Source organism: Aliirhizobium cellulosilyticum, from assembly GCF_014198105.1.
GTDB lineage: Bacteria > Pseudomonadota > Alphaproteobacteria > Rhizobiales > Rhizobiaceae > Neorhizobium > Neorhizobium cellulosilyticum.
In genome coordinates this window covers 914,153-1,027,853 of the sequence record NZ_JACIGW010000002.1, presented here as the reverse complement: position 1 = coordinate 1,027,853, position 113,701 = coordinate 914,153, and the positions used below count along the sequence as shown (strand labels likewise).

The following is a 113,701-nucleotide window of genomic DNA, read 5'->3' as shown; positions in this document are numbered from 1 at the left end:
GTGATCGCGAAGTGACCTTCCGCTTCGATGAGAAGAACAACAAGGAACTACCCTCGATCGTAGGCGATTTCCCGATCCTGCCGAAACATTGGTGGGAAGGGACCGACAGCCAGGGTAAGGCGCGCGATATTTCGCGCACGTCGCTGGAAGTGCCGATGGCGTCCGGCCCCTACAAGGTTGCTTCGGTTCAGCCCGGATCGGGCATTCGCTATGAGCTGCGCGACGACTATTGGGGCAAGGACCTGCCAATCAACCGCGGCCAGTATAATTTCCGTACCATCAGCTACACCTATTTCTCCGACACCGACGTGCAGTTTGAGGCGTTCCGGGCCGGCAATGTCGACTACCGGCAGGAAAACAGCTCCAGCCGCTGGGCGACCCGCTATGATTTCGACGCAGTCAAGGACGGCCGGGTGACGAAGGAGGCGCTGACGAACCCATTCAGGGCTGTCGGCGTGATGCAGGCATTCGTGCCGAACATGCGCCGCGACATCTTCAAGGATGCGCGGGTCCGTGAGGCCTTGAATTACGCCTATGATTTCGAGGACCTCAACAAGAACCTGGCCTTTGGTGGCCTGAAACGGGTCGACAGTTTCTTCTGGGGCACGGAGCTTGCGTCCTCCGGCCTGCCTGAGGGCAAGGAGCTCGAAATCCTCAATGAACTGAAGGACAAGGTCCCGCCGGAAGTCTTCACCAAACCCTACGCAAACCCGGTCAATGGCGATCCGAACAAGGTGCGCGACAACCTTCGCACCGCAGTTGGTCTGCTTAAGCAGGCTGGCTACGAGTTGAAGGGCAACCGCATGGTCAACAGCAAGACCGGCCAGCCCCTGGGGTTTGAAATCCTGCTGAGCAATGCCGGTCAGGAGCGGACTGTCACTCCCTATATCAACAGCCTCAAGAAAATAGGTATCGATGCACGCATCCGCACAGTGGACGCCTCACAATATATCAACCGTGTCCGCAGCTTCGACTACGACATCATTTTCGGTGTCTGGGCGCAGACGATGAACCCCGGCAACGAACAGAACGACTATTGGGGTTCGGCATCAGTCGATCGTCAGGGATCGCGCAACTATGCCGGGATCGCCGATCCTGCCGTCGACATCTTGATTCGCAAGATCGTCTTCCCTCCAAGCCGCGAGGAACAGGTGGCGGCGATCAAGGCCATGGACCGCGTGCTGCTCGCCAACCACTATGTCGTGCCGATGTTCTATTCCGGCGAGGAAAAGATCGCCTATTGGAACCGGATCGCGCATCCGGAAAAGCTGCCGGAATACGGCACCGCTTTCCCCGAAGCATGGTTTGCCAAACAGCCCGGTAAGTAAGATGCTTGCACCTTGAAGGGGCAACTGTTCCAAATGGCCGGATTGATTCGCCTAGAGATGAAGGAAGCCCGCTTGATCGTTGCGCAGACCCGCGGTGATATGCCCGAAACGTTCGGCAAGGTGTCCTGATGGGCGCATATATTCTACGCCGCTTGCTGCTGATGATCCCGACCATTGTCGGCATCATGGCTATTTCCTTCCTTGTCGTGCAGTTTGCGCCGGGCGGGCCGGTCGAGCAGATCATCGCTCAGGTCCAGGGGCAGGATTCAGGTGACCGCCTGTCGGGAGCCAGCAACGATCTGTCGGCTCAGGGCATAAGCTCTGAATCGAATTACCGCGGCGCCCAAGGGCTCGATCCGGAATTCATCAAGAAGCTCGAGCAGCAGTTCGGTTTCGACAAGCCGCCGCTAACGCGTTTCCTCGACATGATGTGGAACTATATCCGCTTCGATTTCGGCGAGAGCTTCTTCCGCAACACGCCGGTCATCGACCTGATCATCGACAAGCTGCCGGTCTCTATCTCGCTCGGCTTCTGGATCCTGATCGTCTCCTATCTGATTTCTATCCCGCTCGGCATCCGCAAGGCGGTCAAGGACGGGTCGAGCTTCGATATCTGGACCTCGGGCGTCATCATCGTCGGTTATGCGGTGCCGAGCTTCCTCTTCGGCATCCTGCTGATCGTCCTTTTCGCCGGCGGTTCCTTCTTTGACTGGTTCCCGCTGCGTGGCCTCGTCTCCGACAATTTCGACGATCTCGCGTGGTATCAGAAGATCGGCGACTATTTCTGGCACCTCACCCTGCCGCTGATCGCCATGTCGCTCTCGGCCTTTGCCACCACGACGCTGCTGACGAAAAACTCCTTCATCGACGAGATCAAGAAACAATATGTCACGACGGCGCGCGCCAAGGGCCTCAACGAACGGCAGGTTCTCTACGGGCACGTCTTCCGCAACGCCATGCTGATCGTCATCGCCGGTTTTCCGGGCGCCTTCATCTCCGCCTTCTTCACCGGCTCGCTGCTGATCGAGAACATATTCTCGCTCGATGGGCTGGGAAGGCTCGGTTATCTCTCCATCGTCAATCGTGATTATCCGATCGTCTTCGGCACGCTCTTCATCTTCTCGCTGATGGGCCTCGTCGTGAACCTGATCTCCGACCTGATCTATACCTGGATCGACCCGCGCATCGATTTCGAGCGGAGGGACGTCTGATGAACGCAACTTCCGTCACCACGCCGATCGCGGCAGCGCCGCCCGCCAAGCGCCCCTTCCTGTCGCCGACCAGCAAGCGCCGGCTCGCCAATTTCAAGGCAAACAAGCGCGGTTTCTGGTCCTTTTGGATTTTTCTGGTCCTCTTCACGCTCAGCCTGTTTGCCGAATTCATCGCCAATGACCGGCCGATCGTCGCCTCTTATAAGGGCGAGATCCTCTATCCGGTTCTGGTCGATTACCCGGAGGAAAAGTTCGCCGGCTTCCTCGCGACGACGGACTATCGATCGGACTTCATCCAGGAAGAGATCAATGCCAATGGCTGGATGATCTGGCCGCCGATCCGCTATTCCTATCAGACGGTCAATTCGCAGATCCCCCATTCCGCCCCGACCGAACCCTTCTGGCTGATGGCCAAGGCCGATCGCTGCAAGGCCTATCCGCAAGGCGATCAGGACCCCAACTGCATTCTCGGCAACATGAACTGGCTCGGCACCGACGATCAGGCGCGTGATGTCATGGCCCGGATGATCTACGGTTTCCGCATCTCCGTACTTTTCGGCCTGGCACTCACCATCTGCTCGGCCATCATCGGCGTCGGAGCCGGTGCCGTGCAGGGTTATTTCGGTGGCTGGACCGATCTTCTGATGCAGCGTTTCATCGAGATCTGGTCGGCAATGCCGGTCCTTTATATCCTGCTGATCATCGCCTCGATCTTGCCGCCCGGCTTCTTCATCCTGCTCGGCATATTGCTGCTTTTCTCCTGGGTCAGCCTCGTCGGCGTGGTCAGGGCGGAGTTCTTGCGCGCCCGTAACTTCGAATATGTGCGTGCGGCCCGTGCGCTCGGCGTCGGCAACTGGACGATCATGTATCGCCACCTCCTGCCCAACGCGATGGTGGCGACGCTCACCTTCCTGCCCTTCATCCTGTCGGGTTCGATCGCCACGCTTACGTCTCTGGATTTCCTCGGCTTCGGCATGCCGCCCGGCTCGCCGTCGCTGGGAGAAATGATCGCCCAGGGTAAGAACAACCTGCAAGCGCCCTGGCTCGGCCTGACGGCCTTCTTCACCATGTCGATCATGCTATCGCTGCTGATCTTCATTGGCGAGGCGGTGCGTGATGCCTTCGACCCCCGCAAGACGTTCCGGTGATATGATGACAGACGCCCTCCTTTCCGTTCGTGATCTGTCCGTCGCCTTTCATCAGGGCGATAGGGAAACGCTCGCCGTCGATCACGTGTCGTTCGATATAAGGCCGGGTGAAGTCCTGGCTCTGGTCGGCGAATCCGGCTCCGGCAAATCTGTCTCGGCCAATTCGATCCTCAAGCTTCTGCCCTATCCGGCCGCAAGCCACCCTTCTGGTGAAATCCTGTTTCAGGGCAAGGATCTTCTGAAAGCATCGGAAGCGGAGCTGCGCAATGTGCGCGGCAATGACATCACGATGATCTTTCAGGAGCCTATGACATCGCTCAATCCGCTGCACACGATCGAGAAGCAGATCGGCGAGATTTTGGAAATGCACCAGGCGATGGTGGGTAGCGCCGCCCGCAGCCGCATATTGGAGCTGCTCAACCAGGTCGGCATCCGCGAGCCGGAAAAGCGCCTGACCGCCTATCCGCACGAACTCTCCGGCGGCCAGCGCCAGCGTGTCATGATCGCCATGGCGCTCGCCAACCGGCCGAAGCTTCTGATCGCCGACGAGCCGACAACCGCTCTGGATGTGACGGTTCAGGCACAGATTCTAGAGCTTTTGCGCAAGCTGAAGGGCGAGCATGGCATGTCCATGCTGTTCATCACCCACGATCTCGGCATCGTCCGCAAATTCGCCGATCGCGTCTGTGTCATGACCAAGGGCAAGATCGTCGAGGAGGGCTCAGTCACAGATGTCTTCGAGCACCCGCAGCATCCCTATACCCAACATCTTCTCAGTTCCGAACCGAGAGGCGAACCACCGGCAGCCGATCCGAGCCATCCGGTCGTCATGGAAGCCAAGGATCTGCGTGTCTGGTTTCCGATCAAGGCCGGATTCATGCGTAGAGTGGTGGATCACGTGAAGGCGGTCGATGGCGTGGATCTGACGCTGCGTGCCGGCGAAACGCTCGGCATTGTCGGCGAATCCGGCTCCGGCAAGACGACGCTCGGTCTGGCGCTGGCAAGGCTGATCGCCTCGGAAGGGAGGATCGTCTTCATCGGCGATGCGATCAACGGCCATTCCTTCAAACAGATGCTGCCCTATCGCAATCGCTTGCAGGTGGTGTTTCAGGATCCCTTCGGTTCGCTCAGTCCCCGTATGCCGGTGGGAGAGATCATCGCCGAAGGCCTGAAGGTCCACGAGCGGCAGCTGTCAGCAGACGAGCGCGATCAACGTGTTGCCTGGGCGCTGCAGGAAGTCGGCCTCGATCCCGAAACCCGCTGGCGTTACCCGCATGAATTTTCCGGCGGCCAGCGGCAGCGTATCGCAATTGCCCGCGCCATGGTGCTGAAACCCCGTTTCGTCATGCTGGACGAGCCGACCTCGGCGCTCGACATGACGGTGCAGGCGCAGGTCGTCGACCTTCTGCGCGATCTGCAGGCCAAGCATGATCTCGCCTATCTCTTCATCAGCCATGACCTGAAAGTGGTGAAGGCACTCGCCAACCACGTTATCGTCATGCGCACCGGAAAGGTGGTCGAGGAAGGTCCGTCCGAACAAATCTTCCGCGCGCCGAAGGAAGATTATACCAAGGCGCTTATGGCTGCGGCTTTCAATATCGAGGCGGTCGAAAACGGGGCCGTCGGCCAATAACAAAAGTGGGAATAGCTTTGTCTGAAAAAGGTTCTGTCGTTATCGACCTGAAATTCGAACGCCGTGATGTGGATCAGGCTCTGGTCGGCGCACTCGCCGGACGCCAGGTCCTGCACGCCTCGGACAAGTCGGCGGATCTTTCCAACGCAAGCTATGCTTTTCTCTGGAAACCGGATCTGGATCTTTTCCATCGCGCCCCCAATCTGAAAGTGCTGTTTTCCGGCGGCGCCGGCGTCGATTCCATCCTCGCCACGCCCGGCCTGCCGGATATCCCGATCGTCCGTTTCGTCGATGAGAGCCTTACCACCCGCATGAGCGAGTGGGTCGTGCTTCAATGCCTCAGCCATCTGCGTCAAGCTCCGGCCTATGCCGTTCAGCAACGCTCGCGCATCTGGAAGGAATTGCACCAGCCTGAAGCGAAGGACCTGACCGTCGGTGTCATGGGGTTAGGCGTGCTTGGCCAAGATAGTGTCCGCAAACTGAAGATCATGGGTTTCAACGTCATCGGCTGGTCGCGGACGAAGAAGACGATCGAGGGTATCGAGACCTACGATGCGTCGCAACTCGATGCCTTTCTGGCCCGCACCGACATTCTCGTCGGGCTCTTGCCGCTGACGGACGAGACGCGCGGCATCTTCAATGCGTCGCTCTTTTCCAAGCTATGCCGAAAAGGCGCGCTCGGAGCGCCAGTCTTCATCAATGCCGGGCGCGGCGGTAGCCAGGTGGAGAAGGATCTCGTCGCGGCTCTCGACGCCAAGACCTTGGGCGGCGCGTCTCTCGACGTCTTCGAGCAGGAGCCGTTGTCGCCGGACAGCCGTTTCTGGTCCATGGACGATGTAATCGTGACGCCGCATGCTGCTTCTGCGTCCGATATCCGGGCCTTGCTCCGCAATGCGGAAGTTCAGATGGAGCGTTTCGAAAGAGGAGAGCCGCTACAGCACGTCGTCGACAGGACGACGGGTTACTGAAGCTTCCGGTTTGTTTTCGGCAGTACCGCGACAGTTGAACTGCGTCTGGACTTAATCGATTTTTTTCACGATAAAGCTGCCGGGAGGTAGGATCGTTAGCTTGCCTCTATAGCGAGTGAGGCCGACCGGTCACAGGGGACCGGGACAGGGGCAGGCATGACCAAGACCGATATCGCAACCAGGGTGTATAACCACAGCTGGAAGCTCGATCCGATCATCCGCAGTCTGATCGACACCGACTTTTACAAACTTTTGATGTTACAGATGATCTGGAAGCTTTATCCGGACGTCGACGCGACATTCTCCGTGATCAATCGCACCACCAGCGTGAAACTGGCGGAAGAGATCGATGAAGGTGCCCTGCGGGAGCAACTTGACCACGCCCGCACGGTTAGTCTCTCCAAGAAGGAGATGATCTGGCTGGCGGGTAACACGTTTTATGGCCGCAACCAGATCTTCGAACCCGAATTCCTCACCTGGCTTTCCAACTACAAGCTGCCGGAATACGAATTGTCCAAGCGCAATGGGCAATACGAGCTGAATTTCCATGGCAAGTGGATGGATACCACGATGTGGGAAATTCCGGCGCTGGCAATCATCAACGAGATGCGTTCCCGCACGGCCATGCGCTCGCTCGGTTACTTCACGCTCGATGTGATTTATGCTCGTGCCAAGGCCAGGATGTGGGAAAAGGTTCAGCGCCTGCGGGAGTTGCCCGGCCTGCGCATTTCCGATTTCGGCACCCGCCGTCGCCACAGCTTCCTGTGGCAGCGCTGGTGCGTCGAGGCCTTGAAGGAAGGCATCGGCAGCGGATTTACCGGTACCAGCAACGTATTGCTTGCTATGGACAGCGATCTGGAAGCTGTCGGCACCAATGCACACGAGCTGCCGATGGTCGCAGCCGCCTTGGCGCAGACGGATGAAGAGCTGCGCAACTCCCCCTATCAGGTACTGAAGGACTGGAACCGGCTTTATCACGGCAATCTGCTGATCGTTTTGCCGGATGCTTTCGGTACTGCCGCGTTTCTGCGGGATGCGCCGGACTGGGTCGCAGACTGGACAGGCTTCCGCCCCGACAGTGCCCCGCCGATCGAAGGCGGCGAAAAGATCATCGACTGGTGGAAGAAGGTCGGCCGCGACCCGAAGGAAAAGCTGCTGATCTTTTCAGACGGCCTCGATGTCGATGCGATCATTCAAACCTACAAGCATTTCGAGGGCCGAGTTCGCATGAGCTTCGGCTGGGGCACCAACCTTACCAACGACTTTGCCGGGTGCGCGCCAACCGAGATCAACGGATTGAAACCGATCTCGGTCGTCTGCAAGGTCAGCGAAGCCAATGGTCGCCCCGCCGTTAAGCTTTCGGACAATCCGCAGAAGGCGACCGGCGACGCGAAGGAAGTGCAACGCTACCTCCGCCTGTTCGGCGAAGAGGATAGGATCAGCCAAACGCTGGTGGTCTGAGATCTCGTTTGGCGGTGTAATTGAAAAGCCCCGCATATGAAGCGGGGCTTTCGCATTGTGGGCGTTACTTGATAATCTGCACCACGGTATGGGTCTGCGGATCGACGATCACGCGCTGATTGTTGACCACCGTATAGGCATATCGGGTGTTGCTTGGAACCGGGGTTAGCACAACGGTTTCGGGAACCGGCTTTCCAACGGCGATCGGCTGTTCCACGGTCACGGCCGTGGTTGGTGCGGGCTGCTGTTCAACATAGGTAACAACTTCGCGTGGCGGCGGATCGATTGCCGTGCCGGCGATGGCACCGACAACACCGCCCACCGCGGCACCGACGGGACCACCCACCACAGCTCCGGTCACGGCACCACCGGCTGCGCCGGTCACCGTGCTCTGTTGTGCATAAGCTTGGCCTGCAAAGGTTGCTGCGAAGATTGCGCAGGAAGCAAGAATGATATTTTTCATGGTTCTTCTCCTCTTTTGACTTCCGGCAAGAGAACCCGCTTGTCGATAAAACGGTTCCGGATGCTTCCTCACCTTTCGCCCGTCTCTGAAATATTTGGCGATCACTCAGTCGCCGTCTTCTGGCTCCTTGCTGGATCGTCGTATACGGGTCTGACGCGCAAAAATGCCGAGGTTCAAAGGCTTAACCACGCCCCTAAAAATGACCGTGATCTCTAAGATACCTATTGCCAAGCGGCAAGCGCCGACTATTTGCCGCTTGAGTGATAGGAGAATGCGCGTGGAATATCGCTTTCTGATTGTCGAAGACAGCCTGCTAGTCGCCATGGACATAGAGGAGGCAGTTCAGCGTAGTGGACATGATGTGGTTGGCATCGCGCCTGATATGAAGGTGGCGCTCAACTACACGCGTGACACGGATATCGCTTTCGTCGACGTGCGGCTTGCCGATGGCGAGACGGGGCCGGAGATCGCCAAGGTCTTGGCCGAATACGGTATTGTCGTCATCATGATCACCGGAAACCCAGGCGTAGTGGCTTCTGGTGTGAACGGTGTTGTCGGCGTCATGGCCAAGCCTCTCACCGACCAGGCTTCGATGGATCTCATCCAGTTTGCTGTCGATCGCAAAAATGGCAAACCCGGCGTTCCACCGGCGCGCCTCAGGCTTTTCCATTAGCGGCTCGTTGCTTCGACCCGTTTGGTTGGGTATGTGATCCCCATCAACAGCGGAAGCGGACATGCGTTATTTCATCACCGGTACGGCGGGCTTCATCGGGTTTCATCTGGCGCGCAAGCTTTTGCAGGATGGTCACGAGGTTGTCGGCTTTGACGGGATGACGGCCTATTACAGCCTGCGCCTGAAGGAGGCCCGCAATGCCGGGCTGGCACAGTTTCCTTCCTTCCGCTTCGTACAGGGCATGCTGGAAGACAGAGCTTTGCTTGAAGGAGCGGTCAAGGGCTTCAATCCGGACGTTATCGTTCATCTGGCAGCTCAGGCAGGTGTTCGTTACAGCCTCGAAAATCCAAAGGCCTATCTCGACTCGAACCTCATCGGCTCGTGGAACATTCTTGAGATCGCCCGAGAAGTCGGTGTCGGACACCTGATGTTGGCGTCCACCTCTTCCGTCTACGGTGCCAATCCGGGCATTCCGTTCCGGGAAACAGACAAGGCTGACGAACCTCTGACTTTCTATGCTGCCAGCAAGAAGTCCATGGAGGTGATGGCTCATAGCTACGCCCATCTCTACAAGGTTCCGACGACGGCTTTCCGTTTCTTCACGGTTTATGGTCCCTGGGGCCGGCCGGACATGGCGCTGTTCAAGTTCGTCAAGGCGATGCTCGACGATCAGGAAATAGAGATCTACGGCGAAGGCAAGATGAGCCGTGACTTCACCTATATCGACGATCTCGTCGATTCGATCATTGATTTGTCCATGGTTGCTCCATCCGAATCGAACCGTGTTGCTGATATCGATACGCTTTCGGAGCAAGGACCGTTCCGTACAGTCAATCTTGGCGGCGGTCAGCCGGTCGGGCTTCTCGATTTTATCGAGGTTATCGAAAAGACCATGGGCAAGCCGGCAAGGCGCAAGATGCTGCCGATGCAGAAAGGCGATGTGCCGCGCACATTCGCCAGCCCAGACCTTCTGCTGGCGCTGACTGGGCGTAAGCCGGAAACCGGATTGGATGAAGGTGTCGATGCTTTCGTCCGCTGGTATATGGAGCATCGGTCCGAAATCGATTGAGCGTGGGCGATAGCAGGCCTGAGGGATAACGACGCATCACGTCTTCAGGATAGGGCTTGTGCCTCAAGCGATAACTCCCAAGTTCGAAGCGCATATCGTTCAAGACAGGGTCCGTGAGATCCCTTAGCTGCGGCCTCGGCCTGACTTGGCTTCGCTTTTGAAAGACTTTATGTTGCCGGGAAAGACAATTCAGATGTTACCTAAGGTCAAGGGCATGTCACAGGGTTTCAGAGATGCCCGCATTCTCATGTATAGCCACGATACGTTTGGGCTAGGCCATATTCGCCGCTGCATGACGATCGCCAATCACCTGGTCGAAACCTTTCAGGGCGCGCATGTCCTGATCATTTCCGGCGCAACGATTGCCGGTGCCTTCGATTATCGCTCGCGCGTCGACTACGTGAAGATCCCGAGCGTGATCAAGCTGCGCAACGGCGACTACACGTCGATGGATGAGCACATCAATCTGGAGGAAACGCTGGAAATGCGTCAGGCGATCATTCGCCAGACGGCGGAATCCTTCCAACCGGATATCTTCATCGTCGACAAGGAGCCGCTCGGTCTTCGGCGCGAAGTGGAAGACACGCTCGTTTATCTCAAGAGCCGCGGCACGCTTCTCGTGCTTGGCCTACGTGACGTCATGGATGCGCCGCATCTTCTTGATGCCGAATGGCGGCGCAACGATGTGATGGCGAAGATCGATCAGCTCTACGATCACGTATGGGTCTACGGCCCTCCGGATTTCCACGATCCACTCACCGGGCTCGATGTGCCGCCATCATTACGTCGCAAGATGACCTTCGTCGGCTTCCTGCAGCGAAAGGCATGGAAAAGCCGCGCGACGGCTCTGCCGAAGCGGGATGGCGATTATATTCTGGTGACTACTGGCGGCGGCGGTGACGGGTATGAACTCGTTCGCGACGTAATAAATGCGTATCAGGCCGATCCGGATCTGACAGAAAAAGCCCTGATCGTGCTTGGCCCTTACATGCCCGGCGAGCAGCGCGAAACGCTGAAACAGGCAGCCGCTTCGCATAACTGTCTTGAGGTCATCGAATTCGATAACCGCATGGAAGACCTGATCGCCAATGCGCGTGCGATCGTTGCCATGGGCGGTTATAACACCTATTGCGAAATTCTGTCCTTCGATAAGCCGGCGCTGATTATTCCCCGCATGGTGCCGAGGCAGGAGCAGTTGATCCGCGCAATGCGTGCCACGGAACTTGGACTGGTTGCCATGCTGCATCCCGATCATTCTTCGGATGGGATGCGGCTCTCTGCGGCGATCAAGGAACTGCTGCTGCGGGACCCGCCATCTGCAACGGCGCCGGATTATCGCCTTGAAGGTCTGCCCAATCTTTCTGCCATCGTCCAGGAATACCTGCAGGGAAAGCGTCCCGATTATCTTACCGCCGTCGAGAGCTGAAATCAGCTCTCGCGGTTGATTTCGCGGCGTAGCAGCCGCGCCGTTTCACGTGCTCCATCCATGTTCAGGTCCAGATGGGCCTTGCCACGTTGCGCAAGGGCCTTGCCGATTCCGCTTGCCACCAAGTCTGGTGTGATTGCCGCTTCCTCGATGAATTCCGCCAGCCCGAGTTCCCGCAGCTTTACTGCGCGCGCCGTCTGTTCCGTCTCGCCGCCAGCCGCAAAAGGCACAAGCAGCGACCCGCAGCCGGCTCTCAGCACGTCGCAGACGGTATTATAGCCCGCCTGTGAGATCGAAAGCTCGGCACTGCCAAGCAACTGCCGGAAATCGCTCCTGAAGCGAAACACATCCATCTCGCCGCCGCCCTTCGAGGCAAGACTGTCGAAGCTTGCCGCATCGAGGTTCGGTCCGGTAATCACGCACCAGCGGCCGGGCGCGGAGATCAGGTCGCGAGCAGCAACGGCGGCACTCAGCAGTTTCTGTCCCACTGCTCCACCACCGGCGGAAACCACCACCCGGTATTTTTCGAGCGAGGGAACAGGGGCTGCAGGTGCAACGAGACCAGTATAGAGCACCTTGTCCGCGATCTCGCCTGCAAGCGGAAACGTGTCTTCGATCCGTGTCAGGTTTCTATCGCCATGCACGAGCACGCGATGGAAATGTTGCCTGACCAGCGCAACCGTTTCCTCGTCACGCCCAGGCTTCTTGTTCACTTGCAGGATATCGCGGATCGAGGCAAAGAGCAGCGGCCTCGGGCGCATCGTCATGATCGCATCGAGAAACGGCAGAAGCTCGAAGCGCATCTGCCGTCGTCCGAACGGGAATGCTTCGGTGATGACAATATCCGGCTTCGTGTCGCCAAGAACCGCCAGCAACTGCTCCATGCGCTGGCGCTCTCCCTCAGGCCCGAGCGTTGCTCCATCTATGTCCTGCAGGCCTGAGAACCCTTCGCGAGACGTGACCTCCGGCATCAGTCGAACATGGTTGATGCCCGGTCCCGGAAAACCGGGCACGGGCAGTCCACCGGTTACCATCGTCACCTCAAAGCCATCCTCGGCAAGAGCCGACGCAACGAGGCTTGCCCGAGCGATATGGCCGATCCCCAGCAGATGCTGAACATAGAAGAGCACGCGCGGTGATGTCATGGCTGCGAGGGCTCCTTGTTGGCGAGTGTCGAATAGGCGGCTGAGAACAATCTCTCCAGATCCGATATGCTGGTCTTGTGGTCGAAATGACCACGGACCTTCGCTTCCGCATTCCTGGCCATGCGATCCCGTTCCGATGGGTTGCGGATGGCAGTTTCGAGCGCTTTGGCGAGCGCCAATGTGTCTTCCGGTTCGACCAATAGGCCGTTCTCCTGATCGACGAACAGTTCCGGAATGCCGGAAATCGTTGTCGAGATGCAGAGGATCCGCTGGCTGGCCGCCTCGACCAGAACATTCGGCAATCCGTCGCGATCGCCATCCTTGCCAATGCGGCAGGGCAGGGCGAATATGTCGGCCTCGCCGTAACGCTGCAGCACTTCCTGCTGCGACATCGCCCCATGCCAGCTGACGCGGCCGGCAAGCCCGAGTTCTTCCGCAAGCGGCTTCAGCACCTTCAGCTCATCACCGCCGCCGACGTGATCGAGCCGCCAGTGAAGGTCGGCTGGAAGCAGGGCTAGCGCCTTGAGCAGGATATCAAAGCCCTTTTTCGGCACGGCACGGCCGACAGCCAGTATCGTAATGGGATCATTCGGATTGGAGCCATCGCGCGTCGCAGCTGCGCGATCCGGCGAGGGAAAACGGCTGAGGTTCAGGCCATGATAGCTGAGATGCACCTTGCCGGCGTTCTCTGAGAGTGTGCGCAGGTGATCGGCGCCGCCGCGGGTGCAGGTCACCGTCCAGCTTGCATCATCGAGCTTGTCGGAAAGCTCCCAGTCTGGGCTCGTCCAGATATCCTTGGCATGGGCGGAAACGGTGAAGGGTATGCCAAGCAACTGCGATGCATAACGGGCGACCGAAGCCGGTGTGTGGATGAAATGCACATGCAGCCAGTCCGCCCCTTTAGGCCATTCGCGGGCAAGCACCAGCGCCTGGCCGAAGCGGCGAAAACGGTTGCGGCTTATGTCGCGCGGCAGGTCTTTCAGAAATGCTTTGGCAGCCGCCCGGAAGGATGGCTTGCCGAACCAGTGGAAAAAGGCCTTGACGACCCGCAGAGGCTCTTCGTGCAGATATTCAGGTAGATAGTGGACGGGCGCCTCGATCTCGTCATGTACCGGATGCCGCTTCTTGTCGGTCGGTCGGCGCATCGACATCAGTTCCAGCTTGAAGCCGGCGAGTTCCAGACCGCGCAGTTCCTGCGCGATAAAGGTCTCTGAAAGGCGCGGATAGCCTTTAAGCAGCACGACCATCTTGTTCGGTATGTTCAACGTCGTTCCTTGCGGTCTTTGCCGGTCGATCCCTCATCCAGGGTTCGGCCGGCAAAACCAGTATCCGCCCGCTTTTATGCGCGCAAGTCAGTGATAGGGGTCCGCCGCGTCACGCAAGCCATCGCCTAAGAAATTGAATGCGAGGATGACCAGGATGACCGGGATCACCGGGATGAGCAGCCAGGGATAAAGCGCCACGACATTGACCGTCCGCGCTTCGGTCAGAAGCACGCCCCAGCTCGTGACCGGTGGCCTGAGGCCGAGCCCGAGAAAGCTCAATGTCGTCTCGCCGAGGATCATGCCGGGAATGGTCAGCGTCGCGCTGGCGATCAGGTGCGACATGAAACCGGGAATGAGATGCCGGCCGATGACACGCCAGTGATTGGCCCCCATCAATTGCGCCGCCATCACATAGTCTTCCTCCCGAAGCGCCAGCAGCTTGGATCGCACCGCGCGCGCAAGCCCTGTCCAGTCCAGAAGCCCCAGGATGAAGGTAATGCCGAGATAGATGACGAACGGGCTCCAATCCACCGGCATGATCGCGGCAAGCGCCAGCCATAGCGGAATGCTCGGGATCGACTGCAGTACTTCGATGATGCGCTGCACCACAAGATCGAACTTGCCGCCCCAATAGCCTGCAAGCCCGCCGATCAGGATGCCCAGCACGAAGCTGGTGGTGATGCCGAGAAGACCAATCGTCAGCGAAATCCGTGCGCCATAGATGACCCGGGACATGACGTCCCGTCCGAGCCGGTCGGTGCCGAACAGGAACATCTGGCCGCCTTCAGCCGGGCAGACGAGATGTCGCTCTGCGGAAATGAGGCCCCAGAATTTGTAGGGATCGCCCTTGCAGAAGAAGCGGAGCCGCTGCACCTGGTTGGGATCGTCGGTGTAGACGCGCCTCAGGTTCTCCATGTCCAGCGTCATCTTCTGGCCGTAGACGAATGGCCCGACGAACGTCCCGTCATGAAACAGATGCACCGATTGCGGCGGCGCATAGATGTGATCCATGTTGCGCGTGTGGAGATTATACGGCGCAAGAAACTCGGCGATGATGATCGACAGATAGCAGAACAGCAGGAATATGCCTGAGAACAGCGCCAACCTGTGCCGCCTGAACCTCCACCACATCAAACGGAGCTGGGAGGCTCGCTTGGCAAGCGGTGCACCTTCGCCCGTCTTATCGAAAGCGTATGGATCGAAAGCAGCTTCATTGACGTAATGCGGCAGCGGCTGGCCGTCCGGTGGCAGTTGCATGCTCATCGCGTCCGACCTCCATAAAGGCGAATGCGCGGGTCGAAGAGTGCAAGCGCGATGTCCGAGATCAGCACCCCGACCACGGTCAATATGGCAAGGAACATCAGGAAGGAACCCGCCAGATACATGTCCTGCGTCTGCAGCGCCTTGATCAGCATGGGCCCCGTCGTCTCGAGTGACAGCACGACGGCGGTGATTTCCGCTCCGGAAATGATCTGTGGCAGGATCGAGCCGATGTCCGAGATGAAGAAATTGAGCGACATGCGCAGCGGATACTTCGTCAGAACCTTGAACGGGTGAAGCCCCTTCGCCCGCGCCGTCATCACATATTGCTTGCGCAGCTCATCAAGCAGGTTGGCGCGCAGCCGGCGCACCATGCCGGCGGTGCCGGCCGTGCCGATAATGATCACTGGGATCCACAGATGTTCGAGGATCGACTTCGCCTTGTCCCAGCTCATCGGCTGGTTCAGGTATTTCTGGTCCATCAGATGGCCGATCGATGTGCCGAACCAGACGTTGGCGAAATACATCAGGATGAGCGCCAGCACAAAATTAGGCACGGCAAGGCCGATAAGGCCGAGAAGCGTCAGCCCATAATCGCCCCAGCTATACTGATGCGTGGCGGAATAGATGCCGATCGGGAAGGCCAGCAGCCAAGTGAGGATGATCGTCACGACGGATACGAGAATGGTCAGCCACAGACGGTCGCCGACAACGTCCGAGACGGGCAGGCGGTATTCGAAGGAATAGCCGAAATCGCCCACCATCATGCCGCCCACCCAATGCAGGTAACGGATCGGCAGCGGCTGGTCAAAACCGTAGCGCGCCCTTAATTCCTCGATTTCCTGCATGTCGGCCGGTTCGCCGATTGCCCGCATCTCGGCGACATAGCTTTCGAAATAGTCGCCCGGCGGCAGCTCGATGATGGTGAAGACGAGCATGGAAATCAGAATCAGGGTAGGGATCATCACCATGATCCGCCAGAGAATGTAGCGGATCATGCGTGATCCTCCTCATACCAGAAGGTGTCAGGCATATAGACGCCAAGGAAGGATGTCGGATCGTAGCCGAACAGGGCCTTCTCGGGAATGTTGCGCAGTTTCGAAGAATAGACGAGCGGCTGCAGAGCCTGGTTGACGATGCCGATGGTGAAGACGCCCTGTGTGTAGATGGTCAGCATCGAATGCCAGATTGCTTCCCGCTCCTCGTGCGTTCCGGCTGTTTTCCAGTCTTTCAGCAGGTCGAGAAGCTGCCTGGCCTCGGCAAGATCCGGTGGATGTCCATCACGACCGCCGGAGAGATAATGAAGCCCCCAGACCGGCCACTGCATCTGGTCGTCGAATGTCGGCGCCAGTTCGTTGGGCGACATCTCGGCCGTCGGCACGCCGTTGTCGAGACCCATCCACACGCACATCAGCGTCTCGCCGCCGATCACCCGCTTGCGGAAAATCTCGCGTTGCGACACGCGGGTGAAGATCGCAATGCCGATCTTCGACCAGTGATCGGTGATCAGTTCCAAGACGTCGCTCTCAAACGTGCTTTCTCCCGCACTTTCGACGATGATTTTTGCCGGGCGCCCATCGGGCAGAAGCCTCAAGCCATCCTCCGTGCGGTTCGCGAGGCCCGCCTCGTCCAGCAGCCGGTTGGCCATGTCGATATCGTGGTTCGCCCAGGCCTGTTCATACTCCGGCTTGAACAATGGGCTGTCGGGCAGCACCGAATTCCCGGCCGCATGCGCCAGGCCGAAGAATACCGCCTTGTTGATCTCCTCCCGATCAATCGCCAGAGATAGCGCCCGCCTGACCCGAACGTCCTGGAACAGGCCGCGCCAGACATCGTCTTTGCAATTGAGATTGGGAACCAGCGCCACGCGGGAACCCTGCGTGCGCTTCCACAGATCTACTTTCATCGGCAGGCGTTTTTCGGCGGCTTTCAGGAACGTGTAGTCGGAGAAATCAACATTGGCGAATTGCAGGTCGCTGTCACCCGAGCCTGCTTTTGCGGCGATCAGATCCGGCGCACTGACATTCAGCACCATTTTATCGATGTAAGGCAGCTGCAAACCGTTCTCGTCGACACGATGGAAGAATGGGTTGCGCAGAAAGACGAATTGTCCGGCAGGCGGCTTGGTGCTGTTGTACCAAGGGTCGAGTGTCGGCAGTTCGGGGTTTTCCGGCCGCACCGTACGCGACATTCGCTGGTGCAGGTCGGTCCAATCCTGCGCCTTGTATGTCTTCAGCATCGCGGCAATCTTGTCCGCGCTCTGGTAGCGCGGGTGGAATTGCCTCAGATAGGCCGACGGCATGTAGATCACGAGCGGCGAAGGTTTCGCTAGCTGTGCCAGGAAATCGGGATTGGGCTCATTCCAGCTGTATCTTACCGTGCGCTCGTCCAGGATCTCGAAAGTCGGGCCCTTGCCGTTCACCCTGAGATCCACTGGAATACCGCCGCGATGAAGCTCCTTGTTGTTCATCACGTCTTCCCAGCTGTAACGGAAATCCTCCGTCGTCAGCGGTGAACCGTCCGACCACTTGTGCCCTTCCCGCAGTGTGAAGGTGAAGACGCGGTCGTCTTCCGATGTGAAGCTTTCCAGAATATCGGCCTGGAGGTTCAGTTGCTCGTCGTAACCGACCAGCCGTGAATAGCTGTTGATCGGCATGAGGCGGATGTCGCGCTGACCGCCGATCAGCATGCGCACAACGCCGCCGTGACGTCCGGGCTTCAGGTTTTTTGCGCCGATATTGACGACACGCGGATTGCGCGGCAAGCGCTCCGCAACGTCCGGCAATTTGCCGGCCTTGATGTCGTCGGCGAGATAGTCCGATCCGGTGAAGGCAGCCTTCGCGTTGAAGGGAACAAGCGCGGTCGCCATCATACCGAGCAGGGTTCGGCGTTTCATCATGGCTGCAGCTCCCTGATGTTCACCTGAGGTTTTGCCAGGACGAAATGCCCGCCACCTAGGTCGATCTGGGTCAGCCGTTCTCCCTCGTCCTGAATGAAGGCGGGGTGCCAGTCTTGCGTCGGCTTTCTCGGAATGTCGAGAGAATCGAGATCGAGCGGACGGTCGAGGTCGGGGATCGGCACGGCCGCTATCAGCCGTCGTGTATAGGGATGCGTCGGGTTGCGCATGATGATCTCGCAAGGACCGATTTCGACAATCCGTCCCGCATACATGACGGCAACACGGTCCGCCATGTAGTTCACTACCGCAAGGTTATGCGAGATGAACAGGTAGGTCAGCCCCAGGTCGCGCTTGAGATCCTTCAGGAGATTAAGGATCTGCGCCTGGATCGACACGTCGAGCGCCGAGACGGGCTCGTCGCAGATCAAAAGTTCAGGGCCGAGCGCAAGGGCGCGGGCGATACCGATGCGCTGTCGCTGGCCGCCGGAGAAACTGTGCGGGTACCGGCTGAGCGCATTGTCGTCGAGGCCGATCGTGCGCAGCAGCCGTCGAACCGCATCCAGCCGCGTGGCGCGCGAACCGCGACCATGGATCTCCAGACCCTCGCCGATAATCTCCCTGACCGTCATGCGTGGCGAAAGCGACGAGATCGGATCCTGGAAAACCATCTGGATTCGCTGGCGCAGCATGTCCAGTTCTTCACCTTGAGCGGAAAGGACATCGATCGGCCCTTTCTCGCTTTCGAACACGACAGCGCCGGTATCGGCGGTCAGGCCGCGCATGAGTATCTTGCTCAGCGTGGTCTTGCCGCAACCGCTTTCGCCGACAAGCCCGAGGCTTTCACCGCGCCGGATATCGAAACTGACGTCATCGACCGCGAGTGTCACATTGCTTTCGTGGCTACCGAGCTTGCGCTTCTTCGCTTTGAAGGTCTTGCTGATATGGTTGACCGAGAGGATCGTCCGCGAGCCGCCGGAATTGAGATAACCGGTCTCCATCAGGCTGGCCGTATCGACCGCGATTTCGCGCAGCGGCTTCAGACGCTGGTCGCGCTTCATCTCGAAAGTCGGGATCGCCGAGATCAGTCCCTTCGGGTATGGATGGACGGGCCGCCTGAATATATCGTCGACCGTGCCGGCTTCCATGATCTCGCCCCGATAGGCGACAACCACTTCGTCCGCAAGATTGGTGACGATGCCGAGATCATGGGTGATCAGCAGCATTGCCATGTTGAAGCGGGACTGCAGATCGCGCAAAAGCTTGAGAATCTGCGCCTGGATCGTCACGTCGAGTGCCGTCGTCGGTTCGTCGGCGATCAGAAGGGCAGGGCGACAGACAAGCGCCATGGCAATCATTGCGCGTTGGCGCATCCCGCCGGAAAGCTCGAACGGATACATCGCGTGGACCTTTGCGGGATCCTTGAACCCGACGAGGGACAGCGTGTCATAGACCCGTTCGCGCTGTTCGGCAGGTGACGACGCATCATGGATCCGCAATGCCTCGTCGATCTGGTTGCCGATTGTGTGCAGCGGCGACAGCGAGGTCATCGGTTCCTGGAAAATCATCCCGATCCGGTTGCCGCGAATGCTGCGGATCTGTCGTCCGTCCTGCGGCAACTGAAGCAGATCCACGGGTTCTTCCGAGGTCTCCGGGTCATTGAACAGCACGCGGCCCGATATCGATGCGAGGGGACTTTCGATCCCGACGATCGTGCGGCCGATCACCGACTTTCCCGAGCCCGACTCTCCGACCAGCGCCGTCACCTTGCCGGGCTTGATCCGCATGCTCAGATTGTTGACGGCTTGAATTCTGCTGCCGAAGACCGGGAAGCTCACGCTCAGGTTTTCTATCCGCAGCAGATCGGGCACGAATGTCGTCATCGGGCAGTTTTTCCTACGGTGCCACTTAGCAGACCCCCGCATTTCCGTATAACGGCAAAATCAGATTTGTCGGAATGCATCGTTTGGCACCTGATCAGGTTGACGCTGTAACGGAATTGAACGTAGCGCAGAGCTATGATGATAGTCCATGCCATATGAAGACTGCCGGATAGCTGCGGATGATTAACGAACCAGACTATAAAAGGATGCTTGGCGAAGCCAAGGCACTGATCCGCTCAGGTGATTTCGAGGCGGCGCGTGACCTGCTGCAGGAAATCCGGGCGCAGGATATCGGCAAAACCGATGCGCAGACGTCACTCGGTTTGCCGCGTCGGCTGCAATCGGCGCTGTTGAAGCTGGCAAAAGCCGAACGCGATGCTGTCGCCCGGATCGGTTATCAGTTCCATCTCGTCCCTCCGCCCGAAAAGCTTGCACGATACGGCGTGTTCTCGGCGCAGGACAAGGCGGCAATGGCCGAGCTGTCGCGCGTCCCGGTGCCGCGATGCATCCACCAGATATGGCTCGGCTCAAGACCTGTTCCTCCGACCGTTGGCGCCTGGGCAGCGCATGCCGCGGCAAATGGGTATCAGCATAAACTGTGGCGCGAAGCCGATCTTGCCGAAAATGGTTATGATCGACACACGTCGCTTCGACATATGCTGAGTATCGGCGATTTTCCGGGCGCGGTGGATGTGGCCCGCTACATGATCCTGCGTGATATCGGAGGCATCTATCTCGATTGCGACTGGTATCCGGGCGGCAATCGCGGGAGCTTTCATGATTTCCTGCCGCTAACCGGCCTCTCTGTCTTCGCCGAAGACATCCCGCGCAATACCGGTGCGGGCAGCACGCTTTTCGCCAACTCCTTTCTCGCGACGCCAGCAGGCAATCCGGTCTTCTCACGATTGTGCGATGCACTGCCCTCGGTGATCGAGGAACTCGACGACGCCCCCGCATGGTGGTCGACTGGCCCGCTGATCTTCACCGTCGTCGCCAGATCCGGTCCGGTCAACCTCGCAGGCGCGGGGTTCGTTGCTCCTCCGGCGTCGAATGGAGCATCGCTTCCGGATGTTCGGGCGATGGCTGCCGATGCCGACGGTCTGCTTATCCCCTGGAAGCCCTGGTAGCTTTCAGCGCGCGTGCATCAACGCGCTGACCGGAACCCATTGGCAGGCAGGGTGCCCGGCTGTGAGGGCGAAAAAGTCATCGAGAAAATCCCAGGCGGCATCGTCATGGACGAGATGGTGGGTAAGCACGCCGAGGTTTGTCGATTGCGTGTTGCCAGTGCCGAGGTGCGCTGAGGCTTCGGCGTAGAGAATATCCATCGGACGTCCGCCGCGCGTGCCTTTCCAGTCGATGATATCGACATGGGTATTCACCAGCTTAACCGGGGTCTCCTCCCGTTCCGGCCCGAAGACCGAGAGCGCCACGTATCCAAGCGAAGGCAGATGGCCGAGGAGCGCCGGCGCAATACGATTCCACGGCGGCACGAGCAGCGGCACGGCGCGATCACCGAACAGGCCGGCAATCCGCTCCAGCCCTTCCGCCAGCCGCGCAAGCACCGCTTCCTCGCCGCGATGCAGCCCGAGTTCCTGCTTTTTCTCCGAGGCTGGTGCATGGTTTGTATGATCCCAGCCATGCACGGCGACGGATATCAGCGGCAGGTCGATCAGCAGTCGGGCCAATTCGATTTTCGCATCGGCGGGAATGGCAGCGATGGTCATCGGCGCATTCCAGCGTTTCGACAGGTCGAGAAGCCGCGACAGCGCCGCAGTCGGCGCTATGGCGTCGTCATCCCGCAGCCAAAGCTGCACCGTCCTGCCATCCTCGGCATAAGCGTTGAGCGTATCGAGGAATTGTTGTCTGCTCATCTCGTCATCTCATACACGTATCGATTATCCGGCGCAGGTTTTCCGCTGCACCGCTGATCGATCGTTCCTCGCTCGCGAAAATCCTTGCTTCGCTGGCAAGCCGCTCTCTTGATTGGCCTTTGCGGAGAAGATCGCTGATCGCTTCCGCAAAGGCAGTTCGGTCACCTTGTGCCGTCAGCAGGCCAGTCCTGCCGTGTTCGACGACTTCGGGAACACCGGCAATTGCTTCGGCGACAACCGGAAGGCCCGCAGCCTGGGCTTCGAGATAGGCAAGCCCGTACGCCTCTCCATGTCCCGGCCAGACGAACATTGAGCCGCGTGACAGAAGGTCAGCGATTTTGTCTTCCGGCAAGGCGCCCAGCCATTCTATCCGGTTGGGGTCGAGTGCCGCAAAAGCACGCTCCACGTCCTGCCGGCATTCGCCATCGCCGGCGATCGAAAGCGTCCATGGCAGATGCCGGATCAGGCTCAGGCTTTCCGCCAGCGCCAGGTAGCTGGACAGCTTGTCCCCCGGCCGCATCATCGCCACGGTGATCAGCCGCCCCGGCTCGGGGGATGGCGCGCGTTTGAGATAGGGTGCAGTGTCTATGAAGGGGGCGATCATTTCCAGCCGGGCCTCGGGAACAGCGGCTTTCAATCCGTCCCGGTCCCGGCGGGTGAAACATAGATTGACGGCGGCACTCTTGATACTCTCAAGCAGCATCTCCTGCGATGTCTCCCACACGCCGATATTCCGGCGCAACGAATAGGAAGTTTCCGCATTGATCAGCGGAATGTCGAAATGCCGCGAAAGCGCCGGGCCTAAAAGGTCGGGCGCCTTGTAATAGGGGTGATAGGTGAACCAGAGGTCAGGCGCAGACGTGCCGGAATACTCGGTAGCAATCCGTTCGATCTCTCCCGCAGCCTCTGCCTTGTTCGCCTTGAATGCATCCCGCATATCGGCCGAGCGCATGAAACTGCGCATTTCGGACGCGATCGAAACCTCGTGCCCGAGGCTGGTCAGTGCCCGGACGATAAGCCGCGCCATCAACCGGTCTCCGGACGGAACGGGATGATTGGGTGATTTCAGCGGCGAATAGAACAGGATTTTCATAGGCCTGGCATCATGCGGGTTTGATCATCTCCCCGTGACCACTCTTGACACGTCGGCGCATCTCTCACAACTGTCAGCCACCGCCTCACCGCTAGGATTTCTCCCGTCATGACCGATACCTCCCTTTCCTCGACGCTCCATGCGAAGATCACCGCACGCACGGCAAAAGCCGGTGTCGTGGGGCTTGGCTATGTCGGGTTACCACTGGCGATGGCCTTTGGACGGGCAGGTTTCTCGGTCACCGGCTTCGATATCGACCCGTCCAAGATCGAATTCATCGACCGCCGAGAAAGCTATATCGAGGCGGTTCCGACCGAAATGCTGAAGGCAGAATGCGAGGCCGGGCGCTTTGCCGCGACCTGCGATTTCAACCTCCTGGCCGAATGCGATATCATCGCCATCTGCGTGCCGACGCCGTTGACGGCGCATCGCGACCCAGACCTTTCCTATGTGGCGAAGACGGCAGAGGCGATTGCCAAAACCCTGCGCCCGGGCCAGCTTATCGTGCTCGAATCGACCACCTATCCCGGCACGACCGATGAGGTGGTGAAGCCGATCCTCGAAAGGACGGGCCTGAAGTCGGGCAATGATTTCTTCCTCGGTTATTCGCCCGAGCGCGAAGATCCCGGCAACCGCCAGTTCCACACCGCCAGCATCCCGAAAGTGGTTGCAGGTGATGGTGAAGCTGCGGCAGGACTGATGCAGGCTTTCTATGGCGCGACCGTCGAGACCATCGTGCCGGTCTCCACCACGGCCACCGCCGAGGCGGTAAAGCTCACCGAAAACATCTTTCGCGCCGTCAACATCGCGCTCGTCAACGAATTGAAGCTCGTCTACGACGCTATGGGCATCGATGTGTGGGAGGTTATCGATGCGGCAAAGTCCAAGCCTTTCGGCTACATGCCCTTTTATCCAGGCCCCGGTCTCGGCGGTCACTGTATCCCGATCGACCCGTTCTATCTGACCTGGAAATCCCGCGAATTCGAGACGCCGACGCGCTTCATCGAACTGGCCGGCGAGATCAATACCGCCATGCCGCACCACATCGTCACCCGTTTGGCGGAAGCGCTGGATATCCGTAGCGGCAAGGCGCTCAGCCGTTCGAAAGTGCTTCTGATCGGTCTCGCCTACAAGAAGAACGTGCCCGACATTCGCGAAAGCCCATCGCTGCGGCTGATGGAACTGATCGAGCGCCGTGGCGGGTCGGTAGCCTATTTTGACCCTTACGTATCGGAAATCCCGTCGACCCGCGAATATGCCGAACTGAAGGGCCGTCGGTCGATAGAGTGGGACGAGGGCGCGCTCAAATCCTTCGATGCCGTGGTCATCGCTACCGACCATGACAATGTCGATTACGACGCTATATCCCGCCTTGCCCCATTGATCGTCGATACCCGCAACATCTTCGCCCGCAAGGGAATTTCCTCTGACGTCATCGTCAAAGCCTGAGACACTGGAAAGACCATGAGCCGCCTCGACACATTCATCAATCGCATGTCCGCCCAACGCGATATTCTCAACCATGTTGCCCGTGACCTCGGTCTTCCGGCGCAAGGGGATGTTCTTGAAGTCGGATTGGGAAATGGCAGGACCTACAGCCATCTGCGCGAGCTTTTTCCGGAGCGGCGGGTCATAGCATTCGATCGCGCGATGAACGCACATCGCACAACGGCGCCGCATGAAGATGATTTCGTCACCGGCGAGATCAACAAGACAGGGCAGGAGTTTGCCGGAACCGGCGCAGCACTGGTCCACGCGGATATCGGTACGGGTTATCCGGACAAGGATGCCATCACGCTGTCATGGCTGCCGCAGATGGTTGCCGCCATGCTTCAGCCGGGCGGTTACGCCGTCAGCGGTCTGCCACTAGAACACTCGCAACTCGATGCGCTTCCTCGCCTGCCTTCGGTCAATGAAGGCAGGTATTTCATGTATCGCAGGCTGTGAGAGTATGAGGCCGCTCAGGCCTTCTGCAGGGCGCGAACCTGATCGAGTTCCGACGATGTCAGGCGCAGCCGCTCGGCGATTGCGCGCGTCATCTTCATGGTCATGCCTGGGCAATCGTCCATGATCCGGAACAGGTAGTCCTTGTTGATCTTCAAGGCTTCGACCACGCCGGCAGCCTGAACCGTCGAGCTGCGTGGCCCATCGCAGAGCAGCGAGATGTCGCCGACGATCGAGTTGGGACCGCGTTCGCTGACCTTCACAGGGCCGTCAGGCGTGCTGACAAGAAACTCCACGCTGCCGCTGAGAATGAAATAGGCGGAATCTCCCGCGTCGCCCTGGGTGAAGAGGCGTTGACCAGCCTTGAACGTCACGCGTTCGGATGCGAACGCGAGCAGCTTGAGCTTGCAGGTATCTACTTCCGCAAAATACGGGAGTTTCCGCAGCAGCTGGACTTCATCACATAGCAACATCGCTCTTCCGCCTTTCCTGTCGGACAGATGGCTAAGCCACCAGAGCCTTGAAGGTTCCGCTCTCCTGTTCGAGCGTCTCGTACGAGCCCTCTTCGAGGATTGCGCCTCCGTCAAACATGACGACCTTGTCAAACAAACGTGACAAAGAAATGTTTGACAAGACCCAGATTACAGCTGGATCATTCTCCTGTTGACCCAGAAATGCAAGTACGTTCTGCACAATTTCCTCCTGGGTGTGTCTTTCGAGCCCAGGAAGCGGTTTATTGAACACGTAATAGTCAGATCGCCGAATTAATGCGCGGGCAAGATTAAGTTTTCGTCGCTGGATTGGTGTCAAACGTCGTCCGCCAGCGCCAATGTCGTAATCGAGACCGGCTTTTAGAAGCTGGTTGGCAAAGCCGAGCTCGCGTGAAACAGCGCCTGCCAACGTGCGAAGCTCGACGACGCCATCCGCGTTACTGTTGCTCAGCTTTCCAAAAACAATATTCTCACGCAGCGTCGCAACGGAAACGTATTTATCGGGATCGTAGCGTTCGATAAGTTCCCGCAGATGAGCTGGTAGCTCGGTGTAAAACAGTTCGCGTGAACCGACGATCTTGTTCTGAAGCTCGGTTGTCAAAATGCCAAGGCGGTATCGTGGCTCGATATATTCCAGCGTCAGGCGGATGAAGGCCTTGTCTGCACTGGATAGTCGGAAATTGACCGGCTTGGGTTCATTTTTTCGCTGCAGCAGGCTCTGGTAGTAGCTGATATCTTCTGCAGACAGCGTTGTGACCTGACGGAAGAACGGGTGGTCTGCCGGTAGCCCACCGAATATTTCAACGAGGTTCCGGGCGACTGTCCGCCCCATTTCGACGAATGGCCGCTGCAGCCCGACCTTGTTGAGCGCGGTATAAAAATGCTCGCTGGATAGCAATTCATTGTCCGGCGTGAGAGGCGCCAATGTCGCGCCGAACAGCAGGTTTTCGGCGACTGTTGCCTGGGAGTTGTAGCCGTCCGGCTCGAACGGGATGACGAGGGATTCCATGCCCAGTTCGTTCATACGGGCACGCAAGGCCCTGCGCATCTCTACCACGCGCGTTGCAAATTCCGGATCCTCGTCCGGATTGATTGTGGAATGAAGCGCAAGTTCAAGCACGTCGTCAGTCAGCTGCACGGCATCGAGTGCTGCGAGAAGCGATTTCTGCAAGTCCTCCTTGGCGCCGTTGCCGAGCGCCGCGTAACTGTAGTCCACCCAGCCGGCACGGATGTCGAGGTGTGGATTGCCCGCCTTTTTGGCTTCGCGGATCTCCCAAAGTCGTTGGCGCATGTCCTTGCCTTCATACTCGTGTCTTTTGACCGGAGCATGTTTGAGACCGTAAAGAAGGTTGTCCTTCAGGCTGCCATGGAAGAAGTAGCTATCCGTGGAGACATAGGAGATATGGCGTCCGGTTACGGATTCCGGAAGTTCCCGGATATCCTGATCCCCAAGGCAGATTCGGCCGCTCGAAGGCCATGAGAGCCGACCGAAAGCTTCAGCCATCGCTTCTGCGCCACGGCCTGTATGATCCACCATCGCAACCGTTTCGCCACGATCGATCTTCAACGTGACGTGGTCGACAACCTTGGCGCCGCTGTCGTCGTTGAGCGACACTGAAACAGCGTGAAGTGTTTCGAGCTTCTGCTGTGTCGATGCCGGAGTGAGAGTGTGAATGGCCGGGTTGATGAGATCCTCGACTTCGAAGTTCTCGAAGACCTGCTCGTATTTTACCTGCACGTCCTGGCGCGCCTGGTCCCAGTCAATCAGCTCCTTCAAAGGTCCCGGCAAGTCCTTGTAGGCATTGATGACGGCGACAAGCTGACCGACGTCGAGGGTGCCGCGCAGCGTCAGATAGCCGCCGATGAGATAGAAAAGGAACGGCGTGACCTGTGACAGGAAGTTGTTGAGGAATTTGACCAGGAACTTCCACTGGTAGAGATCGTAGCGGATGCGGTAGATTTCACCCAGCCGGCTTGCCACGTCCGCGCGCTCGAAATTCGATGTGTCATAGGCGTGGATCGTGCCGAGGCCCTCGACCACTTCATTAACCTTGCCAGCCAGCCGTCGTGCCGTGATCTGCCGCTGCCGACCGAGTTCGATCAGCCGGCGGCGCATCTTCGGAATGATGATCACCTGGATCGCGACCATGAAGGCCGCCACCATGCCGAGCCAGAAATTCTGCAGGATGATGAAGAACAGTGCGGCGAGAGCCTGGCCGCCGAGCAGTGCCGGCTGAACGAAGGCATCTCCGGTGAAACCGCCGAACGGCTCCACTTCGTCCTTGATCATGCTGGCGATCTCGGCGCCGTTCAGGCTCTTGGCGTGGCGGGGCGGAAAACGCAGAACTCGATCAACAAGCTCGAAGCGGATGCGGCGCAGCAGGCGCTCGCCGAGCCGGCCCTTGTAGGTGTTGATGTAGTATTTGAATGCGCCGTTGATGATCACCAGAAGCAGGAAGACGCTGCTGAGCGCGACCAGCGTCTGCATGCGGTCGAGCGGAAAACCGTCGAAGCCGAATGTGTAATCAACGAACGGAATGCTGATCGAGAAATCCAGAAAATTCTGGGTGGTGCTGAGATCTTCGAAACCCTGGCCCTGGATCGGGCCGTTGATGATCTGTTTGGGAAGGTCGAAGGCAAGGAAATATGGGATCATCGACAAGGCGACGATCAGCAGGATGAAGACCTGCTGTGGCCTCGTATGCGTCCAGATATAACGTAGCAGCGTCTTCTGCATATGCCTTCACCAAAGCAGCAGCGTTATCAACTCGGGTATGGGATAAGCTGCATCCGGCATTGTATAGCCTGTCTTCCGGGTTTTAACGAGTGCTCATCAACGCGTTCTCGCTGCCGGAATGAAACTGAAACCGCAAGCGAGATGGACGCCAACAGCGCCCACTGCGACAAGTTGGCATCTCGTGTCGGCAGGTCGGCGGTTCAAGATGAGGTGGAAATTATTCTTACAGTGTTGCGACGGTGCCTTCCAGCAAGTGCCTCACCGCCCGTCAGGTCTCCTTGCGCAGGAAGCGCGGAATCATGATCATGGCGGCAAAGGACATGATGGCGAGCGCGAACCATGTCAGCGCGTAAACGAGATGGCTGTTTCGGAACTGGATGACTGTCAAACCGCCCACGGGATATCCGCCAGGATTGGCAGTCGCATCTGCATCGACGAAATAAGGAACGAGCTTCACAAGCTGCTTGTTCTCTCCGATCGCCTGCACATCTCTGGAATACCAACTGCCCGCCGCGGGATTGTTACTCCGGAGAAATGCCCCTCCCGGCTCGCTGAGCCGGAGCAATCCGGTAACGGTGACCTCTCCTTGGAGTTGCCCTTCCGCACGAGAGGTTGGGTCGCGGCGATCCGGCGGCACGAAACCGCGATTGATCAGGACCGTGCCGCCATCCGCCGTGGCAAGCGGCGTGAGAACCCAGAAGCCCGGGCCTCTCTCGGTCACGGCTTGTACCAGCGTCTCGCGTAAGTTGTCGAAGGTGCCATTCAGAACCACATGCCGATATTCGGCATCGGTGGACTTGATGGTCGGCCATTCGTTTGCGGTCGGAGGGGCAGCAGCTGCTGCGTGGACGCGCGCATCAACTCGGGCAATCAGATCAAGCTTCCAGAAAAGCCGCTGGACCTGCCAGATACCGAGAGCGGTGAAGACGATAGCCGCAAAAAGCAGAAACGCCCGAAAGCCTAGGTAAGATTTCACGGGCGTTTCCATTTCATGAATTGTGTATGCCGGTCGGTAGTCTCTGAGGTCAGGGAGCCCGCATGGGCTCCCTGATCACCTCAAGGCAGGTTCTTCATCATCTCGGGCGACATGACCATCATGTTCGTATTGAGATGATGCATGACCCAAAGCGAGCCGACCAGAGCGATTGCAACGATGATGACCGTGAAGATCAACGCCATCATCGTCCAGCCGCCTTCCGACTTGGTGTTCATGTGCAGGAAGTAGATCATGTGGACGACGATCTGGATCGCGCCGATGATCATGATTGCCGCAACGGTGGCAACCTTGCTGTCGAGCACGTCACCCATGACGAGCCAGAACGGAATGGCTGTCAGGATAACCGACAGGATAAAGCCCGTCACATAGCTCTTGAAGCTTCCATGGCCGGCTTCGTGGCCATGGCTGTGGGCGTGATGGGCTTCGTGTGCATCTTCGTGCGAGGTGGAGTTGGTGGTCATCCGACGACTCCCATGAGATAGACGACAGAGAATACGCCGATCCAGACGACGTCGAGGAAGTGCCAGAACATCGACAGACACATCAGGCGGCGACGGTTTTCAGCGATCAGGCCGTGCTTGGAAACCTGAACCATCAGCGTGACCAGCCAGATGATGCCGAAGGTGACGTGCAGACCGTGCGTGCCGACCAGGGTGAAGAAGGCCGACAGGAAGGCCGAACGCTGCGGCGTCGCGCCTTCGTGGATCATGTGATGGAACTCATAGAGTTCGATACCCAGGAAGGCGAGGCCGAAGAGACCAGTAACGGCGAGCCAGAACAGGGTTTCCTGCTTGGCACCGCGTTCCATCTGCAGCATCGCAAAACCGTAGGTGATCGACGAGAACAGGAGCATGGCGGTGTTGATTGCCACGAGCTTCAGGTCGAACAGGTCGGCAGGCGCTGGGCCGGCCGCATAATTGCGGCCGAGCACGGCATAGGTCGCGAATAGCGTCGCGAAGATGAGGCAGTCGCTCATCAGATACAGCCAGAACCCGAGGTTCGTGCTGCCTTCCGGATGGTGATCTTCCTCGAGGTAGAATTGCGGCTTTTCCGCAGATTGGCTCTGAATGTTGCTCATTGTCACACCTGCTTCGCCAGCAGTTCTGTACGCTTGGCTTCTTCAGCGGAAACGGTTTCCGCCGGAATGTAGAAGTCGCGCTTGTAGTTGAAGGTATGGCCGATCGCGACTGCGATGATGGCGACGAACGATACGACGACAAGCCACCACATGTACCAGATCAGGCCGAATGCCAGGGCAATGTTGAGGGCTGCCAGAATTGCACCCGTGCCGGTGTTCTTCGGCATGTGGATCGGCTTGAAGCCCTGCAGCGGACGTGCGTAGCCGCGGTTCTTCATGTCGTACCAGCTATCGTGGTCATGCACGACCGGAGTGAAGGCAAAGTTGTATTCTGGCGGCGGCGAAGACGTCGACCATTCCAGAGTACGGCCATGCCACGGATCGCCCGTTTCGTCCTTCAGTTCCTCGCGCTTGATGTAGCTGACGACGAGCTGGATGATGAAGGACAGGATGCCGATTGCGATCATGCCTGCACCGATAGCGGCGATGACGAACCAGATCTGCAGCGACGGATCGTCGAACTGAGACATGCGGCGGGTAATGCCCATCAGGCCGAGAACGTAGAGCGGCATGAAGGCGAAGTAGAAGCCGATGAACCAGAACCAGAAGCTCATCTTGCCCCAGAAGGGATCGAGCTTGTAGCCGAAGGCCTTAGGATACCAGTAGGTCACACCAGCCATGAGGCCGAACAGCACGCCGCCGATGATCACGTTATGGAAGTGAGCGATCAGGAACAGCGAATTGTGCAGTACGAAGTCTGCCGGCGGGACTGCGAGCATGACGCCGGTCATGCCGCCGATGACGAAAGTCACCATGAAGCCGATCGTCCAGAGCATCGGAACTTCGTAACGGACGCGGCCACGATAGATCGTGAACAGCCAGTTGAAGATCTTCGCACCGGTCGGGATCGAGATGATCATCGTGGTGATGCCGAAGAATGCGTTGACTGAAGCGCCCGAACCCATCGTGAAGAAGTGGTGCAGCCACACGAGGTAGGACAGGATCATGATCGCGCAGGTCGCGTAGACCATCGAGGCATAACCGAACAGACGCTTGCCGGAGAAGGTGGCAACGACTTCGGAGAAGATACCGAAGGCTGGCAGGATCAGGATGTAGACTTCCGGATGGCCCCAGATCCAGATGAGGTTGATATACATCATCGGGTTGCCGCCGAGATCGTTCGTGAAGAAGTTCGTACCGACATAACGGTCGAGCGACAGAAGAACGAGGGTAGCGGTCAGGATCGGGAAGGTGGCGACGATCAGGATGTTGGTGCAGAGCGAGGTCCAGGTGAAGACGGGCATCTTCATGAAGGACATGCCGGGTGCGCGCATCTTGACGATCGTGGCGATCAGATTGATGCCTGACAAAGTCGTACCGACACCGGCTACCTGCAGACCCCAGATATAATAGTCGACACCGACACCGGGACTGTATTCCACGCCCGAAAGCGGCGGATAGGCAAGCCAGCCGGTACGCGCGAACTCACCGACGAAAAGCGAGATCATCACGATGATCGCACCTGCGGTCGTCATCCAGAACGAGAAATTGTTGAGGAACGGGAACGATACGTCGCGTGCGCCGATCTGCAACGGCACGACATAGTTCATGAAACCCGTCACGAAAGGCATCGCGACGAAGAAAATCATGATCACGCCATGAGCCGTGAAGACCTGGTCGTAGTGGTGCGGCGGCAGATAGCCTTCCGATCCGTTAAACGCGATAGCCTGCTGGATACGCATCATGATGGCGTCGGAGAAGCCGCGCAGCAACATGACGATCGCCAGGATGATGTACATGATACCGATCTTCTTGTGATCGATACTGGTGATCCAGTCGTTCCACAGCGGACCCCACCACTTCATGTAGGTGATGAACGCGCAGAGGGCGATGCCGCCCAGCGCGACAGCAGCGAAGGTCGCTACCAGGATTGGCTCGTGGTAGGGGATGGATTCGAGAGTCAACCGGCCGAAGATAAACTTCAGGAGGTCAGGATTGGAAAACATGGGACAACCCGTTCATTAAAGTCTTGCGACGCTAGGCGCCAGGTTAGTTTGTTTTTGGCGCCTCGGAGGCGTCGCCCTTGGCCATATCCGTGCCCTGCATGGAATGGTTGCCGTGCGACATGCCCTCAGCGGGCATGTTCTTGGTGGACTGAGAGCCCGCGGCGGGCTCGACTGCGGAATGCTCTTCGCCATGACCGCGAAGGTTGATGTCGATCGGGCCGCCGTCATACTTCAGGCGATCACGATTCTCGTGGCTTTCCAGGCCGGCGCCGCCCATCATGTCGATATGCATCATCTCGTCCATGCACATCTTGCCGGGCGTGGCGCAGACGTTGAGGATTGCTCTGTAGAGGCCGTCTTCGACAGTTGCGTAATAGCGGACGGGCTCTTTTTCGCTCGGCTTTTCAAGCTTCAGGTAGGCGTCGCGGTTGAGCGCGGTGCCATTCTGCTTGACCTGGGCGATCCAGCCGTCGAAGCCCTGCTCGTTGAGGCTGTGGAACTTGAAGCGCATGTGCGAGAAGCCCGGTCCGCTGTAGTTCGACGACAGGCCGTCGAATACGCCTTCCTTGTTGATCACCGCATGCAGCTTCGTTTCCATGCCCGGCATGGCGTAGATCATGCCTGCCAGTGCCGGAATGTAGAAGGAGTTCATCACTGACGAAGAGGTGATCTTGAAGGTGATCGGCCGGTCGACCGGCGCTGCCATCTCGTTGACGGTAGCGACGCCGTATTCCGGATAGAAGAACAGCCACTTCCAGTCCAGCGCAACCACTTCCACTTCGAGAGGCTTGGTGCCTTCCGGAATGGTACGTTCCGCATCGATGCGATCGAGCGGACGGAACGGGTCGAGCTTGTGGGTGCTGATCCAGGTGATTGCGCCCAATGCGATGATGATCGCCAGCGGTGCGGACCAGATCACCACTTCAAGGCGGGTCGAGTGATGCCATTCGGGGTCATATTTGGCCTTCGTGTTCGAATGGCGATAGTGCCACGCGAAGTACAAGGTCAAAAATAACACCGGCACGATGATCAGAAGCATCAGCACCGTCGACACGACGATGAGGTCTGCCTGCTGCTGCGCGATATCGCCCGACGGAGACATGACCACAAGGTCACAGCCTGCCATGAATGGGAGGATAAGAAGGATGGAAAGCTGGCAAAGACGCCTTACGATTGGGGACATTGATCTGCTCAAATTTGCTTTTTATCTAGTTCGCCTATCGGAGCATTGCCCCGATCTCCATGAGGTGTTTCGTCGCAGTGCTACAATTTTTCGCACTGCAAATCACCACCTGCTCCATTTCGATGGAGGGCGGCCCTGCGGCGCGCAATCTAGTCTATAAAGTTGACAGAAGACATACCTTATCGCGCGAAACCTGACGATTGTGGCAAAATTTGCTAATTTTCGAAATTTCACAAATTCACAGTTGAAATCTTGATTGACAGCAAGTCCGGCCAACATACTCAATGTTGCAATGACGCGAAGGAGGAACGTTAGTCATGGCAGAGGCAACAATTCTGGCGACTGGTCCGTCGTCATCAGCACTGGAGCGCGATGCAAGGCATATTCACGACGACAAGCCGATTTCGGCGGGTAACATCGCCATCGGGGTCGTGATCGGCCGCACATCCGAGTTTTTTGACTTTTTCGTGTTCGGTCTGGGCTGCGTGCTCGTTTTCCCCCGTCTGGTCTTCCCATTTGCCCCGGACCCCGTCACTGCCACTCTCTATTCATTCGCCATTTTCTCGCTCGCCTTCCTGGCAAGGCCGGTCGGTTCTTTCGTTTTCATGTGGATTGATCGCACCTTCGGCCGCGGCACGAAGCTGACGACGGCGCTACTCATTCTGGGTGGCTCGACCGCATCGATCGCTTTTCTGCCGGGATACGAGACGATCGGCATGTGGTCCGTGGCGCTTCTGGCGCTTTTCCGGCTCGGCCAGGGTTTTGCGCTTGGAGGAGCGTGGGATGGGCTGGCTTCCCTGCTTGCGATAAGCGCTCCGCAAAACCGCCGTGGTTTTTACGCAATGATCCCGCAGCTCGGAGCGCCGGTCGGCTTTGCTCTGGCCAGCATCCTTTTCGGTTATTTCGTCGTCAATCTTTCGGATGCCGACTTCCTTGACTGGGGCTGGCGCTTTCCCTTCTTCGTAGCCTTTGCGATCAACGTCGTGGCCCTGTTCGCAAGGTTGCGCATCGTCGCCTCGCATGAATTCGGCGCCGCCATGGACAATCACGAACTGGAAGCCAAGCCGATAACCGAGGTTTTGAGGCTTCACGGTTTCGATATCGTGATCGGTGCCTTTGCGCCGCTTGCCAGCTTCGCAATGTTCCATCTGGTGACGATCTTCCCGCTGAGCTGGGTGACATTGTATGGCGGCCAGTCCGCAGGCACCTTCCTGTTCGTTCAGGTGCTGGGCGCGCTCTGCGGTTTCGCCACCATCATGCTTTCGGGCTTTCTGGCCGATCGCATCGGCCGTCGGCGCCAGTTGCTGATCGGTGCCTTCATCATCGCGATCTTCAGCTTCACGGCGCCCTTCCTGCTTGATGCAGGCGTGACCGGACAGTCGGCCTTCATCATTCTCGGCTTCGCCATCCTTGGCCTGTCCTTCGGCCAGGCGTCCGGTTCGGTTTCCTCGCGCTTCAGCGCCGGTTACAGATATACCGGCTCGGCGCTCACCTCGGACCTTGCATGGCTGATCGGTGCGGGTTTCGCGCCGCTGGTCGCTCTCGGGCTCGCCAGCAATTTCGGCATCATCTTCATTGGGGGGTATCTGATCTCCGGTGCGATCTGTACGATTCTCGCACTGCTCCTCAGCCGTACGCTCGACAGCGTCGATGGTGTGACGAAAACCTAGAGGAATGGATGGCGGGGTGGCCATGTCACCCCGCCATCCATCAATTCCATCGAAAAATCGATAATGCTGCGATCCGTTTCTCTTTCGCGGCACAGCCGGGGCTTCCGCCTTGGTCTGGCGGCAACGCGGTCACGGTTCTCAACAAAATAGTTGATTTGCCGCTTGCACTCACCATGAACCTATGGCAATAGGCCGCTCACCAACGACGCGGGTTGAGCCGCGCCGCTCAGATGCTGCTATAGCTCAGGGGTAGAGCACTCCCTTGGTAAGGGAGAGGCCGAGAGTTCAAATCTCTCTAGCAGCACCATTTTCCTCCAGAATGACAAGTACTTAACGCACGGACACCGTGTCGGATAATTGGGCCGTCGTTGCCATATGCAGGCGATGGCGCTATCGTTTAATGCAGGACGCCGGTGTTTGAGGGAAGAGATCTGCGCGATGAGGCTCCTTCGGGCGTTTTTCCATTTTTTGAGTTTCGCAGCGCTTGCTGCTGCTGTCCTCGTCGGCACTATCGATGCGATCCAGTCCGTTTCGTCGTCGGATGTGGTTCTGACTAGCCTCGGCAATGCCTGGCTTAATCTCGATCCTGAAAGTCTGACACTGGCAGAACTGTCGGCTGATGACTATATGAGCGCAGATATATGGCGACCCTATGTGGCGCCGGTTCTGGCGCAGCCTGCCGGTGTCATGTTCCTGGTCCTCGCACTGCTTTTCTGGATGGTGGGCTACAAGAGAACGTCTTTCGCAGGACGTTTCGCGGCCTGAACCGGCAGGCGGTGCCGGGGAGATGCAGTCCAGGAAAAGTAAACAACCAATGTCGCCAAAGATGGAGGCAGAAATGTTCCTGAACGAGATCTTCAGCAAGAAGACTGTAATGCCATCAGAGCAGACGGCTCTGCCCGGTAGGCCGCATGAGATCCCGACATCCGAGATCCATTTCGTCAACGGCCACGCCCTCAAGGGCCCTTATCCGCAAGGCCTGGAAGTTGCCTATTTCGGCATGGGCTGCTTCTGGGGTGCCGAGCGCCTGTTCTGGAAGGTGCCGGGTGTCTACGTGACCGCGGTCGGCTATGCCGGCGGTATCACGCCGAACCCGACCTATCATGAAACGACGACCGGGCTCACCGGCCATGCAGAGATCGTGAAGATTGTCTTCGATCCGAAAATCGTCTCCTACCGCCAGCTGCTGAAGCTGTTCTTCGAGGAGCATGATCCCACCCAGGGCATGCGGCAGGGCAACGACATCGGCACGACCTATCGTTCCGCGATCTACACGACGAGCGAAAACCAGGCCGAGCAGGCGCGCGAGGCGCTGGATGTTTTCCAGGATGCCCTCAACAAGGCTGGCCGCGATACACCGATCACCACGGAACTCGCTCCCGTGCCGACATTTTATTATGCTGAAGACTATCACCAGCAGTATCTCGCCAAGAACCCGGCCGGTTATTGCGGTCTCAAGGGCACCGGTGTGTCCTGCCCGGTCGGCCAGGCGGCTTGAAGCTGCGAAAATATGATTTGAGCGCCGCGGATTTGTGCAGGTCCGCGGCAAATTCATGCAGGCTGCCAAAGGGATAGGCGTTTTTACCGGATGAAAAAAATCTGGTGAATTTTTCTGGCGCACATGCAAGAGTAGGTATAGCCAAGCCTTCAAAGAGGGGGCGGTAACCGCATGGCGTTCGCTGGTCGGACCCGCGGGAGGACCTAACATTAAAAAAAGCAAGGCTGCACCATGAAGAAAACCTTTTTGAGCCTTCTCGCCGTAGCTGCGATGTCGACGACAGCGCTGGCCGCCGAGATCAAGCCGGCGCTGGTCTATGGCACCGGTGGTAAATTCGATAAATCCTTCAACGAGGCCGCCTATGCCGGTGCCGAAATGTACAAGAAGGAAACCGGCACCGATTATCGCGATTTCGAGCCGACAAGCGACACGCAGGGCGAGCAGGCTATTCGCAACTTCGCAAGCCGTGGCTATAACCCCGTCATCGCGGTTTCCTTCGCCTGGACTTCGGCCATGGAAAAGGTTGCCGCTGAATTTCCCGACACCAAATTCGTCATCGTCGACTCGGTCGTCGATCTGCCGAACGTTCGTTCCGTTGTCTATAACGAAGCGGAAGGCTCCTATCTCGTCGGTCTTCTCGCTGGCATGGCCTCCAAGACCGGCAAGGTCGGTTTCGTCGGTGGCATGGATATCCCGCTGATCCGCAAGTTCGGCTGTGGTTATGTCCAGGGCGCCAAGTCCGTTAAGGCCGATATGCAGGTCTTCCAGAACATGGTCGGCACGACCGGCGCTGCCTGGAACGACCCGGTTCGCGCAGGCGAGCTCACCAAGAACCAGATCGACCAGGGCGCCGACGTCATTTACGCGGCAGCCGGTGCATCGGGTCTGGGCGTCATGCAGACTGCTACCGACAACAAGAAGCTCTCGATCGGCGTCGATTCGAACCAGAACCATGTACATCCGGGTTCGGTTCTGACCTCGATGGTCAAGCGCGTCGATCTGGCGGTCTATAACGCCTACAAGGATACTGCAGCCGACAAGTTCACCGCCGGTGTCCAGTCCAACGGCATCAAGGATGGCGGCGTCGTTGCGGCCATGGACGACAACAACAAGGCTCTGATCACGCCGGAAATGCAGGCCGCGCTCGATAAGGCAAAGGCCGATATCATTGCCGGCACCGTTAAGGTGCATGACTACATGACGGACAATTCCTGCCCGATGTAAGTCAAGGATCGAAGGGGCGCATGGTGGAACTGCCGCCATGCGCCCTTTTTGCATATTAAGAGCAAGGTCGGACCATTGAGCCTTCAGTCTTCAGCGAATGAGCCTGCGATCGAACTTGTCGGCATCGACAAGAAGTTCGGCGCAGTCCATGCGAACAAGAACATCAACCTTTCCGTCGGCAAGGGATCCATCCACGGCATTATCGGCGAAAACGGTGCCGGTAAGTCGACACTGATGTCGATCCTCTATGGCTTCTACCACGCCGACGAGGGTGAGATCCGCATTCAGGGTAAGCCGGTCACGATCCGTGACAGCCAGGCCGCGATTGCGGCGGGCATCGGCATGGTCCACCAGCATTTCATGCTGGTGGAGAATTTCACCGTGCTGGAAAATGTCATGCTCGGTGCGGAAGGCGGGCAGTTGCTCGCCAAGGGCGTTGCAGGTGCGCGCAAAGAACTGAAGCGGCTCGAAAAGGATTACGGTCTGGAAGTCGATCCGGATGCGGTGATCGAGGAATTGCCGGTCGGCAGCCAGCAGCGTGTCGAAATCTTGAAAGCGCTTTATCGCGGCGCCGAGATCCTCATTCTCGATGAGCCTACGGGTGTCTTGACCCCGGCCGAAGCAGATCACCTCTTCCGTATCCTTCAGGTTCTGCGCGATCAGGGCAAGACGATCATCCTCATCACCCACAAGCTGCGCGAGATCATGGCGATCACCGATATGGTCTCGGTCATGCGTCGCGGCGAGATGGTCGCCACCCGCAAAACGGCCGAGACGACGGTTGCCGAACTCGCCGAACTGATGGTTGGCCGCCGCGTGCTGCTGCGTGTCGAAAAGGGCGAGGCCAATCCCGGCCCGGTGCTTCTTTCGGTGAAGAACCTGACGGTGAAGGACGGCCGTGGCGTCACCATGGTCGACGACGTCTCCTTCGATGTAAGAGCCGGAGAAATCGTCGGCATAGCCGGTGTTGCCGGCAACGGCCAGTCTGAGCTGCTCGAAGCGCTTGCCGGCATCCGCAAGCCTGTCTCGGGAGAAATCCTGATCGACGGCAAGCCGGTAGGCGCTGCCGATCCCGCCCTGCTGCGCCAGCTCGGCCTCGCGCACATTCCCGAAGATCGCCACCATATGGGGCTGGTGCTGAAATTCGAGGAATACGAAAACTCCATCCTCGGCTATCACCACGATCCGCGTTACGGCCGCGGCGCGATGCTGGATCTCGACGCAATTCGAAAGAGCGCCGAGGAGCAGATCGAAAAATACGATATCCGCCCGCCGAACCCGCGGCTGAAGACTGCCAATTTCTCCGGCGGCAACCAGCAGAAGATCGTCGTTGCCCGCGAGATCGAGCGCGATCCCAAAATGCTCTTGATCGGCCAGCCGACCCGCGGCGTCGATATCGGCGCGATCGAGTTCATCCACCGGCGCATCATCGAGATGCGCGATGCCGGCAAGGCGGTGCTTCTGGTCTCCGTCGAACTCGACGAGATCCGCTCGCTGTCGGACCGCATCCTCGTCATGTTTGCAGGCAAGGTCGTCGGCGAAAAATCGGCGGACGCGGATGAGCAGACACTTGGCCTGATGATGGCGGGGATCGCAGCGTGACGGTCTCTATTTTTGATAGAATTTCGGAGTATGGGATGAACGAGGCACGGATCGGAACCGGGCAAACGGGGAGGGGCGCATGAGCACGGCTTCGGTCCCATTGCCCGCCTGGATCAATTACGGCGTCATTCCGCTGTTGAACCTCATCCTCGCCTTCTTCTTCTCCGGCCTCGTCGTCTGGGCGATCGGCGAAAACCCGTTTGAGGCGCTGAATTTCCTCATTCAGGGTGCGCTCGGCCGCGGTGATGCGATCGGCTTCACCCTGTTTTATGCCACGAGCTTCATCTTCACCGGCCTGTCGGTGGCGGTCGCTTTCCATGCCGGCCTGTTCAACATCGGCTCCGAAGGTCAGGCCTATGTTGGCGGTCTGGGTGCAGCGCTGGTTGCGCTCTCGCTCGATCATTACGTGCCGTGGTACGTGACCATGCCTTTTGCGGTTGTCGGCGCGGCGCTCTTCGGTGCCGCCTGGGCCTTCATCCCCGCCTGGTTGCAGGCCAAGCGCGGCAGCCATATCGTCATCACCACCATCATGTTCAATTTCATCGGCGCGGCGCTGATGGTCTATCTTCTGGTCAACGTCTTCATCGTACCGGGCAAGATGGCGCCGGAAACCCGCACCTTCCTGCCTGGCGGGCAGCTGCCCAAGCTCGACTGGCTGATGGCGCTGTTCGGCCTTAAGCTCGGCCCGGCCCCTTTCAACGTCTCCTTCATCATCGCGCTCATCATGTGCTACCTCGTCTGGCTGCTGATCTGGCGCACCAAGCTCGGTTATGAGATGCGCACGCTCGGCATCAGCCCGACGGCTGCGGTTTACGCCGGCATCCCGTACGTCCGCACCGTCATCATCGCCATGCTCATCTCCGGCGGTCTTGCCGGCATGATGTCGCTCAATGCGGTCATGGGTGCCTCGGCCCGTCTTCAGGTGGAATTCGTCGCAGGGGCCGGTTTTGTCGGCATTGCCGTTTCGCTGATGGGACGCAGTCATCCGGTCGGCATCATTCTCGCCGCGATCCTCTTCGGCATCCTCTATCAGGGCGGTGCGGATCTCTCCTTCGAAATGCCAAATATCACCCGCGACATGATCGTGGTCATCCAGGGTCTCGTCATCTTCTTTGCCGGTGCGCTGGAATACATGCTGCGCCCGGCCATGGTGCGGCTCTACCAGACGGCGAGGGGGAAGTAGCCATGGAATATTTCGATACTTTCGTCAGCATTCTGGGCTCGGCGATCCGCCTGTCCATCCCGCTGCTCTTCACCGCACTGGCAGGTCTGTTCTCCGAGCGCGCCGGTATTTTCGACATCGGCCTTGAAGGCAAGATGCTGGCATCCGCCTTCGCCGCCGCCTGCGTCGCCTATTGGACCGGCAATGCCTGGGCAGGTCTCGGCGCAGGCATTCTGGTTTCGATCATCTTCTCGCTGCTGCACGGCTTTGCCTCGATCACCAACCGCGGCAACCAGATCGTCTCCGGCGTGGCGCTGAACTTCATCGCGGCGGGCCTGACGATCGTGCTTGGCACCGCCTGGTTCAACCAGGGCGGACGCACCGGCCAGGTGCCGCCGGAAGGGCGCTTCTCCGGCATCATCCTGCCGGGTGCCGACATGATGCGCGACGTGCCGATCATCGGGCCGCTTTACGCCAATGTCATTTCCGGCAACAACATCCTGACTTACATCGCCTTCCTCATGGTGCCGATCTCCTGGTGGGTGCTCTATCGCACCCGTTTCGGCCTGCGCCTTCGCGCCGTCGGCGAAAATCCGGGCGCGGTCGATACGGCAGGCGTATCGGTCGTCTGGCTGCGTTATCGCGCGCTGATCGTCACCGGTTTTCTTGCAGGCTTTGCCGGCACCTATCTGTCGATCGCCCAATCCGCCGCCTTCATCAACAACATGTCGGCCGGCAAGGGTTACATCGCGCTTGCAGCGCTTATCTTCGCCAAGTGGAAGCCGGTGCCGGTCATGTTCGCCTGCCTGCTCTTCGGCTTCCTTGATGCCTTCGCCAATTTCATGCAGGGCAAGTCGTTGCCCATGATCGGCGAGGTTCCGGTGCAGATCTTCCAGGCGCTGCCCTATATCCTTACCTGCGTCCTGCTTGCCGGTTTCATCGGCGTCGCCCGCCCGCCCAAGGCCGGCGGCGTCGCCTACACCAAGGAGCGCTAAAGAGATGTCGCACGAACTATTCGAAGCAGCCCGCGAGGCGATGACCAAGGCTCATGCGCCCTATTCCAAGTTCCCGGTCGGTGTTGCGTTGAAGGCGGATGACGGAAAAGTCTATCTCGGCGCCAATATCGAGAACCTCTCCTTCCCTCAAGGCTGGTGCGCCGAGCCGACGGCGATCGGCGCCATGGTCATGGGCGGCGGAAAGAAGATCGTCGAACTGGCGGTGATTGCCGAAAAGCTGCCGCTCTGCACTCCCTGCGGCGGCTGCCGCCAGAAGATCTCGGAATTCGCTTCGGCCGATACCCGCATCTATCTCTGCGACGAGGCAGGCGTGGCGAAGACCGTCACCATGGGCGAACTTCTGCCTTATGCTTTTGAAACGGATGTTATCGGATGACGACGGTAACCGATCTGCTAGTCGAACGGCTGAATGGCCTTGTGCCGCGCGTGGCGATCGTGCTCGGCTCAGGCCTCGGCTCGCTGGTCGAGGGCGTCACCGACCAAATCCGCATTTCCTACAGGGAACTCGAAGGTTTCCCGGTCAGCGGTGTTACTGGCCATGCGGGCGAACTGGTGGCGGGTTATCTCGGCAGCCAGCCGGTCATCATGCTGTCCGGCCGCACCCATTATTACGAGCATGGCGATCCCAAGGCCATGCGGTTCCCCCTGCAGGTGCTAAAGGGCCTTGGCGTGCAGTCGCTGATCCTTACCAACTCGGCAGGGTCCGTGCGTGAAGACATGCCGCCCGGTTCGGTCATGCAGATCACCGACCATATCAACTATTCCGGCATGAACCCGCTGATCGGCGAACATGGCGATCAACGCTTCGTCGGCATGACCAGTGCCTATGATGCCGATCTGGCGCTCAAGATGCGCAATGCCGCGATCCTTGCCGGTGTGACGCTGTATCAGGGCGTCTACATGTGGTTCTCTGGCCCGAGCTTCGAAACGCCGGCCGAAATTCGCATGGCGCGCACGCTGGGCGCCGATGCAGTCGGCATGTCGACCGTGCCGGAAGTCATTCTCGCCCGTTACTTCGGCCTCAAGGTTGCGGCCGCCTCGGTCGTCACCAATTACGGGGCAGGCATGACCGGTGCCGAGCTCAGCCACGAGGAAACCAAGGACATGGCCCCTGTCGGTGGTGCCCGGCTCGCCGCGGTCCTGCATGAAATGCTCAGCCGCGATGCCTGACTTATCAACGCCCTAGCGGCAAGATACCACATTTCGCGACCTATGCGGGTTGAATCAAATCGGTTCAACGCTAAAACTTGCACTTCAATCCACACCGGAGGACACCATGGAACTGCAGAGCCCGCGCGAGGCTGCGGCATTTGCCCTGTCTCTTCTCGACCTGACGAACCTGCGTGACGATTGCGACAATGCCGCGATCGAAAACCTGTGCCTGCGCGCCCAGACACCCTATGGCAATAGCGCTGCGATCTGCATTTGGCCGCGCTTCGTCGCCCATGCCCGCAGCATTCTCGGGCCCGGTCATCCGGTCAGGATCGCAACCGTCGTCAACTTTCCTTCCGGTGATCTTGCCGTTGCTGAAGTGATCGCGGAAACGAAAAAGGCCGTCGAGGACGGAGCCGACGAGATCGATCTCGTCATTCCCTACAAGGCCTTCATCGCAGGTGATGAGACGGCCGTCACGACGATGGTCGAAGCCGTTCGTGCCGCCTGCCCACAATCCACGCTCAAGGTCATTCTCGAAACCGGCGAGATCCGCGACATGGCGCTCGTCAGGCGCTCGTCCGAACTGGCGATCGCGGCCGGCGCCGATTTCATCAAGACCTCCACCGGCAAGGTTTCCGTCAATGCGACACTGGAAGCAGCCGACATCATGTTGCGCGCCATCCGCGAATCCAAAGCAAAGGTCGGCTTCAAGCCCGCCGGCGGCATTTCCACCGTTGCCGATGCCGATCTCTATCTGAGGCTTGCAGAAAGCATCCTGGGGCCGAACTGGGTCATGCCCTCGACCTTCCGTTTCGGCGCTTCGAGCCTGCTCGATGACATTCTGGCGGTCTTGAGCGGCAGCGCCGCGCCGCGCGCCGCCGCCGGCTATTGACGCACTGGCATGCTGCCGCAGGAAACCATCCGCCATAAGAGAGACGGTCACGATCTTTCGAGAGAAGAGACCGCGGCCTTCATCGCCGGTGTCACGGATGGAGCGGTTTCGGAAGCGCAGGCAGCAGCCTTCGCCATGGCTGTCTTCTTTCGGGGCATGTCCAGAAATGAGACGGTTGATCTGACGCTTGCCATGCGTGACAGCGGCTCCGTCCTAAAGTGGGACAATGTAGATCGTCCGATCGCCGACAAGCATTCGACCGGCGGCGTCGGAGATAACGTCTCGCTGATGCTCGCCCCCATCGCGGCAGCCTGCGGCCTCGCGGTCCCGATGATTTCCGGCCGCGGCCTCGGCCATACCGGCGGCACGCTCGACAAGCTGCAATCCATTCCGGGTTACGACATCGCACCGGATCAGGCGCGGTTCTCAAAAGTCGTGCAGGACGTCGGCTGTGCGATCGTCGGCCAGACATCGGATCTGGCGCCTGCCGACCGCCGCCTTTATGCCATCCGAGATGTCACCGCGACGGTCGAATCCGTGCCGCTGATCACCGCCTCGATCCTGTCGAAGAAGCTTGCCGCAGGCCTTCAGACCCTGCTGATGGATGTAAAGGTCGGCTCGGGCGCCTTCATGCAGGATATCGGGGAAGCCCGCATTCTGGCCCGCTCGCTGGTCGATGTGGCAAACGGCGCAGGCGTGCCGACCGTCGCACTCATCACCGATATGAACCAGCCGCTGGCTGATGCCACCGGCAATGCACTGGAAGTGATGAACTGCGTCGATTTTCTCGCCGGTCGGAAGACGGGAACGCGGCTTGAGACGGTCGTTCTGGCTGAGGTCGCCGAAATGCTGGTTCAGGCAGGCCTCGCATCGACCGTTGAAGAGGGCAGGGGCATGGCGCGCTCGGCTCTCTCGTCCGGCCGGGCAATGGAAACTTTTGCCCGCATGGTGCATGCGCTCGGCGGTCCTGCCCATGTCTGCGAGCGCCCGGAAACCTGTCTGCCGAAAGCGCCCGTCATGCTGGATGTTCTGGCCCCGGCCACCGGTTATCTTGCTGCCTGTGATGGTCGCACCCTCGGGCTTGCCGTGGTGGATATGGGCGGCGGCCGCCGCAAGACAACCGCCACGATCGACCACAGCGTCGGCTTCGATCGCATCCTGCCGCTGGGCTCTGCGGTCGAGAAGGGGCAAGCGATCGCACGCGTTCACGCGGCGTCCCGCGAACAGGCGGATCGCGCAGGCGACGCCTTTCTTACAAGCTACACGATCGCGGAAAGCGCACCGGAATCGTCGCCGGTCATCATTGAACGTATCGGCTGATCACCAGCCTCAATTGGCAAGCGTCAGGCTGCCGCCCTTGACCTGGTAGGATTTCAGCTTCGTCAGAAAACTCATGCCGACCAAAGTGGTGCTCAGCGCTTCGTCGCGCAGCACCATGGCATCGACATCGCGCACCCGCACATTGCCGATCTCCACGCGGTCGAGCACGACATGCGCAGCCAGCGTCTGCCCGTTCGCCGTCTGCATCGGGTAGCGGAAGTCGAGGCTGTTTGCGCCATAACCCAGCATCCGGGCCGTGCGTTCGTTGATCGCCACCACTGAAGCGCCGGTATCCACCAGACCGGTAACGGACTTGCCGTTCAGCTTGAACGTACCGATGAAATGGCCGCGGCCATCGGCGTTGAGAACCATCGTCCCCGGAGTGAGCGATGCGGCCTGCGGAGTGGTCGCGACCTGTGATTTGGCGGCGGGCGCCTGCACCACCGGCTCTTGCTGTGCCGGGCCGGTGTGTTCGAGCAGGGCAGGGATCTGCGTCGCCACGACAACGGCGACGGCTGCGAACATGGCGGTGCGAATAAGCATGGGTCGATCCCCTGGGTTCAGGGAAAACACGCTAGGCCGCAATGGTTACGAAAAAGCGGCCTGACCCTTTCGGACCGGCCGCCTTCTTCATCATTGGTTAGGAAATCCTGAAAACCTTATTTCGTGCCGTACATGCGGTCGCCGGCATCGCCGAGACCCGGCACGATATAGCCCTTCTCGTTCAGGTGGCTGTCGATCGATGCCGTGTAGATCTTCACGTCCGGATGGGCTTCCTGGAAGTTCTTGATGCCTTCCGGTGCTGCAAGCAGGCAGAGGAAACGGATGTTCGTCGCACCGCGCTCCTTGAGCTTCTGGATCGCGGCGATTGCCGAATTGCCGGTTGCCAGCATCGGATCTACGACGATCAGCAGGCGCTCGTCGAGACCATCCGGAGCCTTGAAGTAATATTCCACCGGCTGCAGCGTGTCGTGGTCGCGGTAAAGGCCGATATGAGAGACGCGGGCCGAAGGCACCAGTTCGAGCATGCCTTCCAGAAGGCCGTTGCCCGCACGCAGGATCGAAACGAAGACCAGCTTCTTGCCTTCCACGATCGGCGACTGCATCTCGGTGATCGGCGTCTCGATCGTTTCCATCGTCAGCTCGAGATCGCGGGTTACTTCGTAGCAGAGAAGCATCGAGATCTCGCGCAGCAGTCTGCGGAAACCGGCGGTCGACGTCTCCTTCTTGCGCATGATCGTCAGCTTGTGCTGCACCAGCGGATGATTGATGACTGTGACGCCGTCCATGACCTTTTATCCTTTTCGTTGCTTGTCTCTTCTTTTTCGAAAAACGTCCTGTTCTGCAAGGGGCGAGATCCTGCTCCAGGCATGATCCCCAGCCTGAACCTCAACTTTGCGCGTCGAAACGCTGCAGCAATCCCGCTTTCGTGCCGTCATCCACGAATGCCGCCTCAAGCGCCGTGCGGGTCATCTGGTTGATCTCCGCATCGCTCATGCCCATCGCCTGCGCGGCAATCTCGTATTCGCGGGCAAGCGACGTGGCGAAGAAGGGCGGATCGTCGGAATTGATGCAGACCTTCACTCCGGCTGCCTTGAGCCGTTTCAGGGGATGGCTGTCGAAATCGGCAAAGACGCCAAGCGCGATATTCGAACCGGGGCAGACTTCCAGCACCGTGCCGAGTTCCGCCAGCCGCGCCACCAGCGCCTCGTCCTCTATCGCCCTGACACCATGGCCAATACGCGCCGGCTTCACCAAATCCAGCGCATCCGTCACGCTGAATGGCCCGCACACTTCGCCTGCATGGATGGTGAGACCCAGCCCTGCATCGCGGGCGATGTCGAAGGCGCGGGCGTAGTCAGCCACGCGTCCCATGCGTTCCTCGCCTGCCATGTTGAAACCGGTGACCAGAGGGTTTTTCGCCCGCGCAGCATATTCGGCTGCCGAAATGACCCGCTCGGGTCCAAAATGCCGCTCGCCGGTGACGATGATCCGCGCCTCGATGCCGGTCTTTTCCTTCGCAGCAAGAATTCCGTCGCAGATACCGGCGAGATAGGCATCCGCGCCAAGCCCGATCCGGTCGCCATGATCCGGCGACACGATGATCTCGCTATAGATCGTGTTGATTGCGGCGAGTTCGGAAAGATAGGCTTCAGTCAGAAGCGCATAGTCTTCTTCCGTGCGGAAAAGGGCAGCCACGGCGTCATAGGCGACCAGGAATTCGGAAAAGTCGCGCCATTGATAGGCACCGTCCTGCAGGAATGCGCTGGTGTCGACACCGTATTTGCGTGCCTGCTTTTCCGTCACGCTCGGGGGGGCTGCCCCCTCGATATGGCAGTGGATCTCGGCCTTCAGAAGATGTTGCGTCACAGGAAACTCCATCCATGCCGGCCTGCGGGAATGCCGAGATGTGCGGCGATCGTCTCGCCGATATCGGCATAGGAGGACCGGACCCCGATCGAGCGGGTGCGGATACCGGGACCAAAGGCCATGATCGGCACGCGCTCGCGGGTATGGTCCGTGCCGCGCCAGGTCGGATCGCAGCCATGGTCGGCAGTCAATATCACCAGATCACCCGGTTTCAGCCTCCGGTGAAAATCCGGCAGGGTCAGGTCGAAAGCCTCGAGCGCTGCGGCATAACCGGGCACGTCGCGACGATGGCCGTAGATCATGTCGAAATCGACGAAATTGGTGAAGACCAGATCGCCGTCCGCGGCCTCATCCATGGCGGCAAGGGTCGCGGCCGCAAGCGCCGCATTGCCGTTCGCCTTGATCACGCGGGAAACGCCCTGATGCGCAAAGATATCGCCCACCTTGCCGGCGGCGTGAACGCTGCGGCCGGCTTCCACCAGCCGATCGAGCAAGGTCGGCTCCGGCGGCAGCACGGAAAAATCGCGCCGGTTGCCGGTCCGCTCGAAACTTTCCGGGGTCTCGCCGGTAAAGGGTCGCGCGATCACGCGGCCGATATTGAGCGGATCGAGCAGGCCGCGCACCACTTGGCAAAGCTTAATCAACCGCTCCAGCCCGAAATGCGTCTCATGTGCGGCGATCTGGAAGACGCTGTCGCTTGACGTGTAGCAGATCGGCTTGCCCGTCCTGACATGCTCCTCGCCAAGCCTTTCGATGATTTCGGTTCCCGAAGCGTGGCAATTGCCCAGAATGCCCGGGATCTCGCCATCCCGGCAGATCGCCTCCACCAGTTCCGGCGAAAAAGCATCGCCTTCGGTCGGGAAATAACCCCAGTTGAACATGACGGGGGTACCGGCGATCTCCCAATGCCCGGACGGCGTATCCTTGCCGTTCGACAACTCGCTCGCCGCGCCATAAAGCCCGAACAGCCGCTCTGGAAGCGGCATGCCGACTGGATAATTGCCGCTTGCCATCTTGGCGATGTCCATCAGCCCGAGCGAGGTCATGTTGGGAAGCTTGAGCGGTCCCTCTCGTAGGCCCGCCCGGTCGGCCGCTCCGGCGGCGCAGAATTCTGCGATATGGCCGAGCGTGTTGGATCCCAGGTCGCCGTAATCGGCTGCGTCTCGCGCGCCGCCGACGCCGAAGGAATCAAGTACGAAGAGAAAGGCTCGCGCCATCTGTCACCAGTGATCTGAATGCCGTCTTGTCCGACCTCGTGGTCGAACTGAATCGCGTAACATATAGTTCGTGGATGCGGTTGGCAAAGACCTCGGCTGGTCGGTTGGGAAGCGTCGAAGAGCTTATCGGCCTCGAAGTCTCAGCACCCGTCACAGGTGATGCTGGTTCCTACACGCTGGCGATAATAAAACTCGCGGTTCAGCGTGATGGTTTGCAGGCTGCTCGGCATCAGCCCGGGCATAAACATCAACAGTTGGTGCGTGACCGAAACCTCGGCCCGAACCAGAAACGTGCTGGCCGAACGCATGTCGGTTGGCACGTTGACCGCGGAGCCATTGGAATAGGGCCGGCTGCCGTCTTGCGCCCAGGACCAGGCCACAGTCGGATTGCTCGAAGCATCTATTGTGACGCCGGTAATCTTCATTTTCAGATTTTGAGGCTGGTAAGGCGTGAAAATGGCGTTTGCGACGCTGGTCATCTGCTGCAGGTCGCTTGTTGTGACCTTTGCCTGTTGCGTTACGAGATCTGCGACCGTGCTGGCCGTGCGGGTTACCCGCTTCGATACACTGAGACCAATCGTTAACTCGAAAGAGGTGATGTAAAGGAAAAGCAGAAGTGGCGCGATCAGAGCGAATTCCACTCCGCCTATCCCCCGCACATCTGTCGCGAAGCGCCGCATCTGCTCGGTCAGCGGTAGTCGCGAGAGAATGTTTTGCAATTTCGCCCGCATCACGGATAATCCTCATTCCTGAAAGCAGAGGTTTCCACGATCAGGAAGTAATTGGAGCCGCTGGTCGGGCGGATGTTGGAAATATACGGGCGAAGCAGATCGGTCGTGACGTCCCACTTGTAGTAGGCACGCAGCATGTTCTTGGTGCCAGATCCGCCCGGAGCAAAGCCAAGGCCTGCCGTATTGAGATCTCCGTTTGCCATCGGGATCGTCGTCGGCATGTCGGAGAAATTCGTATAGGGCTTTGCGTCGATAAACAGCTTGTTGGCTTTGGAGACCTCGGCCTCGCTGCACTGGATCAGGATCGAGATTTCACCGCAAAAGGCGCGGCGGAATTGGGTCTCGTTCATGTAGGTGGAAGCGGTACTGCTCGTGACTGTGATATTGCCGGTCCGCAGCTTGCGGCCCATCGTGTCGACGGCATTGGCGACCAGTTGCTCGGCCGTGTAGGCCACGAATGTCTCGACGATGGCAAAGACAATGAGAAAATAGGGAATAGCAAGCAGTGCGAACTCAATCGCCGCGGCACCGTCTTTCGAGCGAAAGAGCCTCTTCAAGCCGGATTGTGGTGCTTTCGGCGAAGTCGAGCCGGTCATTGGCGAGCGATCCTGATGCGTCTCTTCCTGACCGCTTGAGCGGCGAAAGTGAGTACGGACCATAATCAACGATTATTGAAAATCCGTTTCGCAACTGATGCAAATTGGTGCATTCGAGATGGTCAGGGTGTCTTCGCGGTTGTGTCGAACTCGGCATGCTGCTCGCAGTTCGGCGTACAGGAAAGCACGGTCCGTTCGGTCTGCTTGAATACCCGTACCGTATTACCTTCGTCGATGGAAACGAGAACCCGCTCGTCGGCAATCGCATTGCCATCCTGGTCAAGCAGCACGAGATTGGTTGTGCCAAAGCTGCGCCCAGTAAGAACAATCGTTGTTGCATCCGCCACGGTCGCATCTGCAACTTCCGAATTACCAACGATGACCTTAGCGACCGGCCGGTCAAGCTTGAGCACGCGCGCCTGATTCATGAATACGCGCAACACATCCTGTCTGTCGTCGGCAGTGGATATGTCTGCGCTTAAAAGGGTTGAAGCAAGCGTGAAGGCGGCCAGTACAAGACGCAGCGCCATATTTAAGGTCCCCGGGCGGATTTCGATGTGAATAGAAGATGACCTTGATTGGTGAATGAAGCCTTAAGCTGGGGCGTAAGGCCGGCTCCGTTGCTCCCTGATCATCGCCATAGGCGGGCAAAATTGCTGTGCTTGGCCAGACCGGATCAATTAACTAGCTGAATTATATGTACTTCAATTGTTGGGCGAGAGTCTTATTGTTACTCAAAAATGCTCTGAATTTCTGTCAGGTTCTATTTACCAAAGTGCTCCGAACTGCCTCGATTAACGATTGGGTAACGTTCCTCTTTAAGCGGTTGGCAATCGTCCGGCTGTAGTTTCCACGTCAACCGAGCAACGGGAAAACAGTTGTCGGTAAGTGCTGAACAACAATTGTGTGGAGTAGGAGAGTCCAATGACCAAGATTTTCGCTCGTTTTCGTAAAGATGAGTCCGGCGCAACTGCCATCGAATATGGCCTGATTGCTGCTCTCATTTCCGTTGCTATCATCGCCGGTGCTTCCACGCTGGGCAATACGCTCAACGCTGCCTTCATCAACATCTCCAACAAGGTTTCGAAGCCGAACGGCTAATATTCCTTGCCGCCGTCGTTTGGCACCGAAGACATTGGTTAAAGCCGTCCCGTGTAGGGCGGCTTTAAGCCGTTTCCAGCGATCTCGGGAAAAACTCTATGCTGAATGACATCGTCGCCGTTCTTGTACTAGCTGCCTTTCCTGCAGCCTTGGCTGCTGCGGCGATGAGCGATTTTCTGACGATGAAGATATCCAACCGGCTGTCGTTGGCTTTGGTTGCTGCTTTTCTCGTTCTTGCGCCGCTCGTGGGTGTGACAATGGTCGATCTGGGCCTTAGCCTCGTGGCCGCTCTCATTGTTTTTGCAGTTTGCTTTGCTTTGTTCGCCGCCAATATCATGGGCGGCGGCGATGCCAAGCTTTTGACCGCGGCCAGCCTCTGGTTCGGCTTTGACCAGTCACTTATCGCCTTTCTCGTTCTGGTGGCCTATTCTGGCGGCGCTGTGACCCTGCTTTTCCTGTTTCTACGGGTCAAGGCCGATCTTGTAATGTCGATCGGCATCCCGCTGCCCGTATCGATCGTTGGTACCAACAAGATCCCTTATGGCATTGCCATTGCGATGGGGGGCCTGATGGCATTTGGAACATCGCCAATTGCAATACTGGCGCTCAAGGCCTTCTGACCCCGCTTAGATCTATCGCAACATTGCGTTAACCAGCATTCTAAGCTTCTCATTAACCATAATTACACCATTGCCGCCCATCCTGTCGCGAAGATCAAGGATTCTTCTGGGACATGGCAATGAAGCCCGCTCGCATCATCATTTTGACGGTGGCCGTCGTGGCTGCAGGCCTGGCCGGTCTGCTGGCAATGAACATGTCTGGCACACAGGCGCCCCAGCTGGTGGAAACGGTGGTGAAGGAGCCGACGATCAATGTTCTGGTTTCAGCCGATAACTTGCCGGTAGGCAGTCGTCTGAACGAGAAGTCTGTCGAATGGTTGAACTGGCCGCGCAGCGGTGTTGCGGAGGGCTTCATCACCAGCGAAGCGCGCCCCGATGCCATCAAGGAGCTTGAAGGCTCAGTCGTCCGCCTTCCAATCTTCAAGGGCGAGCCTTTGAGAGCAGAGAAGGTTGCAGACTCTTCCAGCCGCATCATGTCCTCGCTTTTGCCCTCCGGCAAGCGCGCGGTCGCAACTGAAATATCGGTTGCAACGGGCGCTGGTGGTTTCGTTCTGCCGAACGATCGCGTCGATGTCATCATGGTCCGTCAAAACAAGGATGCCGGTGGCGGTTATGTCACCGAGAACGTCCTCAACAACGTTCGCGTCCTGGCCATCGACCAGAACATCCAGGAAGCGCCCGATGGCAGCAAATCCGTTGTCGGCACCACCGCGACCCTCGAGCTCACACCCGATCAGACAAAGGTCATTGCCGTTGCGCAGCAGATGGCTGAGCGACTGACGCTCGCCTTGAGGTCGGTGGCTGACGCACAGGAGGCGGACACGCAGGCCGCGGATTACCTTCTGCATGGCGGTGGCAAAGCGGATATTCAGGTCATCAAATCGGGGTCGATCATCACCGGCTCGACGCAGGCGAATTGAACGGAGCGATTGGTTATGATTTTGAAACGCAAGACCCGCGCAACCGTTTCGACCGGCCTGGCTTTCTGCCTGGCCTTTTCCGGCATTCCAGGCAGCTTTGCACCATCCTTCCTGACTGTTCCAAGCGCTTCTGCAGCCGATAGCGGAGTGATCCGCATTGCGCAGGGCGGTGTTGGGATCAAGCGGCGGCTGACGATCGGGCTGAACAAGGCACTGGTGATCGACCTTCCATCCGATGCCCACGACATTCTCGTGGCCGATCCCTCCATGGCCGATGCCGTCACCCGCACGTCGCGGCGCATCTATCTTTTTGGCAAGACGGTCGGTCAGACGAATATCTTCGTCTTCGGTCCGGGCGGCGAGGAAATTGTCACCCTCGACGTGGAGATCGAGCGCGATATTTCCGGCCTCGAGGCAAACCTCCGCCGTTTCCTGCCGGATTCGAACATCAAGGTCGAAATCGTATCCGACAACATCGTGCTTTCCGGCTCGGTGCGCACGCCGCAGGATTCTGCCAAGGCTGCGCAACTTGCCAACGCTTTCCTGAAGGGTGGCGAGGCGACTACGCGCGAAATCACGGCGACAAGTGGCAACAACGGCGGGGACTCCGCAATCTATGCGGAAGGCCGACAAACCTCGACGGTTGTGAATCTCCTTTCGATTGAAGGTGAGGACCAGGTCACGCTGAAAATCACCGTGGCGGAAATCCGTCGCGAGGTTTTGAAGCAGCTTGGTTTCGACAACACTTTCACGCGTACCACGCCTTCCCGCAACGCCCTTGATGTTCTGACCGTCGAAGCCGGCACGCAGGGCCTGAATGGCACGATTGCCGGGCAGATCGGCAAGCTTGGCATTGAAACGGCCTTGAGCGCCCTGGAGCAGGCCGATGCGATCCGCACGCTTGCAGAACCGACGCTGACGGCGATCTCGGGGCAGGCCGCAACATTCAATTCGGGTGGAGAACGTCTGTATTCCACCACCGGCGTCGATGGCGTTACCACTGTAACCCCTTACCAGTACGGCATCTCGCTCGCATTTACCCCGACGGTTCTGTCGTCCGGCCGTATCAGCCTGCGTATCCAGACACGGGTTTCGGAGCCTGTGCTCACGACGTCTGCAGCCGAATATCGCAAGCGCGATGCGGAGACGACGGTTGAACTTCCGTCCGGCGGCTCGCTCGCCCTGGCTGGTCTGATCCGCGATGACATCTCCCAGAGTATGAAGGGTACCCCGGTCGCCTCGAAGGTTCCGCTTGTCGGCGCACTTTTCCGGGCAAAGACCTATGAGCGCAACGAGACCGAACTGGTCATCATCGCGACGCCTTATCTGGTCCGTCCGGTCAATCGCAACGAACTCTCTCGCCCGGATGACAATTTCCAGCCCGCCAGTGATGCCGAAAGCGTCTTCCTGGGACGGGTCAACAAGATCTATGGCCGCAAGGAGGCGTCTCCGCCGCCTGCGCCTTATCAGGGCAATGTCGGGTTCATCTACAAATGACGAAGCAAGCTCAGCTCCCAAACTTCGGCGGCAGCCGCTCGCAAGAAAGGCATCCATTCATGGATCCAAGAAAGACAACGCGATATTCGACGGGCCGCCTTTCGGTAGCGCTCGTCCTCGGCGCCGCAGCGCTGCTGTCTTCCTGCGCGGGCAAGGACAGCATGACCACCGGGTCCCTGCCGGACGATTACCGCACGCGCCACCCGATCGTGGTCGGCGAAGCGGAAAGAAAGATCGATATCCCGGTCGCCGCTGGTGATACCGGCCTCACGAAAGGCCAGTCGGAAGTTATCGCCGGTTTCATTGCGGAATACCGCCGGTCCTCGTCCGGCATTATCCAGATCATCACGCCGCGCGGATCGGCCAATGAAGGTGCAGTCGCGTCTGCCGCCTCCTCCACCCGCAAGCTGATGGTAAAGATGGGTGTTCCGGCCCAGAATATTCTGCAGGCGCATTTCCCCTCGGAATTCGGAGAGTCCGCTCCCATGCGCCTGACCTATGTGGCGATTGCCGCCAAGACGGAGCAGTGCGGTACCTGGCCGGCCGATATGACGCTGAATATTCAGAGCAACAAGAACTACTATAATTTCGGTTGCGCCAACCAGAATAACCTTGCAGCCCAGATCGCCAATCCGAACGACCTTCTCGGCCCGCGCCGCATGACGCCGCCGGACGGAACGCAGCGCGGTCAGGTGATGGAGCGCTATCGCGAATCGTTCACCGAGCTCAAGGATATGGACGAATGATGAAGCGTAACGGTTGGGCCTGATCCGATGATAAGCACCGTTCAATACGACGTAAATGGACAGCCGTCGCAGGCTCATGATGCCGAAGAACATTCCTCGGCGCTCGATCTCGAATCCGTGCGGCCGTTGCCGCGGATCTCCATTCATGCCTTCTGCGAAAGCGAAGGCGTCCAGCATATGATCGACAAGATGTCGCGTGACCGGCGCATGGCAAAGGTCAACCTGCGTGTGACGAGCGGCGGCACAACGGCGGCCGCCAACATGTATGCGTCTTCGCCGACCCCGAACCTGATCGTGCTGGAGACGGCGGCAGAGCCGCGCAATCTTCTTGCCGAACTTGCCCCCCTGGCAGAGGTCTGCGATCCCTCGACCCGCGTCATCGTCATTGGACGTTACAACGATATCGCGCTTTATCGCGAACTGGTCCGCAACGGCATTTCCGAATATCTGGTGGCGCCCGTTCCGATGGTCGACATGATGGCAGCGATCTCCGCCATCTTCGTGGATCCGGATGCAGAGCCCCTGGGCAAATCGATCGCATTTATTGGCGCAAAGGGTGGGGTCGGCGCCTCGACGATCGCCCACAACTGCGCCTTCGGAATATCGAGCCTGTTCTCGACCGAAACCATTCTAGCCGATCTCGACCTGCCCTTTGGTACGGCCAACATCGATTTCGACCAGGATCCGATGCAGGGAATTTCCGAGGCGGTTTTTGCGCCGGAGCGTCTGGATGAGGTATTTCTGGACCGCCTTCTGACGAAATGTTCGGATCATCTGTCGCTTCTTGCTGCGCCGTCGCTTCTCGATCGGGCTTACGACTTCGAAGGCCGCGCTTTCCAGCCCGTCATCGAAATCCTGCAGCGCAGCGCGCCGATCGCTGTTCTTGATGTACCCCATGCATGGAACGAGTGGACGACGTCGGTTCTTGCCGATGCGGACGAAGTTGTCATCTGCGCCGCGCCGGATCTCGCCAATCTTCGCAACACGAAGAACATTCAGGATGCGCTGAAGCAGTTGAGGCCAAATGACCGCGCACCGCATCTGGTTCTCAACCAGGTGGGAATGCCGAAGCGTCCCGAGATCAGCCCGTCCGATTTCACCGAGGCGCTGGAAATGGAGCCGATCGCCATTCTGCCGTTTGATTCAGCCCTTTTCGGCAATGCTGCCAATAGCGGCCGTATGATCTCGGAAATCGACGCCAAGTCTCCGGTGGCCGAAACCTTCTCGCAGATCGCCCATGTCGTCACGGGGCGCATCGCGGTCAAGAAGGCAAAGAAGGCTGGTCTCGGCAAGTTTCTTGGCATGCTGGGACGAAAGTAAGCCGCATCACGAAAGAGTTAGGTTTTAAGAAGCATGTTTGGAAAACGCGGAAACGACGGGTTTGGAAAGGGAGGCGCTGTCGTATCGCCGCCTGCACCTCAATTTACGCCCGCGCCAGCCGCATCGACGGCGTCGGAAGCCCCGATCAGGCCGCCTGCTTCGGCCGAAAACGCGACGATGCGGCAGCCCGTGGCGCCGCCCCCGCTCGCTCCGGCCGCGCCCGCACGCAAGCGGCCGGCCCGCAACGACCAGTATTACGATACCAAAAGCCAGGTTTTTTCGGCGCTTATCGACACGATCGACCTGTCGCAGCTCGCAAAGCTCGACAACGAGAGCGCGCGCGAGGAAATCCGCGATATCGTCAACGATATCATCACGATCAAGAATTTTGCGATGTCGATCTCCGAGCAGGAAGAGCTGCTTGACGATATCTGCAACGACGTTTTGGGCTACGGCCCGCTGGAGCCGCTGCTCGCCCGCGATGACATCGCCGACATCATGGTCAACGGGGCCGGGCAGACCTTCATCGAAGTTGCCGGCAAGACGATCGAATCGGAAATCCGTTTCCGCGACAACGCTCAGCTTCTGTCCATCTGCCAGCGTATCGTCAGCCAGGTGGGCCGACGCGTTGATGAAAGTTCGCCGATCTGCGACGCGCGTCTGCCTGATGGTTCGCGTGTCAACGTGATCGCTCCACCGCTTTCGCTTGATGGTCCGGCTCTCACCATCCGTAAGTTCAAGAAGGACAAGCTGACACTCGACCAGCTGGTCAAATTCGGAGCGATCACGCCTGAGGGCGCTGTTCTGCTCCAGATCATCGGTCGTGTCCGCTGCAACGTCGTCATTTCCGGTGGTACCGGTTCGGGCAAAACCACCCTTCTGAACTGCCTGACGCGTTATATCGATCTGGATGAACGCGTTATCACCTGCGAGGATACTGCCGAACTGCAACTGCAGCAGCCGCATGTTGTGCGCCTTGAAACCCGCCCGCCAAATATCGAAGGCGAAGGCGAGATCACCATGCGCGATCTGGTCAAGAACTGCCTGCGTATGCGCCCCGAACGTATCATCGTCGGCGAAGTGCGCGGACCGGAAGTCTTCGACCTCTTGCAGGCGATGAACACCGGTCATGACGGTTCCATGGGGACGATCCACTCCAATACGCCGCGCGAATGCCTGAGCCGTATGGAATCGATGATCGCCATGGGCGGTTATACGCTGCCGGCCAAAACTGTACGCGAGATCATCAGCGGATCGGTCGACATCATCATTCAGGCGGCACGTCTTCGCGACGGCTCGCGCCGGATCACCCAGGTCACCGAAGTGATCGGCATGGAAGGCGACGTTATCATCACCCAGGATCTGATGCGTTACGAGATGGATGGCGAGGACGCGAACGGGCGGATTATTGGCCGCCATGTTTCCACCGGCATCGTCAAGCCGCATTTTTGGGACCGTGTTCGCTATTTCGGTGAAGAGCGCCGCCTCACGGCAGCACTCGACGCCATGGAAACCTCCAAGGATTGAGACGGTTGAAAGGCAGTTCGCATGTTCGGGCTTGATTTGACCATGCTGTTGATCGTTCTTCTGGCTGCCGTATCGGCAGCCTTGGTGGCCTATGCGCTATTGTTCTCACGCCTGGAGACCGAGAAGAAGGCCGGTGCCCGATTGACGCGAGTGAAGGCCGCCGAAAGCGATCTGGGCAAGGCCAAGGCCGCGCGTGATCGCGTTCAGGAACTGTCCAAGCGACGCAAATCCCTGCAGGATTCCCTGAAGGATCTTGAAAAGAAGCAGGAAGAGAAAAACAAATACATCGGCGACAATAGCCTGAAATCCCGGCTTTCTCAGACTGGCTTGCCGGTGACGATGGGCCGTTTCTACGCAATGTCCGTTGGTCTCGGTTTCCTTGCTTCCCTCGTTGCGCTGATCGTCGGCATGCCCTTGCTTGCTTCGCTTGGTGCAGGTTTCGTTTTTGCCTTCGGTTTTCCGCGCTGGGTCATAGGTTTCCTTATCAAGCGGCGGCGCAACAAGTTTCTCGAGGAATTCCCCAACGCTCTCGACGTGATGGTTCGCTCGATCAAATCCGGCTTGCCGCTCAACGATGCGATCCGGCTGATTGCGGCCGACGGCAGGGAGCCTGTGAAACGCGAGTTCCAGCGAGTTGTGGAATCGCAGAAGATCGGCCTGAGCGTTCCTGAGGCCTGTGCGCGCATGCTGCAGACCATGCCGTTATCCGAGGTCAGTTTCTTCTCCATCGTCATCGCGATCCAGAGTCAGGCCGGCGGTAACCTCTCCGAGGCGCTCGGCAATCTCGGCAAGGTGCTGCGTGAGCGCAGGAAGATGAAGGCCAAGGTCAGTGCACTTTCGATGGAGGCCAAGGCCTCTGCCGTCATCATCGGTGCATTGCCGTTTATCGTCGCGACGCTCGTCTATCTAACCTCGCCGCAATACATGATGATCCTCTTCACCGATCCGCGCGGGCATATCATCATGCTTGTATCGGGAGTGTGGATGTCGATCGGAATCCTTGTGATGCGCAACATGATCAACTTCGAAATCTGAGGAGCGGACGGTGAAGGATCTTGCTGCAGCTATCACCGAACCAACCATGATCTTCGCAGTTCTGGTGGCGCTTGCCGTTTTCGCAACGCTCTATTCTCTGGCTGCACCGTTCATGGAACGTGGCGATCTGGATAAGCGCATGAAGGCAGTTTCCACTGAACGGGAGCAGATGCGCGCGCGAGAACGGGCTCGTATGAATGCCGATGGCAAGGCAAGTCTGCGAACCCAGAACAATCAGTCGGTCCGCCAAATCGTCGAACGCTTCAACCTGCGCGAAGCACTGGTTGACGAAGGCACCCTCAACAAGCTGCGCGCAGCGGGATTGAGATCACAGAACGCTCTGAACATGTTCCTCGTGGCGCGTTTTCTTCTACCTTTCCTGTTCCTGATCCTCGCTGCAGTCTGGGTATTCGCACTTGGTAACCTGGCCTCCAAACCGATGGGGATCCGGATTCTCGCGGTTGTCGGCTTCGCCTATGTCGGGTTCTACGCACCGAACATCTTCGTTTCCAACAAGGTCGGAAAGCGGCAGAAGTCGATCAAGCGTGCCTGGCCCGACGCGCTTGACCTGATGCTCATATGCGTCGAATCCGGCAACTCGATCGAAGCCGCCATGCGTCGCGCGGCGGAAGAGATCGGCACGTCTTCGCCCGAACTGGCTGAAGAGCTGGCACTGACGACGGCGGAACTCTCTTTCCTCCAGGACCGCAGGACTGCGCTCGAAAATCTCGGGAACCGCACGCAGCTCGATATAGTCCGATCTGTCGTGCAGGCTTTGATCCAGGCCGACCGTTATGGCACACCGGTATCGCAGGCGCTGCGCGTTCTGGCTCAGGAGAGCCGCGACGAACGCATGAACGAGGCGGAAAAGAAGGCTGCAGCGCTTCCGCCCAAACTGACCGTTCCGATGATCCTGTTCTTCCTCCCTGTTCTCGTGGCCGTTATCCTCGGCCCTGCAGGTATCCAGGTCTCCAGCAGGTTCTAATCTCTATCGCGTTCCTTTATGCATAAATCCTTGCCGCCGGAGGATAGCTGATGCTGGATGAAAATATCGACGAGATCGACGGAGCCTGCCACTGCGGAACTGTACGATTTCACGTGCGATTGGCAAATGGCCTACGCAGCGCTCGACGTTGCACCTGCTCTTACTGCAGAATGCGTGGAGCGATCGCAGTTTCGGCAAATCTCGACGATATCCAGATCGTGTCAGGCGAAGCGGCGCTGACGCTCTATCAATTCAACACGAAGACCGCGAAGCACTATTTCTGTTCGGTCTGCGGTATCTATGCACATCATCAGCGACGATCGAACCCGCAGCAGTATGGCGTCAACGTCGCCTGCCTTGAGGGCATCAGCCCGTTCGATTTTCTGTCCGTCACGGTCAACGATGGTGTGTCGCATCCTTCGGATGGCGGCGTTCCCGGCAAGTCCGGCCGCGCCGGAGTGCTGAAATTCATCGCGGAATAACCGCTGTTATTTTTTCGGTCCGCTCGCTTCGACCAGCATCCATAGGACATCGGGATTCTCGAATGCTCGTAATGGTATAAAGCGCCATCCCCCCGGCCGGATTTTCAGGACAAGGTAGCCTCGCCATATCTTCCGTCGGCGGACCATGCTCCAAGGTATATGGCCAGAAGCGCCTGCTGCGTCTGAGATCGATACCCCGGTAGTATCGATCGTGAAGATAGCGCGCTTGTTTTCAGACGGCACCAACATCCATTTGATCGCGTTGCAGAGTGCAAGCGCGATGGGATAGGCTAACCAGCCGATCAACAAGGCTATCCATGTGTCTTGGAGTGTTAAGAATAGGGTTTCGACAGGTTCATCGAAGATCGATGAAATGCCTCTTGATGTATAGTGGTAAATCCCGATAGCCGAAGTTGCAAGAGACATCGAACTGCCGAAGATCAAAGTCGGTTTCCAAAGGTTATGCCATAAAAATTTCATGTTGTCGGAGAGCGCAAGCGTGGCAGAGCCACAGAACGATGTCACATTCGAGGATGTCATGAAATATTCCGACAAGCGAAATTGATCTGTTGAAAAGTAAACTTCGACTGAGCGTTTTATAAGCGCCTCAAGCTTAGGTTGCAATTGTGGTGCGGTGAAGTTTTTCGCGATATTGGATCGCGCATCAAGCTGCCAGATAAACGTGGGCTACTACAGGTTTGTAATGATATTCCTGGTGGTCCTTCAAGCCTCGGATGGGCCTGAATTCCGAGCAACCGTCAAAGGCTATGTCTTAGACCTCAGTTGACCGCAGATTTAGCTGCCTTGTCCTTGTCAGCAAGCTTTGCCCAGGAATTCTGCTGGGAGAGCATCGAGCGCAGATAGGTGACGTTGGTATCCGCCTGTTGCTGCGAAAGTTCCTTGCGGGCAATGGTTTCCGCTTCCGAGAAGCGTCCCTGCAATCCGACCACCAGTGCGAGGTTCTGCCGTACGCGGCTGTCGGCCGCCGGCTGCTGAGCCGCGTTGCGCATATAGGTTTCCGCGGTTTTGAGGTCGCCTGATAGAACATAGGACATGCCGAGATTGGACATGATGCTCGGTTCGTTCGGTTGGGTCTGCAATGCCGAGCGATATTTCTGCCGAGCTTCCTCCGAGCGTCCGAGCTGGTCGAGCACGGCGCCTTCGGCCGACATCAGTCGCCAGTCAGGATGATCCGGTGTCTGGGCTCTGCCAATCGTGCCGAGCGCCTGTTCGAGCTGGCCGGCTGCCGCCTGGGCCTTGCCATAGGCTGCAAGTACTTGCCGGTCACTGGGATTGGCGATTGCTACCTGCTGCATTACGGCAAGCGCCTGGGCGTGTTTGCCCGTCATGCCCAGCACTGTGGCATAACGTAGCCCGATATCGCGGTTTCGTGGGTCTTTGACATAGGCGCCGCCGATAGCCCGCTCGGTTTCGGCCAGTTGCGCAGCATCCATATTGTCTAGCGGCGTTGAAGACGTCTTCGCGATAGAACCGGTGGTAATCGTGTCGCGTTTCGAGGTGTTGCAGCCGCTTACAGCCATTGCCAGGCAGATGAAGATCGCGGCATGAGCCACGGACGAGTGTGAAATGAATGAACGCGTGGAGGATGTCTTTGATGCAGTCATCATGGTCTCGTCGGTCGTTGCCCTGCCGTCTTCCAAGGCAATGAAGAGTGGCGCATTTCCCATCCAGCAATAAACTGTTAACCCTAACGAATTGTTAAGACCAATGATTCCCGAAGGTTATCGAAGCTGCCATGACGCCTTTCCAGCATATCCATCGCTCCTCGTTTTTCGCACCTGCAGGCACCGTCACCAAGTCCGTGACTGCGGTTACGCCAGCCGATCTGGAAGGCGGAACGCTTCCGCCTGATGCCGCTGACTGGGTAAAAGCATCAGGTTTCAAGGCCGACGCGGGCTCTGTTCTCGTCGTCCCCGGTCAAGGAGGATCGATATCCCGGGTGCTTTTTGGTCTCGGCAGCGATCGTGCCGAATCGCCTTTCCTGAGCGGCAGACTTGCAAAGCTCCTTCCCCCCGGCGACTGGTCGATCGATGCGGAAGGTATCGCTGCGGATCACCTGGCTCTCGGCTTTGGTCTCGGCAGCTATTCATTCGCCAAATACAAATCGGAAAAACCAAGGGATGCACGGCTTGTCGTTTCCGGTGATGCCGATGCCATGGATATCGAAAGGCAGCTTGCCGGTGTCCTGCTCGCGCGCGATCTTATCAACACGCCGACCAACGACATGGGCCCGGATAATCTTGAGGCGGCCTTCCGCGCGCTTGGCGAACATTACGGTGCACTCGTCAGCTCGATCGTTGGTGACGATCTCCTGGAGAAGAACTTTCCGCTGATCCATACGGTCGGTCGGGCAAGCGCCGTCGCACCCCGCCTGCTCGAAATGCGCTGGGGCAAGAAGGGCAACCCGCGCATCACGCTCGTCGGCAAGGGTGTCTGCTTCGATACGGGCGGGCTGGATATCAAGACCGCGACCGGCATGGCGCTGATGAAGAAAGACATGGGCGGTGCCGCCAATGTCATGGGGCTGGCTTTGATGATCATGGATGCCGGCCTGCCCGTCGACCTCACGGTTCTGGTTCCGGCGGTCGAAAACTCGATTTCCTCCAATGCTTTCCGTCCGGGCGATATCTACAAGAGCCGCAAGGGCATCACCGTCCAGATCGACAATACAGATGCCGAAGGCCGCTTGGTGCTTGCCGATGCGCTTGCCTATGCCGACGAAACCCCGCCCGATCTCCTGATCGACATGGCAACGCTTACCGGTGCCGCCCGTGTAGCGCTCGGACCGGAACTGGCGCCGTTCTTTACCGATGACGAGGACTTGGCCGGCAAGCTTTTACTGGCGGCGAAAGAGGCTGCTGATCCAGTCTGGCGCATGCCGCTCTGGATGGGCTACGACAAGGACCTGCGCACACGCGCGGCCGACATCACAAATTCGCCCTCTGGCGGCATGGCGGGTTCGATCAATGCGGCGTTGTTCCTCAAGCGTTTCGTCACGGCATCGCCAAGCTGGATCCACTTCGACATTTACGGATGGAATCCGTCCGAAAAACCGCATGCCCCGGTAGGTGGGGAAGCCTTCGCCATCCGGGCGCTCTATCGCGTCATCCGCGACAGGGCGCAAGCCGGGAAGTGAAAAACAGACCGGTAACGGTTTGACGTTACGATCGGCATCCGTTGGAGATATCGGATGCCGATCGAATTGACCGCAACGGAGGCCTTGGGGCTGTGGCACCGCGTTTCGCTGGAAGAGGTGAGGGGCGAAGCGGCGGACCTGACATTGCGACAGATAGCGATCCTGCTGCAGATCTATCTGATCCCGCCGCCGCATACGGTGCGGGGACTTGCCGAAACGCTCGGCGTTACCAAGCCCGTGATCACCCGTGCACTCGACAGGATGGGCGAACTCGGTCTCGTCGATCGCGTCAGGGATGATCGCGATCGACGCAATGTCGTGATAAAACGAACCATTGGCGGCGCGCTTTATCTGGAAAAACTCGGCGACCTGATCATCCGGGAAGCAAGACGTCCCGCCTCATGAAGGACAAGACAATGGAATTGGACAGACGTCTAAATGCCTTTCGGCCGGATCTCGCAGCGGAAGCGTTGAAGGGACAGGTCGAGGCAGCCCGCTTCGTGAAGGGCGAACCCGCATCCGTCACCGGCTCCGTAGCGGCTCTGCGGCCGTTCCCGGATATTGGCCGCGGCATTGATACGGAACTTCTCTTTGGTGAGAGTGTCCGGGTGTTCGATCGTGCAAATGGTTTCGCCTGGGTGCAGGCCGATGCTGACGGGTATGTCGGCTATCTGCCGGAAGAGATGATTGGCTCGTTGGCTAAGCCGACGCACCGGATCACCGCCGCGCGGACCTTCCTCTACCCGGAAGCGGAGCTGCGCAAGCCGCCGATCAAGGCATTTTCAATGGGAAGCCTCATCACCGTCATAGGCGATGCGGAAACGCGCGGCACGCGCTATTTCCTTCTGGCCGGTGGCGGGGCTGTTATCGCAGCCCATTGCCTGCCGGTCGGCGAGGCAATGGCGGACGACTATGTGTCCGTCGCAACGAAGTTCATCGAGACGCCTTACCTCTGGGGTGGACGCTCGGGTTTCGGTATCGATTGTTCCGGCCTGGTCCAGCTGGCTTTGATGATGGTCGGCAAAAGCGCGCCGCGCGATTCCGACATGCAGGCGTCTTTCGGCAATGCGATCACCCGCGATGAGCTTCGTCGAGGCGATCTCGTCTTCTGGAAAGGTCATGTCGGCATCATGGAAGACGAAGAAACCCTGTTGCATGCGAATGGCCATACAATGACCGTTGCGCGCGAGAATTTCGAAGCGGCCGTCAAACGGATCGGCTGGCTTTATGAGCAGCCGACCGGCTACCGTCGTATAGTCTGACGCGGAGAGGCAGCACTTGTATGATCCTGGCTCCGTCATCACGAGAATGTTGGGCTCCTCTTCATGGTATCGGTGACCTCCTGCACCTATTTGTAAGGGGAAGCGCAGACCGAGATATGGAGTTTAGCCACATGCTTAAAGGTGCATGGATATTGCCTGCAACAATGCTGGTCGTGCTCATCCTCGCGGCGGTACCCTCGGTCGTCTTCGCAGCCGAAGGGGATGCGTTCGGTCCCTCGATGAAGACTTATTTCAAGGACCTTCCCGGTGTCGTTCCCGAGGCGTCGCGGGTCGCCAAGGAAGCGCCGGAAGGTTATCGCTGCACGACTGGTGTCGGTTACACGTCCGAGCCGCGCCGGAGATTCCGCGACAGCATTCTGGATGATCTTCCCGTTCAGGTCTATCGTTGCGAAACGCCGAACGGCGTCACCTACACCGGCACGCATATGCCCAACACCCAATGGGTCCCCGGCCTCAATCCGCGCCATCTCCCCGAGTGATTTTGGCCTGCCTATGGTGGGTAGGTTTGCTTTGACAAAGGCTAATGCGGCCAGCCGAAAAGGATTGCTTGAAGTGCAAATGCTGAAAACAGTAAAGGCCCGCAAGCGGGCCAATTACTAAATATAAACAATGGGAATGGTGCCCAGAAGAGGACTCGAACCTCCACACCCTTTCGGGTACCAGCACCTGAAGCTGGCGCGTCTACCAATTCCGCCATCTGGGCGACGGAGAGCGATGTACGGGGGTGGCCCCGTCCTGTCAACCGGCTTTTTGAAGTTTCTGTGTCAGTTGCCAAAAAAGTTTTCGACGATGGTCTCAAACCGGGTTTTCGGCTCCCATTTTGGCGGCCTGCCGATCGAGGTGACCGAGGTCCCTCTCGGGGTCGATCACGTCGCGAACGCGCTGTTTCAGCTCCTTCGGCCCTGGAAAGCCTCCGTCGCGCTTGCGCTCCCATAAAAGAGCACCGTCCAGCCTTATCTCGAACGCGCCGCCGGTGCCGGGAATGAGGCCGACCTCTCCGAGCGAATCACCGAAAGTCTGTAACAGCTCCTGTGCCACCCAGCCGGCCCGCAGCAGCCAGTTGCACTGTGTGCAGTAGAGGATGGTGATATGAGGTTTGCGGTGTGAGACAGCAACCGGCCTTGCGGGATCGCTCGCAGTGGCCTCGTCTAAAGCGAGCTTGACCATCGTCGCCAGGTCGGCATCGGCAAAACCGGCCTTTTCAGCCGTCTCGAAGCTTGCAAGCGCCGCCTTCATCGCCGGAATGGGCACATCGAGATGCAGGGCGTAGTCACGCACCACGCTAATATCCTTGACCACGCCGGACACGGGAAAGCCGACATGGCTTGTCTCGCCCAGCACGACAGGAAGGCGGCCTTTCATTGCGGGGCTTGCAGCCGGGCTCCCTGATAAGACCTCAATCATTTTCTCGCGGGAAAGCCCGGCCCGGCCCCCGAGCTGCAGAGCTTCCTTCAGGCTTTCCCAAAGGCCGCTCAGCATCATGTTGTTGATAAGCTTCGACGCTGCTCCATGGCCTAGCGCGCCAACATGATGAATACGGTCGGAAAGCATCTCCACTACCGGCAGCAAGCGGCGGTAGTCGTCTTCATTACCTCCGATGTAAAAACCAGCCTTTCCGGTGAGCAGTGTTTCAGGCCCGCCCGATATGGGGGCATCCAGCAATCGCCCGCCCTTAAGCTCGATAGCCGATTGGTGGCTGCGAAGCGTGAGCGGGCTCACCGTACTGGTGTCGACGATCAATTTGCCGGACAGGTCAAGGCTTTCGAGCGCTCTTACCATCGCATCCACTGCTGCATCATCCAGAAGGGCAAGGATGATGATGTCGGAAGTTTCGGCAAGGTCTGGAATGCCGCTGGCGGCAAAAGCCGTTTCGGGAAAGTCCTCCGGAACGCCACTTCGACTCCAGCCGGCAACTTCGAACCCGCTGGAAGCGAGCCGGACTGCCATAGCACGCCCCATGCGCCCCAGGCCGATGATGCCGATACGAGGTTGTGTCATGCTATCTCCTCCATTCTATTCCTGCCGCTAGAACCTTCCTAATCGGTCCTTTCGGTAAATGCCATTTCCATGCAGTTCGGCGTGAATTGCCCCGCTACGGAACAAAATCCGGTAACGCGCATTTTATTGGCTGGAATAGGAGGAAACGAAATGGCTTATGATCCCAATCCGAATGACAATCGTCCTGATCTGCGTACGCCGCCGCCGGCAACGCGAAGCAACTCATCCTGGATGGGGTGGGTAGCTGTTCTCGCCGTGATCGTCGTGGGTGCATTCGTCTGGTCGCAAATGGGTAGTGCGCCCACCGATGCGACGACGACGTCCTCGACGACCCAGCCGGCAGCGCCGGCGGCTCCAGCCCCGGCAACGCCAGCCCCGGCAACGCCGGCGCCAGCAACGCCCGCGCCTGCGCCGGCAGCACCGGCTCCTTCGGCACCGGCAAATAACGGCGGCTGATAACCGCTTACAGGCTGCTGATAAGACAAGAAAAAGCCGCCCTCTCATCGAGAGGGCGGCTTTTCTTTTTAATTCAGGTGATCGGCCTGTAGCGGCATCACGCGTGGCTCAGAAGTCTTCCCAGCCGGGTTCCACCGCCAGAGCAGCAGATCCCGCCGTGCGGAAATGGACAGGGGTGCGGATCGGTTTTGCCGTGGAGCGCATGGCTTTCACTGGCGTTGACGGCGCAGAATGTCCGGATGCCTGACCGAATCGGAACTGTTCGAGCAGCGAAAACAGCGCCTGTGATTCATGAGCGAGACTGCGACTTGCGGCAGTCTGTTGTTCTACCATTGCGGCATTCTGTTGTGTGCCCTGGTCAACTTCGTTGATCGCATGGTTGATGTTGCCGAGTGCAAGCGATTGTTCGCGGGAAGCATCAATGATGGCGATAATGTCGGAGTTGATGTGATGCACCTGTCCGCCAATTTCCTGCAATGCAGTACCGGCCTTGCTAACGAGCTCGACGCCGCTTGCTACGTGGTTGCCGGATGTCGTGATCAGTGCCTTGATCTCCTTGGCGGCGCCAGCCGAACGCTGTGCCAACTCGCGCACCTCCTGTGCGACAACTGCAAAACCCTTGCCGGCTTCACCTGCACGAGCGGCCTCCACACCTGCGTTGAGCGCCAGAAGATTGGTCTGGAAGGCGATCTCGTCGATAACGCCGATGATGTTGGAGATTTCGCGGGATGAGTTATCGATCGAATCCATCGCCTTGATCGCCTCGCGGACGATCTCGCCCGAGCGTTCAGCATCGGCTTTGGCACGGTTGACGAGTGCGCCAGACTCTTCTGCACGCTTGCTGGAATCCTTGACCGTCGTGGTAATCTCTTCAAGAGCAGCAGCCGTTTCCTCAACAGAGGCCGCTTGACGTTCCGTTCGTTGCGCCAGATCGTCCGCTGCGACACGGACTTCGTTGGAGCTGGAAGCTATGGCTCGGGCGTTGTCAGCAACCGTTGCCATGGCGTCACGCAGCTTGGCGGATGCGATGTTGAAGTCGACGCGCAGCTTTTCCAGCGAGGCAATAAAAGGCGCATCGATCGTTTGCGAGAGGTCACCATCCGCCATATTGGTGAGACAGGCGGCCAGCCGTTCGACGTTTTCCACTCGTTGGGTCACGTCTGTTGCAAATTTGACAACCTTTATGACGCGCCCTGTATCGTCGAATACGGGGTTGTAGGACGCCTGGATGAAGACATTGCGGCCACCCTGGCCGATACGGGTGAATTCGCCTGCAACGAACTCGCCCGAAAGCAGCCGCTCCCAGAACCGGGCATAGTCCGCCGACGCAGCATAGGTCTCCTCGACAAACATGCGGTGATGCCGACCGACGATCTCGCTGAGGCCATAGCCGAGAGTCGACAGGAAGTTCTCATTGGCGCCTATGATCGTGCCATCTGTGTTGAATTCGATCGTTGCCTGGGCGCGGGATATGGCGTCGATTTTAGCCGCGCTGTCGAGCGCATGCAGTTTTGAATCCGTAATGTCATTGGCGAATTTGATGACCTTGATGACTTTTCCGCTGCTATTCTTGACCGGATTATAGTTGCCTCGGATGAAGACTTCCCTTCCACCTTTGGCGATCCGCTTGAAATCACTCGAGAAGAACTGGCCATTACGTAACGCGCTCCAGAAGGCCGTGTAGTCCTTAGACTTTACGTAATTGGCTTCGACAAAAAGGCTGTGATGTTTGCCGATTATTTCCTGTGGCTGATAGCCCATCAGATCGCAGAAATTCTTGTTGGCCTTGATGATGCGACCTTCAAGATCAAATTCGATGATCGCCATCGATAGATCGAGCGCATCAAGAACTCGGTCTGAACTGGATTGGAAAGAAAACATAGTTGACTATCCTCAACATAGGAGGTTGCGTTACTGCATAAATTGTAATCGATATATAATATTCGGGTTAACTTACTGATAATACAGTAGGTTATTAATGCTACGAGGGGTTTTCTTTCTTTAATTGATTGCACGCAATGGGTGTCTTTTTGATGCAAATTTTAACTATTCATTAACCTTGTTGAGGGAGGCTTCCGGCAATCGTCTCGATTGGCGGTTGGTTGAAATGATCGGCAAGGAGAAAGAGCATGACGCTCCAGACGCTGCCCGGAAAGATCCTGGACAATGCCCACCACACGCTGCTTTTGATGCAGGAGGGCACAGCATTCCACGCTGTTTGTGTCGTGAATGACAGCCGCATCGGCAATGTCCGTTCGAAACTCTGCCTCATCGAAAAGATTGCAAGCCGCAAGCTTGATCACGGTGAAGTAGCATTCGACGGTCGCGTATGGATTACCTCGTCTGATCTCCCGCGCCCCGGCCATTAGGCCTTTCCCGGTGAGATCGTATCATGTTGTGGAATCCAACGGGATTGGACAATCGGGTCGCCCGTTTCAGACATGCCGAGGGCTCGGGAAGTTATTGCCCGGTCATGACGCTTTCGATCACCTTTGCAATATCATGCTCATTATAGGGTTTGCGCAGCAGGCCAGCCCGAGCTGGGGCTCCATCGGGCTTTTGATTCTCGCCGGTCGCAAAAATTACGGCGAGGCTCTGCTTGAGCTCGATCGCCTGTTTTACCAGTTCTCCGCCGCTTGTATCCGGCAGGCCGATATCCGTCAGCAGCAGATCGATCTCGGAACTCGCGAGCTCCTGAAGCGCCTCGTGTCCGTTAGAAGCCTCGATCACTTCGTGACCAAACTCCATAAGTATTTCGGCAGTATTGGATCGGATCAGAAAATCGTCTTCGACAAGCAATATCCTCAGTGCCGGTACTGAACGGTAGGCGCCAGGTTCCGAGACATCGGTTCTTGGAGATGCCGATTGTTCCACTTGCTTCTGGTTGGCGATCACATGGCGGATACGGCGCGCCAGCGCCTCGCGAGTATAGGGTTTCGATAGAAGCTCGACACCAACATCGAGAATGCCGCCATGCACGATCGAGTTTTCCGTGTAACCCGAGGTGAACAGGACAGCGAGATTGGGTAAACGCTCCTTGGCACGGCGCGCCATTTCCCTACTCTTCAGCGGGCCGGGCATGACGACGTCGGTGAAGATTACGTCGATTGGAATACCGCTCTCGACCACGTTGAGGCCTGCCTGAGCATCCTTGGCGGAAAGGACCCGATAACCGAGATCGTTCAGCGTCTCTATAACGGTGGTGCGGACCTCCTCGTCATCCTCGACGACAAGCACTGTTTCGGTTCCGCCGACGACAGGGCCGGCAGGAACGACCACCTCGCGATCCTCGTCGGCAACAGAGCGGGGAAGATAGACCTTGACGGTCGTGCCTTGGCCGACCTCGCTATAGATTTTCACATGGCCGCCTGACTGCTTGACGAAACCATAGACCATGGAAAGGCCAAGCCCGGTTCCCTTGCCTTCCGGCTTGGTCGAGAAGAACGGCTCGAACACCTTTTCCAGAACTTCGGGCGTCATGCCTGAACCGGTATCGGTAACGGCGAGCAGGACATATTGCCCGGCTGCAACTTCCGCATGGGCGCGGGCGTAATCCTGGTCGAGGAAGGCATTGCCGACCTCGATCGTCAGCTTGCCAGATCCCTCCATCGCATCGCGGGCATTGATCGCAAGGTTGAGCAGCGCGTTTTCCACCTGCGTCGGGTCCGCATAGGTGTTCCACAGCCCACCGCTGGCGATGACCTCAACCTCGACTGCCTCGCCCAGCGACCGGCGTAGAAGATCGTCCATGCCTGCAATAAAGCGGCCGATATTGATGACCCGCGGCTCCAGTGCCTGACGTCGGCCGAAGGCGAGCAACTGGCTGGCGAGCTTTGCGCCGCGGTGGACGCCGGCCAGCGCATTTGAAACGCGCCGCTCGGCATTTTCGTTGCCGGCGATGTCCTTGGCGAGAAGCTGCAGATTGCCTGCCACGACCTGAAGCAGGTTGTTGAAGTCATGCGCGACGCCGCCGGTCAGCTGGCCGATCGATTCCATCTTCTGCGCCTGCTGCAGCGCCCGTTCCGCCAGCCGACGCTCGGCGATCTCCGCCTCGACTCGCGCCTCCAGGCCTTCGTTGAGCTGCTTGAGCTGCTCCTCTGCGCGCATGCGGTGGCGAACCTGCCGCTCCAGATTGCTCGCATGTTCCTGCAGGCTGGCTTCGGCTGCACGTTGTTCGGTGATGTCGGTATGGACTCCGACCCATTCCTCGATCTCGCCATCCGCACCGATGATCGGCACACTGCGGATCGAGAAGGTGCGGTAGACGCCATCATGGCGCAGAACCCGGTGCTCCCAGATATAGGTGGACTTGGCGGCAACCGCGGCCTGCCAGCTGGCCACGGATCCGGCACGGTCATCCGGATGCACGGCATTCGACCAGCCATAGCCTTGATATTCCTCCGAGGATTGACCGGTCAGGGACGCCCAGCCGGATTGTTCGCCGAGCATGCGTCCATCAGCCGTGTTCGTCCACAATACGCCATGGATGGCGTTGACGGCAGCCCGGAAGCGGTTGTTGCTGCGGCGAAGCGCGGTTTCCGAGCGCTTGCGGGCCTCGACATCGATGATCAGCACATAGATGCCGTCAACCTCACCCTTCGGCGTGCGGCGCGGCACATAACGCACTTCCGCCGTCCGTCTTTCACCGTCGGGTCGGCGGATCACCGTGTCATTGATGATCGCCTCGCCTGAAAAGGCTTTGTTTATGAACGGGATGCGGGTCTTGTAGTAATCCTGCCCGACAATGTCGGCGACATGTTTGCCGATCACGTCGGCGGCTGGAAGGCCGAACCATTCCCGGTAGCCTTCATTGGCGAAACGATAGGTGCTGTCGCGATCGATGAAGCCGACGAGGATCGGCAGGGCGTTGGTCAGCTGGGAAAGTTCCTCGCGGCTTTCCGCCAGCGCCTTGACCGCCTTCACCCTGTCGGTATTTTCAAGCACCGTGCACAAAACACCGTCGACTTTGCCGCTTTCGGCATAGATCGGCGTGTAGAACAGGTCGAAAATCACGTCTTCGGGAACGCCATGGCGATGCAATGTCATCGCCTGGTCGCGGAAGGATTGCACTTCCCCGCGAAAGCCGGCTTCGAGAATTTTTCTGTTCCAGTCCCAGATCTCCGGCCAGATGCCGGGAACGGTGCTGCCGAGCGCGCGGGGATGATAACTGCCGGCGATTTCGATGTAACCGTCGTTGTAGATCATCACATGGTCATCGCCCCACATAAGCACTTGCGGGATGGGCGAATTGACAATCGAATTGACCTTGATTCGCAGATGCTGCGGCCATTCGGAAATCGGTCCAAGCGAGGTCTGCGACCAGTCGAATGCGCGGACAAGTTCCCCCGCTTCGCCTCCGCCAATCGGCCAATGGGCGGATACGACCTGATAGTTCATGAATTCACCGAAACGTGGGAGTAGGACAAGCGCCGATTATATGGAGCAGCAGACCCGTTTTCCAAGAGGTTTCAAGCGCAATTACATGATGATCGATGGACTGTACGGTCACTGAAAATATCGGTGGCGAGACTTGCTGTCTTCATAGGCCTCAGGCGATCAACAGATAGGCCGAGATGGTCAGGATCGAGAGGATGGTCGATATCAGCACGACGCGTCCGGTCAGGCTTGCCTCCCTGTTGTAGAATTCCGCCAGCATGAATGGACCGGTACCGGTCGGCAAGGTCGCGAGCAGAACCGCTACATGCACCGAGCCCGCAGGCAGGCCGAGCAGCGGCCCGGCAACCACCCAGGTGACGAGCGGATGGGCGATTAGTTTCAGGGCGACCAGAATGCCGGTGGTGGAAAGCCTGTTTGTTGCCGTCGCCGCCTGCGGACCGGCAAGGAAGAGACCGAGCGCGATCAGTGCGCAAGGCGAGGCCGCACCCGAAAGCAGCTTCATGAATGAATGGACCGGCTGCGGTAGCGCCCAGCCGGATAGCATGAAGATGGCGCCGAGCACGGGCGCGACAAGCAGCGGGTTCTTGCAGAGCGAGGCAAGCGTCTTGAACGCGATGTCGCGGCGGCGGGTCTCTGACTGAAGCCCGCCCTCGATTAGAATGATGGCGACGGCAAACAGGATGCAGACCGTGAGGATGGTTGCGATCAGCGTTGGTGCCATGCCGCTAGCGCCAACAAGCGACAGGACCAGCGGAAAGCCGACAAAACCTGTATTGGCGTAACTTGCATTCAGCGCATCGACCGCAGCATCTGCGAGATGCCGGCCCTTGGCCACTCGCCAGAACAGCGTACCGACAAAGATGACCGCACAGCCGGCGCTGAAAGCGAGGATGAAACCGGGTTGCCAGATCTGCTCGATCTTTGCATTTGCCATGATGTCGAACAACAATGCAGGAAGGGCAAGATAGACGACCAATCGGTTGACCTCGCGCGTCGCATTTGGCCCGAGTGCACCGCTTTTCCGGGCAATCCAGCCGGCAAGAATAAGTGCAAATATGGGTAGGACGATCAAAAGGTTGGTCAGCATGTCGGCAGGCTCGAATTTTCGCTGTCCCTTGCCTAGCGCTATTGATCGATATAATCCAATGTCATTAAAGTGCCGAATTGATACTCTGGAGGTATCAAATGGATACGCGCCATATGCGCTATTTCGTTGCACTGGCGGAGACCCTTCATTTCGGTCAGGCAGCAGCCCGTATGAACATGAGCCAGCCGCCTTTCAGCCGGCAGATTGCGGCGATTGAAAAGGCGCTCGGCGTCCGGCTGTTCGAACGTAATTCCCGCAATGTCGTGCTGACGACGGCGGGCAAGCATTTCCTCAATGATTGCCGATCAGTACTGGCCGGGTTCGAGGCGGCGTGCCGCGACGTACAGCTTGTCGCGAACGGTGCCAAGGGCGAGTTGAGACTGGGTTTCACCATGTATGCGGCGCAGGGCATCGTGCCGAAACTTGTGCGCCTGCTATCTGATGCTGCACCGGATGTGCGGCTCGTTCTCGAAGAAAGGTTGCCGAGCGATATTGATGAGCTTCTGTTGGAAGCGCGGCTGGATGCCGCAGTCACTCTTGGAAATCCGACGGCGCCGCATCTTCGGACCCGGCTCCTTGCGCGTGATCGGCTTCGCCTGATCGTCCACTCTGATCATCCGCTGGCCTCAGCTGAAAAGGTGGGGGCTCAGGCCTTGGCGTCGGAAAGGCTGATCGCCGCTCCAGCATCGGTGGTGCCGACATTGCGTTCGGCTATCGGGGCCTATTGCGCAGCAGACGGTATCGTTCCGCATTTCGCGCTGGAGCCACGCCTGCAGCACACGATCATAAGGCTGGTGGGGGAAGGCTTGGGCGTTGCTCTGATCCCGCAATCGCTCTGCAGCGATCTCGGCGAGACCATAGTCTCCCGCCCGCTGATCGATCCGCCTGAATTTGACGTCGTACTCTGCGCTCCCACGGCATCGAAAAACCCGGCCGTCGCAAGACTTTTCGAGCTTGTGAAGCAATTGTCCTTCTAAAGCGCCGGCCCCAGTTTGATCGCGCTACCATCGGAAAAGCGCGACAACCGGAACCGGCTCAGATCATGTCCAACGGCATGGCCCTTTATGAGATCGGCAACAACGCGGCCGATACCGGGCCCGATACCGAAGCCATGGCCGCTCATGCCGGTTGCGACGAACAGGCCGCCGATCGCCTCGACGCGATCGACCACCGGCACGACATCCGGCATCGCATCGATCATTCCCGCCCATCCGGTTTTCAGGCGCACCGGGCCAAGATCGGGGAAAAGCCGGGCGAACTCGCGTTGCACCGAACGCAACCCCTTTTGCGAGGGAGCGGGGTTGAGGATGCGCATCCGCTCGAACGGGCTGGTTTCGTCGGCCGTCCATGTTCTGCGCGTCGACCATGCATCGGGAAAGCCGGAGGGCGCTGCGGGCAAATAACGAAGGCCGAAAGGATTATCGAGGAGCGCCGGCAGGTATTTGATCGCGTGCCGGAAAGAGTCCGGCCCGACATAAAGCGCGCTGCCGCTGCCGGGAGCCAGTGTGTAGCCGCCATCCTGCCGACGACGGAAGGCGACGTGACTATCGACCCCAGCTCCCGCGTGAACCTCAGGCATCGGTTCGGTGGCTGCGACCGTGGAGCGAACGCTGAGCTGCGGGATGGACACGCCATGCAGACGCAACAGCAGCGACGACCATGCGCCGCCGGCGACCAATACGCTGGAGGTTTCGATCAATCCGGTCTCGGTCCACACGCCGCTGATCCGGCCAGCGGAAATGTCGAGGCTGCGGGCGGCGCAGTTTTCGACGATCGTGGCGCCCTTGCGTGCTGCGAGCCGCGCAAGGGCAGGCACGGCAAGCCAGGGTTCCGCCCGCATGTCCGAAGGGGTCGTCATCGCCCCATGGAACTTGCGCGCCATGCCGGGAATGAGCGCCGCCGTCTCGGCCGAACTCAACAGTCGCGTATCGACATCGTGCCGGGCGGCGATCGTCATGAAGTCGTCGAAATCGGCCATCTCCTTTGCCGAATTGGCGAGATAAGTGACGCCGGTCTGCGCGAGACCAATATCCTCGCCGCATTCCTCCGCAAGCTGCTTCCATAGCCGGCAGGCTTCTATGACGATCGGCAGCTCGTCCGCATCGCGCCCCTGCTGGCGGATCCAGCCCCAGTTCCGCGACGACTGTTCCGCCGCGATCCGCCCCTTTTCGACAAGCGTCACCGCGACGCCCTTTTCCGCCAGATAAAGCGCGGTGGTTACCCCGATCACGCCGCCGCCGATGATCACCACATCCGAACGTTTCGGGAGGGGGCCATGAAACTGGATCGGATCGCTTTCGGAAAAGGGGAAGTTGGGCACGGGATGCGGTCCTGACTGGCGGAGGTTGAGTGTGTCGACTCCTAGTCAGTCGGATTGGGGCGATCAAGACGGCACTTCTGCTGAATTTGACCACCAGTGGCGGCAATTCCGCACGGCGCGATCAAAAACGATCATCCGTCATACCGCAGAGCATGGCGGATAAACCCAAGGTTAGCATCGAGAGCCCCATGTATGATTGAGGTCCGGGCGAGCAGGTGAGAGCTTTCTTCACGAGCAGAACAGGAATTTTGCTCATTCAAACCTCTCCGGTCGGTCTTCTTCTTCCGCTCGACATGCGGATTGCAGTGAGCCTGCGGAGACAGACAGATTGAAGGAAACCACGATGAAAATTCTGGCCGACAAGATCCTTTCCCAATCCGCTTATTCCCACGATATCGACACTCCTCTCGATGAGGTCGATATCGCCGACTGGCTCTTCAATCTGCCGGAGGCTGAGTACCAGCGCTGCTGCCCGCCCGACCACATTGCTGCGGGAGCGACCTTCACCGATGACGGACGCCGCATGTCGATCAATGTCGAGATGATCGGCACTGGTCTGGTCGTCCAGCACTATGTCGCAGACGAGGCAACGCCCTCCTATTGCCGGATGAATTCGATTTCGGACGTCTTCACGCCATTGGGTGAGCGCACGCAGGTCAATGTCATCTGGGAACTGATCGCTGAAGCGATTGACGGCAACCGCACCCGCTACACCAACCGCGTCACCTGCCATCCGACTGATATGTTCATGGATTTCATTGCAAAGCACGGTCAGACATTCGAGCAGGCCGCAGCTGCGCGACAGGCGGCCGGCGGCGACCATAATCATCGCGAAACCCCATTGTTTGCCGAAAGCATCGCCCGCAAGGCGCGTGCGAGGGCGGCAATCAGGGCGGCAGCTGAGTGAAGTTGCCGTGCTCCCAATAAAAAATGCCGCCCTCGGGCGGCATTTTTTTGAAAGTCGAGATGTGATCAGTCGTCCTTCATCTTCAGCGCTGCGATAAACGCTTCCTGCGGGATATCGACCTTGCCGAATTGGCGCATCCGCTTCTTGCCTTCCTTCTGTTTGTCCAGAAGTTTACGCTTGCGGGTGGCGTCGCCACCGTAACACTTGGCCGTCACGTCCTTGCGCATCGCCGAGATCGTCTCGCGGGCAATCACGTTGCCGCCGATTGCTGCCTGGATCGGAATCTTGAACATGTGTCGCGGGATCAGATCCTTGAGCTTCTCGCACATGTCGCGGCCGCGCTTTTCCGCCGCCGAACGGTGAACGAGCATGGAAAGCGCATCGACTGGCTCGCCATTGACCATGATCGACATCTTCACGAGATTGCCTTCGCGATAGCCGTGCAGATGGTAATCGAACGAGGCATAACCCTTGGATATAGACTTCAAGCGGTCGTAGAAGTCGAACACCACTTCATTGAGCGGAAGCTCATAGCTCAGCATGGCGCGCTTGCCGACATAGGTCAGTTCAGTCTGGATGCCGCGGCGGTCCTGGCAGAGCTTCAGGATGCCACCTAGATAATCGTCCGGTGTCAGGATCGTTGCCTTGATCCACGGCTCCTCGATCGAAGCGATCTTGACCACATCCGGCATGTCGGCCGGATTGTGCAGCTCCTTCATCGAGCCATCCGTCATGTGAAGATGATAGACGACCGAAGGAGCGGTTGCGATCAGGTCGAGGTCGAACTCGCGCTCGAGGCGCTCCTGAATGATTTCCAGATGCAGCAGGCCGAGGAAGCCGCAGCGGAAACCGAAGCCGAGAGCGGCAGACGATTCCATTTCGAACGAGAAGGACGCATCGTTGAGGCGAAGCTTGCCCATCGCCGCGCGCAGGTCTTCGAAATCGGCGGCATCAACAGGGAAGAGACCGCAGAACACCACCGGCTGGGCCGGCTTGAAGCCCGGCAGGGCCTTCGCCGTCGGCTTCTTGTCTTCGGTAATAGTATCGCCGACGCGGGTATCGGCAACTTCCTTGATCGAGCCGGTGAAGAAACCGATTTCGCCCGGACCGAGTGAGTCGACGGCCAGCATCTTCGGCGTCAGCACGCCGACGCGTTCGACCTGGTATTTTGCGTCCGTGCCCATCATCCGGATGGTCTGGCCCTTGGAGAGTACGCCGTCGAGGATACGCACCAGAACCATGACGCCGAGATAGGTGTCATACCAGCTGTCGACCAGCAGGGCCTTCAGCGGGCCCTTGTCGCCGGCTTCGCTTTTCGGCGGCGGCAGCTGGTGGACGATGGCTTCGAGAACGTCGGGAATGCCGAGGCCGGTCTTGGCTGAGATCAGCACGGCTTGGGAGGCATCTATGCCGATAACTTCCTCGATCTGTTCCTTGATCCGATCCGGTTCGGCCGCGGGAAGGTCGATCTTGTTGAGGACGGTGACGATCTCGTGATTGTTGTCGATCGCTTGATAGACGTTGGCCAGCGTCTGCGCTTCGACGCCCTGGGAGGCGTCGACGACGAGCAGCGAACCTTCGCAGGCGCTGAGCGAACGCGAGACTTCATAGGCGAAGTCGACATGGCCGGGCGTGTCGATCAGATTGAGGATATAGGTCTCGCCATTGTTCGCCTTGTAATGCAGGCGGACGGTCTGGGCCTTGATGGTAATGCCGCGTTCGCGCTCGATATCCATCGAGTCGAGAACCTGTTCCGACATGTCGCGTTCGGCAAGGCCGCCGGTCGTCTGGATCAGACGGTCGGCCAGGGTCGACTTGCCGTGGTCGATATGGGCCACGATCGAGAAGTTGCGGATATGGTCAAGCGGCGTGCGGGAATTGGTGCTCATGGTTCGCGCATATATCAGTGACAATCCCCGCCGCAAAGGGGGAAGATAACCGTTTGTTGACTATCAGCCCTCCAGGGCCTGCGCCTTGGCTTCCGCCTGAGCCTCTGCAGCCCCCGGTTCCGTCATGGTCGCGGCGTTCGGCATCTGCGCGCTTCGCATCTCGTGGCTTTCGCGCTCGTCTTCCGGTGCCGGTCCGCGTTCCTTCAGGCGGAAGACGATATAGAGGCCATAGGCGGTCGCCACCAGAATGATCGCATAGATGAAGGTCTGCTGGCCAAGGACCGGCGCGAGGAAGGTGATGCAGAGCGGCACGATCGTTGCAGCCGTCGACCATGCGACGAGAAGGGTGGAGGACAAAGGCACGAAATCGCCCGGATCGGCGCGGTCATTCGCATGCGCATTGGCGACCGAATAGACGGTTTCCACTGCCCCACCGAAAACGAGGAAGACGATCATCAGAAGCACGAAAGTGGTAAACGACACCATCAGCGCCGCAAAACCCGCAACAACGATCAGCCCGCAGGTGAAGAGCAGCACGACGCGGCGATCGAGCCGGTCTGAAATGATGCCGAGAGGATATTGCACGAACAAAAGCCCGGTCTGCATCACCAGCATCAACAGCGCTACCTCGCCCTGTGTCACGCCGTTGAGCGTCGCGTAGATCGGGGTAAAGCCCTGCACGACCATCGATAGACCGCCCGAGGCAAGCACGCCGACAAGGCCGACCGGCGAGATCTTCCAAGCCATCCTGACATTGACGCTGACGCTGGCCGGTGCAGGCGGGTTCGGCAGGCGAGTAAGTCCGATCGGGAGGATGGAGAGCGCGGTGACGAAAACGACGATGAGCGGTGCAAGATTGCTGTCCGCCGGCACCTGCCCGAACAGCCATGCGCCGCCGCCGAGCGCAAGCACAAAGGCCATATAGAAGAAGGACATCGCCCTTCCGCGCCATTCGTTGGAGGCGGCGTGGTTGAGCCAGCTCTGGGCGATGATGAAATTGACGTTGGAAGCCGCGCCATAGATCGCGCGCGCGAGGATCCACCAGGCGGCCGGCAGGTCGGCTGCAACCAGAACCGCGCCGATAATGACCATCGACATCGAGCAGGCGAAGAGGCGGGCATGACCGACACGACGGATCAGTGGGCCGGCAAGCACGCAGCCGAGCAGGCCGCCAAAGGCAAGTGCAGGAACTGCAAGGCGCGCTGCCCATGTCTCTCCGCTCTGGGTCAGCACGAAGGGGACGTAAGTGGCCATGATGCCGCTGCCGATGGCGGCAATCGTCATCGATAGGATGATGCTCGCGATGGAGAGGGGCGAAACTCTGACCTGCGCCTGAGCCGTCATGTAAATTCTCCAAAAGCCGCTATGCTTTGCGCCATCTACCCGGCCTGCTTATCCTATCGCGCAGTGGTTTCGCTATCGTACAAACGCCACCGCGGCGAATTTTCCGACGGAACGTCAAAATCCTTGACTCCATGATGGGAGAGTGAAATTCTCTGATAATGGAAAATTCAGATAGTGAACTGGAAATCGCAATCGGCGAGCGGCTGAAAAGCCTGCGCGCCAGCTCAGGTCTGACGCTCGATCAACTGGCGGATCGCTCCGGTGTCAGCCGCGCGATGATCTCCCGTATCGAGCGCGCCGAGGCAAGCCCGACGGCGGCCCTTCTGGCGCGGCTGTGCGAGGGGCTTGGCTTGACGCTTTCGGCTTTCTTTGCACCGGAAGAACCGTCGTCTTCGCCCTTGTCGAGGCGAGCGGAACAGCGGCTGTGGCGAGACCCGACGACCGGATATCTGCGTCGCTCGGTTTCGCCGCCGGGCATGCCAAGCCCGGTCGATATCGTCGAGATCGAGTTTCCGGCTGGCGCTAGGGTCAGTTTTCCGCCGCGGGAGGAAAGCCGGGTCATGACCCAGCATGTCTGGCTGTTCGAAGGCATGCTCGAGATGGTGCTACCCGACGCCACCCATCGGCTGCAGCCGGGCGACTGCCTGTTTATGGATATTGGCGACGCCTTCGACTTCTACAATCCATCCGACAAGCCTGCCCGTTACGCGGTGATCCTGAACCGCGGACGCTAAATAACAAAGGGAACATCAATGACTGCCACGATCCGCATCTTCGATGCGACAAGCGCGCGTGCCGCCATTCCGGACCTCTGCGAGGTGCTAGCCGACTGCATCAATGGCGGCGCCTCGCTGGGTTTCATGCTGCCGTTTCAGCCGCAGGATGGAGAGGCCTATTGGAGTGATATCGCCACCGAGGTGGAAAAGGGCGGCATCATTCTCGGTGTGGCTGAAATCGACGGGCGGGTGATCGGCACGGTCCAGGTTGGGCTCGCTTCGAAACCCAACCAGCCGCATCGCGGTGATCTGATGAAGCTGCTCGTGCATCGCTCCAGCCGCGGACTTGGCCTGTCGCGCAGGCTGATGGCGGCGGTGGAAGAAGAGGCGGCCCGCCGCGGCCGCTCGCTTCTGGTTCTCGACACGGCGACCGGCAGCGAAGCGGAAAAAATCTATCCGCGCTTCGGCTGGCAGCGCGTCGGCGTCATTCCCGATTATGCGCTGTGGCCACAGGGTGGTTTTTGCGACACGACGATCTTCTACAAGCGGATCGGATGAAGGAAGGCCGGTGATCCCGGCCTTCCATTGTCTCAATTGCCGGCCTGCAGCGTCCTGCCGAAAGCCTCGACGATAAGCCGGCCAAGCTCCGCATGGATGTCTGCCCGCGGACGCTTTGTTTCCTCGCAGATCGGGTCGGTTTCGCCGACGGATTTGAGGAAATCCGAAGCGCCTGGCTTGCAGACAGGCAGGAAGCTGTAGTGATCGGCATCCGCCACCTGCAGGTACGACGCGCCGGGGATGTCCTTTGCCAGCTGGTCGGAAAGTACGGCCATCGGCACCTGGCCAGGGCTGCCGAGATTGATCAGCGTCACAGGCACGTCGATGCCTTCAAGGCTTGCCTTCTGGAAGGTGGTGGCAAGGCCGGGATCGACCGCGATGACGGAGGTGATCCTGGCATCACCGTTCTGTTGTTCGAAGCGTGCCCTGTCGATGTCGGCAAGCTTGAGCGGCGCAACCTCCACCTGCTCGCCGCCGGCATAACCGCGACCGCCGGCAAACCACGTGCAATCCATCATGCCGAGGTTTTCGTCGCAGTAGCGCGTGTAGGCGGAAAGATCGCCTTTGGCTCCGGCCAGTTCCATTGCCGTCGAGCCGCCGAGCGAGAAGCCCAGAATGCCGATGCGCTTCTGATCTATGGACGTCTGCCAGCGGGCATCTGTCGCCAGCGCGTCGATCAGAACCGAAATGTCCTGGGTGCGCTCCCAGATCTTCGGCGTGGCAGCCGGCGTGGAATCGCCGCTTGTCGTGCCGGGATGGTTCGGCCCGGCGACGATGTAACCGGCCTTGGCCAACTCAGTGGCGATCCAGCCCATGCCTTCGGCGCGTGAACCTGAGCCATGCGACAAAAGCACAAGCGGAAAACGGCCTTCGCGGATCGTCGCATTCACGGCGGCGGAACCGGTGTCGAAAATCCTGTCGTAATTCGGCTTGTCCACCTGTCCGTCGCCCTTTGATGGATACCAGACGGTGACCGCAAGCGGCCGCGGATAGTCCTGGATGACGACGCTGATCTTGCGAACGCCGACGGGTTCGGCGGCAATGGCAGCAGTTGCTGCCGTGCACAGGGAAAGGGCGATGAGGAGAGATTTCAGTCTCATTGGGTAACCTCGCTGGTTGAAGAACGGGGTTACGGATGCGCGATCATCGCCGGAGGTTCGACCTTGAACATGATCGAGGTCGTTTCACGGCATGTTTTGCGGCCCGCCGACAGGCGGGCCACAGAAACGTGCGGCATCAGGCCTTGGGATGCAGGTTGTGGTGATGCGGCTTCCGTTCGGTCAGGAAATAGACGAAGGCGACGACCGAAAGCGAAACGCCGATCGTCGAGGCGAGCAGCCAGCCGCCCTCGGCAAATGCCCAGGCGCCGATGGCCGAGCCGAGAGCGCCGCCGACGAAGAACGTCGCCATGAACAGGCCGTTAAGCCGCGAACGCAGGTCGGCCCCGAGCGTGTAGATCGCCCGCTGGCTGATGACGAGCGTCATGGCGACACCGAAATCGAGCAGGATCGCTGCTATCGCCAGAACGACGAGCGCTGCCGTGGTGCCATCAGAGAACAGATGAGTCATCACGAAGGCGATGCCCACCGAGATAATACCAAGCGCGGTCGCCGGGCGACTTAGATTTTTGTCGGCAAGGCGACCGGCGATCGGCGAGGCGATAGCGCCGGCAACGCCGACAAGTGCAAAGAGTGCGATGCCCGTCTGGCCGAGATTGAAGGCGGAACTGGCCAGAACCAGCGGCGTGACTGTCCAGAACAGGCTGAAGGCGGCAAACTGGCAGAACTGGTAGAAGGCGCGGCGGCGCAATATCGGCTGGGTGGCGTAAAGGGTGCCAAGTGAGGCAAGCAGGCCGCCATAGGAAAGCTGCGTGTGCGGCGTGCGCTTGGGCAGGCGGGCGGCCAGGATAAAGCCGAGCACGACCATGACGGCAGCCGAGGCGAAGAAGATCACATGCCAGTTGGTGAGACCGGTGACGAAGCTTGCGACCGGCCGCGCCATCATGATGCCGATCATCAAGCCGCTGACGACATTGCCGACCACGCGACCGCGATGTTCTTCCGGCGTCAGGCTTGCGGCAAAGGGAACGATCATCTGTACCGCAGAGGAAGTGAGCCCGATTGCGAGCGATGCGAGCAGGAAGGGGAGGGCGGCGCTCGAAAGGCCTGCGCCGACGAGCGAGATCGCGGTTGCTGCGATCATGATCATGATCAGTCGGCGGTTTTCGAGAAGATCGCCCAGCGGTACGATGAACAGCAGGCCGAGGCCGTAGCCGATCTGGGTCAGCGTCACGATCAGGCCGGTCAGATGCGGCGGTAGGCCGATAGCCGCGGCGATCGGGCCCGCAAGCGGCTGGGCGTAATAGAGATTGGCGACGATCAGGCCGCAGGCTGCGGCCATGACGAAGGTGAGGCCGGCGGTCATCCGGCCATGGTGTGCCGGCGTTTCAATCGCCGCGGACGTGCTGGTCATTGGGGTATCCTTGAACAGTCTCTTGTATTTTTCAGCCGAGCAGCTTCATCGCCACATCGACTACGGAAAAGGTTTGCTCGCGGCTGGGGCTGGTCTTGCCCAGAACGCGAAGCCCTTGAACGACGGACAGAAGCAGCCGCGCCGTGGCATTGGGTTCGATGGAGCGGTTGATGGAGCCATCCTCCTGGCCCCTTCGGATCAGCGCCTCGAACGTGGTCTCGAAACGATCCATCGAACGTTCGACACGGCGTGCCGCCTCGTCGTCGAAGATCGCCAGTTCGACGGCCGTCCCGACAGCCAGGCAGCCGCGTCGACCGCCGTCGCCGTGGGCGCCCTCGGCATAAAATGCGAGCATGCGGTAAACGCCGTCCCGCCCGCTGTCGGCTTTCTCCAGCTCCTCGTCGAGAAGCGCGTTGCGCACCTGCTTGTAGCGGTCGAAGCTGGCAAGGAAGATCGCATGCTTGTCCTTGAATGCCTTGTACAAACTTCCGGCCGTAAGCCCCATCGCATCGCGCAGGTCTGAGATGGATGTGCCGTGATAGCCCTGTTCGCTGAACACGGTGATCGCCTTGTCGAGCGCATCGTCGATATCGAATTCACGCGGCCGGCCGGCGCTGCGGCCGGGATTGGGGCTGATGTCGATGCTCATGGCAAAATCCAATTGGGAAATGATCGTTTCCAAATAGGTGCGAAGCACTTTCTCGTCAAGCGGCCTGATCATCATCGACGATAAAATATCGGAACGGTTTTGCATCTGAGGGGTTGGCTCATCGTCACCAACCCAAAAGCTGGAGGACAGACATGAGCAAAAGTGACGTAAAACAGGCCATCAAGCGTGCCAAACGGCAGGTCGAAAACACCAGTTCGGGCGGCCATCTTGGCGGCACCTATTACGGGCAGAGCCCGGACGGCAAGACGTCGTCGATGAACCACAATGTGGGCAGCAACCGCACCAATAGCGGCAGCTGACGTCACCGCAGCGCATGACAATGAAGGCCCCGCCGCGTGCGGGGCCTTTTCTTGAGCGAGGCATATTCCCGAAAATAATCGAACCTCCCTGTCGGCTATCTCATCACCTGCACGTCCTTGGTGTATCGTGGCGCATTCATGCGCCGGAGGACATCGACAGGAGGGCAGGATGAAAAGCAGCCATTATCGGTGGGTCATCGTGTTTGCCGGCGGCCTGATGGGCTGCGTGGCGGTGGGCGTGATGTTCTCGCTCGCAGTGTTCCTAGAGCCGATCGCCCGCCAGACCGGCTGGTCGCATGCGGCGATCTCCAGCGCCATGACAGTCAATTTCATCGTCATGGGACTGGGCAGTTTCATGTGGGGTGCGGCCAGCGACCGGTTCGGCGCGCGCATCGTCGTGCTGATCGGCTCGGTCCTTGCCGGACTGGCCCTGGTTCTCGCCAGCCGCGCGCAGAGCCTTTTCGCCTTCCAGATCCTCTATGGCTGTCTTGTCGGCCTGTCTGCCAGTGCCTTCATGGCGCCGATGATCTCGCTTACCATGCGCTGGTTCGATGACCACCGCAGTCTCGCCGTATCGCTTGTCTCCGCCGGCATGGGCATGGCGCCGATGACGATTTCGCCGCTCGCCCGGTTCCTGATCGACGAATTCGGCGACTGGCGCACGGCCATGCTGGTGATCGGCATCGGTGCCTGGATCATTCTCCTGCCGACCGTACTTCTGGTTCGCAACCCGCCGGATGAGGCGGCGGTTGAGGACGCGCCGCAGGCGGAAGGGGCGGGGCAGCCGATTGCAAAAGTCTTTCGCTCGCCGCAATTCCTGGTGCTGGCCTTCACCTTCTTCGCCTGCTGCACCGCCCATTCAGGGCCGATCTTCCACATGGTCAGTTATGCGATGTATTGCGGCGTGGCGCCGATGGCCGCCGTGTCTATCTATAGTGTCGAGGGGGCAGCAGGCCTGGGCGGGCGCATCGTCTACGGTCTTGCGGCAGACCGGTTCGGCGTCAAGCCGGTGCTGATAATCGGTCTTCTGATCCAGGCACTGGTGATTGCCGCCTATACGATGGCGACCGATCTCGCGCATTTCTACGCGCTGGCGATCATTTTCGGCGGCACCTATGGCGGCGTCATGCCGCTTTATGCCGTGCTGGCGCAGGATTATTTCGGCGCAAAAATTCTCGGTACGGTGCTGGGTGCTGCTTCGATGCTGTCAAGCATAGGCATGGCTTTCGGGCCTCTTGCCGGGGGCTGGGCCTTCGATGCCTTCAATAATTACAACTGGCTATTTTTCGGTTCCGCTCTTGTCGGGCTTGCCGCAGTACTTATCGCGCTTGCCTTTCCGCCCCTGCCGGGCCGCGAGGAGGAAAAGCTGCAGCCGGCGTGACACCAAAAGCAAAGGCCCGGAGTTTCCGGGCCCTTGGCAGTCTGATCAGTGGTCTTTCTTGCTGCCCGCCTTGCGCTTGGCTGGCGGAGCTTTCGCCTCGACCGCCTCCCGCTGCAGGCGGAGCAATCGCAACCTCTCGGTTTTCGCTTCCCTCGAAGACGCCTCGGCGGCAATGATTGCACGTGCTGCCTCGTTGGTCACGGCGGCCTTTTCCCGAGCTGAAAGCTTGGTCGTGGTCGACGTTTCTTCCTTGATAGCGGTCATGAAGTCATCCTTCCTGAAGTCTTGGGAAAATGGTGGAAGCGGGAATTAGCGCGTACGCGCAACCTTCTTGGGAGCAGGGAGCAATCCCTCGCGCTGCATCTTCTTGCGGGCCAGCTTGCGATAACGACGAACCGCCTCGGCCTTTTCGCGCACACGCTTTTCCGACGGCTTCTCGTACGAGCTGCGCGCCTTCATTTCGCGAAACACACCTTCGCGCTGCATCTTCTTCTTCAAGACGCGCAGAGCCTGATCGACGTTGTTATCTCTGACAAGAACCTGCAAATTATATCCCTTCCGATCTAAACAGTGCCGTACCCGATATTCTCGGCGGCCAAACAAAAAGGCCGGGCTTGCCCGACCTTTCCAGGACCATAGACCAAATCTCGCTGCCGGTACATCCGCGGTCAGGAGAGGCTGATGGCATCCATCGGCATTCACGTGTGTCTGAGCGCACAAAAACGCGCTTCATCGTGCATCCGATTGAGATTTCGATATGCATCATATGGGTTGCCGCGCGGAAAAATCAATGAAATCGAGGAATTAATTCCGCGGCCGAATTGGCGCTTGCAGCAAATGCAAAAGCCCGGAGGCATGCTCCGGGCTTTTGCATCCATGTCCTGGAAAGTTCAGAGAGCGCCGTTTCGCTGCTGCATCATCATGAACGTATCATAGCTGTATTCTGCCACCTGCGCCCAGAGATAGGAATCCTTCTTGAACGCCTGCTGGTGGTCATAGATCTTCTTGAAGGCAGGGCTTTTTGCAGAAAGGTCGGCATAGACTTCCATTGCCGCCTTGAAGCATGTTTCCATGATCTCCTTGCTGAACGGCTTCAAAACCGCGCCTTCGGCCACGAGCTTGCGCAACGCGACGGCGTTATGCGCGTCGTAATTGGCAAGCATGCTGGTATTGGCCGAAGCGCAGGCGGTCTTCAGGATGGCCTGGTAGCTCTTCGGCAGCGCGTTGAATTTCTCCAGGTTGAAGAAGGCATGCATCGCAGGTCCTCCCTCCCACCATGCCGGATAGTAGTAATATTTGGCGACCTTGACGAAGCCGAGCTTCTGGTCGTCATAGGGACCGACGAATTCGGTAGCGTCGATCGTGCCCTTTTCGAGCGCGGCATAAACGTCGCCGCCGGCAATCTGCTGCGGCGTCACGCCGACCTTCGTCATCACCTGGCCGGCAAGCCCGGCAATGCGCATCTTCAGGCCCTTGAGATCGTCGATGGTGACGATTTCCTTGCGGAACCAGCCGCCCATCTGCGTGCCGCTATTGCCGGCCGGAAGAGCATAGAGACCGTAGCCGGCGAGGAATTCGTTGATCAGGTCGTTGCCGCCATTGGCAAACCAGGCATTGGTCATGCGGGCGTTGAGGCCGAAGGGAATGGCGGTTCCAAGCGCAAAGGCCGGATCCTGGCCGATATAATAGTAGGAGCAGGTATGCGCCATCTCGACCGTGCCGTTGGCGACCGCATCGGCGGCCTGCAGGCCGGGCACCAGTTCGCCGGCTGCATAGGTCTGGATGTTGAAATTGCCGTCGGTTGCATCGCGAACGATCTGGGCAAGCTCGTTGCCGGCGCCGAAGATGATGTCGAGGCTCTTCGGGAAGGAGGACGTCATGCGCCAGGTGATCTTTGGCTGTTCCTGGGCAATTGCCGGTGCCGCCAGTGTCGTCGCCGCTGCCGCGCCGATGCCTGCCGCCGTTGCCTTCTTGAAGAAATGCCTGCGATCCATCGAATTCATCCTCCCGCGCCAGCGCGCGTCTGTGGTTGTAGGCCTCGTGTTAAGCGCATTGATTTGGCAAGAACAAGCCGAGCCGCGTCATAACCGATGATTTCTTGTTTTTCGTAAATGCGAAGAAGCCCGGACGTGCGCCGGGCTTCGAGTTTCGATCATGTCTGAGAACTTACAGCGTTCCCTTGCGCTGCTGTGTCATCATGAAGGCGTCATAGCTGTATTCGGCGATCTGGTTCCACAGATAACCATCCTTCTTGAAGGCCTGCTGGCTGTCATAGATCTTCTTGAAGGCGGCGTTCTTTGCGTTCAGGTCGGCATAGACTTCCTGTGCCGCCTTGTAGCTGGCTTCGAGGATTTCCTGGGTGAATGGCTTCAGCACGGCGCCTTCCGCGACCAGCTGGCGCAGCGCCTTTGCGTTATGCGCATCGTAGCGGGCCAGCATGTTCTGGTTGGCGTTGGCGCAGGCGTCTTTCAGGATGCGCTGATAGCTTTTCGGCAGGGCGTTGAACTTTTCCAGATTGAAGAAGGCGTGAACAGCCGGTCCTCCCTCCCACCATGCCGGATAGTAGTAATATTTGGCGACTTTGACGAAGCCGAGCTTCTGGTCGTCATAGGGACCGACGAATTCGGTAGCGTCGATCGTGCCCTTTTCGAGTGCGGCATAAACGTCGCCGCCGGCAATCTGCTGCGGGGTAACGCCGAGCTTCGACATCACCTGGCCGGCGAGACCGGCAATCCGCATCTTCAAACCGTTCAGGTCCGCAACCGTGTTGATTTCCTTGCGGTACCAGCCGCCCATCTGTGCGCCGGTATTGCCGGCCGGAAGAGCATAGAGACCGTAGCCGGCGAGGAATTCGTTAAGCAACTCGTTACCGCCGCCGATCGAGAACCACGAATTGGTCTGGCGGGCATTGAGACCGAAGGGCACGGCGGTACCGAGCGCGAAGGTCGGATCCTTGCCGATGTAATAGTAAGAGCAGGTATGCGCCATCTCGACGGTGCCGCTGGAAACCGCATCGGCCGCCTGCAGCCCAGGCACGATTTCACCGGCCGCAAAAGTGTTGATGGTGAAGTTGCCGTCCGAAGCTTCCTTTACGCTGGCGGCGATATCGGTGCTGGCAGCCCAGAGAATGTCTGTGTTCTTGGTAAAGGAAGACGTCATGCGCCAGGTGATTTTCGGGCTCTCCTGGGCAATGGCAGGAGCAGCGAGCGCGGTTGCGGCCACGGCACCAGCTCCGGCAGTGGCGGCTTGACGGAAGAAATGTCTGCGGTTCATGAAAAAGAAAGCCTCCCAAATGCTTTGGCGCGCCCTGATATCCATGCGTGCCAAGTCGCTCATAAGCCGTTTGTTTCATGCCCGGCAAGAAGTATTTTTCAAATATTACGCTGCACTGCAGCATTGCTTTTCATAAATTGCGAAAGGCGGCCGTTTTACCATCGCGAGCATGCTCATCGATTGAGCTGCAAGTCGGCTTGCATTTTTTCGGTCAAGAGCATAGTTTAGAATTATTCTAAGTGGAGTTTTCGATGTTTACCCGCATTCTGCCGTCCTCCCGCCGGTCATTTTCATCATTGTCTGAAGAAGAAATCCTCGCGCTGGCGATTGCCTCCGAAGAAGAGGATGCGAGTATCTATCTCGGCTATGCCGATGGCCTGAGGCAACAATATCCTGCCTCGGCCAAAGTGTTCGAAGACATGGCAGAGGTCGAGCAGACCCATAAGAACTCGCTGATCGAGATTTTTCGCACCCGTTTCGGCGAGCGCATTCCGCTCATCCGCCGCGAACACGTTCAGGGATTTTATGCACGCAAGCCTGATTGGCTGCGCAAGAACCTGCCGCTGGAGACTGCGCGGGCAGAGGCCGAAGCGATGGAGCAGCAGGCGGCTCGCTTCTATCGCGAGGCAGCCAAGCGTGTCTCCGATGCTTCGACTCGGCAACTACTTGGCGATCTGGCGCTGGCCGAGGAAGGCCACGAGGATATCGCCCGCATGCTGACGGAAAAGCATGTTTCTGAAGAGGCGAAAAGCGATGAGGACCAAAACGCTCGCCGCCAGTTCATCCTGACTTACGTCCAGCCTGGCCTTGCGGGCCTGATGGATGGATCGGTCTCGACGCTCGCGCCGATCTTTGCCGCAGCCTTTGCTACCGGCGATACCTGGTCAACCTTCCTGATCGGCCTCTCGGCCTCTGTCGGCGCCGGCATCTCGATGGGCTTTACCGAGGCCGCGCATGACGACGGCAAGATTTCCGGTCGCGGATCGCCCGTCAAGCGCGGTCTGGCTTCCGGCATCATGACGGCGCTCGGCGGTCTTGGCCATGCGCTGCCCTATCTGATCCCGCATTTCTGGACTGCAACCATCGTTGCCGCCATCGTAGTTTTCTTTGAACTTTGGGCGATCGCCTTCATCCAGAACCGCTACATGGAGACGCCGTTCATGCGCGCCGTCTTCCAGGTCGTGTTCGGTGGTTCTCTGGTTCTGGCTGCCGGTATCTTCATCGGCAATGCCGGATAGGTCGGTTCAGGCAGCTTCCGCTGCCTCTTCCGTCGTCGGCACGGTCAGCGTGAACACCGCGCCTCTGTCATTGTGGATTTCGGATTGCCCGCTCAGCTGGCGCACGAAGCTTGAAATCAGCTTCGTGCCCATGCCGGTCGTGCGGGCATCCTCCGCGATCCCCGGCCCGTCGTCACGAATGACAAGCTTCAGCATGCCCGCCTCCTGAAACAGGCGTACGCTGAGCTTGCCTTCACTGCGACCGGCAAAGGCATATTTGAAGGCGTTGGAAACCACCTCGTTGATGATCATGCCGAGCGGCAGGGCAAGGTCCCGGTCGAGCGCGATCGGCGCAAGATCGAGATCGAGTTTCACTGGCATGTCATAGCCCGACGCGATGTCTGAAATCAGCCGCGTCGCATAGGGCGCGACTTCAATCTCTTCGAACTGGTCGGTGTTGTAGATCTGCTCATGCACGGCGATCATCGCACTAATCCGCCGCGCCATGTCGTCCCGCACTTCCTGCGGCAGCCGCTGCAGCCGCACAAGTGCCAGCACGGCCTGTAGATTGTTCTTCACTCGGTGATGGATTTCGCGCAGCAGGAAACGATTGCGCTCGGCCGCCTGCTCCAGCTGTTCATTGCGTGCAGCCGTGCGGTAGAGCAGTGCATAGATCCAGAAAGAGGCGCCCACCAGGATCGCCATCATGGGCACGACAAACAGCGCATCACCGAACAGATTGCGCCAGAACTGATCGAGCACTTCCTGCCGTTCGATCGCCGCAAGCGCGATCAACGGCCAGTCCTGCACCTTCCAGAAGGCGACGATCCGCGCAAAGCCGTCGATCTGCGACACCGGATTGTGGTGGAAGCCGCTCGCCTTCTCGCGGGTCAGTGGATACCATTCGGTCGTGCTCAGGTTGATCGGCTTGAGGGCCAAGGGGCGTCGTGCGACCAGCCAGCCATCGTCACGAATGACCGAGATCGTTGAGTTTGGTCCAAGATTCATAGACGACCAGAACCGGTCGAGATTGTCGTTCGGGATGGTGATCGAGGCAACGCCGAGGAAATCGCTGCCGCTGCCGATCCGCCTGGCAATGATGAAGGCCGGCTTTCCCGCCTGTTCGTTATCGAGTAGTCGGCTGAATGTGAGCGCTTCGCCTTCCTTCAGGCGTTTGAAATAGGCGCGCTCGGCGTGGTTCGGCAGCGTATTGTCCGGCGCGCTGGAAAAACGGGTCTGGCCGTCCTGATCGAGAATGGCATATTCGAAGCCGACCGGCAGCTCGCCCACGGCCCGTTCCAGATCGAGGATCAGCTCAGTGGAACTGTCGATCGGGCGCCCGCTGATCGCCGCCTCGATGCGGCGAAGCGCAAGATCGCTGGCCTCCATCATCCATTCCATATGGGCGGCAACCACATGCGCGGATGAAACTGCGCGCGCTTCGCCTTCGCGAAGGGCATTGTTGTAATTCTCGTAAACGGTAAGAGCGCCGAAACCCAAAACGACGGCTGTCAGGACACCGGCAAGCCAGAGCGGCAGGGTGGGTCGGGCGGAACCATGGGGGCGCATCAAGCCTGTCAACCGTTCGTTACGCACCACAGGCCTCCATCGCAGAAAAATCCGCTCTGCCGGACGGGCGGCGGCGCGACCTTCTGATTCCCGAAAGAGTAGAGAGAACAACCCGCCGCTGCAAGCAGGGCGGGTTATATGCTTAATGACTTATGTCTGAGATTCTTGTTACCGCAAAGCACCGACAAGCAGGTCGCGACCGTTTTCGATCGTCACCCAGCGCCCGGTATTGAACGTCGCTTGGCGCTTGAGGAACGTGTAGGGCGTCTGGTTCCAGGCAAGAACATCGTTGTCGAGATTGTCGAGGATGAAATCGCCATCGGTGGTGCGCAGGGTCAACACGGCATGGCCTTCGCCATCAGGCTTGCGCACGACAGTGATCAGGAGATCGGAAAGTGCGAAACCGAGCTGGGCCAGTTCCTTGCGCTTCTGCAGGGCATAGTCCTCACAATCTGCAAAGACGGTCGGATAGGTCCAATATTCCTCGACGCCATAGGCTTCGAGATCGGTACGGGCAATATAGCGGGTGTTGATTGCGCGGTTGACGTCGCGAACGACGTTCCAGGCATGGCCGTCCATGCGTGCGGCAGGCGCTGACCGGCTTTTGACATTGCACTCTGCCGGCAGGCGCTGACAGAATTCGTAATGTCCGATCGGCTGCGACGTCACAGCACCCGTAACCATAGCCATCGGGGCTTGTGGTGCTGGTATTGCAGCGCCGGCAGAAGCAAGCACGCAAGCGAGGATCACGGCTACATGCCGCACCTTCGGGGCTAAATTCATTGACCCGTCCCTTAAATTCCTAACAAAAAGTTAAGAGGTCTTAAGGGTCAGAGTCAATTGTTCAGCTTTTGTTAAGGTGAAGCTCTTTACGAATATGGTTAAGACTGCGGCTTTTCCGTCTCAGCCCAATTTTTCATCATCGATTATTAGGGCGGTCACCGCCGCTTCCATTTTTTGCAAATCCTGCGGCCGTGACAGGCGATGATCGCCGTCTCGGATCAACGTCAGAGTGACATCGTCGGCGGGCAGGAATTCCATCAGTTTCAGTGCATGCTGATAGGGCACGTCCGGGTCCGCCATCCCCTGCAGGATATGTACCGGGCCGCCGGTTTCGATAATGCCGGAGAGCACGCGGTTCTTTTGCCCGTCCTCCATCAGGGCGCGGGTGTAGATGTTCGGTTCCGGGCTGTATTGCGAATGTTCCTCGAAATAGCCTCGCTCTGCCAGAGACTGTCGCTCCTTGTCCGTCAGTTCGGGCTCGATCAGCTCACTGGTGAAATCCGGCGCCGGCGCGATCAGCACCGTTCCGTCGATCTTCGGGCCCTCTGCACGCTTTCTCAGTTCCTGGATCAGTCGCAGCGCAATCCATCCGCCCATCGAAGAACCGACAAGGATGACGCTCTTTGGTGCGGCTGCATCGATCACCGCGATCGTTTCTTCCAGCCAGCGTGAGATCGTCCCGTCGCGGAACTCGCCACCTGATGCGCCGTGGCCGGAATAGTCGAAACGGATGCAGGCCGCGCCAAGTCTCTCGGCCAGCGCATCGAGCACGACAGCCTTGGTGCCCGTCATATCGGAGCGATAGCCGCCCAGCCAGACAAGCGCAGGTTTCTCGGTTGTCGCCGTGGCGGCGCGGTAGATGATCGCGATCTTGCGGGCATCCGATCCCGTTCCGACAGTAGTGGTGGCAGTTCCGGTGGCGGTGATCTTGCTCATAGTCTTACTCCTGCGAATGACGGGAGCTATAAATCAGAACTAAAGCGGTTGTCAGGAGGTGATTTTTTCGCGCCGTCATGCTATTGACATCCACTCGGTAATCACGACATTCCGCTCGGCTCCCGGCCGCGCGCGAATTTCGTCGTTGCCTGTGCCCGAAAACGATCTAGGAGAATACGACCATTCGCAGACCATTCAAAGCCGATGCCCCCGTCAAGGAAGGCCCGCGCTCCAATCGGGAAATTCGCGTTCCCAAGGTCCAGCTTATCGATGCCGAAGGCGTGAATCTCGGTGCAGTACCCACCGACCAGGCCCTCAAGATGGCCGAGGAAGCAGGACTGGACCTCGTAGAAATCTCGCCGAACAATGATCCGCCGGTGTGCAAGATCCTCGACCTCGGCAAGCTGAAATACGCGAACCAGAAGAAGGCGGCCGAAGCGCGCAAGAAGCAGAAGATCGTCGAAGTCAAGGAAATCAAGATGCGCCCCAACATCGACACGCATGACTATGACGTGAAGATGAAGGCGATGAACCGCTTCTTTGAAGAAGGCGACAAGGTAAAGGTGACGCTGAAGTTCCGTGGCCGCGAAATGGCTCACCAGGAACTCGGCATGAAGCTTCTGCTGCAGGTCAAGGAAGATACGCTGGAGATCGCCAAGGTTGAGGCTGAGCCCAAGCTTGAAGGTCGTCAGATGATGATGGTACTGGCGCCGAAATAAGCGCCGTGCCGACCCGCCTCGAGGAAGCCGCAAGGTGGCGGGAATGCCGGTCTCTGGCCGGTCGCACTGGAGGATTTCCCCCATTGCGCTTTTGACCGACTGCGGTTATAAGCGCGCGTCCGAACGGTCCGGCAGGGCATGCCGTGGCCGTTCTAAATGCTTGAAGCAGACCTCTTCAGTCGGCTTCGATACAAGAATGGAGTAGCAAAATGCCCAAGATGAAGACGAAATCGTCTGCCAAGAAGCGGTTCAAAGTCACCGCAACTGGCAAGGTCGTTGCAGCTGCCGCCGGCAAGCGCCACGGCATGATCAAGCGTTCCAACAAGTTCATCCGCGACGCACGCGGCACGATGGTCCTCGCTGAGCCTGATGGCAAGAAGGTCATCAAGAACTACCTGCCCAACGGTCTCTGAGACTTTCAGGCTATTTGGAAACGTTTAAGGAGATCATGACATGGCACGCGTAAAACGTGGCGTAACTTCCCGCGCCAAGCACACCAAGACCCTCAAGGCAGCCAAGGGCTTCTACGGCCGCCGCAAGAATACCATTCGCGCCGCAAAGGCTGCTGTTGACCGTTCGCGTCAGTTTGCAACCCGCGACCGTCGCGTCAAGAAGCGCAACTTCCGCGCTCTGTGGATCCAGCGCATCAACGCTGCTGTTCGCGAATCCGGCCTGACCTACGGCCGCTTCATCGACGGCCTGAACAAGGCTGGCATCGAAGTCGACCGCAAGGTTCTGTCCGACATGGCTATCCATGAGCCGGCAGCATTCGGCGCACTGGTTGAAGCTTCCAAGAAGGCTCTGGCCTATCTGAAGAACACCGGCAACGCCAACGAGTTCGAAGCCGCGGTCAAGTAAGCCCGCGTTCGTCTCTACTTTTGTAAAAGACCCGCGCGGCTCTGCTGGCGCGGGTCTTTTGTTTTCTGCCGTTTCATATTTCGATGAGACGGACCAATCACGGTATTCAGGAGCGCTGCGGTGCCAAATGATGTCGTTGACATAAAGAACGGACCGTCGCTGCCGTCGGAAGACGCGGCAACCTTGCTTGCTGCACTGGTTTCCGATGCAAGGCGGGTACAGGCGGTGACGCTCAGTTGTGGCACGGTCTGGATCAAGCGGCACGGCGACAAGGGCAGGCGCGCTATCGTTGCGGTTCAAAATGCTGTTGCGCGCGTGTTTCGGCTTCCCTTCATGCGACCGTCCCCTGCCGAGACGGCTGAAGGAATGGTGCAACGCGACCTGCGCAGAATTGCGAAGTACTCGCACGCCGGCGTGCCGACTGCTGCCGTCATTTATTCTTCCGGCAGCGCCATCGTTCTGAGCGATATTGCTCCGACGGTGCAGCAACGGTTGAAGTTTCTGCGGAATGACGATCCGGCGGCACATGACGAACTTCTCGTCTTCTGTGCCAGTGAACTTGGAAGGCTGCACGGCGTCGGGCTCTGTCACGGGCGGCCCTATCCGCGGGATATGTTCATCAGGGATGAGCGCCTCGGTTTCATCGATTTCGAGGAAGAGCCGGAGGCCGTCATGCCGATGGAAACGGCACAGGCGCGCGATCTCTGGCTGCTATTCCTGCAGCTGAGCATAAGGGCTGCCGATCGACGGAAAACGCAGGATCGCGCCTATGCGGCATGGGCTGTGGCTGCTCCGAAGGCGGCAATCGCCGAACTGCGCGAAATCACCCGTTCCATGGGCCGCTTTTTATGGCTTGCCCGGTTGATTGGCCGATTTCACATGGGTAGAGATTTGCGGCAATTCATCCTGGCTACCACCTATCTGACAACGATGTTCAACGGCTGAATTTGCCGCAAAGCAGGAAAAGATGACCGAACTCGAAACATTGAAGAGCGCGCTTCTGGCCGAGATCGCCGGCGCGGGCGACGAAGCGGCAATCGAGGCTGTCCGTGTCTCGGCCCTGGGCAAGAAGGGTTCGGTTTCCGAACTCCTGAAGACCTTGGGCTCGATGACGCCGGAAGAGCGCCAGACCCGCGGTGCGGCGATCAACGCGCTGAAGAACGAGATCACCGAGGCGATTGCTGAGCGCAAGACCGTGCTGAAGGACGCTGCGATCGATGCGCGCCTGAAGGCCGAGACGCTCGACGTGTCGCTGCCGGTCCGCTCTTCGCCGACTGAGCGCGGCCGCATCCACCCGATCAGCCAGATCATCGACGAGATCACCGCCGTCTTCGCCGACATGGGCTTCTCGATCGCCGAAGGCCCTGATGTCGAGACCGACTACTATAACTTCACCGCGCTGAATTTCCCCGAAGGCCACCCGGCCCGCGAAATGCACGACACCTTCTTCTTCCAGGCGGATGAAAAGGGTGAGCGCAAGGTGCTGCGCACACACACTTCGCCGGTTCAGGTCCGTACCATGGAAGCGCAGGATCCGCCGATCCGCATCGTTATTCCGGGCAAGACCTATCGCCAGGACAGTGACGCGACCCATTCGCCGATGTTCCATCAGGTCGAAGGCCTCGTCATCGACAAGAAGTCGAATGTCGGCAACATGCGCTGGGTGCTCGAAGAATTCTGCAAGACCTTCTTCGAGGTGCCGTCGGTGACGATGCGTTTCCGCCCGTCCTTCTTCCCCTTCACGGAACCGTCCTTCGAAGTCGATATCCAGTGCGACCGCTCCGGCCCGATCGTCAAGTTCGGTGAAGGCACCGACTGGATGGAAATTCTGGGCTGCGGCATGGTCCACCCGAACGTGCTGCGCTCCGGCGGGCTCGATCCCGACGAATACCAGGGTTTTGCCTGGGGCATGGGCCTCGACCGTATCGCCATGCTGAAATACGGCATGCCGGACCTGCGCGACTTCTTCAACGCCGATGTCCGCTGGATGAACCACTACGGCTTCCGCCCGCTCGACATGCCGACCCTGTTCGGCGGTCTGAGCCAGTAACGGAAGGGATAAGATCATGAAATTCACGCTTTCTTGGCTCAAGGATCATCTTGAGACCGACGCCACCCTCGACCAGATCTGCGAGCGCCTGACGGCGATCGGCCTCGAAGTCGAGGATGTCGATGACAAGGCGGCCTACAAGCCCTTCGTCATCGCCAAAATCCTGACCGCGGAACAGCATCCAGAGGCCGACCGCCTCCGTGTCCTCTCCGTCGATGCCGGTCCGGACGTCAATGGAGGCAAGCCGCTGCAGATCGTTTGCGGCGCGCCGAATGCTCGCGCCGGCCTCATCGGGGCCTTGGCGCGTCCGGGCGACTATGTTCCGGGCCTCGACGTAACGCTTGGCGTTGGAAAAATCCGTGGCGTCGAAAGCCACGGCATGATGTGTTCCGAGAAGGAACTCAACATGTCGGACGAGCATAACGGCATTATCGATCTGCCGGAAAACGCGCCGGTCGGTACGTCCTTCGCCGCCTATGCTGGTCTCGACGATCCGATCATCGAGATCAACCTGACGCCGAACCGTCCGGACTGCACCTCGATCTACGGCATTGCCCGCGATCTCGCAGCCTCCGGTCTCGGCAAGCTCAAGGTTCCGGCAGCACCCGCGCTGAAGCTCGAAGGTGAAACGACCGTTGGCCTGACCATCGATCTCGACGATGAAAAGCTTTGCCCCGGCTTCGGCCTGCGCCTCGTGCGCGGCGTCAAGAACGGCCCGAGCCCGGCATGGATGCAGACCCGTTTGAAGGCAATCGGCCTTCGTCCGATCAACGCGCTTGTCGATATCACCAACTACATGACCTTCGACCAGGGCCGCCCGATGCACGTCTTCGACGCCGCCAAGGTGAAGGGCGATCTGACCGTCCGCCGCGCCGTCGAAGGCGAGACGGTGCTGGCGCTCGATACCCGCGAATACAAGCTCGGTCCGAACAATGTCGTCATCGCCGATGACAATGGCGTCGAGTCGATCGGCGGCATCATGGGCGGCGAACATTCCGGCTGTGACGAGAACACCGTCGACGTGCTGATCGAAAGTGCTCTGTGGGACCCGATCAACATCGCGAAATCGGGCCGTACGCTCGGCATCATCACCGATGCGCGTTACCGCTTCGAACGTGGTGTCGATCCGGAATACATGGTCCCCGGCCTCGACCGCACGACGCAACTGGTTCTCGATCTCTGCGGCGGCACGCCGGCAAAAGAAAAGATCGTCGGCTACAAGGGCTATGAGGCAAAGACCGTCGATTTCCCCTTCTCGGAAGTGAAGCGCCTGACCGGCCTTGAGGTTTCGACCGACGAAAGCCGCGAAATCCTCACCCGCCTCGGCTTCAGCGTCGAAGGTTCCGGCGAACGCGTTTCCGTCAAGGTCCCGTCCTGGCGTCCGGATGTCGATGGCAAGGCCGATCTCGTCGAAGAGGTCATGCGCATCCATGGCGTCGACAACATCAAGCCGGAGCCGCTGGAAAATCTCGGCACGGTCAACGGCAAGATCCTGACCACGCTGCAGATCCGCACCCGCACCGCCAAGCGCGCGCTGGCTTCCCGCGGCATGCTGGAAGCCGTCACCTGGTCCTTCATCCCGGAAGATCAGGCCAAGCTCTTCGGCGGCGGTTCCGCGGCGCTGAAGCTCGCCAACCCGATCGCAGCCGACATGTCGGACATGCGTCCGTCGCTTCTGCCGGGTCTGCTGACGGCTGCCCAGCGCAATGCCGACAAGGGCTTTGGCGATGTGGCGATCTTCGAAGTCTCGGGCACCTATGAGAACGATACGCCGGAAGGCCAGCGTCGCGTCGCCGGTGGCATCCGTCGCGGCACGGCCTCCATCAACGGCGCCGGCCGCATGTGGTCGAATACGACCAAGGGCGGCGGCAAGCCGGTCGACGTCTATGACGCCAAAGCCGATGCATTGGCCGTGATCGAGGCTTGCGGCCTGCCGATGGGTAATGTCCAGATCGAGCAGGGCGGTCCTTCCTGGTATCATCCGGGCCGTTCGGGCACGATCAAGATGGGTCCCAAGGTCATCCTCGGCACCTTCGGCGAATTCCATCCGAAGACTTTGGCGGCGCTCGATGTCTCCGGCGCCCTGGCAGGTTTCGAGATCTATCTCGATGCCATGGCGGAACCGAAGAAGAAGGCGACCCGCACCAAGCCGGGCCTCGAGCTTTCTCCGTTCCAGGTGGTCAAGCGCGACTTCGCCTTCGTGGTCGGCTCGCAGGTTGAAGCCGGCGCCATCGTCAAGGCGGCAGCCAGCGCCGATCGCAAGCTGATCACCGGCGTCAACGTCTTCGACGTCTTCGAAGGCGCATCGCTTGGCGAAGGCAAGAAGTCGATCGCAATCGAGGTTCTCATCCAGCCGGTCGACAAGACCCTGACGGACGAGGATTTCGAAGCCCTGACCGGCAAGATCGTCGCCAATGTAGAGAAGACGACGGGCGGTGTGCTGCGCGCCTAGACGGCGCGCTGGTATCGCCATTCTTGGGTCTTGCCGCCGTAGCCATAAGCCGCGGCGCGTACATCCTGGACATAGATGTAGCTTTCCTCGTGCAGATTGCCGAGAAGGTTCTCGAACCCCTCAAAAGCCGCCTGGATATAGGCGGCTTTTTCGCTTTTCGTGTTCGTTTCATCCGTGATCTTGATATCGAAATAGACACTCGATTTGCCTTGTTCGGCAAGCGTCCTTCCGCCCGCTGTCCAATCGCGCGGATCGATGTAATCAATGGCAATCGCCGTGACGGCTGGGTCTTTGCCGAGAATGCTCTGTGTAAGCTCGGTCAGCATGGAGGATATGGCGCGGGTCATCTCATTAGAGCGTTGGCCGCTGACTTTGACATTCAGAATAGGCATGTCTTATTCCGTTGGTTAGCTATGCAACTATTTGGGTTTATTCTAAGGCAGTCGGCTGCCGATTGAACGAGCTTGCCGGACAAAACCGCTGAACACGCCATCGCCCAGTTCATCCTTCAAGCGCGCAGTCACCATACCGCTGGCGGCGTCCAAGTCATTCCTGATCTTCATTGCTTCAGAAGTAGGGTGGATTTCGGACTCCCGTCCATCTTGTTTGGTCGATCGCCGCTCAAGCAGACCTCTCGCCACAAGTCCATCCACCGCGCGGGTCGCAGTTGCTCTCGCAATCCTCAGTGTTTCGGCCAGTTCGCTGTGCAGCATCCCCGGCTTCTGCAATACGGCCCGCAGCGTGAACGCCTGTGATGGCGTCAGGCTGAAGGGCTTGAAGGCTTCCGACCAGACGCGCTCAAGCTGGCGTGCAAGAGCAGTCGTGTTAAAGTAGAGGCAATGATCGAACATGTCGCAACGATAACATATATAATTGCATATGCAATTATTTTTTAAGCCCATATTTGGACTGAAATCGGGTGGCGTGATTGGCCGTCCGGTTTGATGTTGGGTAAGTTGCCCCTCACCCTAACCCTCTCCCCGTAAACGGGGAGAGGGGACGTGCCTCGGTTGGGCGGAGAGTTTGCGGCGTGGTTCCTTCTCCCCGCTAGCGGGGAGAAGGTGCCGGCAGGCGGATGAGGGGCAGTCCCGAATTCGACGGATAACCCTTTCATCTGGAGGTCCGCATGCGCAAGCCGAATTCGATGAAAGGTCTGGAAGACCTCGGCCGTGTGCGGCTGTCGAAGAATTTCTTCTTTCGCGACTTCCTCCATTCTGAAATCGCCGATTTCTACCGCATTCCCAATATCCCCGACGATCCCGACTTGGCGATCGAAGCCGGAAGCCGTCTTTGCGAGGAGCTTCTGGAGCCGCTGCAGGCGACATTCGGCCGGCTGCATATCCGCTCCGGCTATCGGTCACGCGCGGTCAACGAATTCGGCAACGTGAACAAGCTGAATTGCTCGACCAATGCCGCGACCGCGGCCGACCATATCTGGGACATGCGCGATGCCGACGACTGCATGGGTGCGACGACCTGTGTGGTCGTGCCGTGGCTGATCGACAATCATGATCGCCAGGAGGACTGGCAGCGGCTCGCCTGGTGGATCCACGACCACCTGCCTTATACCTCGCTGTGTTTCTTTCCGGAATTATGGGCGTTCAACATCCAGTGGCATGAGCGACCGGCAAGGCGCATTTCAAGCTATGTGGCGCCGCGCGGTGTCCTGACCAAACCCGGCATGGCCAATCATGAGGGTGACCACTCCGAGTTTTATGCGGGATTTCCACCTCTGCAGCGCTGAGGCCACCTACGAATGCAGGTGATAGAGCTTGTTGACGATCACCCAGCGGCCATCGACCTTGAGCAGCGACAGATAGTCCGAAAACCGCATTCCGGCGAATTCGTCGACCACCTTGACGGTTGCGGCATCGCCGGTCACGTCGATCGCTTCGATCTGGATCAGTGGCTGTGAACCGGCAACTGTCGGGCCTTCCGATGCCACGGCGTCGATGAACTCGTTGAGGGACATCCACTCAACCTTGCCCTGGTAATTGCCAATGATCGAGGCATTCGGATGAAAGGCTTTTCTGAGCGCGCCCGCATGGGCAAGCGCCATGCCGTCAACATAGAGATGCACGACGGATTCGACTGATTGTTCTTCCGACATCGCTGAAATCCTCCCGCCCGCGACTATAGCAAAGCCGCAAGCGGGAGCAATGTTGCGTTGTGATATGTCAGCGCTTCGGCGTCCATGCCGCACCCGCGCCATAGCGCGCGCCGGCAATCTTGTCGGGCGACAGCATCTCGTCGAGCCTTGCCACGTCCTCAGCAGCCAGCACCACATCCACTGCTGCCGCGTTCTGCTCCATGTTGGGGATTTTCCGCGCGCCCGGGATCGGCACGATGAAATCGCCCTTGGCTAGAACCCAGGCAAGCGCCAACTGCGCGGCGGTCACGCCCTTCTGTGCCGCCATCTCTTCCACCAGCTTCACCAGCGCCAGATTGGCCGCCATGTTGTCGGCCTCGAAGCGCGGCAGCTTGGTGCGCAAATCACCCTCGCCGAAATCGGCCGTGCTCTTTATCTTGCCGGTGAGAAAACCGCGGCCAAGCGGGCTGAAGGGCACGAAACCGATGCCGAGCTCGCGGCAGGTATCGAGGATGTCGCCTTCCGGATCACGGGTCCAGAGCGAATATTCGCTCTGCAACGCGGAGATCGGATGCACGGCATGCGCCCGGCGGATGATCTCGGCGCTTGCCTCGGAAAGGCCGAGCGCCTTCACCTTGCCTTCCTTCACCAGATCCGCCATCGCGCCGACCGTCTCTTCGATCGGAACCTCCGGATCGACACGGTGCTGATAAAAGAGGTCGATGACATCGACACCGAGGCGTTTGAGCGAGGCTTCCGCCACTTCGCGTACATGCTCCGGTCGGCTATCGAGGCCGGACATGGCAGCGGAATCGCTCTTCGTCGGATCGATCCTGAAGCCGAACTTGGTGGCGATGACGACCTGATCCCGATAGGGCTTCAGCGCCTTGCCGACCAGTTCCTCGTTGACGAAGGGGCCATAGACTTCGGCGGTGTCGAAAAAGGTCACGCCGATCTCGACGGCGCGCTGCAGCGTCCTGATCGACGTTGCCTCATCCTGACCGCCATAGGCGTGGCTCATACCCATGCAGCCGAGGCCGATGGCCGAAACGGTAAGGTCTTTTCCCAGCTTGCGCGTCTGCATGATTGTCTCCGATCGTTGAAAGCAAACGGGCCGGCTTGGCGGCCCGCTCGGCTGTTATTCATGCACTGGCGTCGTTGAGAAGCGCCATCTGGTTGCTCGTCAGTTTGAGATTACCCGCTGCAATCAGCGTGTCGAGCTGGCGGGCGCTGGTGGCACTGGCGATCGGCGCCGTCACGCCGGGTCGCTGGGCAATCCACGCAAGCGCCACCGACGCCGGCTGCGAATGGGTTTCTGCGGCCACCTCATCCAGTGCGGCGAGGATACGAGTGCCGCGCTCGTCGAAATAGCGCGCCACCATGCCGCCGCGGTTCGGGTTCGCCTCGGCTTCGGCCTTGCTCTTGTATTTGCCGGTGAGGAAGCCGGATGCCAGGCTGAAATAGGTGATCACGCCGATATCATGCGCGTTGCAGAGATCCGCCAAAGGCCCGTCGAAGCCTGAGCGATCGTAGAGATTATATTCCGGCTCCAGCACGTCATAACGCGGTAGGCCTCCCTTTTCCGCAGCCTCAAATGAGGCCTTGAGCTGCTCGGCGTTGAAATTCGAGCAGCCGATGGCGCGGATCTTGCCCTGCTGCTTCAGCTTGGCGAAGGCGGCGAGCGTCTCTTCGTGTGGTGTCTGCGGGTCCGGCCAGTGCGAGAGATAGAGGTCGATGTAATCGGTCTGCAGTCGCTTCAGCGAGCTTTCGACCGCATCGATGATACGTGCGCCGGCCAAGCCCTTTTCCATTGCGCTGCCCTGTGGTGTCGAGCCGACCTTGGTGATGATCACGGCCTTGTCGCGTGCGCGGCCGGATTGCTTCAGCCATTTGCCGATGATCGTTTCGGATTCGCCGCCGGCATTGCCCGGAACCCAGCCGGAATAGCAATCGGCGGTATCGATCGTGTCGAAACCGGCATCGAAGAACTTGTCGAGAAGGTCGAAGGAGGTTTTCTCGTCTGCCGTCCATCCGAAGACGTTACCGCCGAAAACGACGGGCGAAATGGAAAGGCCTGTCCGGCCAAGTACGCGCAGATCCATGATAATCTCCAATATCTATTTCAGGATTTGAGAACCGGCGAGCGCCGGTTCTCTTGATCTAGGGACGCGATGTGACCTTCGCACTGCGTAGATGGTCACGATGATGTTAGGCGCCCTCTTCAGGCCGCGTCGTTGAGCAGCTTCATCTGGGCGTCGGTCAATGTCAGCTTGCCGGCTGCGATGATCGCGTCGAGCTGCCTGAGGCTGGTGGCGCTGGCAATCGGTGCGGTAATGCCGGGGCGTGCGGCGACCCAGGCGATCGCGATCGTTGCCAGGCTTTCGCCGGTCTCGGCCGCGACCTGATCGAGCGCTGCCAGCACCTTTGTCCCCTTGTCGTTCAGGTAGTCCGGAATGCGGTAGCCGCGGGCGCTGCCCGTTGCATCTTCCGGCTTGCGGTACTTGCCGGTGAGGAAGCCGGCAGCAAGGGCGTAATAGCTGATCACGCCGATATCCTCGGCGATGCAGAGGTCGGCAAGCTCACCCTCGAATTTTTCGCGGGTGTAGAGATTATATTCGGGCTGCAGCACGTCATAGCGCGGCAGGCCGTCCTTCGCGGCGGCTTCGAGCGAAGCTTTCAGCTGTTCGGCGCTGTAATTGGAGCAGCCGATGGCGCGGATCTTGCCCTGTTGCTTCAGCTTCGCATAGGCACTGAGTGTCTCTTCATGCGGCGTGTCGTCATCCGGGAAATGCGACAGATAGAGGTCGATATAGTCGGTCTGCAGGCGCTTCAGCGAATTGTCGACGGCCTCGGCGATCCAGCTTGCCTTGAGTTTTCTGTCATCCATCGAAGGATGGCCGACCTTGGTGACGACGATCGCCTTGTCGCGGGAAACCGTGCCGCGCTTCAGCCATTGGCCGATCACCGTCTCGCTTTCGCCGCCGGAATGACCATCGACCCATTTCGAATAGACATCCGCCGTATCGATCGTGTTGAAGCCGGCTTCGAAGAAGCGGTCGAGCAGGTCAAACGAGGTTTTTTCGTCGGCGGTCCAGCCGAACACGTTGCCGCCGAACACGACAGGGGAAATGGAAAGACCGGTCCGGCCGAGTTTGCGCAACTCCATGGGATATCTCCAGCTATTTTTGATTTTGGGATCGTCTGTGGTGGGGAGGCCAAGGTTAGTCCCGCAAACAGTGAGGCCGCAATCCATTATTTTGCACCTCGGGTTCATTTTTCAAGAAAGCCAAAAGCGCGCATTGAACCTCTTCCGCGGCCACCCTAAGCTGGCGAAAAGATGTGCAAAGGGAGAGTGTCATGCTGCGTTTCGGGATTTTGTCGACGGCCAAGATTGCAAGGGATGTCGTCATGCCGGCGATACAGGACGCCGAAAATGCTGTGATCACTGCGGTCGCCAGCCGCGATGTGACGAAGGCAAGAGCGCTGGCTGATCGTTTCGGCGTGCCGCATGCCTTCGGCTCCTATGAAGAGATGCTCGCCTCCGACGTGATCGATGCTGTCTATATTCCGCTGCCGACCAGCCAGCATGTCGAATGGTCGATCAAGGCCGCCAATGCCGGTAAGCATGTTCTGGTCGAAAAACCGCTGGCGCTGAAGGCGCAGGAATTGGATGCCCTGATCGAAGCGCGCGACCGCAACAGAGTGGTCGTATCGGAAGCATTCATGGTCACCTACGCGCCGGTCTGGCACAAGGTGCGGGAACTGTTGAAGGACGGCGCGATCGGTGAGCTGAAACACGTCCAGGGCGCTTTCAGCTATTTCAACCGCGATGCTGGAAACATGCGCAATATCCCCGAACTCGGCGGCGGTGCGCTGCCGGATATCGGCGTTTATCCGACGATCGTTACCCGCTTCGCCACCGGCGAAGAGCCCCGGCGCGTCCAGGCCGTCGTGCGCCGTGACCCGGATTTCGGCACCGACATCTATTCAAGCGTCAAGGCCGATTTCGGTGGTTTCGAACTGAGCTTCTACATCGCTACCCAGATGGCGAACCGGCAGGTCATGGTCTTCCACGGGACGGAAGGGTTTATCGAGGTGAAGTCGCCCTTCAACGCGGATCGTTATGGCGCGGAAGAGATCGAACTGAACAACCAGAAGCACAATGTCTCGCAGGTCTTCCGTTTTCCCGACAGCCGGCAATATCGCCGCCAGACGGAAGCCTTTGCCAAGGCTGCTGCGGGCGAAGCCTCTGAAATCGTTACGCTGGAGAGCTCCGTGAAGAACCAGCGTTTCATCGACGCGATCTATCGCGCCGGCGAACACGATGGCTGGGAGACAGTCTAACCCTGGTTTTTGTGGCGAAACACGAAACGGGAATAACCGAAGAAACTGTAGACCGTCGCAGCCGCAGACGCGAAAACGATCGCGACCGCCGGCTGGATCGGCGCGCGGGCGATCAGGGCAGAATAGATTGCGTAATTGATCAGCGCTGACGTGATGCCGACAGTCCAGTAGCGAATTCCCTCCACCGCGAGAGAGTGGGGGGAGGGGTCGAAGGTGCGGTTGCGGTTGACGAACCAGGTAAAGCTCATGGCGGCCATGATCGCCGGTATGCGCGACAGGAACGGCCCGATCGGCGTATAGGTCAACAGCAGGTGGTTGACGCCGACATCGATCAGGAAGCCGATTCCACCCGCAAACAGAAACCAGGCCATCCGCCTCATGCCGCGCTCTTGCCGCCCCGTTGAGCCGACGTCTCGACGAAGGTTTCGTTGATTGGTGTTGAGTTGGTCCGGCTCTGCAGCGGCAGGCTCATGTAGTGGATGCGCAACTGTTCGGCACGCGCCCGTGAAACGGAATCGAGAATGAGTCCTGCGGTGAACATCAGCGACGACAATACCATCAGAACCAGCGAGAAGACCCAGGTCGGCATGCGCTCGACAAGTCCCGTTTCGAAATAGGAAATCAGGACCGGTGTCATGAAGATCAGGCTCATTGCCATAAAGACAGAGCTGATCGCACCGAAAAAGGCGAAGGGCCGCGTTTCCTTCATCAGCATTGCGAACATCCAGAGGATCTTTCCGCCATCCCGATAGGTCGAAAGCTTGGAATGCGAGCCTTCCGGACGTCGCCCGTAATCGAGTTCGATCTCGGTGACCGGCAGTTTCAGCCGAGATGCATGAACCGACATTTCCGTCTCGATCTCGAAGCCGCCGGAAACGGCGGGGAAGCTTTTGACGAAGCGGCGGGAAAAAGCGCGGTAGCCGGAGAAAATATCGGTGAAGTCGCGGCCGAAAATGGCGCGATAGAGAATGTTGAACAGCCGGTTTCCGGCGGCATGGCCCTGGCGCCCGGCATCCGCATGCACGCCGCGGCGGGTGCCGACGACCATGTCGGCGCGTTCTGTGAGCAGGATACGGATCAGTTCTTCGGCATCCTTCGGCGAATAGGTGCCGTCGCCATCCGCCATGATGTAGAGGTCGGCCTCGATATCGGCAAACATGCGGCGCACCACATGGCCCTTGCCCTGGCGGCGTTCGCGCATCACCTCGGCGTCGGCCAACATTGCTTTCAGCGCGGTGCCATCGGTGGAATTGTTGTCGTAGACGTAAACGCGCGCAGTCGGGAGAACCTCCCGAAAGCCATTCACGACATCGCTGATCGTCGATGCCTCGTTATAGCAGGGGATCAGGACTGCAATCGACAGATCACCGGAAATGGAGCCCGCCAAAATGCCGGCATGTGCGCTGGCATGATCACCGGCAGAAGTATCACTCATGATTTTCACTCTGTACGCGGAAAATCCAGTGCAGATACGGCCTGCCCTGTCTGCTTTACTATTTCTTGTGAAGGTTAAGTTTAGGTTGCGGGACTTCCTTAAGTGCTCAAAACAAGTGTGAATGATGAACACGACGACAGATGAGATGTCCCGGCAGGATGCCGTGCCTGCTTCAGCCTCCGTTCTGTCCCGGCTTTTTCCTGCAGTCGCGCTTTACTGGCTGATGACGGCGGTTGCCATCGCACTCATCTCCCTGCCGAAAGCAAAGGATCTGATCGGTCCCGACAATGACGATGTCATGCGGCTGGTGGAAATTCGCGACTGGCTTGGTGGCCAGAGCTGGTTTGACCTTATGCAGTACCGTCTCGGCCTTTCCGGCGGCACCTTGATGCACTGGTCCCGCTTCATCGACGCTCCGATCGGCGGACTTATCAAGCTGTTTTCGCTGTTCATGCCTGTAGAGATGGCCGAAGGCGTAGCGGCCAGTGTCTGGCCGCTTCTGCTCATTGGCCCGCTTCTGCTCGCCGTCGGTTTCGCTAGTCGGCGCCTGGGTGGAGAGGCCGATGGGCCACGGGTGATGCATATCGCGCTTGGCCTAGGTGCACTCTTTGCCTTTACCTGCATGAAGTTCCGTCCGGGCGCGCTTGACCATCACAATGTCCAGCTTGTTCTGGCAATCGGGATCACTGCACTTCTGGCAGATCGCCGTGGAAATACTTTGGGCCACGCGGTCGCGGGGATCGCTACTGCTCTGGCAATTGCCATAGGGGCGGAAACCACGCCTTTTGTTGCCATTGTATGTGTCTGCGTCGCCGCCCGCTGGATTTGGCAAGGGGCCGGATTTGCTTCCGCTGCGCGCGCATTCGGCCTTTCTCTCGCACTTGCTATCACGGCTGCCTTTTTTGCCACGATCCCACCAAGCGCATACGCCGCTGTCACCTGCGATAACCTTTCGCTCGGCTTCTTTTCCCTCTCCGCGCTGGGAGGGGCTGGGCTTTTCAGCCTTGCCTGCCTTCCGGCGCGCGCCGGGATGGGTATTAGGCTCGCCGCGTCCTTCGTCCTAGGCACGATTATTGGCGCATTGGCTCTGCTCATCGCGCCGCAATGCCTTGGCAGTCCGCTCGCCAATCTTGATCCGATGCTGGTTGAGCTCTGGCTGGACCACGTCACTGAAGCGCAATCCATAACCGCACAGATGCAGCAGTTTCCGGAAACCATTGCAGGTTTTTACGTCGTCGGACTGTTCGCTGTCTTCGCCTGTGCCTTACGCATCTGGCGCGGTGACGATCGTGGCCTGCATCTCCTGTTTCTAGCGCTTGTTTCTGCGAGCTGGGCGGTTGCTCTGGTCCAGATCCGTGGCAGCCTTTTCGCAAATCTCCTGAGCATTCCGCCGCTCGCATTGCTGATTGCCGACCTTCAGAAAAAGGCGCGAGACAATCCGAAGAGTATTTCGATCAATCTTGGATTTGTCGTCGCGACGTTGGCCTCCGTCCCTGTCGTCTGGGGGCTGGGTGGCGTCATCCTGAAACAGGGTATCGGTTCTGCCAGCATGGACGTCCTGGCTATGGAGAACGCCGATGAAGACAATACATGCGGCGATGCCAAGGATATGGCGGCGCTTCGTGTTCTTCCGCCGGGAACGATTGCCGCTCCTTCAAATCGTGGTGCGGGTATCTTGAGGTTTACGCAGCATCGGGTTTTGACCGCGCCCTATCATCGCAACCAGGGTGGCATGCTGGCCGAACTTCACATTGGCATGGCAACGCCGGATGATGCACTCGCACTTCTCAAAAATGCGGGCGTAACCGCACTTGCATTCTGCAGAAACGATCCGCAAACCGAAAATCTTATCGAGCTTTACCGTGATGGCCTCTACGCATCATTGGCGCGAGGCGAGTTGCCGACCTATCTCTCGCCGGTCCGATCGGATGGCAGATTCCAGCTTTTTGTCGTTAACGAAGCTGATCCGAAATAAGTCAGGCGTGACGGAATGACTGGATGAACGCAGCCGCGACGACCAGATTGATCAGTCCGAAGTTGAAACCAAGTATAGCGATAAGCAAGCCAAGCATGCTTGTGGCGCCGAAGAGGGCAGCAACAAAAAAGACAACGGGAATAAGCAATGCAGCCGCGATTATCGACGCGAGACTGCGTGTCATGCCGGCCAAGAGGCCAATGGTTGTTGCCGTTAGAAATAACACGGCGGATCTCCTTCCTGTGTGTCGGAGATCGTATATCTTACGACCCTCTAAAGAATGCTTTCGCATCATGCCTAACGGCGGGTCATTTTTTTAGCTACGATTGCCCGATCACTGTTAAGACTTAGGTCGCGTGTTATCGGACCTAAGTCCTCTCCTCCATTTAGACGCAACGCTGAAGCGTTGGTCAGGTTCCATTATTGATCCGTTCGCATATTAGAACAATGCGACGATTGCGCCCGCTGTCGTGCCCGTCGAAAGGACCTGGGTCACGCGGATCGGCAGGAAGCTGCCGGACGACACGCCGGTGAACGAGAGATCGTCGCCGGAGAGCATCCGCACCGCGAGATCGCCGCCATTGCCGACATAAAGCGCGCGGCTGGGAACCGAAAACGTGGCCGTGTCGCTGGGTGTGACGGCACCTCCGGCGGAGGCGGGGCTTGAAAGAGAAGGCTGGGTATTGGCAAAAGGGTCGGTCATGACGGGTTCTCCGGTTTGAACTGCCCGGATTATCCCACGGCCATGCGGGGCGGGGACGAACGCGGCGTCAAAAGGATCGGTGCCGCTTTCCATCTCGTCCACATCAATCCGCATCCCGGCGGATGAAATCCTTCTGCCGATCGGTTAGAACAATGGCATGAGCAGCACGTTCGCACCTGAAGCACAAAGCAATCTGACTGAATTTTCGGTCTCGGAGCTTTCCGGCTCGATTAAGCGAACCGTCGAGAACGCCTTCGACCATGTGCGCGTCAGGGGCGAGATTTCCGGCTACCGCGGGCCGCATTCGTCCGGCCACGCCTATTTCAGCCTCAAGGACGACAGGTCGCGCATCGACGCCGTGGTCTGGAAGGGCACGTTTTCCCGCCTGAGATTCCGCCCCGAAGAGGGCATGGAGGTCATCGCCACCGGCAAGGTCACGACCTTCCCCGGCTCGTCGAAATACCAGATCGTCATCGAAAACCTGGAACCGGCCGGTGCCGGCGCGCTGATGGCGCTCCTGGAGGAACGCCGCCGCAAGCTGGCAGCAGAAGGGCTTTTCGACAAGGAACGCAAGCGGCCCTTGCCCTATCTGCCACGTGTCATTGGCGTCGTGACCTCTCCGACAGGCGCTGTCATCCGTGACATCCTGCATCGCATCACCGACCGGTTTCCCGTCCATGTCGTCGTCTGGCCGGTCAAGGTACAGGGTGAGGGTTCGGGCGAGGAGGTCGCAGCCGCCATCCGTGGCTTCAATGCCGTCCGTCCCGGTGATCCGATGCCGCGGCCGGATGTGCTGATCGTCGCCCGCGGCGGTGGCAGTCTTGAGGACCTCTGGAGCTTCAACGACGAGATCGTCGTACGGGCTGCAGCCGAGAGTGCGATCCCGCTGATTTCAGCCGTCGGCCATGAGACCGACTGGACACTGATCGATCATGCTGCCGACGTGCGCGCGCCGACACCGACGGGGGCCGCCGAAATGGCGGTCCCGGTAAAGGCCGATCTTGATGCCCAGCTCGCAAACCTTTCGGCGCGTTTGCGCGGCAGTGCATCGCGGCAGATGGATCACCGCAGCCAGTCCTTGCGGGCGCTTGTGCGCGCACTTCCGTCGCTCGACCAGTTGCTGGCGCTTCCCCGCCGGCGTTTCGATGAGGCGGCGGCAGGCTTGGGCCGTTCGCTGGAACGCACGACGATCGCCAAGCGCCGCACCTATGAGCGCGCCTCGTCCGGCTTGCGGCTTGACCTGCTGAATAACCGGCTGGTGCTGCAGCGGCAGGCTCTGGCCGACCGGCTCCTGCGGGCGGATCGCTGCGTGGAGCGGCAGATTCTCAGCGAAAAGGGGCGGGTGGCGCGTATCGACGCCTCGCTGAAATCATTGCCGGCTCGTCTGGCCGGCCATCTGCAGCGCGAGAGCCAGCATCTCGCCGCCCTGATCCGTCAGGCCGATACCGCACTTGCCCATACCTTGTCCCGCAGCCGCTCGGTGCTCATGGGGCAGGATCGTGTCCTGCAGTCACTCTCCTACAAGAATGTGCTCAAGCGCGGTTATGCCGTGGTGAGGGATGGCGCGGATCGCGCCCTGACGCGCGCCGCAAATGTTGCGGAAGGCAGCGCGATTTCGATCGAGTTCGCCGATGGCCGCGTTTTGGCGGTTACCGGTGAAACATCGGGTTCGGCTGATCCCGAACAGGCGGCTCCGGCGGCAGTTCCGCCGAAGCGGAAAGCGCCGAAGCCGGATGTCGCATCCGGGCCGCCGAAGCAGGGCAGTCTCTTCTGAAATGATTGGCTGGAAGGGGTGATGTTCCAGCCGATTTAGGCAGGATCAGGCGGCCTTCCTGGCTGCCGTAGTCTTGCGGGGTGTCTCCGCCTTTGCCTTGGCAGTCGCTGTCGATTTGGCAGTCTTCGGAACCTTGACGGGGACGGGAGCAAACTGCGCAATCTCGTCGACCAGCAGGCGTGCATTGTCCTGAGCCTTGGCAAGATTGCTGACGGCTTCCGGATCGAGCGCATCGATCAGGGTGCCGGCGTCGAACATGTCACGATAGGCTGCGCGTTCGATCAGCGGAGTTGCCAGCACATGGACGCCCTGTTGTGCCAGCATGCCCTTCACGGCAAGCAGCGCCCGTGTGGTGATGATCGAACTGACCCGGGTAAGCGCCACCGAATGCGCGATATGGATGTCGCATTCGCTTTTGAGCTTCTTCAGGATATCGAGCACCTGTGCGCCTCCCGCGGCATCCAGTGCGCACCCCTGAACCGGCACGAAAACGTGGTCGGAAAGCCCCAGCCCCTTGGCGAGCAACGGTGTGACGCCGCCGGGCAGGTCCACCACCACATAATCGTTACGTTTCTTCAGGTCCTTGATCGTCTTTTCGATATTGTCGGCGTCGATATCGGCGATGATCGAGAATTTCGGCACCTTCGCCATCCGCACCATCCAGCGGGAAACCCACTGCTGCGGATCAGCGTCCAGCATGGCAACGCGAAAACCTCGCTTTGCCAACTCCCCGGCCACAACAAGCGCCATCGTGGTCTTGCCGGCGCCGCCTTTCGTATTCGCAAATGTAATCACTGGCATTCACAACCCTCCGGTTCATATGAACACCACAGAGGAAAGCCATGTTTCTTGGCCTGTTCTTATCCGCTTCCGTCGTGATGATTTGCGGATGCTTGACGAATAAGCTTGCGCCGCGCTGGTGAAGGAAGCGCGGCGCTGGAGATCAGGTACATCAGCGCACGCGCATGCCGGCCTGCTCATCGAAATGCAGCGGCTTGTCGAACTTCTGCAGCGGGGCTTCGGGGATTGAACCGATCGTCATGCCATGGGGCCAATCGGGTGGGCAAATGGCGATGTAGCGCGCATAGCCGCCCACGCCGCCGCCGAATTTCGGATACCCGATCGCGACGAGTGCGCCCGTTTCCGGCACCTTGTCCAGATTGGCGACGCCCTCCGCCTGGGCATATCCGTTGTGCATCAGCCAGTATTCGCCTTCCAGATTGGGCGTCGTGTCGGTGTCGAGTGGTTCATGCCCGTGAAACAGGATCTTGCGCTCGTTATGCAGGAATTTCAGTGCCTCCAGCCCCACGCCCGGGAATGGACGAGCTGTCGAAAGAGCCGGATCGGGCCATGTTTTCGACCAGCCGGAGCGGACGAAGACCACCGAACCTTCCGGTATCAGGCCATGTTTCGCCTCGAAATCGGTGATATCGGAGACCTGCAGATGATAACCGGCATCCGTATTCACCTTGTCCTCGATGTTGATGACCACCAGCGGCCGTATGGCATAGGTCGCAGGCAGCTCATCGATCGCCGCATATTCTGGTGCCCAATGCGCCGGAGGATCGAGTTGAGTGCCGAGCTGGTCGGTCGTCAGATTGTAGGTGGAAGCGGCAAAGCCGTGTTTTTCGAAGGTAAAGGTTTCGCCCTTCTTGGCATAACCCTCAAGATCGGT

General features: G+C 58.9%; 110 protein-coding genes, 2 tRNA genes and 1 pseudogene (2 of these 113 cut by a window edge). 56 read left to right on the top strand and 57 right to left on the bottom strand.

All coding sequences use genetic code 11. The annotated features are described in order from the left end of the window. From GGE33_RS13755 to pncB, 6 genes are all read left to right on the top strand, one after another. Nucleotides 1–1,328: the 3' portion of an extracellular solute-binding protein gene (locus GGE33_RS13755; protein ID WP_183823816.1), read on the top strand. The gene continues 508 nt to the left of window position 1, outside the view; only the last 1,328 of its 1,836 coding nucleotides appear in the window; its start codon lies off the left edge, out of view; it ends in the stop codon at nt 1,326–1,328. Between the two features lie 128 nt (nt 1,329–1,456). Further along, entirely contained in the window at nt 1,457–2,539 is a 1,083-nt protein-coding gene (locus GGE33_RS13750) for a microcin C ABC transporter permease YejB (RefSeq protein ID WP_183823814.1), read from the top strand. Further along, nucleotides 2,539–3,687 (top strand): ABC transporter permease, encoded by a 1,149-nt coding sequence (locus GGE33_RS13745; protein ID WP_183823812.1) that lies wholly within the window; start codon nt 2,539–2,541, stop codon nt 3,685–3,687. Before GGE33_RS13750 ends, GGE33_RS13745 begins: the two co-directional genes overlap by 1 nt. 4 nt (nt 3,688–3,691) lie before the next feature. After that, entirely contained in the window at nt 3,692–5,320 is a 1,629-nt protein-coding gene (locus tag GGE33_RS13740; protein ID WP_183823810.1) for an ABC transporter ATP-binding protein, read from the top strand. 17 nt (nt 5,321–5,337) lie between these two features. Next, entirely contained in the window at nt 5,338–6,288 is a 951-nt protein-coding gene (locus GGE33_RS13735; protein ID WP_183823808.1) for a 2-hydroxyacid dehydrogenase, read from the top strand. A 156-nt stretch (nt 6,289–6,444) separates the two neighbouring features. Continuing rightward, nucleotides 6,445–7,749 carry a nicotinate phosphoribosyltransferase gene (gene pncB / locus GGE33_RS13730; RefSeq protein ID WP_148146152.1) on the top strand — a complete coding sequence of 435 codons (1,305 nt, stop codon included), beginning with the start codon at nt 6,445–6,447 and terminating at the stop codon, nt 7,747–7,749. 64 nt (nt 7,750–7,813) lie between these two features. Here pncB and GGE33_RS13725 read toward each other — a convergent pair whose 3' ends face one another. After that, on the bottom strand, nt 7,814–8,212 hold the full coding sequence (locus tag GGE33_RS13725) for a DUF1236 domain-containing protein (protein ID WP_148146151.1): 399 nt from the start codon (nt 8,210–8,212) through the stop codon (nt 7,814–7,816). Nucleotides 8,213–8,375: 163 nt separating this feature from the next. Here GGE33_RS13725 and GGE33_RS13720 point away from each other — a divergent pair, with 163 nt between their 5' ends. The 3 genes from GGE33_RS13720 to GGE33_RS13710 all read left to right on the top strand — a co-directional run bounded on the left by GGE33_RS13720 (nt 8,376) and on the right by GGE33_RS13710 (nt 11,380). Then, nucleotides 8,376–8,885 carry a response regulator gene (locus GGE33_RS13720; RefSeq protein ID WP_343062436.1) on the top strand — a complete coding sequence of 170 codons (510 nt, stop codon included), beginning with the start codon at nt 8,376–8,378 and terminating at the stop codon, nt 8,883–8,885. A gap of 61 nt (nt 8,886–8,946) precedes the next feature. After that, a complete protein-coding gene (locus GGE33_RS13715; RefSeq protein WP_183823806.1) occupies nt 8,947–9,954 on the top strand; it encodes an NAD-dependent epimerase/dehydratase family protein in 1,008 nt (335 codons plus the stop codon). 214 nt (nt 9,955–10,168) lie between these two features. Then, a complete protein-coding gene (locus GGE33_RS13710; RefSeq protein ID WP_148146295.1) occupies nt 10,169–11,380 on the top strand; it encodes a glycosyltransferase family protein in 1,212 nt (403 codons plus the stop codon). 2 nt (nt 11,381–11,382) lie between these two features. Here GGE33_RS13710 and GGE33_RS13705 read toward each other — a convergent pair whose 3' ends face one another. From GGE33_RS13705 to GGE33_RS13680, 6 genes are all read right to left on the bottom strand, one after another. Beyond that, nucleotides 11,383–12,525: a glycosyltransferase family protein gene (locus GGE33_RS13705; RefSeq protein WP_183823804.1), complete on the bottom strand. Its 1,143-nt coding sequence runs from the start codon at nt 12,523–12,525 to the stop codon at nt 11,383–11,385. Beyond that, nucleotides 12,522–13,772 (bottom strand): glycosyltransferase family 4 protein, encoded by a 1,251-nt coding sequence (locus GGE33_RS13700; RefSeq protein WP_183824152.1) that lies wholly within the window; start codon nt 13,770–13,772, stop codon nt 12,522–12,524. Before GGE33_RS13700 ends, GGE33_RS13705 begins: the two co-directional genes overlap by 4 nt. Before the next feature lie 105 nt (nt 13,773–13,877). Further along, the gene (locus GGE33_RS13695; protein WP_148146147.1) at nt 13,878–15,053 is read right to left on the bottom strand and encodes an ABC transporter permease; all 1,176 of its coding nucleotides are present in this window, start codon (nt 15,051–15,053) and stop codon (nt 13,878–13,880) included. Then, nucleotides 15,050–16,048: an ABC transporter permease gene (locus tag GGE33_RS13690; protein ID WP_183823802.1), complete on the bottom strand. Its 999-nt coding sequence runs from the start codon at nt 16,046–16,048 to the stop codon at nt 15,050–15,052. Before GGE33_RS13690 ends, GGE33_RS13695 begins: the two co-directional genes overlap by 4 nt. Then, nucleotides 16,045–17,949, bottom strand: a complete 1,905-nt coding sequence (locus GGE33_RS13685; protein WP_183823800.1) for an ABC transporter substrate-binding protein — start codon at nt 17,947–17,949, stop codon at nt 16,045–16,047. The genes GGE33_RS13690 and GGE33_RS13685 overlap by 4 nt, the downstream gene beginning before the upstream one ends. Beyond that, entirely contained in the window at nt 17,946–19,829 is a 1,884-nt protein-coding gene (locus GGE33_RS13680; RefSeq protein WP_183823798.1) for an ABC transporter ATP-binding protein, read from the bottom strand. The genes GGE33_RS13685 and GGE33_RS13680 overlap by 4 nt, the downstream gene beginning before the upstream one ends. Before the next feature lie 179 nt (nt 19,830–20,008). Between GGE33_RS13680 and GGE33_RS13675 the strand changes: the two genes are divergently transcribed. Beyond that, a complete protein-coding gene (locus GGE33_RS13675; protein ID WP_183823796.1) occupies nt 20,009–20,956 on the top strand; it encodes a glycosyltransferase in 948 nt (315 codons plus the stop codon). Nucleotides 20,957–20,959: 3 nt separating this feature from the next. Here GGE33_RS13675 and GGE33_RS13670 read toward each other — a convergent pair whose 3' ends face one another. Together GGE33_RS13670 and GGE33_RS13665 are read right to left on the bottom strand one after the other, a co-directional pair. Then, nucleotides 20,960–21,700, bottom strand: a complete 741-nt coding sequence (locus GGE33_RS13670; RefSeq protein ID WP_183823794.1) for a polysaccharide deacetylase family protein — start codon at nt 21,698–21,700, stop codon at nt 20,960–20,962. A 4-nt stretch (nt 21,701–21,704) separates the two neighbouring features. Next, the gene (locus GGE33_RS13665; protein WP_183823792.1) at nt 21,705–22,793 is read right to left on the bottom strand and encodes a glycosyltransferase family 4 protein; all 1,089 of its coding nucleotides are present in this window, start codon (nt 22,791–22,793) and stop codon (nt 21,705–21,707) included. A 108-nt stretch (nt 22,794–22,901) separates the two neighbouring features. On the opposite strand from GGE33_RS13665, the gene GGE33_RS13660 reads away from it, so the two are divergent. Further along, the gene (locus GGE33_RS13660; RefSeq protein ID WP_183823789.1) at nt 22,902–24,242 is read left to right on the top strand and encodes a nucleotide sugar dehydrogenase; all 1,341 of its coding nucleotides are present in this window, start codon (nt 22,902–22,904) and stop codon (nt 24,240–24,242) included. A 15-nt stretch (nt 24,243–24,257) separates the two neighbouring features. Then, nucleotides 24,258–24,740: a class I SAM-dependent methyltransferase gene (locus GGE33_RS13655; RefSeq protein ID WP_183823787.1), complete on the top strand. Its 483-nt coding sequence runs from the start codon at nt 24,258–24,260 to the stop codon at nt 24,738–24,740. 14 nt (nt 24,741–24,754) lie between these two features. Here the strand turns inward: GGE33_RS13655 and GGE33_RS13650 are convergent, their stop codons facing one another. The 7 genes from GGE33_RS13650 to cyoA form a co-directional block, all read right to left on the bottom strand. After that, nucleotides 24,755–25,210: a cyclic nucleotide-binding domain-containing protein gene (locus GGE33_RS13650; RefSeq protein ID WP_148146138.1), complete on the bottom strand. Its 456-nt coding sequence runs from the start codon at nt 25,208–25,210 to the stop codon at nt 24,755–24,757. Between the two features lie 31 nt (nt 25,211–25,241). Next, entirely contained in the window at nt 25,242–27,965 is a 2,724-nt protein-coding gene (locus tag GGE33_RS13645) for an ABC transporter transmembrane domain-containing protein (protein ID WP_148146137.1), read from the bottom strand. A 268-nt stretch (nt 27,966–28,233) separates the two neighbouring features. Beyond that, entirely contained in the window at nt 28,234–28,953 is a 720-nt protein-coding gene (locus tag GGE33_RS13640; RefSeq protein ID WP_183823785.1) for an SURF1 family protein, read from the bottom strand. Between the two features lie 68 nt (nt 28,954–29,021). Then, entirely contained in the window at nt 29,022–29,423 is a 402-nt protein-coding gene (cyoD, locus tag GGE33_RS13635; protein WP_148146135.1) for a cytochrome o ubiquinol oxidase subunit IV, read from the bottom strand. Continuing rightward, on the bottom strand, nt 29,420–30,040 hold the full coding sequence (gene cyoC / locus GGE33_RS13630) for a cytochrome o ubiquinol oxidase subunit III (protein ID WP_183823783.1): 621 nt from the start codon (nt 30,038–30,040) through the stop codon (nt 29,420–29,422). The genes cyoD and cyoC overlap by 4 nt, the downstream gene beginning before the upstream one ends. A 2-nt stretch (nt 30,041–30,042) precedes the next feature. After that, entirely contained in the window at nt 30,043–32,046 is a 2,004-nt protein-coding gene (gene cyoB, locus GGE33_RS13625) for a cytochrome o ubiquinol oxidase subunit I (RefSeq protein WP_148146133.1), read from the bottom strand. A gap of 43 nt (nt 32,047–32,089) precedes the next feature. Beyond that, nucleotides 32,090–33,229, bottom strand: coding sequence for a ubiquinol oxidase subunit II (gene cyoA / locus GGE33_RS13620; protein WP_183823781.1), 1,140 nt, complete (start codon nt 33,227–33,229; stop codon nt 32,090–32,092). A 317-nt stretch (nt 33,230–33,546) separates the two neighbouring features. Here cyoA and GGE33_RS13615 point away from each other — a divergent pair, with 317 nt between their 5' ends. The 12 genes from GGE33_RS13615 (at nt 33,547) to deoA (ending at nt 44,768) form a co-directional block, all read left to right on the top strand. Further along, on the top strand, nt 33,547–34,899 hold the full coding sequence (locus GGE33_RS13615; RefSeq protein ID WP_148146131.1) for an MFS transporter: 1,353 nt from the start codon (nt 33,547–33,549) through the stop codon (nt 34,897–34,899). 232 nt (nt 34,900–35,131) lie between these two features. After that, a tRNA-Thr gene (locus GGE33_RS13610) sits at nt 35,132–35,206 on the top strand. 131 nt (nt 35,207–35,337) lie between these two features. Next, a complete protein-coding gene (locus tag GGE33_RS13605) occupies nt 35,338–35,664 on the top strand; it encodes a hypothetical protein (RefSeq protein ID WP_148146130.1) in 327 nt (108 codons plus the stop codon). Between the two features lie 73 nt (nt 35,665–35,737). Then, the gene (gene msrA / locus GGE33_RS13600) at nt 35,738–36,397 is read left to right on the top strand and encodes a peptide-methionine (S)-S-oxide reductase MsrA (RefSeq protein WP_183824150.1); all 660 of its coding nucleotides are present in this window, start codon (nt 35,738–35,740) and stop codon (nt 36,395–36,397) included. Nucleotides 36,398–36,628: 231 nt separating this feature from the next. Continuing rightward, nucleotides 36,629–37,621, top strand: coding sequence for a BMP family lipoprotein (locus GGE33_RS13595; RefSeq protein ID WP_148146129.1), 993 nt, complete (start codon nt 36,629–36,631; stop codon nt 37,619–37,621). A 75-nt stretch (nt 37,622–37,696) separates the two neighbouring features. Next, complete coding sequence (locus GGE33_RS13590) at nt 37,697–39,223, top strand: ABC transporter ATP-binding protein (RefSeq protein ID WP_183823778.1); 1,527 nt, start codon at nt 37,697–37,699, stop codon at nt 39,221–39,223. 79 nt (nt 39,224–39,302) lie between these two features. Further along, on the top strand, nt 39,303–40,406 hold the full coding sequence (locus GGE33_RS13585) for an ABC transporter permease (RefSeq protein WP_183823776.1): 1,104 nt from the start codon (nt 39,303–39,305) through the stop codon (nt 40,404–40,406). Between the two features lie 2 nt (nt 40,407–40,408). Then, entirely contained in the window at nt 40,409–41,380 is a 972-nt protein-coding gene (locus GGE33_RS13580; RefSeq protein WP_183823775.1) for an ABC transporter permease, read from the top strand. A 4-nt stretch (nt 41,381–41,384) separates the two neighbouring features. Next, nucleotides 41,385–41,777, top strand: coding sequence for a cytidine deaminase (locus tag GGE33_RS13575; RefSeq protein ID WP_183823773.1), 393 nt, complete (start codon nt 41,385–41,387; stop codon nt 41,775–41,777). Continuing rightward, entirely contained in the window at nt 41,774–42,571 is a 798-nt protein-coding gene (locus tag GGE33_RS13570) for a purine-nucleoside phosphorylase (RefSeq protein ID WP_183823771.1), read from the top strand. Before GGE33_RS13575 ends, GGE33_RS13570 begins: the two co-directional genes overlap by 4 nt. Nucleotides 42,572–42,677: 106 nt before the next feature. Then, nucleotides 42,678–43,448, top strand: coding sequence for a deoxyribose-phosphate aldolase (gene deoC / locus GGE33_RS13565; protein ID WP_183823769.1), 771 nt, complete (start codon nt 42,678–42,680; stop codon nt 43,446–43,448). Between the two features lie 9 nt (nt 43,449–43,457). Continuing rightward, nucleotides 43,458–44,768 (top strand): thymidine phosphorylase, encoded by a 1,311-nt coding sequence (gene deoA / locus GGE33_RS13560; protein WP_183823767.1) that lies wholly within the window; start codon nt 43,458–43,460, stop codon nt 44,766–44,768. 9 nt (nt 44,769–44,777) lie between these two features. On the opposite strand, the gene GGE33_RS13555 is transcribed toward deoA, so the two are convergent. The 7 genes from GGE33_RS13555 to GGE33_RS13525 form a co-directional block, all read right to left on the bottom strand. Further along, complete coding sequence (locus tag GGE33_RS13555; protein WP_148146121.1) at nt 44,778–45,311, bottom strand: TIGR02281 family clan AA aspartic protease; 534 nt, start codon at nt 45,309–45,311, stop codon at nt 44,778–44,780. Between the two features lie 116 nt (nt 45,312–45,427). Then, entirely contained in the window at nt 45,428–46,057 is a 630-nt protein-coding gene (upp, locus tag GGE33_RS13550) for a uracil phosphoribosyltransferase (protein ID WP_148146120.1), read from the bottom strand. A gap of 100 nt (nt 46,058–46,157) precedes the next feature. Continuing rightward, entirely contained in the window at nt 46,158–47,138 is a 981-nt protein-coding gene (locus GGE33_RS13545) for an adenosine deaminase (RefSeq protein ID WP_183823764.1), read from the bottom strand. Continuing rightward, the gene (locus tag GGE33_RS13540; RefSeq protein WP_183823762.1) at nt 47,135–48,355 is read right to left on the bottom strand and encodes a phosphopentomutase; all 1,221 of its coding nucleotides are present in this window, start codon (nt 48,353–48,355) and stop codon (nt 47,135–47,137) included. The genes GGE33_RS13545 and GGE33_RS13540 overlap by 4 nt, the downstream gene beginning before the upstream one ends. A gap of 140 nt (nt 48,356–48,495) precedes the next feature. Next, nucleotides 48,496–49,086, bottom strand: coding sequence for a TadE/TadG family type IV pilus assembly protein (locus tag GGE33_RS13535; RefSeq protein WP_183823760.1), 591 nt, complete (start codon nt 49,084–49,086; stop codon nt 48,496–48,498). Then, the gene (locus GGE33_RS13530; protein ID WP_183823758.1) at nt 49,086–49,682 is read right to left on the bottom strand and encodes a TadE/TadG family type IV pilus assembly protein; all 597 of its coding nucleotides are present in this window, start codon (nt 49,680–49,682) and stop codon (nt 49,086–49,088) included. The genes GGE33_RS13535 and GGE33_RS13530 overlap by 1 nt, the downstream gene beginning before the upstream one ends. A 122-nt stretch (nt 49,683–49,804) precedes the next feature. Beyond that, on the bottom strand, nt 49,805–50,212 hold the full coding sequence (locus tag GGE33_RS13525) for a pilus assembly protein N-terminal domain-containing protein (RefSeq protein WP_148146115.1): 408 nt from the start codon (nt 50,210–50,212) through the stop codon (nt 49,805–49,807). Nucleotides 50,213–50,606: 394 nt separating this feature from the next. Here GGE33_RS13525 and GGE33_RS13520 point away from each other — a divergent pair, with 394 nt between their 5' ends. From GGE33_RS13520 to GGE33_RS13475, 10 genes are all read left to right on the top strand, one after another. Continuing rightward, a complete protein-coding gene (locus tag GGE33_RS13520) occupies nt 50,607–50,783 on the top strand; it encodes a Flp family type IVb pilin (protein WP_148146114.1) in 177 nt (58 codons plus the stop codon). Between the two features lie 98 nt (nt 50,784–50,881). Then, nucleotides 50,882–51,403: an A24 family peptidase gene (locus GGE33_RS13515; RefSeq protein ID WP_183823756.1), complete on the top strand. Its 522-nt coding sequence runs from the start codon at nt 50,882–50,884 to the stop codon at nt 51,401–51,403. Nucleotides 51,404–51,522: 119 nt separating this feature from the next. Next, complete coding sequence (gene cpaB / locus GGE33_RS13510; protein ID WP_183824148.1) at nt 51,523–52,323, top strand: Flp pilus assembly protein CpaB; 801 nt, start codon at nt 51,523–51,525, stop codon at nt 52,321–52,323. A 15-nt stretch (nt 52,324–52,338) separates the two neighbouring features. Beyond that, entirely contained in the window at nt 52,339–53,820 is a 1,482-nt protein-coding gene (locus GGE33_RS13505; RefSeq protein WP_183823754.1) for a type II and III secretion system protein family protein, read from the top strand. A 59-nt stretch (nt 53,821–53,879) separates the two neighbouring features. Continuing rightward, nucleotides 53,880–54,566, top strand: coding sequence for a CpaD family pilus assembly protein (locus tag GGE33_RS13500; RefSeq protein ID WP_183823752.1), 687 nt, complete (start codon nt 53,880–53,882; stop codon nt 54,564–54,566). 27 nt (nt 54,567–54,593) lie between these two features. Further along, on the top strand, nt 54,594–55,886 hold the full coding sequence (locus GGE33_RS13495; protein ID WP_210303633.1) for a CpaE/TadZ family protein: 1,293 nt from the start codon (nt 54,594–54,596) through the stop codon (nt 55,884–55,886). 33 nt (nt 55,887–55,919) lie between these two features. Next, complete coding sequence (locus GGE33_RS13490) at nt 55,920–57,413, top strand: TadA family conjugal transfer-associated ATPase (protein WP_148146110.1); 1,494 nt, start codon at nt 55,920–55,922, stop codon at nt 57,411–57,413. A 21-nt stretch (nt 57,414–57,434) separates the two neighbouring features. Next, nucleotides 57,435–58,448 carry a type II secretion system F family protein gene (locus GGE33_RS13485; protein ID WP_183823750.1) on the top strand — a complete coding sequence of 338 codons (1,014 nt, stop codon included), beginning with the start codon at nt 57,435–57,437 and terminating at the stop codon, nt 58,446–58,448. A 46-nt stretch (nt 58,449–58,494) separates the two neighbouring features. Next, nucleotides 58,495–59,433 (top strand): type II secretion system F family protein, encoded by a 939-nt coding sequence (locus GGE33_RS13480; protein WP_183824144.1) that lies wholly within the window; start codon nt 58,495–58,497, stop codon nt 59,431–59,433. A 50-nt stretch (nt 59,434–59,483) separates the two neighbouring features. Beyond that, nucleotides 59,484–59,915, top strand: coding sequence for a GFA family protein (locus GGE33_RS13475; RefSeq protein WP_394353660.1), 432 nt, complete (start codon nt 59,484–59,486; stop codon nt 59,913–59,915). 6 nt (nt 59,916–59,921) lie between these two features. Here the strand turns inward: GGE33_RS13475 and GGE33_RS13470 are convergent, their stop codons facing one another. Both GGE33_RS13470 and GGE33_RS13465 read right to left on the bottom strand, forming a co-directional pair. Further along, a complete protein-coding gene (locus GGE33_RS13470) occupies nt 59,922–60,455 on the bottom strand; it encodes a hypothetical protein (RefSeq protein ID WP_183823748.1) in 534 nt (177 codons plus the stop codon). A gap of 239 nt (nt 60,456–60,694) precedes the next feature. Next, the gene (locus GGE33_RS13465) at nt 60,695–61,543 is read right to left on the bottom strand and encodes a tetratricopeptide repeat protein (RefSeq protein WP_394353661.1); all 849 of its coding nucleotides are present in this window, start codon (nt 61,541–61,543) and stop codon (nt 60,695–60,697) included. Between the two features lie 128 nt (nt 61,544–61,671). Between GGE33_RS13465 and GGE33_RS13460 the strand changes: the two genes are divergently transcribed. From GGE33_RS13460 to GGE33_RS13445, 4 genes are all read left to right on the top strand, one after another. Next, nucleotides 61,672–63,072, top strand: a complete 1,401-nt coding sequence (locus GGE33_RS13460) for a leucyl aminopeptidase family protein (protein WP_183823746.1) — start codon at nt 61,672–61,674, stop codon at nt 63,070–63,072. 54 nt (nt 63,073–63,126) lie between these two features. Further along, nucleotides 63,127–63,477, top strand: coding sequence for a MarR family transcriptional regulator (locus GGE33_RS13455; protein ID WP_148146105.1), 351 nt, complete (start codon nt 63,127–63,129; stop codon nt 63,475–63,477). Nucleotides 63,478–63,488: 11 nt separating this feature from the next. Beyond that, entirely contained in the window at nt 63,489–64,334 is an 846-nt protein-coding gene (locus tag GGE33_RS13450; protein WP_183823744.1) for a C40 family peptidase, read from the top strand. A gap of 131 nt (nt 64,335–64,465) precedes the next feature. Next, on the top strand, nt 64,466–64,834 hold the full coding sequence (locus tag GGE33_RS13445; protein WP_183823741.1) for a hypothetical protein: 369 nt from the start codon (nt 64,466–64,468) through the stop codon (nt 64,832–64,834). 137 nt (nt 64,835–64,971) lie between these two features. Here GGE33_RS13445 and GGE33_RS13440 read toward each other — a convergent pair. From GGE33_RS13440 to GGE33_RS13420, 5 genes and pseudogenes are all read right to left on the bottom strand, one after another. After that, nucleotides 64,972–65,058, bottom strand: a tRNA-Leu gene (locus GGE33_RS13440). A gap of 92 nt (nt 65,059–65,150) precedes the next feature. Beyond that, a complete protein-coding gene (locus GGE33_RS13435) occupies nt 65,151–65,522 on the bottom strand; it encodes an Rdx family protein (protein ID WP_183824140.1) in 372 nt (123 codons plus the stop codon). Continuing rightward, nucleotides 65,523–66,353, bottom strand: a pseudogene (locus tag GGE33_RS13430) (NAD(P)-dependent oxidoreductase); the annotation flags it as partial. It lies immediately after the preceding gene. Between the two features lie 155 nt (nt 66,354–66,508). Next, the gene (locus GGE33_RS27985; protein ID WP_183684919.1) at nt 66,509–66,838 is read right to left on the bottom strand and encodes a hypothetical protein; all 330 of its coding nucleotides are present in this window, start codon (nt 66,836–66,838) and stop codon (nt 66,509–66,511) included. Nucleotides 66,839–66,917: 79 nt separating this feature from the next. After that, a complete protein-coding gene (locus tag GGE33_RS13420) occupies nt 66,918–68,690 on the bottom strand; it encodes a methyl-accepting chemotaxis protein (protein ID WP_183823739.1) in 1,773 nt (590 codons plus the stop codon). A 248-nt stretch (nt 68,691–68,938) separates the two neighbouring features. Here GGE33_RS13420 and GGE33_RS13415 point away from each other — a divergent pair, with 248 nt between their 5' ends. Further along, on the top strand, nt 68,939–69,178 hold the full coding sequence (locus tag GGE33_RS13415) for a hypothetical protein (RefSeq protein WP_183823737.1): 240 nt from the start codon (nt 68,939–68,941) through the stop codon (nt 69,176–69,178). 91 nt (nt 69,179–69,269) lie between these two features. Here GGE33_RS13415 and GGE33_RS13410 read toward each other — a convergent pair whose 3' ends face one another. Next, complete coding sequence (locus GGE33_RS13410) at nt 69,270–72,206, bottom strand: hybrid sensor histidine kinase/response regulator (RefSeq protein WP_183823735.1); 2,937 nt, start codon at nt 72,204–72,206, stop codon at nt 69,270–69,272. A 151-nt stretch (nt 72,207–72,357) separates the two neighbouring features. After that, nucleotides 72,358–73,293 carry an AEC family transporter gene (locus GGE33_RS13405; RefSeq protein ID WP_183823733.1) on the bottom strand — a complete coding sequence of 312 codons (936 nt, stop codon included), beginning with the start codon at nt 73,291–73,293 and terminating at the stop codon, nt 72,358–72,360. 98 nt (nt 73,294–73,391) lie between these two features. Between GGE33_RS13405 and GGE33_RS13400 the strand changes: the two genes are divergently transcribed. Then, nucleotides 73,392–74,270 carry a LysR family transcriptional regulator gene (locus GGE33_RS13400; protein WP_183823731.1) on the top strand — a complete coding sequence of 293 codons (879 nt, stop codon included), beginning with the start codon at nt 73,392–73,394 and terminating at the stop codon, nt 74,268–74,270. On the opposite strand, the gene GGE33_RS13395 is transcribed toward GGE33_RS13400, so the two are convergent. Beyond that, nucleotides 74,267–75,613 carry an FAD-dependent oxidoreductase gene (locus tag GGE33_RS13395; RefSeq protein WP_183823729.1) on the bottom strand — a complete coding sequence of 449 codons (1,347 nt, stop codon included), beginning with the start codon at nt 75,611–75,613 and terminating at the stop codon, nt 74,267–74,269. The genes GGE33_RS13400 and GGE33_RS13395 overlap by 4 nt on opposite strands. A gap of 343 nt (nt 75,614–75,956) precedes the next feature. On the opposite strand from GGE33_RS13395, the gene GGE33_RS13390 reads away from it, so the two are divergent. Next, complete coding sequence (locus GGE33_RS13390) at nt 75,957–76,520, top strand: hypothetical protein (RefSeq protein WP_183823727.1); 564 nt, start codon at nt 75,957–75,959, stop codon at nt 76,518–76,520. Nucleotides 76,521–76,585: 65 nt separating this feature from the next. On the opposite strand, the gene lepA is transcribed toward GGE33_RS13390, so the two are convergent. Further along, nucleotides 76,586–78,409, bottom strand: coding sequence for a translation elongation factor 4 (gene lepA / locus GGE33_RS13385; RefSeq protein WP_183823725.1), 1,824 nt, complete (start codon nt 78,407–78,409; stop codon nt 76,586–76,588). A gap of 63 nt (nt 78,410–78,472) precedes the next feature. Beyond that, nucleotides 78,473–79,753: an MFS transporter gene (locus GGE33_RS13380; RefSeq protein WP_148146093.1), complete on the bottom strand. Its 1,281-nt coding sequence runs from the start codon at nt 79,751–79,753 to the stop codon at nt 78,473–78,475. A 155-nt stretch (nt 79,754–79,908) separates the two neighbouring features. Between GGE33_RS13380 and GGE33_RS13375 the strand changes: the two genes are divergently transcribed. Together GGE33_RS13375 and GGE33_RS13370 are read left to right on the top strand one after the other, a co-directional pair. Continuing rightward, nucleotides 79,909–80,487, top strand: a complete 579-nt coding sequence (locus GGE33_RS13375; protein ID WP_183824138.1) for a helix-turn-helix domain-containing protein — start codon at nt 79,909–79,911, stop codon at nt 80,485–80,487. An 18-nt stretch (nt 80,488–80,505) separates the two neighbouring features. Then, complete coding sequence (locus GGE33_RS13370) at nt 80,506–81,027, top strand: GNAT family N-acetyltransferase (RefSeq protein WP_183823723.1); 522 nt, start codon at nt 80,506–80,508, stop codon at nt 81,025–81,027. A 32-nt stretch (nt 81,028–81,059) separates the two neighbouring features. On the opposite strand, the gene GGE33_RS13365 is transcribed toward GGE33_RS13370, so the two are convergent. The 3 genes from GGE33_RS13365 to GGE33_RS13355 form a co-directional block, all read right to left on the bottom strand. Continuing rightward, the gene (locus tag GGE33_RS13365) at nt 81,060–82,127 is read right to left on the bottom strand and encodes an alpha/beta hydrolase family protein (protein ID WP_183823721.1); all 1,068 of its coding nucleotides are present in this window, start codon (nt 82,125–82,127) and stop codon (nt 81,060–81,062) included. A 136-nt stretch (nt 82,128–82,263) separates the two neighbouring features. Next, nucleotides 82,264–83,499 carry an MFS transporter gene (locus GGE33_RS13360; RefSeq protein ID WP_183823719.1) on the bottom strand — a complete coding sequence of 412 codons (1,236 nt, stop codon included), beginning with the start codon at nt 83,497–83,499 and terminating at the stop codon, nt 82,264–82,266. A gap of 31 nt (nt 83,500–83,530) precedes the next feature. Continuing rightward, nucleotides 83,531–84,148, bottom strand: a complete 618-nt coding sequence (locus tag GGE33_RS13355) for a TetR/AcrR family transcriptional regulator (RefSeq protein WP_183823717.1) — start codon at nt 84,146–84,148, stop codon at nt 83,531–83,533. 152 nt (nt 84,149–84,300) lie between these two features. Between GGE33_RS13355 and GGE33_RS13350 the strand changes: the two genes are divergently transcribed. Both GGE33_RS13350 and GGE33_RS13345 read left to right on the top strand, forming a co-directional pair. After that, a complete protein-coding gene (locus tag GGE33_RS13350) occupies nt 84,301–84,468 on the top strand; it encodes a hypothetical protein (RefSeq protein WP_183684920.1) in 168 nt (55 codons plus the stop codon). A 169-nt stretch (nt 84,469–84,637) separates the two neighbouring features. Next, nucleotides 84,638–85,849: an MFS transporter gene (locus GGE33_RS13345; protein WP_183823715.1), complete on the top strand. Its 1,212-nt coding sequence runs from the start codon at nt 84,638–84,640 to the stop codon at nt 85,847–85,849. A gap of 45 nt (nt 85,850–85,894) precedes the next feature. On the opposite strand, the gene GGE33_RS13340 is transcribed toward GGE33_RS13345, so the two are convergent. The 4 genes from GGE33_RS13340 to GGE33_RS13325 form a co-directional block, all read right to left on the bottom strand. Then, nucleotides 85,895–86,113, bottom strand: coding sequence for a hypothetical protein (locus GGE33_RS13340; RefSeq protein WP_148146086.1), 219 nt, complete (start codon nt 86,111–86,113; stop codon nt 85,895–85,897). A 45-nt stretch (nt 86,114–86,158) separates the two neighbouring features. After that, a complete protein-coding gene (gene rpsU, locus GGE33_RS13335) occupies nt 86,159–86,395 on the bottom strand; it encodes a 30S ribosomal protein S21 (protein ID WP_148146085.1) in 237 nt (78 codons plus the stop codon). Nucleotides 86,396–86,739: 344 nt separating this feature from the next. Next, entirely contained in the window at nt 86,740–87,843 is a 1,104-nt protein-coding gene (locus GGE33_RS13330) for a TRAP transporter substrate-binding protein (protein ID WP_183823713.1), read from the bottom strand. 172 nt (nt 87,844–88,015) lie between these two features. Then, nucleotides 88,016–89,122: a TRAP transporter substrate-binding protein gene (locus GGE33_RS13325; RefSeq protein WP_148146083.1), complete on the bottom strand. Its 1,107-nt coding sequence runs from the start codon at nt 89,120–89,122 to the stop codon at nt 88,016–88,018. Between the two features lie 251 nt (nt 89,123–89,373). Here GGE33_RS13325 and mbfA point away from each other — a divergent pair, with 251 nt between their 5' ends. Beyond that, complete coding sequence (gene mbfA, locus GGE33_RS13320; RefSeq protein ID WP_183823711.1) at nt 89,374–90,360, top strand: iron exporter MbfA; 987 nt, start codon at nt 89,374–89,376, stop codon at nt 90,358–90,360. A gap of 6 nt (nt 90,361–90,366) precedes the next feature. On the opposite strand, the gene GGE33_RS13315 is transcribed toward mbfA, so the two are convergent. The 3 genes from GGE33_RS13315 to GGE33_RS13305 form a co-directional block, all read right to left on the bottom strand. Beyond that, nucleotides 90,367–91,935, bottom strand: a complete 1,569-nt coding sequence (locus GGE33_RS13315) for a histidine kinase dimerization/phosphoacceptor domain -containing protein (protein ID WP_183823710.1) — start codon at nt 91,933–91,935, stop codon at nt 90,367–90,369. Nucleotides 91,936–92,076: 141 nt separating this feature from the next. Continuing rightward, nucleotides 92,077–92,691, bottom strand: a complete 615-nt coding sequence (locus GGE33_RS13310) for a transglutaminase-like cysteine peptidase (protein ID WP_183823709.1) — start codon at nt 92,689–92,691, stop codon at nt 92,077–92,079. Between the two features lie 120 nt (nt 92,692–92,811). Then, nucleotides 92,812–93,627 carry an alpha/beta hydrolase gene (locus tag GGE33_RS13305; RefSeq protein WP_183823708.1) on the bottom strand — a complete coding sequence of 272 codons (816 nt, stop codon included), beginning with the start codon at nt 93,625–93,627 and terminating at the stop codon, nt 92,812–92,814. Nucleotides 93,628–93,809: 182 nt separating this feature from the next. Here GGE33_RS13305 and infC point away from each other — a divergent pair, with 182 nt between their 5' ends. The 6 genes from infC (at nt 93,810) to pheT (ending at nt 99,706) form a co-directional block, all read left to right on the top strand. Continuing rightward, entirely contained in the window at nt 93,810–94,346 is a 537-nt protein-coding gene (gene infC, locus GGE33_RS13300) for a translation initiation factor IF-3 (RefSeq protein WP_148146078.1), read from the top strand. 209 nt (nt 94,347–94,555) lie between these two features. Further along, on the top strand, nt 94,556–94,759 hold the full coding sequence (rpmI, locus tag GGE33_RS13295; protein WP_112454548.1) for a 50S ribosomal protein L35: 204 nt from the start codon (nt 94,556–94,558) through the stop codon (nt 94,757–94,759). 40 nt (nt 94,760–94,799) lie between these two features. Continuing rightward, nucleotides 94,800–95,204 carry a 50S ribosomal protein L20 gene (gene rplT / locus GGE33_RS13290; RefSeq protein ID WP_148146077.1) on the top strand — a complete coding sequence of 135 codons (405 nt, stop codon included), beginning with the start codon at nt 94,800–94,802 and terminating at the stop codon, nt 95,202–95,204. A gap of 120 nt (nt 95,205–95,324) precedes the next feature. After that, on the top strand, nt 95,325–96,149 hold the full coding sequence (locus GGE33_RS13285; protein ID WP_183823706.1) for a BUD32 family EKC/KEOPS complex subunit: 825 nt from the start codon (nt 95,325–95,327) through the stop codon (nt 96,147–96,149). Nucleotides 96,150–96,171: 22 nt separating this feature from the next. Next, entirely contained in the window at nt 96,172–97,254 is a 1,083-nt protein-coding gene (pheS, locus tag GGE33_RS13280) for a phenylalanine--tRNA ligase subunit alpha (protein WP_183823704.1), read from the top strand. 16 nt (nt 97,255–97,270) lie between these two features. Further along, nucleotides 97,271–99,706 (top strand): phenylalanine--tRNA ligase subunit beta, encoded by a 2,436-nt coding sequence (gene pheT, locus GGE33_RS13275; protein WP_183823702.1) that lies wholly within the window; start codon nt 97,271–97,273, stop codon nt 99,704–99,706. Here pheT and GGE33_RS13270 read toward each other — a convergent pair. Both GGE33_RS13270 and GGE33_RS13265 read right to left on the bottom strand, forming a co-directional pair. Next, complete coding sequence (locus GGE33_RS13270; RefSeq protein WP_183823700.1) at nt 99,703–100,098, bottom strand: tautomerase family protein; 396 nt, start codon at nt 100,096–100,098, stop codon at nt 99,703–99,705. The two genes, pheT and GGE33_RS13270, sit on opposite strands and share 4 nt — an antisense overlap. Nucleotides 100,099–100,140: 42 nt before the next feature. Continuing rightward, entirely contained in the window at nt 100,141–100,557 is a 417-nt protein-coding gene (locus tag GGE33_RS13265) for a MarR family winged helix-turn-helix transcriptional regulator (RefSeq protein ID WP_183823698.1), read from the bottom strand. A gap of 275 nt (nt 100,558–100,832) precedes the next feature. On the opposite strand from GGE33_RS13265, the gene GGE33_RS13260 reads away from it, so the two are divergent. Continuing rightward, complete coding sequence (locus GGE33_RS13260) at nt 100,833–101,450, top strand: hypothetical protein (protein ID WP_183823696.1); 618 nt, start codon at nt 100,833–100,835, stop codon at nt 101,448–101,450. Between the two features lie 6 nt (nt 101,451–101,456). Here the strand turns inward: GGE33_RS13260 and GGE33_RS13255 are convergent, their stop codons facing one another. From GGE33_RS13255 to GGE33_RS13240, 4 genes are all read right to left on the bottom strand, one after another. Continuing rightward, nucleotides 101,457–101,816, bottom strand: a complete 360-nt coding sequence (locus GGE33_RS13255; RefSeq protein WP_183823693.1) for a nuclear transport factor 2 family protein — start codon at nt 101,814–101,816, stop codon at nt 101,457–101,459. A 67-nt stretch (nt 101,817–101,883) separates the two neighbouring features. Then, nucleotides 101,884–102,879 (bottom strand): aldo/keto reductase, encoded by a 996-nt coding sequence (locus tag GGE33_RS13250; RefSeq protein ID WP_183823692.1) that lies wholly within the window; start codon nt 102,877–102,879, stop codon nt 101,884–101,886. A gap of 58 nt (nt 102,880–102,937) precedes the next feature. Beyond that, nucleotides 102,938–103,897 carry an aldo/keto reductase gene (locus GGE33_RS13245; protein ID WP_183823690.1) on the bottom strand — a complete coding sequence of 320 codons (960 nt, stop codon included), beginning with the start codon at nt 103,895–103,897 and terminating at the stop codon, nt 102,938–102,940. Between the two features lie 119 nt (nt 103,898–104,016). Beyond that, on the bottom strand, nt 104,017–104,961 hold the full coding sequence (locus GGE33_RS13240) for an aldo/keto reductase (RefSeq protein ID WP_183823688.1): 945 nt from the start codon (nt 104,959–104,961) through the stop codon (nt 104,017–104,019). Between the two features lie 191 nt (nt 104,962–105,152). Between GGE33_RS13240 and GGE33_RS13235 the strand changes: the two genes are divergently transcribed. Continuing rightward, nucleotides 105,153–106,139: a Gfo/Idh/MocA family protein gene (locus GGE33_RS13235; protein ID WP_183823686.1), complete on the top strand. Its 987-nt coding sequence runs from the start codon at nt 105,153–105,155 to the stop codon at nt 106,137–106,139. Here GGE33_RS13235 and GGE33_RS13230 read toward each other — a convergent pair. Further along, entirely contained in the window at nt 106,136–106,519 is a 384-nt protein-coding gene (locus GGE33_RS13230; protein ID WP_148146067.1) for a GtrA family protein, read from the bottom strand. The genes GGE33_RS13235 and GGE33_RS13230 overlap by 4 nt on opposite strands. Then, entirely contained in the window at nt 106,516–107,574 is a 1,059-nt protein-coding gene (locus GGE33_RS13225; RefSeq protein WP_394353662.1) for a glycosyltransferase, read from the bottom strand. The genes GGE33_RS13230 and GGE33_RS13225 overlap by 4 nt, the downstream gene beginning before the upstream one ends. A gap of 124 nt (nt 107,575–107,698) precedes the next feature. Between GGE33_RS13225 and GGE33_RS13220 the strand changes: the two genes are divergently transcribed. Next, nucleotides 107,699–109,549, top strand: coding sequence for an MFS transporter (locus GGE33_RS13220; RefSeq protein ID WP_246435980.1), 1,851 nt, complete (start codon nt 107,699–107,701; stop codon nt 109,547–109,549). A gap of 1 nt (nt 109,550) precedes the next feature. On the opposite strand, the gene GGE33_RS13215 is transcribed toward GGE33_RS13220, so the two are convergent. Continuing rightward, nucleotides 109,551–109,775: a hypothetical protein gene (locus tag GGE33_RS13215; RefSeq protein ID WP_183823684.1), complete on the bottom strand. Its 225-nt coding sequence runs from the start codon at nt 109,773–109,775 to the stop codon at nt 109,551–109,553. Between the two features lie 213 nt (nt 109,776–109,988). Beyond that, nucleotides 109,989–110,252 (bottom strand): spike base protein, RCAP_Rcc01079 family, encoded by a 264-nt coding sequence (locus GGE33_RS13210; RefSeq protein ID WP_183823682.1) that lies wholly within the window; start codon nt 110,250–110,252, stop codon nt 109,989–109,991. A gap of 157 nt (nt 110,253–110,409) precedes the next feature. Here GGE33_RS13210 and xseA point away from each other — a divergent pair, with 157 nt between their 5' ends. After that, the gene (gene xseA, locus GGE33_RS13205; protein WP_183823680.1) at nt 110,410–112,026 is read left to right on the top strand and encodes an exodeoxyribonuclease VII large subunit; all 1,617 of its coding nucleotides are present in this window, start codon (nt 110,410–110,412) and stop codon (nt 112,024–112,026) included. Between the two features lie 45 nt (nt 112,027–112,071). Here xseA and GGE33_RS13200 read toward each other — a convergent pair whose 3' ends face one another. Beyond that, complete coding sequence (locus tag GGE33_RS13200; RefSeq protein ID WP_183823678.1) at nt 112,072–112,827, bottom strand: ParA family protein; 756 nt, start codon at nt 112,825–112,827, stop codon at nt 112,072–112,074. Between the two features lie 151 nt (nt 112,828–112,978). After that, nucleotides 112,979–113,701, bottom strand: the 3' portion of a protein-coding gene (locus GGE33_RS13195; protein WP_148146061.1) for a cyclase family protein. 210 nt of this gene lie beyond the right edge of the window; 723 of the gene's 933 nt are visible here — the last part of the coding sequence; its start codon lies off the right edge, out of view; it ends in the stop codon at nt 112,979–112,981.

Bases quoted from the DNA above. Each gene is read 5' to 3' on its own strand.
- GGE33_RS13750 (WP_183823814.1), top strand. From the start codon at position 1,457: ATGGGCGCATATATTCTACGCCGCTTGCTGCTGATGATCCCGACCATT.
- GGE33_RS13745 (WP_183823812.1), top strand. From the start codon at position 2,539: ATGAACGCAACTTCCGTCACCACGCCGATCGCGGCAGCGCCGCCCGCC.
- GGE33_RS13740 (WP_183823810.1), top strand. From the start codon at position 3,692: ATGACAGACGCCCTCCTTTCCGTTCGTGATCTGTCCGTCGCCTTTCAT.
- pncB (WP_148146152.1), top strand. From the start codon at position 6,445: ATGACCAAGACCGATATCGCAACCAGGGTGTATAACCACAGCTGGAAG.
- GGE33_RS13725 (WP_148146151.1), bottom strand. From the start codon at position 8,212: ATGAAAAATATCATTCTTGCTTCCTGCGCAATCTTCGCAGCAACCTTT.
- GGE33_RS13720 (WP_343062436.1), top strand. From the start codon at position 8,376: ATGCCGAGGTTCAAAGGCTTAACCACGCCCCTAAAAATGACCGTGATC.
- GGE33_RS13715 (WP_183823806.1), top strand. From the start codon at position 8,947: ATGCGTTATTTCATCACCGGTACGGCGGGCTTCATCGGGTTTCATCTG.
- GGE33_RS13710 (WP_148146295.1), top strand. From the start codon at position 10,169: ATGTCACAGGGTTTCAGAGATGCCCGCATTCTCATGTATAGCCACGAT.
- GGE33_RS13705 (WP_183823804.1), bottom strand. From the start codon at position 12,525: ATGACATCACCGCGCGTGCTCTTCTATGTTCAGCATCTGCTGGGGATC.
- GGE33_RS13700 (WP_183824152.1), bottom strand. From the start codon at position 13,772: ATGGTCGTGCTGCTTAAAGGCTATCCGCGCCTTTCAGAGACCTTTATC.
- GGE33_RS13695 (WP_148146147.1), bottom strand. From the start codon at position 15,053: ATGAGCATGCAACTGCCACCGGACGGCCAGCCGCTGCCGCATTACGTC.
- GGE33_RS13690 (WP_183823802.1), bottom strand. From the start codon at position 16,048: ATGATCCGCTACATTCTCTGGCGGATCATGGTGATGATCCCTACCCTG.
- GGE33_RS13685 (WP_183823800.1), bottom strand. From the start codon at position 17,949: ATGATGAAACGCCGAACCCTGCTCGGTATGATGGCGACCGCGCTTGTT.
- GGE33_RS13680 (WP_183823798.1), bottom strand. From the start codon at position 19,829: ATGACGACATTCGTGCCCGATCTGCTGCGGATAGAAAACCTGAGCGTG.
- GGE33_RS13675 (WP_183823796.1), top strand. From the start codon at position 20,009: ATGATTAACGAACCAGACTATAAAAGGATGCTTGGCGAAGCCAAGGCA.
- GGE33_RS13670 (WP_183823794.1), bottom strand. From the start codon at position 21,700: ATGAGCAGACAACAATTCCTCGATACGCTCAACGCTTATGCCGAGGAT.
- GGE33_RS13665 (WP_183823792.1), bottom strand. From the start codon at position 22,793: ATGAAAATCCTGTTCTATTCGCCGCTGAAATCACCCAATCATCCCGTT.
- GGE33_RS13660 (WP_183823789.1), top strand. From the start codon at position 22,902: ATGACCGATACCTCCCTTTCCTCGACGCTCCATGCGAAGATCACCGCA.
- GGE33_RS13655 (WP_183823787.1), top strand. From the start codon at position 24,258: ATGAGCCGCCTCGACACATTCATCAATCGCATGTCCGCCCAACGCGAT.
- GGE33_RS13650 (WP_148146138.1), bottom strand. From the start codon at position 25,210: ATGTTGCTATGTGATGAAGTCCAGCTGCTGCGGAAACTCCCGTATTTT.
- GGE33_RS13645 (WP_148146137.1), bottom strand. From the start codon at position 27,965: ATGCAGAAGACGCTGCTACGTTATATCTGGACGCATACGAGGCCACAG.
- GGE33_RS13640 (WP_183823785.1), bottom strand. From the start codon at position 28,953: ATGGAAACGCCCGTGAAATCTTACCTAGGCTTTCGGGCGTTTCTGCTT.
- cyoD (WP_148146135.1), bottom strand. From the start codon at position 29,423: ATGACCACCAACTCCACCTCGCACGAAGATGCACACGAAGCCCATCAC.
- cyoC (WP_183823783.1), bottom strand. From the start codon at position 30,040: ATGAGCAACATTCAGAGCCAATCTGCGGAAAAGCCGCAATTCTACCTC.
- cyoB (WP_148146133.1), bottom strand. From the start codon at position 32,046: ATGTTTTCCAATCCTGACCTCCTGAAGTTTATCTTCGGCCGGTTGACT.
- cyoA (WP_183823781.1), bottom strand. From the start codon at position 33,229: ATGTCCCCAATCGTAAGGCGTCTTTGCCAGCTTTCCATCCTTCTTATC.
- GGE33_RS13615 (WP_148146131.1), top strand. From the start codon at position 33,547: ATGGCAGAGGCAACAATTCTGGCGACTGGTCCGTCGTCATCAGCACTG.
- GGE33_RS13605 (WP_148146130.1), top strand. From the start codon at position 35,338: ATGAGGCTCCTTCGGGCGTTTTTCCATTTTTTGAGTTTCGCAGCGCTT.
- msrA (WP_183824150.1), top strand. From the start codon at position 35,738: ATGTTCCTGAACGAGATCTTCAGCAAGAAGACTGTAATGCCATCAGAG.
- GGE33_RS13595 (WP_148146129.1), top strand. From the start codon at position 36,629: ATGAAGAAAACCTTTTTGAGCCTTCTCGCCGTAGCTGCGATGTCGACG.
- GGE33_RS13585 (WP_183823776.1), top strand. From the start codon at position 39,303: ATGAGCACGGCTTCGGTCCCATTGCCCGCCTGGATCAATTACGGCGTC.
- GGE33_RS13580 (WP_183823775.1), top strand. From the start codon at position 40,409: ATGGAATATTTCGATACTTTCGTCAGCATTCTGGGCTCGGCGATCCGC.
- GGE33_RS13575 (WP_183823773.1), top strand. From the start codon at position 41,385: ATGTCGCACGAACTATTCGAAGCAGCCCGCGAGGCGATGACCAAGGCT.
- GGE33_RS13570 (WP_183823771.1), top strand. From the start codon at position 41,774: ATGACGACGGTAACCGATCTGCTAGTCGAACGGCTGAATGGCCTTGTG.
- deoC (WP_183823769.1), top strand. From the start codon at position 42,678: ATGGAACTGCAGAGCCCGCGCGAGGCTGCGGCATTTGCCCTGTCTCTT.
- deoA (WP_183823767.1), top strand. From the start codon at position 43,458: ATGCTGCCGCAGGAAACCATCCGCCATAAGAGAGACGGTCACGATCTT.
- GGE33_RS13555 (WP_148146121.1), bottom strand. From the start codon at position 45,311: ATGCTTATTCGCACCGCCATGTTCGCAGCCGTCGCCGTTGTCGTGGCG.
- upp (WP_148146120.1), bottom strand. From the start codon at position 46,057: ATGGACGGCGTCACAGTCATCAATCATCCGCTGGTGCAGCACAAGCTG.
- GGE33_RS13540 (WP_183823762.1), bottom strand. From the start codon at position 48,355: ATGGCGCGAGCCTTTCTCTTCGTACTTGATTCCTTCGGCGTCGGCGGC.
- GGE33_RS13535 (WP_183823760.1), bottom strand. From the start codon at position 49,086: ATGCGGGCGAAATTGCAAAACATTCTCTCGCGACTACCGCTGACCGAG.
- GGE33_RS13530 (WP_183823758.1), bottom strand. From the start codon at position 49,682: ATGACCGGCTCGACTTCGCCGAAAGCACCACAATCCGGCTTGAAGAGG.
- GGE33_RS13525 (WP_148146115.1), bottom strand. From the start codon at position 50,212: ATGGCGCTGCGTCTTGTACTGGCCGCCTTCACGCTTGCTTCAACCCTT.
- GGE33_RS13520 (WP_148146114.1), top strand. From the start codon at position 50,607: ATGACCAAGATTTTCGCTCGTTTTCGTAAAGATGAGTCCGGCGCAACT.
- GGE33_RS13515 (WP_183823756.1), top strand. From the start codon at position 50,882: ATGCTGAATGACATCGTCGCCGTTCTTGTACTAGCTGCCTTTCCTGCA.
- cpaB (WP_183824148.1), top strand. From the start codon at position 51,523: ATGAAGCCCGCTCGCATCATCATTTTGACGGTGGCCGTCGTGGCTGCA.
- GGE33_RS13505 (WP_183823754.1), top strand. From the start codon at position 52,339: ATGATTTTGAAACGCAAGACCCGCGCAACCGTTTCGACCGGCCTGGCT.
- GGE33_RS13500 (WP_183823752.1), top strand. From the start codon at position 53,880: ATGGATCCAAGAAAGACAACGCGATATTCGACGGGCCGCCTTTCGGTA.
- GGE33_RS13495 (WP_210303633.1), top strand. From the start codon at position 54,594: ATGATAAGCACCGTTCAATACGACGTAAATGGACAGCCGTCGCAGGCT.
- GGE33_RS13490 (WP_148146110.1), top strand. From the start codon at position 55,920: ATGTTTGGAAAACGCGGAAACGACGGGTTTGGAAAGGGAGGCGCTGTC.
- GGE33_RS13485 (WP_183823750.1), top strand. From the start codon at position 57,435: ATGTTCGGGCTTGATTTGACCATGCTGTTGATCGTTCTTCTGGCTGCC.
- GGE33_RS13480 (WP_183824144.1), top strand. From the start codon at position 58,495: ATGATCTTCGCAGTTCTGGTGGCGCTTGCCGTTTTCGCAACGCTCTAT.
- GGE33_RS13475 (WP_394353660.1), top strand. From the start codon at position 59,484: ATGCTGGATGAAAATATCGACGAGATCGACGGAGCCTGCCACTGCGGA.
- GGE33_RS13470 (WP_183823748.1), bottom strand. From the start codon at position 60,455: ATGACATCCTCGAATGTGACATCGTTCTGTGGCTCTGCCACGCTTGCG.
- GGE33_RS13465 (WP_394353661.1), bottom strand. From the start codon at position 61,543: ATGATGACTGCATCAAAGACATCCTCCACGCGTTCATTCATTTCACAC.
- GGE33_RS13460 (WP_183823746.1), top strand. From the start codon at position 61,672: ATGACGCCTTTCCAGCATATCCATCGCTCCTCGTTTTTCGCACCTGCA.
- GGE33_RS13455 (WP_148146105.1), top strand. From the start codon at position 63,127: ATGCCGATCGAATTGACCGCAACGGAGGCCTTGGGGCTGTGGCACCGC.
- GGE33_RS13450 (WP_183823744.1), top strand. From the start codon at position 63,489: ATGGAATTGGACAGACGTCTAAATGCCTTTCGGCCGGATCTCGCAGCG.
- GGE33_RS13445 (WP_183823741.1), top strand. From the start codon at position 64,466: ATGCTTAAAGGTGCATGGATATTGCCTGCAACAATGCTGGTCGTGCTC.
- GGE33_RS13435 (WP_183824140.1), bottom strand. From the start codon at position 65,522: ATGGTCAAGCTCGCTTTAGACGAGGCCACTGCGAGCGATCCCGCAAGG.
- GGE33_RS13420 (WP_183823739.1), bottom strand. From the start codon at position 68,690: ATGTTTTCTTTCCAATCCAGTTCAGACCGAGTTCTTGATGCGCTCGAT.
- GGE33_RS13415 (WP_183823737.1), top strand. From the start codon at position 68,939: ATGACGCTCCAGACGCTGCCCGGAAAGATCCTGGACAATGCCCACCAC.
- GGE33_RS13410 (WP_183823735.1), bottom strand. From the start codon at position 72,206: ATGAACTATCAGGTCGTATCCGCCCATTGGCCGATTGGCGGAGGCGAA.
- GGE33_RS13405 (WP_183823733.1), bottom strand. From the start codon at position 73,293: ATGCTGACCAACCTTTTGATCGTCCTACCCATATTTGCACTTATTCTT.
- GGE33_RS13400 (WP_183823731.1), top strand. From the start codon at position 73,392: ATGGATACGCGCCATATGCGCTATTTCGTTGCACTGGCGGAGACCCTT.
- GGE33_RS13390 (WP_183823727.1), top strand. From the start codon at position 75,957: ATGAAAATTCTGGCCGACAAGATCCTTTCCCAATCCGCTTATTCCCAC.
- lepA (WP_183823725.1), bottom strand. From the start codon at position 78,409: ATGAGCACCAATTCCCGCACGCCGCTTGACCATATCCGCAACTTCTCG.
- GGE33_RS13380 (WP_148146093.1), bottom strand. From the start codon at position 79,753: ATGACGGCTCAGGCGCAGGTCAGAGTTTCGCCCCTCTCCATCGCGAGC.
- GGE33_RS13370 (WP_183823723.1), top strand. From the start codon at position 80,506: ATGACTGCCACGATCCGCATCTTCGATGCGACAAGCGCGCGTGCCGCC.
- GGE33_RS13365 (WP_183823721.1), bottom strand. From the start codon at position 82,127: ATGAGACTGAAATCTCTCCTCATCGCCCTTTCCCTGTGCACGGCAGCA.
- GGE33_RS13360 (WP_183823719.1), bottom strand. From the start codon at position 83,499: ATGACCAGCACGTCCGCGGCGATTGAAACGCCGGCACACCATGGCCGG.
- GGE33_RS13355 (WP_183823717.1), bottom strand. From the start codon at position 84,148: ATGAGCATCGACATCAGCCCCAATCCCGGCCGCAGCGCCGGCCGGCCG.
- GGE33_RS13350 (WP_183684920.1), top strand. From the start codon at position 84,301: ATGAGCAAAAGTGACGTAAAACAGGCCATCAAGCGTGCCAAACGGCAG.
- GGE33_RS13345 (WP_183823715.1), top strand. From the start codon at position 84,638: ATGAAAAGCAGCCATTATCGGTGGGTCATCGTGTTTGCCGGCGGCCTG.
- GGE33_RS13340 (WP_148146086.1), bottom strand. From the start codon at position 86,113: ATGACCGCTATCAAGGAAGAAACGTCGACCACGACCAAGCTTTCAGCT.
- GGE33_RS13330 (WP_183823713.1), bottom strand. From the start codon at position 87,843: ATGGATCGCAGGCATTTCTTCAAGAAGGCAACGGCGGCAGGCATCGGC.
- GGE33_RS13325 (WP_148146083.1), bottom strand. From the start codon at position 89,122: ATGAACCGCAGACATTTCTTCCGTCAAGCCGCCACTGCCGGAGCTGGT.
- mbfA (WP_183823711.1), top strand. From the start codon at position 89,374: ATGTTTACCCGCATTCTGCCGTCCTCCCGCCGGTCATTTTCATCATTG.
- GGE33_RS13310 (WP_183823709.1), bottom strand. From the start codon at position 92,691: ATGAATTTAGCCCCGAAGGTGCGGCATGTAGCCGTGATCCTCGCTTGC.
- GGE33_RS13305 (WP_183823708.1), bottom strand. From the start codon at position 93,627: ATGAGCAAGATCACCGCCACCGGAACTGCCACCACTACTGTCGGAACG.
- rpmI (WP_112454548.1), top strand. From the start codon at position 94,556: ATGCCCAAGATGAAGACGAAATCGTCTGCCAAGAAGCGGTTCAAAGTC.
- rplT (WP_148146077.1), top strand. From the start codon at position 94,800: ATGGCACGCGTAAAACGTGGCGTAACTTCCCGCGCCAAGCACACCAAG.
- pheS (WP_183823704.1), top strand. From the start codon at position 96,172: ATGACCGAACTCGAAACATTGAAGAGCGCGCTTCTGGCCGAGATCGCC.
- pheT (WP_183823702.1), top strand. From the start codon at position 97,271: ATGAAATTCACGCTTTCTTGGCTCAAGGATCATCTTGAGACCGACGCC.
- GGE33_RS13270 (WP_183823700.1), bottom strand. From the start codon at position 100,098: ATGCCTATTCTGAATGTCAAAGTCAGCGGCCAACGCTCTAATGAGATG.
- GGE33_RS13265 (WP_183823698.1), bottom strand. From the start codon at position 100,557: ATGTTCGATCATTGCCTCTACTTTAACACGACTGCTCTTGCACGCCAG.
- GGE33_RS13260 (WP_183823696.1), top strand. From the start codon at position 100,833: ATGCGCAAGCCGAATTCGATGAAAGGTCTGGAAGACCTCGGCCGTGTG.
- GGE33_RS13255 (WP_183823693.1), bottom strand. From the start codon at position 101,816: ATGTCGGAAGAACAATCAGTCGAATCCGTCGTGCATCTCTATGTTGAC.
- GGE33_RS13250 (WP_183823692.1), bottom strand. From the start codon at position 102,879: ATGCAGACGCGCAAGCTGGGAAAAGACCTTACCGTTTCGGCCATCGGC.
- GGE33_RS13245 (WP_183823690.1), bottom strand. From the start codon at position 103,897: ATGGATCTGCGCGTACTTGGCCGGACAGGCCTTTCCATTTCGCCCGTC.
- GGE33_RS13240 (WP_183823688.1), bottom strand. From the start codon at position 104,961: ATGGAGTTGCGCAAACTCGGCCGGACCGGTCTTTCCATTTCCCCTGTC.
- GGE33_RS13235 (WP_183823686.1), top strand. From the start codon at position 105,153: ATGCTGCGTTTCGGGATTTTGTCGACGGCCAAGATTGCAAGGGATGTC.
- GGE33_RS13230 (WP_148146067.1), bottom strand. From the start codon at position 106,519: ATGAGGCGGATGGCCTGGTTTCTGTTTGCGGGTGGAATCGGCTTCCTG.
- GGE33_RS13225 (WP_394353662.1), bottom strand. From the start codon at position 107,574: ATGAGTGATACTTCTGCCGGTGATCATGCCAGCGCACATGCCGGCATT.
- GGE33_RS13220 (WP_246435980.1), top strand. From the start codon at position 107,699: ATGAACACGACGACAGATGAGATGTCCCGGCAGGATGCCGTGCCTGCT.
- GGE33_RS13210 (WP_183823682.1), bottom strand. From the start codon at position 110,252: ATGACCGACCCTTTTGCCAATACCCAGCCTTCTCTTTCAAGCCCCGCC.
- xseA (WP_183823680.1), top strand. From the start codon at position 110,410: ATGAGCAGCACGTTCGCACCTGAAGCACAAAGCAATCTGACTGAATTT.
- GGE33_RS13200 (WP_183823678.1), bottom strand. From the start codon at position 112,827: ATGCCAGTGATTACATTTGCGAATACGAAAGGCGGCGCCGGCAAGACC.